This is a genomic window from Aequorivita sp. CRS11 (assembly GCF_059693805.1).
The window spans coordinates 173,014-288,356 of sequence record NZ_JCATIG010000003.1; the positions used below are offsets into that span (position 1 = coordinate 173,014).

The 115,343-nt window shown below is 39.1% G+C and carries 107 protein-coding genes, 2 tRNA genes and 3 pseudogenes (2 of these 112 only partly in view); 64 read left to right on the plus strand and 48 right to left on the minus strand.

Annotation, left to right across the window (positions count from 1 at the left end; translation table 11 throughout):
* Positions 1-108 carry the 5' portion of a deoxyguanosinetriphosphate triphosphohydrolase gene (locus AC58DT_RS06735; protein ID WP_497216455.1) on the minus strand. 1,221 nt of this gene lie to the left of the window's left edge, so 108 of the gene's 1,329 nt are visible here — the first part of the coding sequence; the start codon lies at positions 106-108; the stop codon falls past the left edge of the window.
* A 186-nt stretch (positions 109-294) separates the two neighbouring features.
* Here AC58DT_RS06735 and AC58DT_RS06740 point away from each other — a divergent pair, with 186 nt between their 5' ends.
* Together AC58DT_RS06740 and AC58DT_RS06745 are read left to right on the plus strand one after the other, a co-directional pair.
* Positions 295-1,542, plus strand: coding sequence for a beta-helix domain-containing protein (locus tag AC58DT_RS06740; RefSeq protein WP_497216116.1), 1,248 nt, complete (start codon positions 295-297; stop codon positions 1,540-1,542).
* Positions 1,543-1,634: 92 nt separating this feature from the next.
* Complete coding sequence (locus AC58DT_RS06745) at positions 1,635-4,466, plus strand: TonB-dependent receptor (protein ID WP_497216117.1); 2,832 nt, start codon at positions 1,635-1,637, stop codon at positions 4,464-4,466.
* A 72-nt stretch (positions 4,467-4,538) separates the two neighbouring features.
* Here the strand turns inward: AC58DT_RS06745 and AC58DT_RS06750 are convergent, their stop codons facing one another.
* Positions 4,539-4,898: a toxin-antitoxin system YwqK family antitoxin gene (locus AC58DT_RS06750; protein WP_497216118.1), complete on the minus strand. Its 360-nt coding sequence runs from the start codon at positions 4,896-4,898 to the stop codon at positions 4,539-4,541.
* 399 nt (positions 4,899-5,297) lie between these two features.
* Between AC58DT_RS06750 and AC58DT_RS06755 the strand changes: the two genes are divergently transcribed.
* The 3 genes from AC58DT_RS06755 (at position 5,298) to AC58DT_RS06765 (ending at position 9,790) form a co-directional block, all read left to right on the plus strand.
* A complete protein-coding gene (locus AC58DT_RS06755) occupies positions 5,298-6,500 on the plus strand; it encodes a porin (RefSeq protein WP_497216119.1) in 1,203 nt (400 codons plus the stop codon).
* Positions 6,501-6,578: 78 nt separating this feature from the next.
* The gene (locus AC58DT_RS06760; protein WP_497216120.1) at positions 6,579-8,822 is read left to right on the plus strand and encodes an inorganic phosphate transporter; all 2,244 of its coding nucleotides are present in this window, start codon (positions 6,579-6,581) and stop codon (positions 8,820-8,822) included.
* Between the two features lie 194 nt (positions 8,823-9,016).
* Positions 9,017-9,790, plus strand: a complete 774-nt coding sequence (locus AC58DT_RS06765) for a hypothetical protein (protein WP_497216121.1) — start codon at positions 9,017-9,019, stop codon at positions 9,788-9,790.
* Positions 9,791-9,869: 79 nt separating this feature from the next.
* On the opposite strand, the gene AC58DT_RS06770 is transcribed toward AC58DT_RS06765, so the two are convergent.
* The 9 genes from AC58DT_RS06770 to AC58DT_RS06810 all read right to left on the minus strand — a co-directional run bounded on the left by AC58DT_RS06770 (position 9,870) and on the right by AC58DT_RS06810 (position 20,412).
* The gene (locus tag AC58DT_RS06770) at positions 9,870-12,284 is read right to left on the minus strand and encodes a ribonucleoside-diphosphate reductase subunit alpha (RefSeq protein ID WP_497216122.1); all 2,415 of its coding nucleotides are present in this window, start codon (positions 12,282-12,284) and stop codon (positions 9,870-9,872) included.
* Between the two features lie 117 nt (positions 12,285-12,401).
* Entirely contained in the window at positions 12,402-13,379 is a 978-nt protein-coding gene (locus tag AC58DT_RS06775) for a ribonucleotide-diphosphate reductase subunit beta (RefSeq protein WP_497216123.1), read from the minus strand.
* Positions 13,380-13,769: 390 nt separating this feature from the next.
* Entirely contained in the window at positions 13,770-15,041 is a 1,272-nt protein-coding gene (gene serS, locus AC58DT_RS06780; RefSeq protein WP_497216124.1) for a serine--tRNA ligase, read from the minus strand.
* A 405-nt stretch (positions 15,042-15,446) separates the two neighbouring features.
* Positions 15,447-15,686, minus strand: coding sequence for a hypothetical protein (locus tag AC58DT_RS06785; RefSeq protein WP_062620038.1), 240 nt, complete (start codon positions 15,684-15,686; stop codon positions 15,447-15,449).
* Between the two features lie 30 nt (positions 15,687-15,716).
* Complete coding sequence (locus AC58DT_RS06790; protein ID WP_497216125.1) at positions 15,717-17,060, minus strand: HTTM domain-containing protein; 1,344 nt, start codon at positions 17,058-17,060, stop codon at positions 15,717-15,719.
* Positions 17,053-17,985, minus strand: a complete 933-nt coding sequence (locus AC58DT_RS06795) for a bifunctional riboflavin kinase/FAD synthetase (protein WP_497216126.1) — start codon at positions 17,983-17,985, stop codon at positions 17,053-17,055. The genes AC58DT_RS06790 and AC58DT_RS06795 overlap by 8 nt, the downstream gene beginning before the upstream one ends.
* A gap of 2 nt (positions 17,986-17,987) precedes the next feature.
* Entirely contained in the window at positions 17,988-18,623 is a 636-nt protein-coding gene (pth, locus tag AC58DT_RS06800; RefSeq protein ID WP_497216127.1) for an aminoacyl-tRNA hydrolase, read from the minus strand.
* An 81-nt stretch (positions 18,624-18,704) separates the two neighbouring features.
* Complete coding sequence (locus tag AC58DT_RS06805; protein ID WP_045078882.1) at positions 18,705-19,352, minus strand: 50S ribosomal protein L25/general stress protein Ctc; 648 nt, start codon at positions 19,350-19,352, stop codon at positions 18,705-18,707.
* A gap of 121 nt (positions 19,353-19,473) precedes the next feature.
* Entirely contained in the window at positions 19,474-20,412 is a 939-nt protein-coding gene (locus AC58DT_RS06810; RefSeq protein WP_497216128.1) for a ribose-phosphate pyrophosphokinase, read from the minus strand.
* A 123-nt stretch (positions 20,413-20,535) separates the two neighbouring features.
* Here AC58DT_RS06810 and AC58DT_RS06815 point away from each other — a divergent pair.
* Positions 20,536-20,617, plus strand: a tRNA-Leu gene (locus AC58DT_RS06815).
* A gap of 32 nt (positions 20,618-20,649) precedes the next feature.
* Here AC58DT_RS06815 and AC58DT_RS06820 read toward each other — a convergent pair.
* Positions 20,650-21,357: a T9SS type A sorting domain-containing protein gene (locus AC58DT_RS06820; protein ID WP_497216129.1), complete on the minus strand. Its 708-nt coding sequence runs from the start codon at positions 21,355-21,357 to the stop codon at positions 20,650-20,652.
* Positions 21,358-21,446: 89 nt separating this feature from the next.
* On the opposite strand from AC58DT_RS06820, the gene AC58DT_RS06825 reads away from it, so the two are divergent.
* From AC58DT_RS06825 to AC58DT_RS06835, 3 genes are all read left to right on the plus strand, one after another.
* A complete protein-coding gene (locus AC58DT_RS06825) occupies positions 21,447-22,025 on the plus strand; it encodes a HupE/UreJ family protein (RefSeq protein ID WP_497216130.1) in 579 nt (192 codons plus the stop codon).
* Between the two features lie 154 nt (positions 22,026-22,179).
* Complete coding sequence (locus AC58DT_RS06830; protein WP_497216131.1) at positions 22,180-22,614, plus strand: deoxycytidylate deaminase; 435 nt, start codon at positions 22,180-22,182, stop codon at positions 22,612-22,614.
* A complete protein-coding gene (locus tag AC58DT_RS06835) occupies positions 22,611-24,215 on the plus strand; it encodes a S41 family peptidase (protein WP_497216132.1) in 1,605 nt (534 codons plus the stop codon). The genes AC58DT_RS06830 and AC58DT_RS06835 overlap by 4 nt, the downstream gene beginning before the upstream one ends.
* Before the next feature lie 4 nt (positions 24,216-24,219).
* Here the strand turns inward: AC58DT_RS06835 and AC58DT_RS06840 are convergent, their stop codons facing one another.
* Together AC58DT_RS06840 and AC58DT_RS06845 are read right to left on the minus strand one after the other, a co-directional pair.
* A complete protein-coding gene (locus tag AC58DT_RS06840; RefSeq protein WP_497216133.1) occupies positions 24,220-24,417 on the minus strand; it encodes a hypothetical protein in 198 nt (65 codons plus the stop codon).
* Between the two features lie 6 nt (positions 24,418-24,423).
* A complete protein-coding gene (locus AC58DT_RS06845) occupies positions 24,424-25,005 on the minus strand; it encodes a MarC family protein (RefSeq protein WP_497216134.1) in 582 nt (193 codons plus the stop codon).
* Between the two features lie 119 nt (positions 25,006-25,124).
* On the opposite strand from AC58DT_RS06845, the gene AC58DT_RS06850 reads away from it, so the two are divergent.
* The 14 genes from AC58DT_RS06850 to AC58DT_RS06915 all read left to right on the plus strand — a co-directional run bounded on the left by AC58DT_RS06850 (position 25,125) and on the right by AC58DT_RS06915 (position 39,675).
* Positions 25,125-25,688: a DUF3109 family protein gene (locus AC58DT_RS06850; protein WP_497216135.1), complete on the plus strand. Its 564-nt coding sequence runs from the start codon at positions 25,125-25,127 to the stop codon at positions 25,686-25,688.
* 103 nt (positions 25,689-25,791) lie between these two features.
* Positions 25,792-26,394, plus strand: coding sequence for a hypothetical protein (locus tag AC58DT_RS06855; RefSeq protein WP_497216136.1), 603 nt, complete (start codon positions 25,792-25,794; stop codon positions 26,392-26,394).
* A gap of 210 nt (positions 26,395-26,604) precedes the next feature.
* A complete protein-coding gene (locus tag AC58DT_RS06860) occupies positions 26,605-28,335 on the plus strand; it encodes a T9SS type A sorting domain-containing protein (protein ID WP_497216137.1) in 1,731 nt (576 codons plus the stop codon).
* An 86-nt stretch (positions 28,336-28,421) separates the two neighbouring features.
* The gene (locus tag AC58DT_RS06865) at positions 28,422-30,284 is read left to right on the plus strand and encodes a tetratricopeptide repeat protein (RefSeq protein ID WP_497216138.1); all 1,863 of its coding nucleotides are present in this window, start codon (positions 28,422-28,424) and stop codon (positions 30,282-30,284) included.
* Between the two features lie 95 nt (positions 30,285-30,379).
* Positions 30,380-30,688 carry a DUF4286 family protein gene (locus AC58DT_RS06870; protein ID WP_497216139.1) on the plus strand — a complete coding sequence of 103 codons (309 nt, stop codon included), beginning with the start codon at positions 30,380-30,382 and terminating at the stop codon, positions 30,686-30,688.
* A complete protein-coding gene (rsmA, locus tag AC58DT_RS06875; protein WP_497216140.1) occupies positions 30,688-31,479 on the plus strand; it encodes a 16S rRNA (adenine(1518)-N(6)/adenine(1519)-N(6))-dimethyltransferase RsmA in 792 nt (263 codons plus the stop codon). Before AC58DT_RS06870 ends, rsmA begins: the two co-directional genes overlap by 1 nt.
* The gene (gene mgtE / locus AC58DT_RS06880) at positions 31,460-32,812 is read left to right on the plus strand and encodes a magnesium transporter (RefSeq protein WP_497216141.1); all 1,353 of its coding nucleotides are present in this window, start codon (positions 31,460-31,462) and stop codon (positions 32,810-32,812) included. Before rsmA ends, mgtE begins: the two co-directional genes overlap by 20 nt.
* Complete coding sequence (locus tag AC58DT_RS06885) at positions 32,809-33,204, plus strand: acyl-CoA thioesterase (protein WP_497216142.1); 396 nt, start codon at positions 32,809-32,811, stop codon at positions 33,202-33,204. Before mgtE ends, AC58DT_RS06885 begins: the two co-directional genes overlap by 4 nt.
* 68 nt (positions 33,205-33,272) lie before the next feature.
* Positions 33,273-34,727 carry an oligosaccharide flippase family protein gene (locus AC58DT_RS06890; protein WP_497216143.1) on the plus strand — a complete coding sequence of 485 codons (1,455 nt, stop codon included), beginning with the start codon at positions 33,273-33,275 and terminating at the stop codon, positions 34,725-34,727.
* Positions 34,728-34,732: 5 nt separating this feature from the next.
* The gene (gene dut, locus AC58DT_RS06895; protein WP_497216144.1) at positions 34,733-35,167 is read left to right on the plus strand and encodes a dUTP diphosphatase; all 435 of its coding nucleotides are present in this window, start codon (positions 34,733-34,735) and stop codon (positions 35,165-35,167) included.
* Between the two features lie 24 nt (positions 35,168-35,191).
* The gene (locus AC58DT_RS06900; RefSeq protein ID WP_497216145.1) at positions 35,192-36,208 is read left to right on the plus strand and encodes a sugar phosphate nucleotidyltransferase; all 1,017 of its coding nucleotides are present in this window, start codon (positions 35,192-35,194) and stop codon (positions 36,206-36,208) included.
* Between the two features lie 29 nt (positions 36,209-36,237).
* A complete protein-coding gene (locus tag AC58DT_RS06905; RefSeq protein ID WP_497216146.1) occupies positions 36,238-37,614 on the plus strand; it encodes a tetratricopeptide repeat protein in 1,377 nt (458 codons plus the stop codon).
* 6 nt (positions 37,615-37,620) lie between these two features.
* The gene (lolB1, locus tag AC58DT_RS06910) at positions 37,621-38,385 is read left to right on the plus strand and encodes a lipoprotein insertase outer membrane protein LolB1 (protein ID WP_497216147.1); all 765 of its coding nucleotides are present in this window, start codon (positions 37,621-37,623) and stop codon (positions 38,383-38,385) included.
* Complete coding sequence (locus AC58DT_RS06915) at positions 38,386-39,675, plus strand: murein hydrolase activator EnvC family protein (RefSeq protein ID WP_497216148.1); 1,290 nt, start codon at positions 38,386-38,388, stop codon at positions 39,673-39,675.
* A gap of 50 nt (positions 39,676-39,725) precedes the next feature.
* Here AC58DT_RS06915 and AC58DT_RS06920 read toward each other — a convergent pair whose 3' ends face one another.
* From AC58DT_RS06920 to AC58DT_RS06930, 3 genes are all read right to left on the minus strand, one after another.
* Positions 39,726-42,449, minus strand: coding sequence for a S8 family serine peptidase (locus AC58DT_RS06920; protein ID WP_497216149.1), 2,724 nt, complete (start codon positions 42,447-42,449; stop codon positions 39,726-39,728).
* A gap of 195 nt (positions 42,450-42,644) precedes the next feature.
* Positions 42,645-43,154 (minus strand): acyl-CoA thioesterase, encoded by a 510-nt coding sequence (locus AC58DT_RS06925; RefSeq protein ID WP_062620091.1) that lies wholly within the window; start codon positions 43,152-43,154, stop codon positions 42,645-42,647.
* Positions 43,155-43,240: 86 nt separating this feature from the next.
* Positions 43,241-44,179 (minus strand): HU domain-containing protein, encoded by a 939-nt coding sequence (locus AC58DT_RS06930; protein WP_497216150.1) that lies wholly within the window; start codon positions 44,177-44,179, stop codon positions 43,241-43,243.
* A 110-nt stretch (positions 44,180-44,289) separates the two neighbouring features.
* On the opposite strand from AC58DT_RS06930, the gene dprA reads away from it, so the two are divergent.
* Positions 44,290-45,393, plus strand: coding sequence for a DNA-processing protein DprA (gene dprA / locus AC58DT_RS06935; RefSeq protein ID WP_497216151.1), 1,104 nt, complete (start codon positions 44,290-44,292; stop codon positions 45,391-45,393).
* Here the strand turns inward: dprA and trpS are convergent.
* A complete protein-coding gene (trpS, locus tag AC58DT_RS06940) occupies positions 45,390-46,358 on the minus strand; it encodes a tryptophan--tRNA ligase (protein ID WP_497216152.1) in 969 nt (322 codons plus the stop codon). The two genes, dprA and trpS, sit on opposite strands and share 4 nt — an antisense overlap.
* A gap of 74 nt (positions 46,359-46,432) precedes the next feature.
* Between trpS and AC58DT_RS06945 the strand changes: the two genes are divergently transcribed.
* Positions 46,433-47,173, plus strand: coding sequence for a lysophospholipid acyltransferase family protein (locus tag AC58DT_RS06945; protein WP_062620095.1), 741 nt, complete (start codon positions 46,433-46,435; stop codon positions 47,171-47,173).
* Positions 47,174-47,267: 94 nt separating this feature from the next.
* Here AC58DT_RS06945 and AC58DT_RS06950 read toward each other — a convergent pair whose 3' ends face one another.
* The 6 genes from AC58DT_RS06950 to AC58DT_RS06975 all read right to left on the minus strand — a co-directional run bounded on the left by AC58DT_RS06950 (position 47,268) and on the right by AC58DT_RS06975 (position 53,814).
* Complete coding sequence (locus tag AC58DT_RS06950) at positions 47,268-48,797, minus strand: outer membrane beta-barrel protein (protein WP_497216153.1); 1,530 nt, start codon at positions 48,795-48,797, stop codon at positions 47,268-47,270.
* An 86-nt stretch (positions 48,798-48,883) separates the two neighbouring features.
* Positions 48,884-49,423 (minus strand): RNA polymerase sigma factor, encoded by a 540-nt coding sequence (locus tag AC58DT_RS06955; protein WP_497216154.1) that lies wholly within the window; start codon positions 49,421-49,423, stop codon positions 48,884-48,886.
* A gap of 128 nt (positions 49,424-49,551) precedes the next feature.
* Complete coding sequence (gene recA / locus AC58DT_RS06960; RefSeq protein ID WP_497216155.1) at positions 49,552-50,559, minus strand: recombinase RecA; 1,008 nt, start codon at positions 50,557-50,559, stop codon at positions 49,552-49,554.
* Positions 50,560-51,015: 456 nt separating this feature from the next.
* Positions 51,016-51,750 (minus strand): hypothetical protein, encoded by a 735-nt coding sequence (locus tag AC58DT_RS06965; protein ID WP_497216156.1) that lies wholly within the window; start codon positions 51,748-51,750, stop codon positions 51,016-51,018.
* An 88-nt stretch (positions 51,751-51,838) separates the two neighbouring features.
* A complete protein-coding gene (locus tag AC58DT_RS06970) occupies positions 51,839-52,828 on the minus strand; it encodes a T9SS type A sorting domain-containing protein (protein WP_497216157.1) in 990 nt (329 codons plus the stop codon).
* Positions 52,825-53,814 (minus strand): T9SS type A sorting domain-containing protein, encoded by a 990-nt coding sequence (locus AC58DT_RS06975; protein WP_497216158.1) that lies wholly within the window; start codon positions 53,812-53,814, stop codon positions 52,825-52,827. Before AC58DT_RS06975 ends, AC58DT_RS06970 begins: the two co-directional genes overlap by 4 nt.
* A gap of 304 nt (positions 53,815-54,118) precedes the next feature.
* Between AC58DT_RS06975 and trhO the strand changes: the two genes are divergently transcribed.
* From trhO to AC58DT_RS07005, 6 genes are all read left to right on the plus strand, one after another.
* Positions 54,119-55,150 (plus strand): oxygen-dependent tRNA uridine(34) hydroxylase TrhO, encoded by a 1,032-nt coding sequence (gene trhO / locus AC58DT_RS06980; RefSeq protein ID WP_497216159.1) that lies wholly within the window; start codon positions 54,119-54,121, stop codon positions 55,148-55,150.
* 221 nt (positions 55,151-55,371) lie between these two features.
* The gene (locus AC58DT_RS06985; RefSeq protein ID WP_497216160.1) at positions 55,372-56,637 is read left to right on the plus strand and encodes a PSP1 domain-containing protein; all 1,266 of its coding nucleotides are present in this window, start codon (positions 55,372-55,374) and stop codon (positions 56,635-56,637) included.
* Complete coding sequence (locus AC58DT_RS06990) at positions 56,630-57,112, plus strand: gliding motility lipoprotein GldH (protein WP_497216161.1); 483 nt, start codon at positions 56,630-56,632, stop codon at positions 57,110-57,112. Before AC58DT_RS06985 ends, AC58DT_RS06990 begins: the two co-directional genes overlap by 8 nt.
* 10 nt (positions 57,113-57,122) lie before the next feature.
* Positions 57,123-59,438 carry a penicillin-binding protein 1A gene (locus tag AC58DT_RS06995; protein WP_497216456.1) on the plus strand — a complete coding sequence of 772 codons (2,316 nt, stop codon included), beginning with the start codon at positions 57,123-57,125 and terminating at the stop codon, positions 59,436-59,438.
* Between the two features lie 96 nt (positions 59,439-59,534).
* A complete protein-coding gene (locus tag AC58DT_RS07000) occupies positions 59,535-60,236 on the plus strand; it encodes a CoA transferase subunit A (protein WP_497216162.1) in 702 nt (233 codons plus the stop codon).
* Positions 60,236-60,892, plus strand: a complete 657-nt coding sequence (locus AC58DT_RS07005) for a CoA transferase subunit B (protein ID WP_497216163.1) — start codon at positions 60,236-60,238, stop codon at positions 60,890-60,892. Before AC58DT_RS07000 ends, AC58DT_RS07005 begins: the two co-directional genes overlap by 1 nt.
* Positions 60,893-61,269: 377 nt before the next feature.
* Here AC58DT_RS07005 and AC58DT_RS07010 read toward each other — a convergent pair whose 3' ends face one another.
* Positions 61,270-62,958, minus strand: coding sequence for an ABC transporter ATP-binding protein (locus tag AC58DT_RS07010; protein WP_497216164.1), 1,689 nt, complete (start codon positions 62,956-62,958; stop codon positions 61,270-61,272).
* A gap of 143 nt (positions 62,959-63,101) precedes the next feature.
* Here AC58DT_RS07010 and AC58DT_RS07015 point away from each other — a divergent pair, with 143 nt between their 5' ends.
* Complete coding sequence (locus tag AC58DT_RS07015) at positions 63,102-66,146, plus strand: M4 family metallopeptidase (protein ID WP_497216165.1); 3,045 nt, start codon at positions 63,102-63,104, stop codon at positions 66,144-66,146.
* A gap of 72 nt (positions 66,147-66,218) precedes the next feature.
* Here the strand turns inward: AC58DT_RS07015 and AC58DT_RS07020 are convergent, their stop codons facing one another.
* The 8 genes from AC58DT_RS07020 to hemB form a co-directional block, all read right to left on the minus strand.
* On the minus strand, positions 66,219-66,632 hold the full coding sequence (locus AC58DT_RS07020; RefSeq protein WP_497216166.1) for a hypothetical protein: 414 nt from the start codon (positions 66,630-66,632) through the stop codon (positions 66,219-66,221).
* 85 nt (positions 66,633-66,717) lie between these two features.
* Positions 66,718-67,431 carry a 3'-5' exonuclease gene (locus tag AC58DT_RS07025; protein ID WP_497216167.1) on the minus strand — a complete coding sequence of 238 codons (714 nt, stop codon included), beginning with the start codon at positions 67,429-67,431 and terminating at the stop codon, positions 66,718-66,720.
* Between the two features lie 45 nt (positions 67,432-67,476).
* Complete coding sequence (locus AC58DT_RS07030) at positions 67,477-68,625, minus strand: serine hydrolase domain-containing protein (RefSeq protein WP_497216168.1); 1,149 nt, start codon at positions 68,623-68,625, stop codon at positions 67,477-67,479.
* Complete coding sequence (locus AC58DT_RS07035) at positions 68,626-69,123, minus strand: methylated-DNA--[protein]-cysteine S-methyltransferase (protein WP_497216169.1); 498 nt, start codon at positions 69,121-69,123, stop codon at positions 68,626-68,628. It lies immediately after the preceding gene.
* Complete coding sequence (locus tag AC58DT_RS07040; RefSeq protein WP_497216170.1) at positions 69,104-70,216, minus strand: CNNM domain-containing protein; 1,113 nt, start codon at positions 70,214-70,216, stop codon at positions 69,104-69,106. The genes AC58DT_RS07035 and AC58DT_RS07040 overlap by 20 nt, the downstream gene beginning before the upstream one ends.
* A gap of 116 nt (positions 70,217-70,332) precedes the next feature.
* Entirely contained in the window at positions 70,333-70,803 is a 471-nt protein-coding gene (locus AC58DT_RS07045; RefSeq protein WP_497216171.1) for a hypothetical protein, read from the minus strand.
* A gap of 83 nt (positions 70,804-70,886) precedes the next feature.
* Positions 70,887-71,213: a hypothetical protein gene (locus AC58DT_RS07050; RefSeq protein WP_497216172.1), complete on the minus strand. Its 327-nt coding sequence runs from the start codon at positions 71,211-71,213 to the stop codon at positions 70,887-70,889.
* 75 nt (positions 71,214-71,288) lie between these two features.
* The gene (hemB, locus tag AC58DT_RS07055) at positions 71,289-72,278 is read right to left on the minus strand and encodes a porphobilinogen synthase (RefSeq protein WP_497216173.1); all 990 of its coding nucleotides are present in this window, start codon (positions 72,276-72,278) and stop codon (positions 71,289-71,291) included.
* Between the two features lie 177 nt (positions 72,279-72,455).
* Between hemB and AC58DT_RS07060 the strand changes: the two genes are divergently transcribed.
* Entirely contained in the window at positions 72,456-75,107 is a 2,652-nt protein-coding gene (locus AC58DT_RS07060; protein ID WP_497216174.1) for a DEAD/DEAH box helicase family protein, read from the plus strand.
* A gap of 4 nt (positions 75,108-75,111) precedes the next feature.
* Here the strand turns inward: AC58DT_RS07060 and AC58DT_RS07065 are convergent, their stop codons facing one another.
* The 8 genes from AC58DT_RS07065 to hemA all read right to left on the minus strand — a co-directional run bounded on the left by AC58DT_RS07065 (position 75,112) and on the right by hemA (position 81,610).
* Positions 75,112-75,444 carry a ribonuclease E inhibitor RraB gene (locus tag AC58DT_RS07065; protein WP_062620131.1) on the minus strand — a complete coding sequence of 111 codons (333 nt, stop codon included), beginning with the start codon at positions 75,442-75,444 and terminating at the stop codon, positions 75,112-75,114.
* Between the two features lie 24 nt (positions 75,445-75,468).
* Entirely contained in the window at positions 75,469-76,371 is a 903-nt protein-coding gene (gene hemF / locus AC58DT_RS07070) for an oxygen-dependent coproporphyrinogen oxidase (RefSeq protein ID WP_497216457.1), read from the minus strand.
* A 17-nt stretch (positions 76,372-76,388) separates the two neighbouring features.
* Positions 76,389-77,126 carry an EI24 domain-containing protein gene (locus tag AC58DT_RS07075; RefSeq protein WP_497216175.1) on the minus strand — a complete coding sequence of 246 codons (738 nt, stop codon included), beginning with the start codon at positions 77,124-77,126 and terminating at the stop codon, positions 76,389-76,391.
* Positions 77,127-77,155: 29 nt separating this feature from the next.
* The gene (locus AC58DT_RS07080) at positions 77,156-77,638 is read right to left on the minus strand and encodes a DUF6973 domain-containing protein (RefSeq protein ID WP_497216176.1); all 483 of its coding nucleotides are present in this window, start codon (positions 77,636-77,638) and stop codon (positions 77,156-77,158) included.
* Positions 77,639-78,667 carry a uroporphyrinogen decarboxylase gene (gene hemE / locus AC58DT_RS07085; protein ID WP_497216177.1) on the minus strand — a complete coding sequence of 343 codons (1,029 nt, stop codon included), beginning with the start codon at positions 78,665-78,667 and terminating at the stop codon, positions 77,639-77,641. It abuts the gene before it with no gap.
* Positions 78,668-78,736: 69 nt separating this feature from the next.
* Positions 78,737-79,384: a uroporphyrinogen-III synthase gene (locus tag AC58DT_RS07090; RefSeq protein WP_497216178.1), complete on the minus strand. Its 648-nt coding sequence runs from the start codon at positions 79,382-79,384 to the stop codon at positions 78,737-78,739.
* Positions 79,385-79,403: 19 nt separating this feature from the next.
* Positions 79,404-80,348 carry a hydroxymethylbilane synthase gene (gene hemC / locus AC58DT_RS07095; RefSeq protein ID WP_497216179.1) on the minus strand — a complete coding sequence of 315 codons (945 nt, stop codon included), beginning with the start codon at positions 80,346-80,348 and terminating at the stop codon, positions 79,404-79,406.
* Between the two features lie 2 nt (positions 80,349-80,350).
* Positions 80,351-81,610, minus strand: coding sequence for a glutamyl-tRNA reductase (gene hemA, locus AC58DT_RS07100; protein ID WP_497216458.1), 1,260 nt, complete (start codon positions 81,608-81,610; stop codon positions 80,351-80,353).
* A 181-nt stretch (positions 81,611-81,791) separates the two neighbouring features.
* Between hemA and AC58DT_RS07105 the strand changes: the two genes are divergently transcribed.
* From AC58DT_RS07105 to AC58DT_RS07150, 10 genes are all read left to right on the plus strand, one after another.
* Positions 81,792-82,682, plus strand: a complete 891-nt coding sequence (locus AC58DT_RS07105; protein ID WP_497216180.1) for an AraC family transcriptional regulator — start codon at positions 81,792-81,794, stop codon at positions 82,680-82,682.
* 93 nt (positions 82,683-82,775) lie between these two features.
* Positions 82,776-83,813 carry a ferrochelatase gene (hemH, locus tag AC58DT_RS07110; protein WP_497216181.1) on the plus strand — a complete coding sequence of 346 codons (1,038 nt, stop codon included), beginning with the start codon at positions 82,776-82,778 and terminating at the stop codon, positions 83,811-83,813.
* Entirely contained in the window at positions 83,813-85,156 is a 1,344-nt protein-coding gene (locus AC58DT_RS07115; RefSeq protein ID WP_497216182.1) for an MATE family efflux transporter, read from the plus strand. Before hemH ends, AC58DT_RS07115 begins: the two co-directional genes overlap by 1 nt.
* Before the next feature lie 43 nt (positions 85,157-85,199).
* The gene (gene hemJ / locus AC58DT_RS07120; protein WP_497216183.1) at positions 85,200-85,739 is read left to right on the plus strand and encodes a protoporphyrinogen oxidase HemJ; all 540 of its coding nucleotides are present in this window, start codon (positions 85,200-85,202) and stop codon (positions 85,737-85,739) included.
* Between the two features lie 123 nt (positions 85,740-85,862).
* Positions 85,863-87,320, plus strand: coding sequence for a sensor histidine kinase (locus AC58DT_RS07125; RefSeq protein WP_497216184.1), 1,458 nt, complete (start codon positions 85,863-85,865; stop codon positions 87,318-87,320).
* A gap of 44 nt (positions 87,321-87,364) precedes the next feature.
* Positions 87,365-88,147: an enoyl-CoA hydratase/isomerase family protein gene (locus AC58DT_RS07130; RefSeq protein ID WP_497216185.1), complete on the plus strand. Its 783-nt coding sequence runs from the start codon at positions 87,365-87,367 to the stop codon at positions 88,145-88,147.
* A 16-nt stretch (positions 88,148-88,163) separates the two neighbouring features.
* Complete coding sequence (locus AC58DT_RS07135; RefSeq protein WP_497216186.1) at positions 88,164-89,987, plus strand: Xaa-Pro dipeptidyl-peptidase; 1,824 nt, start codon at positions 88,164-88,166, stop codon at positions 89,985-89,987.
* Between the two features lie 228 nt (positions 89,988-90,215).
* A complete protein-coding gene (locus tag AC58DT_RS07140; RefSeq protein ID WP_497216187.1) occupies positions 90,216-90,698 on the plus strand; it encodes an Hsp20/alpha crystallin family protein in 483 nt (160 codons plus the stop codon).
* Between the two features lie 133 nt (positions 90,699-90,831).
* Positions 90,832-91,065, plus strand: coding sequence for a hypothetical protein (locus AC58DT_RS07145; protein WP_062620676.1), 234 nt, complete (start codon positions 90,832-90,834; stop codon positions 91,063-91,065).
* 87 nt (positions 91,066-91,152) lie between these two features.
* Positions 91,153-92,223, plus strand: coding sequence for a PA0069 family radical SAM protein (locus tag AC58DT_RS07150; protein WP_497216188.1), 1,071 nt, complete (start codon positions 91,153-91,155; stop codon positions 92,221-92,223).
* Positions 92,224-92,227: 4 nt separating this feature from the next.
* On the opposite strand, the gene AC58DT_RS07155 is transcribed toward AC58DT_RS07150, so the two are convergent.
* The 4 genes from AC58DT_RS07155 to AC58DT_RS07170 form a co-directional block, all read right to left on the minus strand.
* Positions 92,228-92,890, minus strand: a complete 663-nt coding sequence (locus AC58DT_RS07155; RefSeq protein WP_497216189.1) for an HD domain-containing protein — start codon at positions 92,888-92,890, stop codon at positions 92,228-92,230.
* A complete protein-coding gene (locus AC58DT_RS07160) occupies positions 92,890-93,630 on the minus strand; it encodes a lysophospholipid acyltransferase family protein (protein ID WP_497216190.1) in 741 nt (246 codons plus the stop codon). The genes AC58DT_RS07155 and AC58DT_RS07160 overlap by 1 nt, the downstream gene beginning before the upstream one ends.
* 82 nt (positions 93,631-93,712) lie before the next feature.
* Complete coding sequence (locus tag AC58DT_RS07165; protein ID WP_497216191.1) at positions 93,713-93,949, minus strand: hypothetical protein; 237 nt, start codon at positions 93,947-93,949, stop codon at positions 93,713-93,715.
* 15 nt (positions 93,950-93,964) lie between these two features.
* Positions 93,965-94,375 (minus strand): BrxA/BrxB family bacilliredoxin, encoded by a 411-nt coding sequence (locus AC58DT_RS07170; RefSeq protein WP_497216192.1) that lies wholly within the window; start codon positions 94,373-94,375, stop codon positions 93,965-93,967.
* Positions 94,376-94,599: 224 nt separating this feature from the next.
* Here AC58DT_RS07170 and AC58DT_RS07175 point away from each other — a divergent pair, with 224 nt between their 5' ends.
* The 8 genes from AC58DT_RS07175 (at position 94,600) to AC58DT_RS07210 (ending at position 101,232) form a co-directional block, all read left to right on the plus strand.
* Complete coding sequence (locus AC58DT_RS07175) at positions 94,600-95,331, plus strand: TerB family tellurite resistance protein (protein ID WP_497216193.1); 732 nt, start codon at positions 94,600-94,602, stop codon at positions 95,329-95,331.
* Between the two features lie 142 nt (positions 95,332-95,473).
* On the plus strand, positions 95,474-96,130 hold the full coding sequence (locus tag AC58DT_RS07180; protein WP_497216459.1) for a metal-dependent transcriptional regulator: 657 nt from the start codon (positions 95,474-95,476) through the stop codon (positions 96,128-96,130).
* A 46-nt stretch (positions 96,131-96,176) separates the two neighbouring features.
* Positions 96,177-97,082, plus strand: coding sequence for a metal ABC transporter solute-binding protein, Zn/Mn family (locus tag AC58DT_RS07185; RefSeq protein ID WP_497216194.1), 906 nt, complete (start codon positions 96,177-96,179; stop codon positions 97,080-97,082).
* 16 nt (positions 97,083-97,098) lie between these two features.
* Positions 97,099-97,839, plus strand: a complete 741-nt coding sequence (locus tag AC58DT_RS07190) for a metal ABC transporter ATP-binding protein (RefSeq protein WP_497216195.1) — start codon at positions 97,099-97,101, stop codon at positions 97,837-97,839.
* Between the two features lie 71 nt (positions 97,840-97,910).
* The gene (locus AC58DT_RS07195; RefSeq protein ID WP_497216196.1) at positions 97,911-98,279 is read left to right on the plus strand and encodes a four helix bundle protein; all 369 of its coding nucleotides are present in this window, start codon (positions 97,911-97,913) and stop codon (positions 98,277-98,279) included.
* A 161-nt stretch (positions 98,280-98,440) separates the two neighbouring features.
* On the plus strand, positions 98,441-99,559 hold the full coding sequence (locus AC58DT_RS07200) for a metal ABC transporter permease (RefSeq protein ID WP_497216197.1): 1,119 nt from the start codon (positions 98,441-98,443) through the stop codon (positions 99,557-99,559).
* A complete protein-coding gene (locus AC58DT_RS07205) occupies positions 99,552-100,712 on the plus strand; it encodes a metal ABC transporter permease (RefSeq protein WP_497216198.1) in 1,161 nt (386 codons plus the stop codon). The genes AC58DT_RS07200 and AC58DT_RS07205 overlap by 8 nt, the downstream gene beginning before the upstream one ends.
* 103 nt (positions 100,713-100,815) lie before the next feature.
* Complete coding sequence (locus AC58DT_RS07210; protein ID WP_497216199.1) at positions 100,816-101,232, plus strand: hypothetical protein; 417 nt, start codon at positions 100,816-100,818, stop codon at positions 101,230-101,232.
* 401 nt (positions 101,233-101,633) lie between these two features.
* Here AC58DT_RS07210 and feoB read toward each other — a convergent pair whose 3' ends face one another.
* From feoB to AC58DT_RS07225, 3 genes are all read right to left on the minus strand, one after another.
* Entirely contained in the window at positions 101,634-103,733 is a 2,100-nt protein-coding gene (gene feoB, locus AC58DT_RS07215) for a ferrous iron transport protein B (RefSeq protein ID WP_497216200.1), read from the minus strand.
* Positions 103,734-103,739: 6 nt separating this feature from the next.
* Complete coding sequence (locus AC58DT_RS07220) at positions 103,740-103,967, minus strand: FeoA family protein (RefSeq protein ID WP_062620684.1); 228 nt, start codon at positions 103,965-103,967, stop codon at positions 103,740-103,742.
* 109 nt (positions 103,968-104,076) lie between these two features.
* Complete coding sequence (locus AC58DT_RS07225; RefSeq protein ID WP_497216201.1) at positions 104,077-104,742, minus strand: SCO family protein; 666 nt, start codon at positions 104,740-104,742, stop codon at positions 104,077-104,079.
* A 126-nt stretch (positions 104,743-104,868) separates the two neighbouring features.
* On the opposite strand from AC58DT_RS07225, the gene AC58DT_RS07230 reads away from it, so the two are divergent.
* The 13 genes and pseudogenes from AC58DT_RS07230 to AC58DT_RS07290 all read left to right on the plus strand — a co-directional run.
* A complete protein-coding gene (locus tag AC58DT_RS07230) occupies positions 104,869-106,806 on the plus strand; it encodes a M1 family aminopeptidase (RefSeq protein ID WP_497216202.1) in 1,938 nt (645 codons plus the stop codon).
* Positions 106,807-107,013: 207 nt separating this feature from the next.
* The gene (rseP, locus tag AC58DT_RS07235; protein WP_497216203.1) at positions 107,014-108,339 is read left to right on the plus strand and encodes an RIP metalloprotease RseP; all 1,326 of its coding nucleotides are present in this window, start codon (positions 107,014-107,016) and stop codon (positions 108,337-108,339) included.
* 254 nt (positions 108,340-108,593) lie between these two features.
* On the plus strand, positions 108,594-109,181 hold the full coding sequence (locus tag AC58DT_RS07240; protein ID WP_497216204.1) for an RNA polymerase sigma factor: 588 nt from the start codon (positions 108,594-108,596) through the stop codon (positions 109,179-109,181).
* The gene (locus AC58DT_RS07245) at positions 109,168-109,902 is read left to right on the plus strand and encodes a tetratricopeptide repeat protein (RefSeq protein ID WP_497216205.1); all 735 of its coding nucleotides are present in this window, start codon (positions 109,168-109,170) and stop codon (positions 109,900-109,902) included. Before AC58DT_RS07240 ends, AC58DT_RS07245 begins: the two co-directional genes overlap by 14 nt.
* Positions 109,903-110,016: 114 nt before the next feature.
* Positions 110,017-110,090 (plus strand) — tRNA-Asn (locus tag AC58DT_RS07250).
* Positions 110,091-110,194: 104 nt separating this feature from the next.
* On the plus strand, positions 110,195-111,079 hold the full coding sequence (locus AC58DT_RS07255; RefSeq protein ID WP_497216206.1) for a hypothetical protein: 885 nt from the start codon (positions 110,195-110,197) through the stop codon (positions 111,077-111,079).
* A gap of 128 nt (positions 111,080-111,207) precedes the next feature.
* Positions 111,208-111,531, plus strand: coding sequence for a helix-turn-helix transcriptional regulator (locus AC58DT_RS07260; RefSeq protein WP_497216207.1), 324 nt, complete (start codon positions 111,208-111,210; stop codon positions 111,529-111,531).
* Positions 111,525-112,415 carry a hypothetical protein gene (locus AC58DT_RS07265; protein ID WP_497216208.1) on the plus strand — a complete coding sequence of 297 codons (891 nt, stop codon included), beginning with the start codon at positions 111,525-111,527 and terminating at the stop codon, positions 112,413-112,415. Before AC58DT_RS07260 ends, AC58DT_RS07265 begins: the two co-directional genes overlap by 7 nt.
* Positions 112,416-112,478: 63 nt before the next feature.
* A pseudogene (locus AC58DT_RS07270) lies at positions 112,479-112,739 on the plus strand (Arm DNA-binding domain-containing protein); the annotation flags it as partial.
* Between the two features lie 63 nt (positions 112,740-112,802).
* A pseudogene (locus AC58DT_RS07275) lies at positions 112,803-113,069 on the plus strand (phage integrase SAM-like domain-containing protein); the annotation flags it as partial.
* 81 nt (positions 113,070-113,150) lie between these two features.
* Positions 113,151-113,723: pseudogene (locus AC58DT_RS07280) on the plus strand (site-specific integrase); the annotation flags it as partial.
* A gap of 320 nt (positions 113,724-114,043) precedes the next feature.
* Entirely contained in the window at positions 114,044-114,907 is an 864-nt protein-coding gene (locus AC58DT_RS07285; protein WP_497216209.1) for an AAA family ATPase, read from the plus strand.
* Positions 114,908-114,965: 58 nt separating this feature from the next.
* A protein-coding gene (locus tag AC58DT_RS07290; protein ID WP_497216210.1) for a DUF3871 family protein crosses the window boundary here: on the plus strand, positions 114,966-115,343 show its 5' end (the start). 558 nt of this gene lie beyond the right edge of the window; only the first 378 of its 936 coding nucleotides appear in the window; its start codon is at positions 114,966-114,968; its stop codon lies beyond the right edge, outside the window.

Here is a 115,343-nt window from a genome sequence, read left to right on the forward strand (position 1 = left end):
GCGGTCGTAATCTACTTCAAAGCCCAAGCGGGTTTCGTTTTCTTCTATTCGTAATCTTTTGCTTTTATCGCCTTGCTTCCGTAGCGAAAGCAACTGTTCCCATTGCATCATAGTTTGTGAAAATTTTGAGGCAAGATACTATTTTTCAGATGCCAAATCAATCATTTTTTTTGTGTGCCTTAACCTTAAGCTAACTCTAATTTGACCAATTGGTAATCGCCAATTAACACAAACCTTACATAAGGGAACCATCTTTGCCCCAAGAAATTAATCTATAAAATTAAGATGAAACTAATGAAAAAATTCTTTTTACCTCTAATAGCGATTTTTGCTCTTGTGCTTAGCGTTAGCTGCAGCAGTAATGACGACGGACCAATTATTGATCCAGACCCAGATCCCGTAAACAATAAACTATCTGGTCAAATCACATCAGACATGACATTAACCAATGATGTTATTTGGGAACTTGACGGCCGTGTAACAGTTACCTCCGGTGCTACCTTAACCATTAATGAAGGAACAATAATAAAAGCTTATGCGGGTCAAGAAGCGAGTGCTGCTGTACTTATTGTTGCCAGAGGCGCTAAAATTGAAGCCAATGGAACAGCTGATAAGCCAATTATTTTTACTTCAATTGCAGATAATATAGCGTTGGGACAGAAATCTGGCACTAATCTTACCGAAAATGACAGAGGCCTTTGGGGCGGTGTTATAATATTAGGTAAGGCAAAAGCCTCTTTGTCTGGTGATGCCCTTGAAAACCAAATTGAAGGTATTCCAGCCAGTGACACCAATGGTCTTTATGGAGGATCTGATAATGCAGATGATTCAGGTACTATGAATTATGTTTCCATTCGCCACGGAGGCACTTCTATTGGTGATGGTAATGAAATTAACGGTCTTACACTTGGAGCCGTGGGAACAGGAACTTCTATTTCAAACATTGAAGTTGTAGCAAATGTGGATGATGGCATCGAGTGGTTCGGAGGATCAGTAAATGTTTCAAACGCAATAGTTTGGGCCTGCGGTGATGATGCCCTTGATATAGACGAGGCTTATTCCGGTACAATTTCAAATTCTGTTGCAATCTTAGGGAATGTTTCAGACCACGCTTTGGAAATTGACGGCCCAGCAGGATCGTTGGAAGGAAGATTCACATTGGACGGTATCACGTTAATCGGAAATACTACTACAGAAAATGGCGAATATGCAGATTTGCGCGACAGAGCAATGGGCACCCTAAAAAACATTTATGCAGTAGGTTTTAAAGCAGATTCTGATGTAGAGTTAGACAACAATGCAGTGGCACAGAACTTTCTTGATGGAAAGTTGTCATTTTCAAATTGGACTGTGAGCTTACCTAATGGAGTTACTGAAGCTAAAAATATATTTGCCGAAAAAACTGGCGAAGGTGAAAGTCAGATAATACTTAACCCAACATTTACTGAAAGAGCTGCTTCTTGGGCAACAGCTGGAAACTCCGGTGGGGCTAATCTTTCAAGCTTCTCTTGGACTTACGCAAAATCTAAAGGAGCCTTGTAAAAATTTGAATTCTCATTTAACTTGTTTTAAATCAATTAGCAATTTGCTCGTCTTTCTAAAAGAAGACGGGCAAATTTTATAAATATATTTTTATGCAAAATATTTTCCCATTGCTTATTGCAATGTTTTTATTTCAGATTTCCTTTTCACAAACAGGTGTTGTTACGGGGGTTATAAATGATGGTGAATATAATGACGTGCTTTCTTTTGCAAACGTTATTGTGAAGGGTTCACAAACGGGAACAACCTCTGATTTTGATGGCAAGTACAATCTAAAGTTAGATGCTGGAACTTACACACTTGTTTTTTCGTTCGTTGGATATCAAACTAAGGAAATTACGGAAGTGAAAATAACTTCAGGCCAAACTACAACAGTTGATGTTACGCTTAATGCTTCTGCTGGACAACTGGATGAAGTGGTTGTTACCACCACTGCCCGTAAAAATACGGAAGCATCTGTTTTAAGCATCCAGAAAAACTCGGTTACCCTAATGGATGGTTTGTCTTTGGAATCCATTAAAAAAACTGGTGCAAGCGATGTGGCTTCAGCAGTTCAAAACGTGCCGGGCGTTTCGGTACAAGGAGGAAAATACGTGTATGTTAGGGGCTTAGGAGACCGATACACTAAATCCATACTAAATGGCATGGAAGTGCCCGGTCTGGATCCAGATAGAAATACACTGCAACTGGATATTTTTCCTTCACAAATTCTAGAAAATGTATTGATTACCAAATCTGCAACTGCAGACCAGCCAGCCGACTTTACCGGCGGTGTAATAAACATTGTAACCAAGGACATTCCTAGCAGAGCTGAATATAGTATTTCTCTTGGATTGGGCTACAACGCTGATTTTCATTTTAAAAACAACTACTTAACAGGCGATAAAAGCGGTACAGACTTTTTAGGTTTTGATGACGGGCTAAGGGACAATCCTATTCCCCAATCACAACAAGTGCCTTTACCGCAACAAGATGGAGAGCTTGTTCGAGATTTAACCCAACGCTTTAACCCGCAAATGGCAGCAGAGCGAGAACAAAATTTTATGAACTATAACTTTGCTATAACAGCGGGAGATCAATTTGATGTAGGCGAAAATAAATTAGGGTATTTGGCATCAGTGTCATATCGAAATGAAACAAAATACTATGATGAATACATCAATGGCCAGCTATTCAGAAAAGACGAATCAGACAGATCTAATTTTGAACTTTTAGCAGACCGCACACAAACTGGTGAGTTAGGAAACAATACAGTTTTAATTAGCGCCCTTGGTGGGTTAACATTTAAAACCGAAAAATCAAAATATCAATTTAATGTACTTCACATCCAAAATGGAGAATCTGAAGCTGGCATTTTTAGGCTGGACAATTTTATAGTTAGCAGCAATACGATTAAAAAAGACAACCTAACCTACGTTCAGAGATCCATTACAAATGGACTATTAAAAGGCACACATACCCTTGGCAGTAATAATGACTGGAATTTGGAATGGAACCTATCGCCCTCCCTTGCCAAGGTGGACGATAAAGATTTTCGCACAACTCCATTTAGAGTATCAATAAATCCCAATACGGGCGAGGAAGTATTTACAATTGAGCCAAGTGAATCTGGCGATGCCTCCAGATTTTTTAGATCACTTGAAGAGGTAAATCTTGCCGGAAAAATTGGCCTTGAAAAGGATCACAATCTTTTTGGCTTTGAAGCAAAAGCTAAAATTGGCGGTGCCTTTACCCAAAAAGAAAGAGACTTTGAAGTAATAAAATACTCTTTGCCTTTGCTTAATTTTTCGTCGGCAACATTTGGAGGTGATCCAAACCAACTATTAATCCCAGAAAATATTTATGACCCAAATACAAATAGCGGAACCTATGTGCGCCAAGACTCCAACGATTCAGATTCTTACAATTCAAAAATTCAAATCGCAGCAGGGTATATAGCTGAAGAATTTAAGGTAACAAATTGGATGAATGCAGCTTTAGGGGTGCGGTTTGAAAAATTCGACTTGATTTACACAGGTGAAAGACAGGACGGAACCAGACTGGAAGATGCCAAAATTTTAGAAAAATCAGACTTTTTCCCATCGGCAAATCTAATTTTTGATTTGAATGAAGATGAAAACAAAAAAATACGTACTTCCTATTCAAGAACTACGGCAAGACCTTCATTTAAAGAAGCCTCACTCGCCGAAATTTTTGACCCAATAAGCAGCACCACATTTATTGGCAATATAAACCTTCAGCCTACTTATGTAAATAATTTTGACATCAGATACGAACAATATGGAGAAGCAGGAGATTTCTTCGCAATAAGCGGATTCTATAAATCTTTTACTGATCCTATTGAGCTTTCATTTATCAGAAGGGCGTATGGACAATACACGCCACTAAACTTAGGAGACGCAAAAGTTTTTGGGGGTGAGCTAGAAATAAGAAAAAATCTCGGGTTTATAAGCGGTTTACAGAATATAGATTTCAATTTAAATTTCTCACTTATAGAATCGCAACAGCAGTACAGTGAAGACGAAAGGGAAGGAAGGCTAGATAATTTACGTACCGGTGAAATACTTGACGACAATAGACAATTGCAAGGCCAAAGCCCTTATTTAATAAATCTTGGCTTCAATTATAAAGATCCGGAAACTGGACTCCAAGGTGGCCTTTTCTACAATACTCAGGGAAAAACACTTCAAATTGTAGGTGCAGGAGATGTGGCAGATGTATATACAATGCCCTTTCACAATGTGAAACTGAACATTTCAAAAAGCTTTGGATCAAACAGAAATTCAACAATATCCTTAAAGTTTGACAACTTATTAAATGACGATATTGAAAGCGTTTATCAATCGTTTGGAGCAGAGGATCAACTATTTTCCAAATGGAGTCCGGGACAAGAAATTAGTTTGGGCTACTCACTCAAATTCTAAAATGTATTACGTGAAAAATAAAAAACCCTAGCATTTGAGCTAGGGTTTTTTTATGTAAAATAGAATTAGAGTTTAATTAGAAACAATTTGAATATCGTCAGATTTCCAAGTTACAACCTTGGCAATACGGGCATCCGCATAAGAAACTTCTTTTATGTCTTCATTTGTAAAGAAATACCACGTGCCCACTTTTTCACCATTATTATATTGCGCAATGGCAGTTTTATTACCGTTAAAGTCATAGCTCACCCATTCTCCAGTTAGCTTATTGTCTGCAGTATAGTAGCCAGTTTGTGCAACCGTTCCATTATCGTGATATATTGTTGCCTTAATCATATCGCCATCCAAATAATACGTGTTTTTATTAGCATTTTGTGCAAATGCCATTGAAACTGTTAATACGATTGCAAAAAGGGTGATTAAATTTTTCATTTTTCAAAGTTTTAAATTTTCAGAATAATCAAATTTACAAAATTAACGCTTACGAAACCATTTGGTAACGTTAACTTAACATTAAACCTTTAACCTGTTTATTTTCAATGTTTTAAAAAGCCTAGTTTTTTTGAATCAATATCTTAATGATTTGGTAAAGCTATCTTCACACTAAGTTATGATCGATAGATTTTCTTTGTAATTGCCTATTATATTGGGCAATTTTTGAAATCGTTTAGTTTTTGTCGACTAGATTTTCAAATGGGGCTGTTCGTTGAGGACGGCCCTTTTTTTATTAAATTTATAGGAGCCAAGGAAACGTAGCTTAACAATATGGAAACATACCATTAGTTAAAAATTTAGTCCTTTGCAGCGACAAAAACTATAATCGATTTTAAAATGTACCTAAAGAATATTTTCTTTATTGGTTTTCTATTTTTGTGTGTTTCCGCGGTCCATTCACAAATAAGTGTTCCAAAATTTGGTGACGGTATGCTTAACATTGTGGGCAAAGACAGTACGTGGAGCGTCCGATTTGCGCCACGAATGCAAGTACGGGCCAATTCTTCCTGGGATTACGATGGCGATAAATTTGGAAAACCGGAACAAAGCTTTATTATCCGTCGCGCCCGTTTAAAATTTGACGGATTTGCCTATTCCCCGAAACTGCGCTATAAAATTGAACTAGGTCTTTCAAATTTTGATGTGGCAGGAGCTTCAGAATTCACTGGCAATGCCCCTCGAATTATTTATGATGCAGTAATAATGTGGGGGTTCTACAAAAATCTGGAGCTATGGGCAGGACAGGCAAAACTTCCCGGAAACAGGGAACGTGTAATATCTTCCGGTAATCTTCAGCTTATAGACCGTTCCAGACTTAACAGGTTATTCAATATTGACAGGGACCTTGGAGTACAATTGCGCCATAGTTTTAAGGCTTCTGAAAATTTCCTAATTCGCGAAATGTTTGCCGTTTCACAGGGAGAAGGTAGAAATATTACAACCGGAAATATTGGAGGGTTTCAATATACAACCCGCGTAGAATTATTGCCTTTTGGCGAGTTCACCAAAAAAGGAGATTATATTGGCGGCGACATCTATCGCGAAAAAACGCCAAAACTTGCCATTGGCGCCACCTATGATTTCAACAATAATGCCGTAAAAACCCGAAGCAATCAAGGCAGCTATATGCGCAATGATATCGGTTTTTACGAAACCAATATAAGTACCATTTTTGTGGATGCTATGTTTAAATATAATGGGTTTTCACTAATGGGAGAATATAGTTATCGCGATGCTGAAAACCCACTAGTAACCAATATTGATGGTTCTATTACAGAGCAGGAGGTTTATACGGGGCAAGGGCTCAATTTTCAAGGAGGCTATGTCTTTAAAAACAATTGGGAAGTTGCCGGTCGCATTACCACCATTATGCCAGATAATACATTTTCTTCCAACGAAACCGAGAACCAATATACCTTGGGAGCCTCAAAATATATTGTTGGGCACAAATTAAAAGTTCAAACAGATTTATCATATTCAACCATTGCAGGTGAAAGCAGCTCTTTGGAATACAGGCTGGGTTTTGACCTTCATTTTTAAGAAAAATACAGATAACAATTTGGTAACAATCAATCCTATTTTATATGGGAAATTTGCACCAACTTAATTAAAACTAGAATGGATAATATTTATTTATTAATGATTGTTGCACTTGCCGCGCTTGCAATTGCAGATCTAGTGGTTGGCGTTAGTAATGATGCCGTAAACTTCTTAAACTCGGCCATTGGCTCTAAAGCACTTTCCTTTAGGACTATTTTAATAATAGCCAGTTTAGGTATTTTCATTGGTGCCGTTTTCTCCAGTGGAATGATGGAAGTGGCGCGAAAGGGCATCTTTGTCCCCGGAGAATTTTACTTCGACGAAATAATGATTATTTTCATGGCGGTAATGATTACCGATATCTTGCTGCTGGATTTTTTTAATACTATAGGTTTACCAACATCTACCACGGTTTCCATTGTTTTTGAACTTTTGGGCGCTGCCGTTATTATGGCGCTGATAAAAATTGGCCATAACGATGCAGAGACCATTTCAGCAATTACAAAATACATCAATACCGAAAAAGCGGTAGAAATTATAACAGGAATTCTGCTTTCGGTTGTGATTGCTTTTACCGTGGGGGCAGTAGTTCAATACCTGTCGAGGCTGGTATTTACCTTCCACGTTGAGCGAAAAATGAAATATTTCGGAGCTATTTTTGGAGGTTTGGCTCTTACCTGTATAAGCTATTTCATACTTGTTAAAGGTTTAAAGGGAACTCCTTTCTATGGCGATTTTAAAGATATTGTTGAAAGTGATACTTGGATGCTTATCGGCGGAAGCTTCATTTTTTGGACTGTGTTCTCGCAACTTTTTATGATGATTTTTAAAAAGAATATTTTAATCATCGTAATAGCAGTAGGTACATTCAGTCTTGCGTTGGCATTTGCAGGAAACGATTTGGTAAACTTTATTGGGGTTCCAATGGCGGCATACCATAGTTATATTGACTGGTCAACTTCTGGTGTCGCGGCCTCAGAGTATAATATGCACAGCCTTGCTGAAAAAGTTCCCGCAGAGCCTATGCTGCTCTTCATTGCTGGTGGTGTAATGGTTCTTACATTGTGGTTTTCCAAAAAGGCACGAACGGTTTCTGATACCGAAATTGACCTTGCACGCCAAGGCGAGGGCCATGAAAAATTTAGCCCAAACATGCTTTCAAGGTTTTTGGTAAAGTCCAGCACCCAGATTGCAACCTATTTTGAATATATCATTCCGCAATCGCTTCAGCAGAAAATAGATAAACGTTTTGAAAAACCGATAGTGAACCTACCCAAACACAAAACCTACGAGCTTCCAGCTTTTGATATGATCCGTGCCTCCATAAACCTTATGGTTGCCGGAATTCTGATTGCTACGGCAACTTCTATGAAACTACCACTTTCCACCACCTATGTAACCTTTATGGTAGCCATGGGTACATCACTTGCTGATAGAGCTTGGGGTCGCGAAAGTGCCGTTTACCGCGTTGCAGGGGTAATGAACGTAATAGGTGGTTGGTTCTTTACTGCATTTGTGGCATTTGCAGCAGCAGGTACGCTTGCCTATCTAATATTTATAGGTCGTGGCGCAATGATAGCCGTGTTGTTATTATTGGCTATTCTTTTATTAGTGCGAAATTATCTTTCTCACAAAAATAAAGTGAAACTGAAATTGGACAAGAGCGGCTTGAAGAAAACCGAGAGCAAAACCGTTCAGGGGATTATCCAAGAAAGTGCTGAAAACATTAGCAATGTAGTTTCACGTTCAAATAAAATTTATACCGATATGCTTCGTGGCCTTGCAAAACAGGACACCAAAAAACTGAAGAAGAGCAAAAAAGGTGTAAATAAACTTAATGACGAAGTTGAAGAACTGCGAGACAATATTTTCTACTTCATTAAGAATCTGGATGAAACCAGTGTGCGCGGAAGTAACTTCTACATTGTAATCCTTGGTTATTTGACCGACGTGGTGCAGTCTTTGGAATTTATTTCAAAGGCGAGCTACAAGCACGTGAACAACAATCACAAAGCGCTTCGCTTTAACCAAATAAAGGATCTTCAGGAAATAGACAATCATTTGGAAGAGCTTTTAAATGAAATTGAAGACATCTTCCACAAAAAGGAATTCCAGCGCATCGGGAATGTACTTGAGAAAAAAGACGAAATCTTCGCAAGCCTTTCAAACAAAATTGAAAAGCAGATAGCGCGTACCCGTACCGAAGAATCAAGCCCTAAAAACACCACTTTGTATTTCAGCCTATTGCTTGAAACCAAAGATCTGGTAACGGCCTTGATGAACTTGATGGAGGAATATTACACAAGCTATCGCAAAGCGTAATAAATTTCATCCCATATTTTAGAAAAGGAGTCCAAATCGGGCTCCTTTTTCTTTAGAAGATGCACAAACACTTTTAATCTTCATAGGGCATCTGCCGTATTTTGATGCCTTACGGACCAATTTTACACCAAAAAAATTTTCCGTTTAAAATTATTGTTGGAATATTGTTTCAGCAACCAATAAATCTCAACATTATGAAACTAAAATTTTTATCAATCGTACTATTAATGGCCTGTAGTTTTGTCTTTGCGCAAGACAAGGTTAAATATACCGACGAGGAAAAGGATATGTTAAAAACCTATTATTTTAATGAAGGTTTTGACCAACCGGCCACAAAAAAAGTATCAACCGTTATCATGAAAGATGGTACCGAACATAACGGGTACTGTAAGGGCGTGGTTACAAAGAAAGGGCAGATTGCCCAAATTGTTTTTAAAGACAGTATTACCGACAAAAAAGAAACCTATGATGCATCACAGATTGCAGAAGCCTATCTTTATGCCAGCGGTTGGGAGAAATTCGGAAAGGTATCACAAAAGTTCAGCAATTTCGGGATGGGCAGAAGAAACAGCGTAAATAAACTGACCAGCAATGACCAGATTTATTTTGTAAACCAAAAGGTTTCCCTAAAAAACAAAAAGGACGAGAAAGAATTTTTGATGCAACTGATAAATCCGGAATTCAGCCAGATAATTTCGGTTTACCACGATCCTTTTGCCAAAGAATCAAAAGGTTTTAAAATGGGCCCAGGCCCTACCATTGGTGGCGGTGTTGTAAAGTCATATTACGTTCAAAAAGGCGATAAAGTATTTTGGCTGCCCAAAAGTGATTTTGAGGAAAATTATGACTTCCTCTTTGGAGACAATGCAGCCTTTATGGAAAAATATCCTTACAAATCAATCAATTGGGATTGGTTGAGCGCGCTTGTTTTGGAATATACCAGAATGTCCATGCCCGCAGAGGAATAATAAGCATCGCAAAAAATAAATAAAAAAGCCCTTGTTCAATTGAGCAAGGGCTTTTTTATTTATAAAGTTATTCCAAAATTTACGATCCGCACATCAAGCAATCATCATCCGGAGCGTTTTTGGATTGTGCCAGCATTTCGCGCAATTCCTGCGGTGTCATTGGCTTTGTTGATACATCTTCTACTACATTTGCCTCAACTTCAGCACCAACGGTTTCTTTTTTCTCTTCCTTTTTAAGTGTGAATTTAATGGCATCCACGGCACTTTTGGTCCGTAAGTAATACATTCCCGTTTTCAAGCCGCTTTTCCATGCATAAAAATGCATCGAGGTTAGTTTTGCCATATTTGCATTTTCCATAAAAAGATTTAAAGACTGGCTTTGATCAATAAAATATCCACGGTGGCGGCTCATATCAATAATATCTTTCATAGAAAGTTCCCACACGGTTTTATAAAGTTCTTTCAGTTCCTGCGGAATTATTTCCACATCTTGGATTGAACCGTTGGCGCGCATGATTTCCTCTTTCAAATCCTCGTTCCAAAGCCCAAGTTCCACCAAATCTTCCAAAAGGTGTTGGTTCACAACAATGAATTCCCCTGAAAGCACACGTCGTGTATAAATATTTGAAGTATAGGGCTCAAAAGCTTCGTTGTTCCCAAGAATCTGCGATGTGGAGGCGGTTGGCATAGGCGCAACCAATAGAGAGTTTCGAACACCGTGCTTTTTTACATCCTTTCTCAATTTGTCCCAATCCCAACGGCCGCTTAACTCTTCGTCCTTTATTCCCCATAAATTATGCTGAAATAATCCTTCGGAAATAGGTGAGCCTTTATAACTTTCGTACGGTCCATCTGCCTTCGCTTCTTCCATAGAAGCTGTAACGGCCGCAAAATAGAGTGTTTCAAAAATTTCTTGATTCAATTTTTTGGCCTCATCACTGGTAAAGGGCAAACGAAGCATGATAAAAGCATCTGCCAAACCTTGAATTCCCAACCCAACCGGACGGTGGCGGAAATTTGAGTTTTGCGCCTCAATCACCGGATAGTAATTTCTGTCGATTACACGGTTCAGATTTTTGGTAACGCGATTTGTTACTTTAAAAAGTTCTTTGTGGTCAAATTCACCGCCTTTCACGAACATTGGCAAAGCGATGGAAGCCAAATTACAAACCGCAACTTCATCTGCAGAAGTGTATTCCATAATCTCCGTACACAAGTTTGATGATTTTATGGTCCCCAAATTCTTTTGATTGCTTTTTCGGTTCGCCGCATCTTTGTAAAGCATATAAGGCGTTCCGGTCTCAATCTGCGATTCAAGAATTTTCTCCCAAAGTTCACGTGCTTTTACGGTTTTTCTACCTTTTCCTTCTGCTTCATATTTATGGTAAAGCGCTTCAAATTCTTCGCTGTGGCATTCAAAAAGTCCTGGGCATTCGTTCGGGCACATAAGCGTCCATTCAGCGTCGTCCTGCACCCGTTGCATAAACAAATCTGGAATCCACATGGCGTAAAAAAGGTCTCGAGCCCGCATTTCTTCTTTTCCGTGGTTCTTTTTCAAATCTAAAAAGTCGAAAATATCAGCGTGCCATGGTTCCACATAAATTGCAAAACTTCCCTTTCGCTTACCGCCACCTTGGTCAACGTAACGTGCGGTATCGTTAAAAACGCGAAGCATCGGCACAATTCCGTTTGAAGTTCCGTTGGTGCCACCAATATAAGATCCCGTTGCACGAACGTTGTGGATTGAAAGACCAATTCCACCGGCAGATTGTGAGATTTTTGCGGTCTGCTTCAACGTATCGTAAATTCCATCGATGCTGTCGTCCTTCATTGCAAGCAAAAAGCAGGAAGACATTTGCGGTTTTGGTGTTCCACTGTTGAAAAGCGTTGGGGTTGCGTGGGTGAAATATTTCTTCGACATCAACTCGTAGGTCTCCTTCACTGCTGCCAAATCGTTCATATGAATTCCTACGGAAACTCGCATCAACATATGCTGCGGACGTTCTGCAATCTTTCCGTTCAGTTTCAGCAAATAGGAGCGTTCCAAAGTTTTAAAACCGAAATAATCGTACCCAAAATCACGGTTGTAAATTATTGTTGAATCTAATTCCTCGGCGTTGTTTTTTATCACCTCAAAAACCTCATCACTCAGCAAAGGCGCTTTTTTTCCGGTACGCGGATTTACATATTCGTAAAGATCCGTCATCACTTCCGAAAATGATTTTTTGGTATTTTTATGTAGATTGGAAACAGAGATTCGAGCCGCCAAACGTGCGTAATCCGGATGCGAAGTGGTCATTGTTGCGGCAATTTCCGCAGCCAAATTATCCAGCTCGCTGGTTGTTACACCGTCGTAAAGCCCTTCAATTACACGCATTGCTACTTTTACAGGATCTACCAATTCGTTTAAACCGTAGCACAGTTTGCGCACGCGAGCCGTAATTTTATCAAACATTATGGGCTCTTTCCGGCCGTCTCTTTTTACTACATTCATAATTCTTTTATTTAAGTGGTTAGTAATGGTAGCTGAAAATCCTATTATGCAATGAAAATTGCACACATTCAACTTTTACATTTTGAAATAATATATTTGTGGGAAAGCTATTGCTTTCTAAAAATCCGCGTCGAAACTGATTTTGTTTGATTCCTTGTCTTTGTTGGTAACCCCAGCTTTTTGGTATTCGCCTACGCGTTTTTCGAAGAAATTGGTTTTCCCTTGAAGCGAAATCATATCCATAAAATCAAATGGGTTCGTAACGTTGTATTCCTTTTCGCATTCCAATTCCACCAAAAGCCTGTCGGTTACAAATTCAAGGTATTGCGTCATCAATTTTGAATTCATCCCAATCAAACTTGCAGGTAGCGATTCTGTAATAAATTCGCGCTCAATGTTTAAAGCGTCAACAATTATCTCGCGGATGCGCTCTTTAGAAACTTTGTTCACCAAGTGGTGGTTGTGAAGATGAACGGCAAAGTCGCAGTGAACGCCTTCGTCGCGCGAAATCAATTCGTTTGAAAAGGTAAGCCCTGGCATCAAGCCGCGCTTTTTCAACCAAAAAATAGAGCAGAAAGCTCCTGAAAAGAAAATACCCTCAACTGCTGCAAATGCAATTAAACGCTCCGCGAACGAATCACTTTCAATCCATTTTAATGCCCAATCGGCTTTCTTTTTAATCGCCGGAAAAGTTTCAATGGCGTTGAAAAGTTGGTCTTTTTCCTTTTCATCCTTTACGTACGTATCGATCAAAAGAGAATAGGTTTCACTGTGAATGTTCTCCATCATTATCTGGAAACCATAGAAAAATTTGGCTTCACTGTATTGTACTTCGTTTACGAAATTTTCGGCAAGGTTTTCATTCACAATTCCATCGGAAGCTGCAAAAAATGCCAAAATGTGTTTTATAAAATAACGCTCGTCGTCATTCAATTTTGAATTCCAATCGGTAAGGTCTTGGTGCAAATCAATTTCCTCGGCTGTCCAAAAACTGGCTTCGCTTTTTTTATACCAATCCCAAATGTCGTGGTGTTGGATCGGGAATATTACGAATCTGTTTTTATTTTCCTGTAAAATTGGTTCAATTGCACTCATATGTCCTTTGTTTTTAGATTAAAATTTGTCGTTACTCGGGACTAACAAATATGAAGAAATTAAAAGGTTATTTCAGGTGAATTGTTTTGTCTTTTTTAACAAAGTTTTCAACATAAAAAATAAAAAGTTTACAAAAAAAATTAAATCCCTTTTTATAACATTCTATTAATAAGACTATTATATATTTTTTAATGGGCTTGACGAATAGAAAAGTTTACAAAAAATGAAAACAATAACTCCATTTTTTTTGAAAATACTGAAAGCACCAAAAGACTACGTTTATGAGGAAAATGGAGCAACAAATACACAAATATTGTAAAAATCCAAATAGAGATAGTTCGCGACTGCGCTCTACCATTCATTAAATTCGTTCATTCTTTGCGGAAAGAATTATTTAATAAAATCAAACCCGCAATACGGCACCAAAACCTCCGGGATTTTTATTCCATCCTCGGTTTGATAGTTTTCAAGAATGCCCGCCAGAACGCGCGGCAATGCCAGAGCGCTTCCGTTTAAGGTGTGCGCAAGTTTGTTTTTACCGTCTTTGTCTTTAAAGCGAAGTTTTAACCTATTGGCTTGAAAGGTTTCAAAATTTGAAACTGAGGAAATTTCCAGCCAACGGTCCTGCGCGGTTGAAAATACTTCAAAATCATACGTCAATGCTGAAGTAAAGCCCAAATCGCCGCCGCAAAGGCGAAGAATTCGGTATGGCAATTTCAATTCGCGAAGAATATTTTTTACGTGCTCTACCATTCCGTCCAAAGCTTGGTAGGAATTATCAGGATGCTCGATGCGGACGATTTCCACCTTATCAAATTGGTGCAAACGGTTCAACCCTCGAACATGCGCGCCGTAGCTTCCTGCCTCGCGACGGAAACAGGGAGTATAGCCTGTGCAGGTAATTGGCAATTCGGAATGGTTCAGCAAATCGCCACGGAACATATTTGTTACGGGAACCTCAGCGGTAGGGATTAAATAAAGATCGTCAATGCCCACGTGGTACATCTGCCCTTCCTTGTCAGGAAGTTGGCCCGTGCCATAGCCCGAAGCTTCGTTCACCAAATGCGGCACTTGATATTCGGTATAACCGGCTTTTGTATTTTTATCCAAAAAGTAGGCAATCAACGCCCGTTGCAGACGCGCCCCCTTCCCTTTGTAAACAGGAAAACCTGCGCCCGTAATTTTTACGCCGAGCTCAAAATCAATCAAATCATATTTTTTTGCAAGCTCCCAATGCGGCATTGCGCCATCAACAAGTTTTGGAATTTCGCCTTCTTTGAAAACTTCTTCGTTGTCGTTTTCATCGGTTCCGGCAGGCACCAAATCATTCGGAATGTTTGGAAGCGTATAAAGCAATTGCTGCAATTTTTCGGCAGCGGCAAGCATTTGCTCGTTCAGTTGTTTTGAGGACTCCTTCAGTTCAACAGTTTTCTCTTTTAGTTCATTTGCTTTTTGGACTTCGCCACTTTGAAAAAGTTTCCCGATTTCCTTTGAATAGGAATTGCTCTGTGCCAAAACCTCATCCAGCTGCGCTTGCGAAGAGCGGCGTTCTTCATCCACATTTAAAACTTCCTCCAAAACGGAAGCAGCATCTATGCCGCGTTTGGCCAGTGCTTTTATGTACTTTTCTTTGTTTTCGCGGATGTCGGTTACTTGTAGCATGTTCTGATTTTTGAAGCCGCTAAGTTACAACAGACCCCAAAGGTTTTCAAACACTTTGGGGTCTTATTTTATGATTAAAATCTATTCCCTTAAAAGTTTTTTTAAGGTTTTGGGATTCATTCTATTATTGAAAAAGGTAATGATGTAAATTTTTTTGGGCAGAAATGTCTTCGCGATAATAAAACGAAACATTTTTATGCACGACTTTATGCACGACAGCTTTTCGGATACTTAGTTTTTCATTTACTACAGGACACGTTATTTGTTGAGTTGCAATTTTCTGCAGCAGACTTTGGGTCAAATCCCTGAATTTTCTCATTTCTTTTTTCGTCCACCGAAATTGAAGATTTTCAAAAATTTCTTTATACGTAATAAGCGCAAGTTTTGACCAAACTATTTCCATTTTTACAGGCCATACTTTTCATTAATCTCAAGAATTACTTCTTCATTTGTAAAAACATTTCCTTCCTTAATATCTTTTAATCCAGCCTCAACAAAAAGCTTTTCGGTTTCAGAAATATCATAATTCCAGTCAGTATCTTTAGAAAATGATTCCTTGAAATTCTTCAATTTCTCAATAACTTCTTCACTATTTTGTTGGATTAACCATTCAACCAACTTGTATTTTTCCAATTGAATATCCATGATTCCTTTTTTATTTAAAGATAATGAAATTTAGTTTGAGTTTGGTTTTGGCTTTTCATTATAATCCTCTGGCGAGGGCAAAATCCATTCACTATGCTTAAAGGGATGCCAAGGCTCGGCGGCCAAATCTACGGTTGGATCGGTAAAAGGGTGATATTTACCGTGATTTACGCGAACGGAAGCTTCCATATACACAGCCACATCACGCCCTTTTTTAGCTTCCACTGCTTTTATTTTTTGGGCAAGTTGCCACATAACATCTGGCTTTGTAGCGACGGAGCCTTGTTGCTTGGGACCCAAAAGGTCACTATAATTGTACCGCTTCTTTTCACCGTCAGGCTTGTTTTTTACCCACACCGTAAGACTTCCGCTTTTGGAACGGAGCATCATTCGCCAGCTAAGCCTGTGGCCTTCTTCGGTCCAAAGCACATCGTCCTTAAAGAACCAATGCCGCAGCGGCAAACCTATTTGAAAGGCAAAATAAATCCCAAAAACCGCAAGCAACAGGTTTTTATATTTCGGCACGATTACCGCATTGCCCGTATATAATTTTTTCTTCGGAAGAAACCGTTTTTGGAGTATTCCCGGAGAAAAGAAAAAAAGCGCAAAAGCAATGGACATATAAGGAAAGATGCCTATTTGAAATACAATTGAGTTGAAGAGATGAAAAAACACAGAAATTACAAATCCCAATAATCGTGTGCGTTTCCAAAGCATCAATGGCACGATTAGCAAGTCAAAAAAGATGCCTGTATAGGCAATGGCCCAATGCACCCAGTTTTGCTGTAAAAAATCGCCAATAAGCCAGTAATGTTTTTTACCCTCCATCAGCAATGCTGGCATGGAGGCATCTAGCCAATTGGGGTATAATTTTGCAACTGAAGCGTAGGTATAAACAATCCATACCTGCAAAATCAAAATCAACAGCACCCAACGCGGCATGGAAGGTGATTTAATTTCAGGATTTAGCCTTGCGTCCACTGAAAACCATCGGTTGGCGGGAAGAAAGGCCATAATCCAGCACAGCAGCATCATTAGGTAATAATGGTTATTGTAGCTGCTTTTCTGCATTAAATATACGCACGTCCACATTAGCGCATAGGCTATCATGCTGAACCTATACTTAAAACCAAGCATCACAAAAATCCCGAAAATACCCATTATCACGAAGTAATAGTACATTCCGGGCCCTTGTAGATTTTGCAAAAAATCGAAGCCGATAAAGTTGAAAGTGTATGGTGGCTCAACCAATGTTCGTCTCAGCCAACCAGTAGCTATTGCACCAAAAGCCTCGATGGTTATCAAAAGACCAAAAACGGCCCTAAAAAGGACCAAACCAATATTGTCAATTTGTTTGAAAAGAAATTTATTCACGGTCTTTTAAAAATTGCTTTGCGAAGGTTTCGTCCTTTTCAATTTCCCGCTTTAGAATTTCCATCGAATCAAACGTTTCCTCGTTGCGAATGTATTTTAAAAACGCAATGGTTATTTCCTTTCCGTAAAGGTCTTTGTTGAAATTGAGAAAATGTGTTTCGATTGTTTTTTCGGTTCCGCCAACGGTGGGGTTGGTACCGATACTGGTGATTCCGAAGATTTTTTCGCCTTCAATTGTGGACTGCACAATATAAACGCCGTTTTTGGGAACGAGTTTGTATTTTTCCTTCAATTTCAGATTTGCAGTGGGGTAATTTATAGTTCGGCCAATGGCTTTTCCTTTAACCACTTCGCCCGAAATCATAAAGTTATACCCCAAATAATTGTTGGCCGTTTCAATATCGCCTTCGTTCAAGGCTTTTCGGATTTTTGTGGAACTTACTGCAACATCGTCAATTTCCTTTGCTGAAATTTCCTCTACTTCAAAATTATAGGTTTTTCCAAATTCCTTTAAATCCTCGATATCGGCATTGCGGTTTCTTCCGAAGCGGTGGTCGTAACCGATGATGATTTTTTTCGCCTTTAAACTATTTACCAAAATATCACGCACGTATTCCAAAGCGGTCAATCGTGAAAAAGCGTGGGTAAACGGATGGATAACCAAATGGTCCAGCCCTGTGTTTTCAAGCAATTCGGTGCGTTCGTCAATAGTATTTATAAGTTTGATGTCCACATTTTGCTGAAGCACCATCCGCGGGTGCGGGAAAAAAGTAAGCACCACGGAATCCAGATTTTCCTTTTTTGCGGTTTCTACCAAACGCTTCAAAATGGCTTTGTGGCCAATATGCACGCCGTCAAAAGTGCCGATTGTGACCACACTTTGGCGGGAATTTTTATATGCGGAAGCTGATGGATATTTCTTCAAAATTATTTGCCGTTATATGTGTTCATCGTAATATTCATTCCCGCGAGGGCAAAGGATTCAATAATTTTACAGCTTAACTCCAGCCGCTCGGGCAGTTGTTTCTCCTCTTCGGCTTCCCATTCGCCCAAAACGTAATCTACCTGTCTCCCTTTTGAGAAAGCATCGCTTATCCCGAAACGGAAACGGTTGTAATTGGTGGTGTGCAGCGTATTCTGAATATCCTTCAACCCGTTGTGTCCGCCGTCGCTGCCTTTGGTTTTTATGCGAATGGCTCCAAAGGCCAAATTTAAATCGTCCGTAATCACCAGCGTATTTTCCAAAGGGATTTTTTCTTTTTCAAGCCAGTAATTTACGGCCTTTCCGCTTAAATTCATATACGTGCTCGGCTTCAGAAATATGAGCGTTCTTCCTTTTACTTTATGCGAAGTAACGTCGCCCAATTTTGCCGTTTCCCACATAAGTGAATTTTTTTCGGCATAAAAATCGACCACTTTAAAACCGATGTTGTGGCGGGTGTTTGCGTATTTTGGACCAATATTGCCAAGGCCCACAATAAGGAATTTCTTCATTGGATCTGTTTCTTCTGAAATAGTATCGACAGTTTTTGTCGAAAAAAGATTTTTGAAAAATGAAAACATACTGCTGTCAATCTTCGGTAAAAATAAAAAAAGCACCCCGAATTAACGAGATGCTTTTGGGTAATCTTCTTAAAAAGAAATTTATTCCTTTACTGCAGCAACATCATCGGTTTCTGTAGCTGGAACTTCCTCTCCTTCTGCACCTTCAGCAGTTTCATCTTCTTCTTCAACTTCGTCCACAATAGCAGTACGTGAAGTTCTAACCTGGCAGATAACGGTGTTATCTGGGTGCATGATTTTGTAATTGTCAGTTTTAAGTGACTTTGTGTACATTTTGTTACCAATACGCATTTCGGTAATGTCTGCCTCAATAAAATCCGGTAGATTTTCTGGCAAAGCCTTCACACGAAGCTTACGGTTAACAATACGTAAAACCCCACCGTTACGAACACCGCGGGAGTTACCAACGGTACGTACAGGAATTTCCATAGTTACTTCCTTATCATCAAAAATCTGGTAAAAATCGATGTGAAGAATACGGTCCGTCACTGGGTGAAATTGTATATCCTGAAGGATGGCGTTAATTTTTGTGCCTCCTAGGTTGATTACAACCGTGTGTACGTCTGGAGTGTAAACCAAGTCTTTAAATGCAATTTCTTCTGCTGAAAAGCTAATTGGCTCATCCCCTCCGTAAACTACGCAAGGAACCATTCCAGCATTACGTAGGGCTTTCGTTGCCTTTTTGCCCACGCTTTCTCTTTGTGATCCTTTAATTGTAATAGATTTCATTTTGTTTGAATTGTTTATTTATTAAAAAACTCCCTAAAAAGCTGTTTTTTAGGGAGTGCAAAGATAAATTTTATTTTGGATTATCGGTTTAGGAAATTTGATTTTTTCCGTGTGAAGAAATTTACATTAAAAACTTGCCGCTTATAGACTTGTTGGCATTGACGCTCAGCATAACATCTGCAAATAATTTGGCACAGCTGATTACTCTAATTTTATCGCTTGGTTTTGTTGGTATAGAATCCGAAACAATAAGCTCCAACAATTGCGATTTTTCAATCCGTTCATAAGCATTTCCTGATAGAAGCGGATGGGTACAAACCGCACGAACACTAAGCGCACCGCGCTCCATCATCAAATCGGCAGCAGTAGTAAGGGTTCCGGCGGTATCAACCATATCATCAACCAAAACAACATTTTTGCCTTTTACATCGCCAATAAGTTCCATGTGCGAAATAACGTTCGCTTTCTCCCGCTGCTTGTAGCAAATAACTACGTCGCTTTCCAGAAATTTTGAATACGCATATGCCCGTTTTGAACCGCCCATATCTGGGGAAGCGATAGTAAGATTGTCTAATTTCAAACTTCTTAAATAGGGAAGAAATATAGTTGAGGCAAAAAGGTGATCAACTGGCTTTTCGAAAAATCCTTGAATTTGATCTGCGTGGAGATCCATTGTAATTATACGCGTCGCCCCCGCAGTTTCCAGCATTTTGGCGACCAGTTTTGCGGCAATAGGAACACGCGGCTTATCTTTTCGATCTTGACGCGCCCAACCGAAATATGGCAAAACGGCAGTAATGTGACGGGCGGAAGCTCTTTTTGCGGCATCAATCATCAACAAAAGCTCCATTAAATGGTCGCTGTTTGGAAAGGTGGAGCCAATCAAAAAAACGCGGCTACCGCGAACAGACTCTTCAAAAGAAGGTTGAAATTCGCCATCGCTATAATGCGCAGTAATAACTTTTCCCAACGGAATACCGAAGGCTTCTGCAATATCTTGCGCGAGCACCTCACTTTGTTTGCAGGCAAAAATCTTTGGTTCTGGGATGGCAGTTGACATAACTTTTGGTTTTGGTTTATTGAGGCTGTAAAGGTAAAAATTAATAGTTAGCGATTTTTAAAAAAATAGCTGGATAAAATTTTAAGTAAATTATAAATAATTGTTTATTTTTGCCTCCCGTTTGCTCGAGTGGCGGAATTGGTAGACGCGCTGGATTCAAAATCCAGTTCTTTCGGGAGTGTGGGTTCGATTCCCACCTCGAGTACAAATAAAAACCTCAACAGAAATGTTGGGGTTTTATTTTTTTATGAATTTTTCCACACTTTTACCTTCTGAAGTGGTTATTTCGAGAAAGTACATCCCCTTAGCCAAGACGGCTATATTGATACTTTCATTTGCTGGCACAATTTCCATAATTCTTTTCCCCGATACTGAATAAACTATTGTTTTTATAATTTTGGCATCTTCGGATTTTATAAACAGTTGATCGGAAGCTGGGTTTGGGTAGAGCTTGAATTTTTCGGAATTATTGTCTTTAATGGATAGTGGCTCTCCAGCAATGAAATCCAGCCAATATCCTAACTGACCCTGCCCAAAATACAAATGTTGGAGATTGTCTGAAGAAGAAATTTCTATACCATAGAAATGTGCTTGATTCAGCGAAAAGTATTCAAAATAATACAATTCAAAATCATCGTGAAATTCTGTTTCACAGTCTTCCGTAGTATCAGAATAATTATACGGTCTCAATTTATCTAATATTTCATCGTATAGAAAATTCCCTGAAAAGGAATTGCAGGCTCCAAAACCCTCAAAAGATAAATCTTCAAAAATAGTTAATGTAGGGTGTATTGGAGGGTCAATATCTTCAATGTAAAGTGGGCCTCCAAAATCAAATTCCATTTTGTAAAGATTCCATGTTTTAAAAAGTTCGGGGTCTGGATTTTGCGCAAACGATTGAAGCACTGCAAAAATTGTTAAAAATATAAGCGTGACTTTCTTCATAATTGAAATATTTAGAAATTTAATTAAATATATGAAATCTTCCCCACAATCACTATATTTGGGCAAACCCTGAAAACCCAATATCCCCAATGTCTGATTTCTGGTTGTATTTTAACCTTGGCCTCCACCACGTATTGGATTGGAAAGCTTACGATCACGTTCTCTTTTTAATTGTGCTCTGTGCAGCCTATACTTTTTCCTCCTGGAAAAGGTTATTGCTTTTGGTGACTATGTTCACCATTGGCCACACAATTTCATTGCTGTTGGCAAGCTATAATGTGGTAACTGTTTCAGGAAAGCTTATTGAATTTTTAATTCCAGTCACAATTTTGGTTACGGCGCTTTTTAATCTTTTCACTGCCGGGAAAGAAAAGAAAGTGGAGAAAATGGGCATTTTCTATATCGTTACAATTTTCTTCGGGTTGATCCACGGGCTTGGTTTTGCCTCTTTTTTCACCGCATTGGACAGCGGAAGCGGCATTTTGCCATTACTGGAATTTGCCCTCGGTATTGAAACCGCGCAAATTATTGTTGTAATCATTATTTTAATCATCGCATTTATCTTCCAAACCATCTTCCGCTTCAATAAACGCGATTGGGTTTTGGTGGTGTCTTCTTTGGTTATAGGAATGATTATCCCAATGCTAATCGACAATTGGATTTTCTAAAATTTTATTAGAAACAATAAAGAGTAATTTTTTAGAAAAAATCTCTAATAAACTTTTCAGCGCATATCTTCATTAACTCATTTGGCAATAACTTAACAACATTTTATTTGGCAGTGGTGTAACTTCCAAGTAATTTCGTTGTCTATTTAAGAGTATGAAAGACAGCAAACAACGCAAATACGATATTGCGTATCTACGGATGGCCCAAGAGTGGAGCAAACTTTCTTATTGCAAACGAAGACAGGTTGGCGCGCTTATTGTTAAAGATAAAATGATAATCAGTGATGGTTATAACGGCACACCCACAGGTTTTGAAAATATTTGCGAAGACGAGGAAGGTTATACCAAATGGTATGTGCTTCACGCAGAAGCAAACGCAATCTTAAAAGTAGCTTCAAGTACCCAAGCCTGCCAGGGAGCAACGCTTTACATAACAATGTCGCCCTGCAAGGAGTGCAGTAAATTAATACACCAAGCTGGTATAAAAAGAATGGTTTATTTAAACGAATATAAAGACAACTCTGGCATCGCCTTTCTTGAAAAAGCCGGAGTAAGCATACAACATCTTGCAGATTTGGATTTAGAATGATGGGAAATCAAAAAAAATACTTGCCTTTGTTGATTGGACTGGCGCTGGCCGCAGGTGTTTTTATTGGGTCAAAACTCAATTTTAACGACGACACAGAAAAAATCTTTGCCACAAGTTCAAAAAAAGACAAACTCAATAGGCTCATAGATTATATAGATTACGAATATGTAGATAAAGTAAACACAGACAGTATTGTGGACGTTACCGTAAACGGAATTCTTGAAAACCTCGACCCACATTCGGTGTATATTCCCAAAAGCGAGTACCAGCACAATGCCGATGATATGCGCGGAGCTTTTACAGGTATTGGGGTTAGTTTTTACATCTATAAAGATACCATAGCCGTAATCCGTTCCATTGAAGGCGGCCCAGCAGAAAAGGCCGGCATTAAGGGAGGCGATAGAATTCTATATGCCGACGGCAAAAAACTTTTTGGTGAATTGGTAAATCGCGATAGCATCTCCAATTATCTAAAAGGCGAAATAAACAGCAAAGTGGCTTTGGATGTTTATCGACCCAGCGAGAAGAAAGTTTTAGAACTAAAGGTGCGAAGAAAGCAAGTGCCACTAGTAAGTGTGGATGCTTCGTATAAATTGGACGATGATTTGGGCTACATAAAAATCAACCGTTTTTCCGAAACAACTTTTAAGGAATTTGAAACTGCGCTGGATAAACTTAAAGACCAAGGCATCAAAAAATTGGTTTTGGATCTCCGCAACAATCCCGGTGGTTATATTTCAACTGCAGAGCGTGTGGTAGATGAATTTTTGGGTGATGACAAATTAATCCTCATCACAAAAAATAAAAGTGGCGATATTAATAAAACCTATGCAACCCGCCGTGGTGATTTTGAACACGGAAAACTTTACGTTTTAATCAATGAAAATTCGGCCTCGGCCAGTGAAATTGTAGCCGGCGCATTACAGGATAACGACAAAGGAACAATTATTGGCCGCCGCTCTTTCGGAAAAGGATTAGTACAGCGCGAAATGTCCCTCGGCGATGGAAGCGCGGTGCGATTAACAATTGCACGCTACTACACACCTACCGGGCGCTCTATCCAGCGTCCTTATGGTAATGGTAACGACACCTATTATAGCGATTACGAAAAACGTTACCGAAATGGTGAACTAATACACGCTGATAGCATAAAAGTGGCCGATTCCTTAAAACACAAAACCCCGAAAGGGAAAGTGGTTTATGGCGGTGGCGGGATTATACCTGATGTTTTTGTTCCGAAAGACACAAGCGTTGAAAATGAAACCCTTCAATATGTTTCCAGAAGTGGCTTTATGAGTTATTTCATTTTTGAATACCTCGAAAAAAACCGAGCTATTTTTAAAGGCAGGAAATTTGAAGATTTCAGAAAATCCTTTATCGTTGACGAAAAGCTTTCAAAAGAATTTATTGAGTACGCAAAGTTCAACGAAGCACAGATAGATCTTTCAAATTACACCGAAGATTTGAAGAGAACACTGAAGGCAAACATTGCCCAGCAGCTTTTTGGTCCAAATGAGTATGAAATTATTCTTAACGAAAATGACCCAATGCTCCTAAAAGTTTTGGAATTGGAGACCAACAACCATTTGGAAAAAAATTAACGAACTACTTTTTAGCCCGGGCAGCGATAATTTTGGACACAAGCAAAATACCCAGTAATAAAATTGCGCAAAGACCTGCCAAAATACTAATTGTTGCCACGGCACTGTCGCCTTCAAATAAATTACTGAAATCTAATTTAGTTGCATTAAAAATTACCAGTCCTGCGGCTAAGGCTATCAAAATGTAAATAAGTATTTTCATTATAAATTAATTAAACAATTCTTGAATATTTGATGTAAAAAGTTTCACTGCAATCGCCAGCAAAATTACACCAAATATTTTTTGGATTACCGCAATTCCGTTCTTTCCAAGAAAACGTTGTAACCTGCCTGATGTTTTAAGAACTACAAAAATGATTACAATATTCACCAATATTGCAACAATAATATTTTGAATGGCATATTCCGCGCGCAACGAAAGCAACGTGGTCAAACTTCCTGGCCCTGCCAATAGCGGGAAGGCCAAAGGAAATATAGAAGCCAAATCTGGACTGGTATCGCCTTCCTTAAAAAGTGTGACGCCCAGAATCATTTCTAAGGCAATAAAGAAAAGTATAAGCGCGCCCGCTACCGCAAATTCATTCACGTTAACGCCAATCAATTTTAAAATGCTTTCTCCTAAAAAAAGAAAAACAATCATCACTATCGCGGCAATTACAGAAGCTTTGCCCGAGTTAATATGACCTGCCTTTTCGCGCAGCCCAATTATAATAGGAATATTCCCTATTATATCTATAACTGCAAAGAGAACCATAGTGGCCGTAACTATTTCCTTAAAATTTAAAACCATCACCTTTTTTTTTGAGGGCGCAAAATTAGACAATTAAAATGGATGCCCTAACTTTATCTATCGTTAATAAAAGTATAATTTCCACTACGTAAAATAAGTAAAGAAACTATATTTGCCGCATGTTTCAACTGGGAAAAACAATCGTTTCTGAAGACATTATCGAAAAAGATTTTGTCTGCAACCTCAATGCTTGCAAGGGAGCGTGTTGTATTGAAGGCGAAGCGGGTGCTCCTGTCACTGAAGAAGAAGTCGCAATTCTTCAGGAAATATACCCCAAAGTGAAACCTTTCCTTCGACCAGAAGGGATTGCCGCCATTGAACAACAAGGCACACACATCAAAACAGAACTTGACGAATTGGAAACCCCATTGGTAGACGGAAAGGAATGTGCCTACGTTACTTTTACTGACAGAGGTATAGCCAGTTGCGGTATTGAAGACGCTTTTAATGCGGGAACGATTGATTTCAGAAAACCGATTTCCTGTCACCTCTACCCAGTCCGTGTTCAGGATTACAGTGAATTTGCCGCTATAAATTATCACCGCTGGCCCATTTGCGATGATGCTTGTTCCTTAGGCAAGGAACTCAAAGTACCGGTTTATAAGTTTGTGAAAACGGCCCTTATCCGAAAGTTTGGCGAAAATTGGTACGCAGAGCTTGAAAAAGTGGCTTCAGAAATGTAGTCCTTAAAACATCTTCTTCTTTTTAATCGCTGCTTATTTTACTGATATTGATTATATTAGTGCTATAATTCAACAAATTATTCACTAACTAAAATTTTCAATTATGAAAAAGTATGTACTGGCCTTATTTGTTTTTTCGGTTTTGATAAGCTGTAAGGATAATCCCGTGAGCAAAAAAATTAAGGAAACCAAGGATGCTGTTTCCAATTCTACCAATGCAGTTCAGGAAATGACCAATATGCAGGAAGACATAAAAGACCTTCAAGAAACTACGCCATTAACAAATGAAGAATTAAAATCTTGGCTTCCGGAAAAAGTAGAAGGCATGAACCGTATAAGCTACAAGGCAGGTCAAGCAGGAATGATGAACATTTCATCTATTGAAGCCACCTATGCCAATGAAGACAAATCGAAAAAATTTTCCATAAGTATTATAGATGGCGCTGGCCAAGTAGGGGCAGCAGCAACAATGGGTATTCGGATGGTAATGTCGCAAGATTTTGAAGAAGAAGACGAAAACGGCTCTCGAAGAACTGTTACCAAAAATGGCAAAAAAGCCATTGAGGAATATCGAACTGGCAACAATAAAAGTAAGATCCAACTCATGGAAGGCAACCGCTTCTATCTGGAAGCAAACGGAACCAATATGGATTTGGACGAAACTTGGGACGCTATTGAAGATCTAGACATTGAGAAATTGGGATAAAAAGCCCTATTTTTAATAGAAATAAAGCCGAAAACCCAGTAGTTTTCGGCTTTTTTCATGAATGTTACATCTGTTATAGGGTTTGGTACAATAATTATAAGCCGTGCTGAAACATTACCATAGATTTGCCCTAAGTTTTTAAATCACTCATTAGTAAACTCCTCGATTATAAAGTGAAATAAACAAGTATTAATTAAAAAACACGTAATCATGAAAAATGTAATTACTTTTTTAATGTGCTCACTTTGTATAATCACAGGGATAGCACAGTCAGACTTTAACGGGAATAGTATAATCATTCCTGAAAGAACCTCGGAACTTGAAGCTTTGTACGAGCAAGCTAAAGTTCTTGAACAAAATGGAACGGCTGCAGAAATAAATGCCAACCGTATTGCAATTAAAAATGCTTGGCAGGAAATTGACCCAAATGTAGCGGCACTCTACAAGCCGATAGTAACCAACAGATTGCCCGAAACAGTAGAAAATCTTCCCTACAATGGCATTTCCTACCCTACACAATTATTAGAAAGAGATGGGCTGCCAGAAATTCCAGAAGATTGGGGCGCAGACCACTTTTTACGGGATGATTTTATTGATGGTGTAGATATGGACGTTACTGGAGGCGGTGACATCTATATTGGCGCATACGAAAATCTTATCGACTTTGGCGGAACATTTGACTCAATATATATTTATCGTTCAACAAATTACGGCCAAACCTTTGATGAATGGAAAAAAGTAGGCGTAACAGCCGCAATGCGAAAAATGCAGATTATCAGCATGGATGGTACTGGCGATGAGTATTTGTTGGCCTATTTAGTTACTGATTCCGAAAATTTCCAAGTGTGGCGTTGGAATATGGCAACTGGTGCTTTTGATGCCCAGGTAATTGCCAGCGACGTGACCGATTTTGGTGTAGATCGCAATTTTCCGGGAAACACCAATGCCCAAAGAGTTTTTGCAACTTATGAAAAAACCACCAGCTGTACTGAAGTATTTTCTGCAAGAAGTACTGCTGGAAGTTATGGTTTTGATTGGGTGGACGAAATATCTGTCGGACTTTGCGGCCAACAAGTAGAATTCACTTATGGATTAAACGGTGGCTGTTACACTACCTTCACAGGAGCGTCTTCAGGAAATTTATATGCGGCAGCAAATTCAAACTACAATGATCCCGCATCGTGGGACGCAAATGAAACTCTTGCAACTGGAGCTTCAACAGAAAGTTTGAACCCAACAATAAGAGCAGCAAGAAAAGATTTTGCTTCAGATGAAGTATTAGTAATCACCTCCTCGCGTGCCGCAGGAAGTTCAGATTCATACACAGGCCAAGCATATCGTCGCGAAAATGGCGCTGCCTACGCACCCATAAACTATATAGGTGCGGGAAGTGACGCAAACATTGCACATATAGATACGTGGATGAGCAAAGTAGGTACAGAAACCATTGAAACTGCATATGTACGCGATGATATTGATGATTCTGAAGATGATTTAAATCGATCTTTCCAATACGACGGCACTGGTTTTGGTCCATTTGAAGGAGTGGGCGACAGTGGATTGAATGTTTTTGATGGCTTTGCCTCTGTTATTGCCGAAACAAACGACCAACTACCCTGTATGGCTTTTGCCGGAACAAGCGGGGGAGGTTCTTACGGTTACGGGCTTTATTATGACGCAAAGTCTGATCTTTCAGTAGGTGAAAACAGTTTTGAAGATTTCAAATTTTATCCAAATCCTACAAAAGAGATTCTGAACTTTTCATCCAAAAATGTAATTGAACACCTCTCAATTTATTCCATACTCGGTCAAAAAGTATTGGAAGATTCCCCTAATCAAAATGACGCAACACTAAACGTTGCATCACTTAGACCAGGAGTTTATGTATTGAAATTAGCCATAAATGGCCAATCGGCCACATACAAATTCATTAAACAATAAGAGGAGATTGTTTAATGTTGAAAAGAGGGGACTGGCTTAATCGCGGTCCCTTTTTTCATTTAAAAATGCTACATTAAAAAAGTATCGTGCATTGCGGTTACAGCGCTATTTTTGATAAATCTACTTTGAACCTTACGGCTATCGGGTCATTTGTTTATATTTACGGCATGCGTAAAATTCTTTTTATACTATTCCTTTTTGCTGTCGCGGCAAGCCATGCGCAGAGCGATGCTTTGGCAAAAAATTATTTTGAACAAGGGCAGTTTGAAAAATCCTTACGCATCTATGAAAAATTGAACAAAGAAAGCCCCTATCGCCTCGATTATTTTATGGGAATGGTGCAAAGCAACCAGCAACTTGAAAACTTCATCGAAGCTGAGCGCCTCATAAAAGAAAAATTGGACAACGGCAGAAATTTTCCTCAGCTATATATAGAATTAGGATATAACTATTCACTTCAAAACCAGCCCGAGCTTGCATCTTTAAACTATAACAAAGCTATTGAGGCAATTGAGGCAAACCCTAATTTTTCCTATAACATAGGCAGTACTTTTGAGAAATATAGTCTTTTGGAAGAAGCCGTTACCGCATATGAAAAAGCCATGTCGCTCAGCGATAAATTGGATTTCAACATGCAACTCGCACAGATTTATGGTGAACAGGGAAAGTTGGAAAAAATGTTTGACAGTTATCTAGGGCTAGTTGAAAAGAACAACGCCTTCAAAGGAGCCGCACAGCGTTATTTTAGCCTTTACACAACTGAAGATCCAAATAACGAAGCCAATTTGCTTCTCAAAAAAACATTACTTCAACGTTCTCAGCAAAACCCCGATATTCTTTATAATGAATTGCTTAGTTGGTTGTTTATTCAACAAAAAGAATACAAAAAAGCATTTATACAAGAAAAAGCTATTTATAGACGTATAGGCGAAGACCTTGGCGGAATAACGGAACTTGCCTACATTGCTATAGCAGATGAGGATTATGAAGTGGGAAGGGAAATAGTAAATTACATAATCGATAATTCCTTCACACCACAAAACAAACTTCAGGGCAATCAAATTTTGATGAAGATGGAAGTGAAGACCGCCACTACCAAACAATATGCTGAAGTTGAAAAAAAGTTTGAAAGCCTTTTGGATGAATTTGGACAAAATCGAGACACCTATTTGCTGCAAATAGACTACAATCACTTTTTGGCTTTTCAAAACAATAAAAAAGAAACCGCCATAGCAAACCTGAAGAATCTGGCAAAACAGAACTTAACTGCGTATCAGGAAGCGCGGGTAAAAATGGAGCTGGCAGATATTTTGGTTTTTGATGAAAAATTCAATGAAGCCCTAATCTATTATTCCCAAATCCAGAAAAAAGTACAGAGCGATGTTTTGGCACAGGAAGCCCGTTATAAAGTGGCGCGTACCAGTTATTTTAAGGGCGATTTTGAATGGGCACAAGTGCAACTTGACGTGCTTAAAAAATCTACTTCACAACTGATGGCGAATGATGCCATGCAGCTCAGTTTGCTTATTAGTGATAATTCCTTGGAAGATTCCACCCAAACAGCTCTAAAAAAATATGCACGAGCAGATCTATTGGCTTTTCAGGATAAAAACACCGAAGCTGTTGATCTTTTGGAAGATATTTTAACAAACCACAAAGGCGAAAAAATAGAGGACGAAGCTTTATTGAAGCAAGGAGAAATTTATGAAAAAATAGGTGATTATAATAAAGCTGAAACCAACTATTTGAAAATTATAGAGTTTTACAATGAAGATATTTTGGCCGATGATGCCCGTTACCGCCTCGCAAAAATTTACGAAGAAAAGCTAGACCAGCCCGATAAAGCAAAAGCACAATACGAAGCGATTATTTTCAACTTTGCGGACAGTATTTATTTTGTGGATTCGCGTAAAAAGTACCGTGCTTTGCGCGGGGATGCTATTAATTAAGCACCAAAATAAAAATTTCAAATTCCAAAGGCATTCTAAAAACATACTGGTCGTCAAATTGAAATTTGGCCCTTGAATTTTGAAAATTTAAGAAAATGTACATATACAACGTAACCATAAATATTGAAGAAACCATTCACGAGCGTTGGCTTGATTGGATGAAAACAGAACACATTCCCGCCATGCTAGCCACCGGAAAATTTAGTAAAGCACTTATGACGCGTGTTGTGGTTGAAGAGGAAATGGGCGGTATCACCTATTCCGTTCAATACACTACCGACAGCCAAGAAACCCTAAAAAAATATTACGCTGAAAACGCTGCAGAACTTCGTGCACAAAGCAAACCTTTTGAAGGGAAGTTTGTAGCCTTCCGCACCGAACTAGAAATTATTAGCGAACACTAATGGGAAAAGAAGTACGGGCCAAAAAACACTTAGGCCAGCATTTTCTGAAAGATGAAAACATTGCCGAAAAAATTGGCGATACATTGACGCTCGAGGGCTATGAAAATGTTTTGGAAATAGGTCCCGGAATGGGCGTGCTTACTAAGTATTTAATTCAAAAAAATGTGGAAGTAATCGCGATGGATCTCGATACGGAGTCCATTGCATATTTGGAAGAAAATTACCCAAACAAAAACCTTAAAATCATTGAAGCAGATTTTTTGAAGTACGATGTTTCACAGCTTTTCGGAGACGAGCAATTCGCTATAACCGGAAATTTTCCATATAATATATCTACCCAGATCGTTTTTAAAATGCTGGAGTGGAAAGAACAAATTCCAGAGTTTACCGGTATGTTCCAAAAGGAAGTTGCACAGCGCATCTGCGAAAAAGAAGGCAGCAAAGCCTACGGTATCCTTTCGGTTTTGGCACAAGCCTTTTATGATGCGGAGTATCTGTTTACCGTGCCGCCATCGGTTTTTAATCCGCCTCCAAAAGTGGATAGTGGCGTGCTTCGGCTTCGCAGAAAAGAAAACTGCACGCTTCCCTGTGATGAAAAAATGCTTTATAAGGTTGTAAAGACTGCTTTTCAGCAGCGAAGAAAAACACTTCGCAACAGTTTAAAATCCTTCAATCTTTCCGATAAAATAAAAGAAGATGCTATCTTTGGCCAACGCCCGGAACAGCTTTCTGTTTCGCAATTTATAGCCCTTACCCAAAAACTGGAAAACGATGCAATTTCAACTGACTGATGAATTTATCGAGCAGATTGAACAGCTTATCGCCACAAACGATGGCGATGCGCTGAAAGAGCTGTTGCATGATTTTCACTTTGCTGATGTTGCGGAACTCCTTCATGAGCTTGACACTGATGACGCTACCTATCTTATAAAACTTTTAGATAGCGAAGTGACCAGTGAGGCCCTGATGGAACTCGACGATGATTTCCGGGAGCGAATTTTGGACAATCTTTCCCCTTCTGAAATTGCCGATGAGCTTGACGAAATGGACACCGATGATGCTGCAGATATTATTGCAGAACTCGATGACCATGTTCAAAAACAGGTAATTGGCCACATAGAAGATGAAGACCACGCCGCAGATATTGTTGATCTTTTACGCTATGACGAAGACACTGCCGGTGGTTTGATGGCGAAAGAGCTCGTGCGTGTAAAAGAAACCTGGACCGTAGCAGGTTGTGTACGGGAGATGCGCCGACAGGCAGAAAACGTGACCCGCGTACACTCTATTTATGTTACTGATAAGCACGGAAAACTCAAGGGAAGACTTTCATTGAAAGATTTGCTTACAGCACCTGGAAAGGCTCACATTAGCGATGTTTATATTCCGAAAGTGGATTATGTAAACGTACACACCGAAGCAGAAGATGTAGCCCGGATTATGCAGAAATACGATTTGGAAGCCATCCCGGTTGTTGATGAGGAAGGAATTTTGGTAGGAAGAATTACCATTGACGATATTGTAGATTTCATAAAAGAAGAAGCCGAAAAAGACTACCAAATGGCAGCGGGTATTAGCCAAGACGTAGAGGCCGATGATGGAATAATAAAACAAACCCGTGCGCGCTTGCCGTGGCTTTTAATTGGTATGCTCGGCGGGCTTGGTGCTGCCAGCATCATTGCAAGTTTTCAAACTATATTAGAAAGCTATCCCAAGTTGCTCATTTTCGTGCCACTAATCCAGGCAACTGCTGGTAACGTGGGCGTACAGTCCAGCGCCATCGTTGTACAGGGTTTGGCGAATGATACGCTTAAAGGAAATATTATTTCGCGACTGCTCCGCGAATCTGGATTGGCACTCGTTAACGGTCTTGCCATTGCCTTGGTAGTTTTGGTGATCAGCCACTTTCTATTTTTCACTACGTACCTAGAATCCATAAGCATTGGCATTGCACTAATTTCCGTTATTCTTTTGGCAGCCTTGATTGGAACCTTTATTCCAATTATTTTGGACCGAAGGGGAATAGACCCCGCAGTTGCTACGGGCCCGTTCATCACCACCAGCAATGATGTTTTCGGAATTCTAACCTATTTTCTTATAGCTAAACTAATCCTTGGATTTTGAAACCTGAAATTTTTAAAAATCGGTTCATTGTTCCTGCTTCGGCCAACGATGGGTTAAACCACGTAAATAACGTAACCTATCTGCAGTGGTGCCTCGATGCTGCGGAAGCACATTGGATTTCAAAAACTTCGGAAGCACAGCGGGAAAAGAATGTTTGGGTAGTTCTGAACCATTTTATTTCCTATAAAAATCCTTCATTTTTGGGCGAAGAGCTTGAAACGCAAACTTGGATTGACAATTATGACGGTGTAAAAAGTGAGCGCCATTATAAAATAATTCGCCCAACTGATGGAAAAATCATTGTTGAGGCCAAAACCCTTTGGTGTTTTTTGGACGGGACAACCTTTAAGCCTTTAAAAATTCCAAAGGAAATAGGCGATCTTTTCCAATAATATCCATTGCATTAAATACTCCAATCCCCGATATTTTCAATACTTTTGCGCTATAAAACCGCATCGCATTGAGCGTTTTCAAAAAACTTTTTAAACAGACTTTTATCTACGGTTTGGCCACCGTGCTACCCCGTGTATTAGCGGTTATTCTGGTGCCGCTTTATGTAAAAGTATTGTTGCCCGAGGAATACGGAATCTTTTCCACAGTAATGGCTTTCCTTATTTTGGGGAATGTTTTATTGAGTTACGGAATGGAAACTGCTTTTTTCAGATTTGTAACAAAAGATGCTTCGCAACAAAAAATTGTACAATCCACAACGCTAACCTCACTTACGGTTTCCACATTATTTTTTTTAGGAATTACCTTGCTTTTCAGAAACTACATCGCAGAGGTTTCAGAGTTTAAACCCGAATACGTAACCTACGGCTTATTGATTCTTGCTTTGGATGCCTTGGTGGTTTTACCCTTTGTTTGGTTTCGGGCCAATGAAAAACCAATGAAATATGCAGTAATCAAAATCTTCAATGTTGTTATAAATCTCGCTTTCAACATATCTTTTTTACTGATACTTCCAAAAGTTGCAGAAAGCAGTAGTTATTGGAATTCCCTTTGGTTTCCCGAAAACAAGGTGGCTTATGTTTTTATTGCAAACTTAATTGCCAGCGCAGTAACGCTTTTAGTTTTGCTGCCGCTTTATATGAAAATAGGTTTCGGTTTCAGCAAAACCATTTGGAAACAGATGATGAAATACGCCCTTCCAGTGCTAGTGGCCGGGATTGCATTCAGCATCAACGAAGCCTTTGACAGGATTCTTCTGAAATATCTTTTGCCCGAAAATATAGCTGAAGTTCAAGTGGGTCTTTATTCTGCGTGCTACAAATTGGGGATGTTTATGACGCTTTTCGTAATGGCCTTCCGTTTGGGCATCGAACCTTTTTTCTTCAACCATTCCGGCCACGAAAACGCAAAAAATACGTATGCTACCATTACCAAATATTTTACGCTTTTGGGATGTTTGATTCTTTTGGTAGTAGTAGTGTATATAGACATTTTTAAAAGAATTTTAATCCCAAACAGTCAATATTGGGAAGCTTTAAAAATTGTCCCGCTTATACTTTTGGCGAATCTTTTTTTGGGAATTTACCACAACCTTTCCGTATGGTACAAAGTAACCGATCGCACAAAATTTGGCGCATATATTTCGGTTTTTGCAGCCATAGTTACGCTCGTGCTGAACTATGTTTTGATACCGATTATAGGTTATATGGGGTCAGCAATAGCAACACTTTCAGCCTATGGCAGTATGATGGTGCTTTCGTATCTTTACGGCCGTAAGTATTATGATGTTCCTTACCAAGTGAAAAAGATATGCGGTTATTTACTGTTGGCCATTGGTTTTTCGGCAATTTCCTTTTATGTTTTCAACGGAAATATTTGGCTGGGAACTGCGTTGTTAATAGTGTTTGCAGCAATTATGTTCTATTCTGAAAAGAAGGAATTTTTAAAAATAATTCGAAAATAACTTCAATGAAAATTAAAATAATAAACAAATCCAATCACCCATTACCATCCTACGAAACAATCGCTTCCGCTGGAATGGATTTACGCGCCTGCGTTGACGGGCCTTCAACCTTAAAACCTTTGCAGCGAGCCATCGTAAAAACTGGTCTTTTTATTGAATTGCCAATAGGTTACGAAGCACAAGTTCGTCCCCGTAGCGGTTTGGCAGCTAAAAAAGGAGTCACAGTTTTAAATTCACCTGGAACCATAGATGCCGATTATCGCGGTGAAATTGGGGTGATTTTGGTGAATCTTTCCAACGAAGATTTCACTATTGAACACGGCGAACGTATTGCCCAATTGGTAATAGCAAAACACGAACGCGCCGTTTGGGAAGAAGTTGAAGAACTTGGGGAAACTTCTCGCGGAGCGGGAGGTTTTGGAAGTACTGGAGTAAAGTAATAAATCGAATTCAATCAAGTTTAAATGAAAATAATAGTCCCAATGGCAGGCCGCGGAAGCCGTCTTCGCCCACATACACTCACTGTCCCGAAGCCTTTAATTCCCGTTGCAGGAAAACCCATCGTGCACCGTTTGGTGGAAGATATTGCTGGTGTTCTTAACGAAAAAATTGATGAAATCGCTTTCATTCTCGGCGATCCTGCTTTTTTTGGAGACGATGTGGTTGAAAGTTTAAAAGCGCTTGCAACAAGTTTAGGTGCAAAACCAACCATTTATCGCCAACTTGATCCAAAAGGTACTGGCCACGCCATTATGTGTGCCAAGGATTCGCTTTCCGGACCAGCTGTTATTGCTTATGCAGACACTTTGATTCGTGCAGATTTTGATTTGGACAAAGAAGCGGACGCCGTAATCTGGACCAAAAAAGTTGCAAATCCCGAAGCCTATGGGGTTGTAAATCTCAACGATAAAAACGAAATAATCGAATTGGTTGAAAAACCAAAAGAATATGTGAGCGACCAAGCCGTTATAGGTATCTATTATTTTAAGGATGTTTCGCAATTAAAAAATGAGTTGCAATACGTTTTGGACAACAATATAATCAACGGTGGTGAATACCAAATTAACGACGGAATTAAAAGGATGATGGCCGCTGGAAAAATTTTCAAAACCGGAACGGTTGATGAGTGGATGGACTGCGGAAACAAAGAGGTTACCGTGGAAACCAATCAAAAAATGTTGGGTTTTCTTTCTAAAGCGAATTACCCTTTGATTTCTGAAAATATTAGCAATGAAAATTCAAAAATTATTGAACCTTGCTTTATCGGTAAAAATGTAATTTTAAAAAACAGTACTATTGGCCCCTACGCTTCTATTGGCGCAGGCACGGTAATTGAAGATAGCACAATTAAAAATAGTATCATTCAAACCAATTCAAAAATAAAAAACGCGAATTTGGACAACGCAATGATTGGCAATCATGCTACTTTTGATGGCAAGTTCACCAATGTGAGCATTGGCGATTATTCTGAATTAAAATAAAATTCCTGCGAAGGCAGGAATCTCATAAGTTGAAACAAAATTTTTTACACATACTCTTAATTTTCTTCGGAATTCTTCTTCCGAAGCAACTCTGCGCCCAAGAAATAAAAAATGATTCAATCGATACGCAGTCTGACAATTTAGGAAATGTTACCGATGCCTTTCAGGAAAACTTTTTTGAGGCTCTCAAACAAAAAGGTATTGAGAATTATGAGCTTGCGCTGACAGCATTAAACAAAGCCGAAAAAGCAGCAAAAAGTGAGGAAAACAAGGCCGTGGTCTATTTTGAAATGGGTAAAAACCATACCTATTTAAAGCAATATGCAGAAGCCGAAGAAAACTTCAACAAAGTATTGAAAAGCCAAGGAGACCGTTTGGATGTTTTGGAACAGTTTTATGAACTCTATTATCAGCAAAGAGAGTATAAAAAATCAATTCCGTTGGTTCAAAAATTAATTCCTTTTGATGAAGATTATAAAGAAGATCTGGCCAACCTATATATACTCACCAAGCAATATGATAAAGCCTTGGAGCAATTGGATGAACTCGATCAGGTTTGGGGCGAAAGCGACATACGTAACGCCTTGAGAGCCCAAATTTACAGGGCGACAGGAAACACTGAGGGAGCCATTGAAAATTTGGAACAAAAAATTGACAACAATCCAAAAAACGAAAAGGAATATTTAAACTTAATTTTTCTTTACAGCGAACAGGGCAATAAGGAAAAAGCATTTGAGGCAGCAAAAACTCTTTTAAAAAATAACCCAAAATCCGAGTTGGTACATTTGGCACTTTACAAATTTTACTTAAACGAAGGAAATGCCACGGAGGCTATAAAATCAATGAAAATCGTTTTTAATTCGGAAGAAGTTGACAAAGAAACACAATACAAAGTGTTGGGTGATTTTATTCAGTTTGTTAATGAAAACCCCGAATACGAAACTGAATTGGGTGAAATAGTGAATCAATTTTCAATTGAAAATGGCCGTGTTTACGAAAAACTCGGTGATTATTACGCAGCAAAAAACAGAAAGGAAGATGCGCTCAATGCCTATGAAAAAGGAATAGTCCAAGACCCAGACAATTATAATCTTTTGAAGAATACACTTTTGTTCCAAATAGATTTCAAAAAATATGAGGCCGCTGCAAAATTGAGCTCCGAAGGTCTTGAAATCTTTCCCGCACAGCCACTTTTATATTTATTGAACGGTGTGGCAAATAACGGGCTTCAAAAAAGTGAGGCTGCAATTGAAAGTCTTGAAATTGGTTTGGATTTTATATTGGAAGATCCAAAAATGGAACGCGATTTTTACGAACAATTAAGCTTAGCGCACCGAACCAAAGGCGATGCCCAAAAAGCCAAAATGTATGCTGACAAAGCCACCGCAATCATATTACCAAATTAAACAGCTATGAATCTGAAATCCTTTTATATTTTGCTGCTATTGGTACTTGCATCCTGTGGTGGCACCAAGAAAATAACAACAATCGAAGATGCTTCCGCTAAGGAAGTTATTTCTGCCCATAAAGCAATCGCGCCAGATTTTAAAACCTTGGCAGGCCGTGTGCAGTTGGTTTATGAAACCGATGAAAAACTACAGAGCATTACTGTGAGCCTTCGGATGGAAAAAGATAAAAACATTTGGATAAAAGCTTCGGTTTTGGGTATTACTATCGCAAAGGTCCTGATAACACCTACAAGCGTGAGTTACTATGAAACTGTTGGCAACACCTATTTTGAAGGTGATTTTGCATTGTTGGGTGAATGGATTGGTACCCCAATCAATTTTCAGCAAGCCCAGAATATGCTTTTGGGCCAATCTATTTTCACATTGAATCCTTCGGAATATAAAGCAGAAGTTTTTCAGAATAAATTCAAAATTCAGCCTAAGCAACAACCCCAAAATTTTATACATTCGTTGTTTTTAAATCCAGAAAATTTCAAAATTGCCTTGGAATCCCTATCGCAACCAAATGCTGACAGGTTATTGAGCATTCGTTACGGTGAGTATCAAGAAATTGACGGTCAATATTTTCCAACAACAATTTTAATAGACACGTCTGAAAAGGGTTCAAAAACGAAAATAGAAATGAATTTCAAAAAAATAGATTTGAATGCAGACGTGAGTTTTCCGTTTGAAATTCCACAAGGCTACGAAGAAATCCAACTTAACTAAATGAAGCACTTTCGCACATATCTTTTTTTATTGATCTCTTTAACGACGGTTTCTGTATCGGCCCAAATTGATAAACAAAAGGAGCTAGAGGAAAAACGGCAGGCTATTCTAGAGGAAATAAAACAAATAAACTCGCTTCTTTTCAAAACCAAAAAGGAGGAAAAGTCAGTGCTTTCGCAAGTTGAAGACCTCAACCAGCGCATTGCGGCCAGCGAAAACCTTATTCGTGTAACCAACCAGCAAGCAAACTTACTTACCCGAAACATCAATGACAATATTGAAAAGATAGGCACACTGCGCGAAGAGCTTAAGGTTATGAAGGCAGATTATGCTGAAATGGTCAGAAAATCATACAAAAGTAAAAACCAGCAGAGCAGGATTATGTTTTTATTGTCTTCGCAAAATTTTCTGCAAGCCTACAAACGCGTTCAATATATGAAGCAGTATGCAAAGTTCAGAAAAAAACAGGGAGAGAGCATTAAAGCAAAAACCGAAGAACTTCAAAAACTAAATGCAGATTTGATTGAGCAGAAAAAGACCAAACAAAAATTGATTGCAGAAAACGAAGTGGCGAAATCACAATTAACAGAAGAGCGCAAAAACCAACAAGCATTGGTTGCAACTTTAAAAAAGGACGAAAGTAAGTTTGCATCACAAATAAGAACCAAACAGAAGCAGGCAGACGAGATAGACCGCCAGATTGATGCGCTTATAAAAGCCGCAATAGAAGAGGCAAATAGAATAGCCAGAGAAAAAGCTCTTGCCGAAGAAAAAGCTAAAGGGAATACAACTACATCTACCTCAACTAAAAACGTTATAACCAAACCGGCAAAAACAGAGGAGTTTGCTCTAACTGCAGAAGAGAAAACCCTTGCCGCAAGCTTTACCAACAACAAAGGAAAACTTCCGTGGCCAGTTGAGAAAGGTATGGTTGTAAAGAGTTTTGGGACACATCAACACCCGCAGTTTCCGAACGTTACTACCAACAGCAGCGGTGTAGAGATAGCTACTGCAGATAATGAGCAGGTGCGCTCCATTTTTGAAGGTCAGGTTATGGCTATTCAAATAATAAAAGGTGCCAACAAAGTAGTTTTTATTCAGCACGGTGATTATATTTCGGTGTATAGTAACCTTGCTACTGTTTCAGTGAAAAAAGGTGATAAGGTTTCTACCAAACAGGCTATAGGTACGGTTGCCAAAAGTCCTACTGAAGGAAGAACGGTGCTGAAATTCTATATTTATCAAAACAAAACAAAAATAAATCCTGCAGATTGGATTTATAGGATGTAAAAAAAAGGGAGCCAAACAGCTCCCTTTTTTAAAATCAATTTTTCCTAAGATTATTGAACAACCAGTTTTTTTGTTGTTGTACTTTCCCCAGCCTTAATTGTTATAAAATAGATTCCTGAGCTGTAGTTAGAAACATTCAAGCTAGTACTTGATGCATTATCTACATTAGTTTTACTTTCCAAAACTTGACCTAGGCTATTTACAATTGTTACATCAAAAGTGCTGAACGTTTTATCTGAAATACTAATGAATACTTCGCTTGTTGCCGGGTTAGGATAGAGAGCAACAGCATTTTCTATACTATTTTCAGAAACACCTAATTGGCAATCCAAAATTCCTCCCGCATAAAATTTAGCACGGGTTCTTTCACCTTCCCATCCTTCAGAATCATTTTTGGCACTTATAGCATACCACATTTCATCATCTGGGTTGGTAATAGGTATGGTAATGGAGTTTGTATTTGTAGTAGCAACTACTTCCATATACTTTTCCCCCAACAGATAAAAATCATATGATTCCGCACCATCAACAGCTAACCATTCAAAAGTTGCAGACTCTGGACAAACCTCTACAATATTGTAACTATTTGTAGCTCTGGCTATGTGGAATGTCTCGTCACTAACATCTTGAAAAGCACCACTCGTAACTCTAATTAGTGCGTTTCCGGTTATTTCGTTCGCAGTAGTCCAATTGTAGAAATGAGTATCATTTGGCACTGTTGCTATATTGGTCCAGCTGCTACCATTATCGATAGAATATTCCAATACAAAATCTTCAGTAGTATTAACTTCGTCCCAATGGATTGTTTCAGCAACAAAAGGTTGAAAATGTTCGCCTCCATTAGGATATGTCATCACAACATTTTCTGAAATCAGTTCATAAACAACAAAATATTCTTGAGGACCAAAAGGCACGTTAAAACCTGTAATATCAATATCATAATTACCTGCGGCAGGCGCATTGATTAAAACTTGCTCTACATTGTTTAAATGGTCAGGACCAGTTGTTGCAGGATTATCCAATGTTACTGGGTTTGGAGTTGGGTCGAGTATCCAAGGCTCCAAAACATTACTGGAAGGATCTGTTACCAATAAATCCAAATCATTAACCAATGCTGGATCAGCTCCAGGTGATGCGGCGGGATCGCTCCAATAAACCATAAAGCGTACCTGGGTGGTACCAGCTGGCACGTTAATAGTATGGTTATTTGTATTTCCCTGGCTAACCTGATCAGAAAGGTAACGCCCGTCCTCAATCAACTTTACAGCTTGCAAGGCATTTACAATTCCCCAACCAAATTTATAATCTGGTCCAATATTTCCCGCTTCGTTAGCCGTATTAAGCAAAGTTGCCTTTATTAAGGCTGAAGGTGGAAAATCGCCACCATTTATGTTTCCGTAGGCTTGATAAAGTTGTGCAGAAATACCCGCAATACCAGGTGCAGCACCAGAAGTACCTCCAAATGTTTGGTACGTATTATTTTCGTTTGTGGAGATTTGGTTTTGGCCGTTGGCTGCAATATCTGGTTTAATTCTTCCATCATGTGCTGGACCACGGCTACTAGAATTTACTAATGAGCCATCATAAAATACATTTGCAGTTGCTATTACATTCTTGCCTTGCTTATGGCCACCGGTAATATTTCCCCACTGATTACCAGCTCCATATCCGCAATTATTATTGTTTGAATTTCCTGCGGAAAAAACATGTAATAATGTTGGAATATCAAGTGTTTGTTGATCTACCGTCTCTGTTATACTGGTATATCCCGCATTACAGCCGTTACTATATGATGAATTTGTGATTTGAACACTTCCATCGTTGATCAAAGTTAACGTAGGAGTATCCAAAAAGTCACTTACATAATTTACTACATAAACATCGGTCCCGGCTGCCATACCGCGATATTGTGGCACCAAGTTACCGGCTCCTGCCATAATTCCACCCACGCCATCACCATGTGATTGATTTGAAACAGCTGTAAGGTTTGTCAATCTTCCTTGGAAATCTATATGTGGGCCCACACGTCCATCATCGCGCACCATTACTCCAATACCTTCTCCGGTGTAATTTCTTCCTGCTCCTGTTTGTGTATCCAAATTATTTGCTCTGTGAAGACTTCTTCCCTTTGTATCATCCTTTACGGCTGGAGCAACCACAAGATCAACCCACTTAACAAAAGATAAATTTGAAATTGTCTCCAAACAATTATTTGGAATCGACAAATCTAGGGTTTGGTATTCTTTATGATCTTCCTTAACTATTATCTGTTGTTGTGCTAATTGATTGATTACATAGTTATTGCTCACGTTTTTATGATATTGAAGAGTTACCAAAATATTATCACCATCCATAGCCCAATGCTCATAAGGTGGATTTTTTAATTGATAAGAAAGTTTAGCCTTTCCATCAACAGGAACAATTGTACGCACCCCATTAGCTCTTAAAAATGAAATTGACGTATTTTCAGGAAAATAAAAAAGATAAGTTTTGTGCGGAATATACTCCAAAAGCTCCAAATTGTTTTGTTTGAACATATCTTGAACGTTCTGCGTTGGCGTTTCATAAAATTGAACCCAGCCCACATAACCGTTGTTCAGTCTTGCAGATTCTGGCATTTGGCTCCATTGAAAGCTCGTAATGTTTTCGGGCATTACAATGGTTTCACCCTGAAACTTGATGTCAGTTGAATTTTGGCCAAAGGACATCGAAAACACAAAAGTCAACGCCAAAAAACAGATACTTTGAAAAGAAAAAATTGTAGTTTTTTTCATAATTGCTATGGATTTGATAATAGATTTAAAAAAATCCCTTTATGAAATTTAACAGAAAATTTCACGAAAGGATTCCAAATATATTTAATACCAGCATTAAAGCAATCATGATTTTGGGAAAATATTTCATTTTAACATAAAACCACCCCCCCAGAAGGCTAACGGAATCAATAGTTTATGAAAATAGTATGCAGGTTATTGAAATAAAGCCTTTAGCTCTGTAGCATCTTTGGGTTTCATTTTTCCAGCAAGTACAAGGCTCAATTGTTTACGACGAAGGGCCGCTTCAAAACGTTTTTTCTCCAGTTCGGTCTCTGGAACAATTTCGGGAACACGCACGGGATTGCCCATTTCATCCACAGCCACAAATGTATATATTGCTTCGTTTGAAAGGCTTCTTTCCCCGCTCTCACGGTCTTCAATAAAAACATCCATATAAACCTCCATGGAACTACTAAAGGCCCTGGAAACTTTTGCTTCCACTGTTACAACGCTCCCCAAAGGTATCATTTTGTTGAACGCTACATGGTTTACTGAGGCTGTAACTACAATTCTACGGCTATGGCGACGAGCAGCTATACTGGCTGCACGGTCCATTCTTGCCAATAGTTCGCCTCCAAACATATTTCCTATTGGATTGGTTTCGCTGGGCAAAACCATATCTGTATAAACAGTCAAAGATTGTTGCGGAGTTTTAGATTGCATCTGTGAAAATTTTTGCAAAGATACCTAAGTTCGGAATATAGAGAAGTGAAAAATGAAGAAACAAAAAACAGGACGATAAAGAGATTTTACTGAATTTCCTGAATCAAAAGCCAAGCATCGGCATTTTCAGATCTCTGAATTTCATAGAGTTTTCGCTGTGCTTCCAACCTGTCATCAAAACTAGCATAGAGAACTTGATGCAGCCCATAGCGGTTAACCTCCATTTTTAAAGGAGAATAGCCTTTTTCACGCAGTTGTGAGACTTTCTTTTCAGCATTTGCTTCCATGCGGTAGGCACCGGCAACAATATGGTACAATCCCGTATGTTTTGGAACTTGCAGACTAACCACCGGCAGGGGATTTTCAATTACAAAAGTAGCTTCCTGTATTTGGTTTTCAACAAGACTATTGGCCTTTTCCCTTTCAGCATAGTTGAATTTTTGAACCTGACTTTCATAAAGCTTTAAACTTCCGAAACCTATGGCCGACAAAGCTATAACCGCAATAGCAGCATATTTAAGGTAGGGTTTAGCCTCCCTTCTTTCAGGCGTAAAATGTATTGGTGCTTTCTCTTCTATAGCTTCAACAGTTTCCCTGTAAACCTCGCGGCTTATTTTTTGCGAAACAAAAGAAGATAGACCAAAAGCCGAAGTACTGAAATTCTGTTGCTGTAACGGTTCAAACTGAAGTGATTTTTCTTCGTTCAACGAAAACTCTCCTATATTTTTGAAAGAAATGGTTTTTCCCTCCGAAAGTTCTCTTGAGATTTGAGCCGTGAAATTTCTTATTTGCTGCAACGCCGTTTCATAACTGCATTTTTCTGCCGAAGCCACATAGTTTGCAAACAAACCATCATTGGCCTGCAATTGTTTGTTAAACGAAACAATTTTAGAAGGCGGATGAAATGTATTTGAAGCATCATCGATATGGGCAGATTTATAGCGCGTCAAAAACGCTCCAAACCCAGGAATAATAACACATTCGTAACGGTAAAGCAGATCAGATATGTAGGCTATAAGTTGCATAATAACAAAATTAGGCTTTTTTGAAGGCAATCCAATTTTTGTTTTGGTAATTTATTAACAACTTAAAAATTTTGTATTTTTAAAATCTCCCCCGATTTAATTTTTAAACTATGCTTTCGAAAGACGAATTACGCTATACGCTTGCTCTGCAGCGAATTCCAAATCTGGGTGATATTTCAGCAAAAAAATTATTGCGCAAAATGAGTTCTGCGGAAGCAGTTTTCAAAGAGAAAAAAAGCAATCTCGCCAAGATTGACGGCATTGGCCTCCTACGCTTAAAAGATATTAATTTGGGAAAACAGCTTGAAGAGGCCGATGCGGAATTAAATTTTATTGAAGAAAACAACATTGAGTACAGCTACTTTAAAGACAAAACCTACCCCGAAAAATTAAAACACTGTTTAGACGGACCCATACTTTTCTTTCACCGTGGAAATATAGATTTGGTGGGAAAGAAAATAATTAGCATAGTCGGTACGCGGAAAATCACCAGTTACGGCAATGCGTTTTGTGAAAGTTTGATAGAGGAAATTGCTCCACTTAATCCCGTAATTGTTTCAGGTTTAGCCTATGGGGTTGACATTTGCGCACACAAAGCCGCTATCGATAATAACCTTCAGAATATTGCATGTTTAGCTCACGGACTCAATCAAATATATCCCAAAAGCCACAAAAAATATATTCAAAAAATTGAGGAAAACGGAGGTTTTATTACAGAGTTTTGGAGCAGCGATGTTTTTGATAGAAATAATTTCCTAAAAAGAAACCGAATAATAGCTGGTCTTTCTGAAGCGACAATTGTAATAGAATCTGCCGAAAAAGGGGGGAGTTTGGTAACGGCAGATATTGCAAATTCATACAATCGTGAAGTGTTTGCAGTTCCCGGAAGAGCCACAGATAGCCAAAGTCGGGGTTGCAATAATTTGATAAAGCAGCAAAAAGCCCAATTGCTTACCAGCGCCGCAGATATAATATATATGCTTGGTTGGGAATTGGAAAAAACCCAAAAACCCAAACAGACCCAACTATTTGTAGAATTGGACGAAGATGAAAAAGCAGTATTTCGCTTTCTAAAGGAAAAAGAAAAAGAACTTTTGGATATAATAGCACTGGAGTGTAATATTCCCGCCTATAAAGCCGCAAGTGTTTTAATGAATATGGAAATTAAGGGAGTGGTCCGTCCGTTGCCGGGAAAATTATTTCAATTGGTTTAATATCCCACCTTCTCTCGAACTCTTTTTAAAACCCCATCCGCTACTTTTCTTGCTTTTTCGGCACCCGAGCTCAGAGCTGCATCTATTTCAGGTAGATTTTCCATAAAATAGTGGTAGCGAGTGCGCTCTTTAGAAAATTTTCCAGTTATCAATTCAAACAAGGCTTGTTTTGCGTGGCCGTAGCCGTAATTTCCTGCTTCGTAGTTTTTTCGCATTTGCACAACCTCTTCTTTAGTGCCAAGAATTTTATACAGTGCAAAAACGTTACAAGTATCAGGATTTTTCGGCGCTTCCATCGGCGTACTGTCGGTTTCAATACCCATTATCTGCTTCCGAAGTTTTTTATCATCCAAAAATATGTTGATATAATTTCCTTTGGATTTGCTCATCTTAGTACCATCCGTGCCGGGAATATACATTGTTTCTTCCTGAACCTTGCCAACGGGCATCACAAAAGTTTCACCCATCTGCGCATGAAAACGTGACGCTACATCGCGCGTTATTTCAATATGTTGCATTTGGTCCTTTCCCACGGGAACAATTTCGGCATCGTATAAAAGGATGTCTGCAGCCATAAGCATGGGGTAGGTAAAAAGCCCTGCATTTACATCTTCCAAACGGTCTGCCTTATCTTTAAAGGAATGTGCCAACGTCAATCTTTGGAACGGAAAAAAGCAACTCAAATACCACGAAAGCTCAGTAGTTTGTGGCACATCGCTCTGCCGATAAAACACCACCCTTTCAATATCCAACCCAAAAGCTAACCAAGTTGCGGCAACACTATATGTATTTGTGCGAAGTGTATCAGCATTTTTTATTTGCGTTAATGAGTGCATATCTGCAATAAAAAGGAAAGAATCGTTCTTGGGGTCATTTGCCATTTCGATGGCTGGAACGATTGCGCCTAAAAGATTTCCGAGATGAGGAGTGCCTGTGCTTTGTATTCCTGTAAGTATTCTTGACATGGTTTAAAAAAATTTCAGCAAAGGTACTTTTTTTGATTTATTCGCATCGTTCAAATTATTACTTTTGAACCTCCATGAAGCTAATTCAACAAATTTTTTCAGCATTTTACCGTATCTGGTTTTATTTGATAGTCGCCTTGGCCACTATCCTGCTCTTTCCGTTCTTGGTAATAAGCATTCTGAAAAATTCCTGGTATCCTTTTTTCTTCAAGGTTGCCCGAGCTTGGTCTGCTATTATTATTTATGGAATTGGCTGTTACACTATAATAAAACGTGAAGTGGAATATGAAAGAGGAAAGAGCTATATGTTTGTGGCCAACCACACTTCGATGACCGATATTATGTTGATGTTCTATGCCACAAAAAATCCTTTCGTTTTTGTGGGCAAAAAGGAATTGGCGAAGATTCCACTGTTCGGATACATTTATAAGCGCACCTGCATTTTGGTGGATCGCGGAAACACGAAAAGCCGTGTGGAAGCTTTCCGAAGAGCAGAAATACGTTTGAACGAGGGTTTAAGTGTCTGTATTTTCCCCGAAGGCGGGGTGCCGGAGGATCTTTCATTATTACTGGATGAATTTAAGGATGGCGCCTTCAGGCTTGCTATTGAGCACAAAATACCGCTTGCACCAATGACCTTTCACGACAATAAAAAACGCTTTCCGTATTCGTTTTTTAAAGGTGGGCCGGGCAGGATGCGCGTAAAAGTGCACAAAATAATTCCTACTGCAACATTGACCTTAGAAAACAGAAAAGAATTGAAAAGCAAGACACGGCAAGTAATTTTAAGTGAATTACTTAAACCAACGGTGTAAAATTTAGCAATAAAAAAACCGTCCTATGGCGCAGAACGGTTTTCTCTCAATCATTTGTTTGAAGTATATCAAACACATTCAACTAAAAACTAACCTAAAACTTGAAACTCAATCCACTGTAAATACCCAAATAATAGGGTTTAAAGTTTACAGAAGAATCGGTATAAGGGTTGAGCTGGTATTTAAACATGGGCTCAATATTAAACGTAAATTTTTTGGACAATTTATAGTCCAGACCCAGCCCGACGTTAGTTGAAAAACTTACAGAGGAGAGATTATTGGCTTCTCCCAACACACTATTGAAATTATCAGCCTTTACTGAAATTTCGTTATTTCCTAAAAACAAAGTGCTTAAACCACCTATTACATTTACGCCAAACCTATTGTCGATAACTGAATATTTAAGTTCTACAGGCACTTCGTAATAATTTATATTTTGTATCAATCGAGCATCTCCCTGCGTAGACTTGGGAGTAATATCTCCAAAACCGTTTGAGGGTCCATTATTTGCCAAGGCTCCTTTATCAAAGGCTGTCACAACAATTTCCCGCCCTCCGTAATCAACGGAACGTAATGCAACGGCCACTGGACCGGTACCTACTTCAATACCAGTAGTGCTATAACTTAAATCTACATTATTAACCCCAGTACGTACACTCAACCTCTTACTTAGGGCATAACTTACCTGCACGCCATAACTCATGTTTACATCGCCCTCCTGTGGATTGTCCGCAAAGGAAGGATCAATGGAAGAACCGTTACCCAAGCTGCTATAATATACGGGAGCAACATTTGGAGCTACGTTCCAGCGGTGTTCTGGTTTTTCTTTCTTTTTCTTTTGGGAAACTATTTCTTCATCTTTCTCTGCAATAGCGTCAAAGATTGATTTTTTGTTTTTGGACTCTTCTGTTATTTCTTTCTCGGTTTTCACCAAGTTTTTTTCTGAAGTTAGCTTATCTGGACTTTCATTAAGAACGACAGCTTCTTTTTTGGCATCGAAAATTTTGTCTTTATTAATAAGTTTTTCTTCTTTATCGTTTTTGCCAATATCAGTCTTTTCAGAATTGTTTTTTGAAGAAACTATTCCTTCGTTCAGAGCATTTTTAGAAGGATCCCTCCCAATTAAATTGTTCTTTTGATTTTCTGTTGCCTTTGAAGCTTCTTTTTCAGAATTATTGGAAGCTATAGAAGAATTTTTGAAGAACTTATTTGAAGATTTTTCTTCACTTTTACTTTTGACTGAATCACTCTCGGAAAGACTTTCATCTCCTGCAGCATCATTTTGAAGCGTTTTGTCTTCAGAAGCTACCTGAGTTGCATTTGCATCATTTTCTATTTCAGAAGAGTTCTGCTGTAATTCCTTTTCGGTTTTAATCACGTTTTCATCAGTAATCGAAGGAATTTCTGCATCTGTGGAATTATAAAGAGAATCTCCCACGGTCAACAAAAGGGCAAGCAACGCAGCAACACCGCTAAGTTTTATCCACAGGGGTATAACTTTTCGTTCTTTTTTATCCTTTTTAAGCTCGGCCTGGATATTTTCCCAAACGCGCGGCGAAGGAGTGGCCTCAAAATCTTTGAAGCCTTCGTTAAAAATGTTGTCTATGTTTTTCTTTTCTTTCATTCTCACCCTTTTAAAAGGGAAATTTTTCAAAAACCCCTACCCAAACGCAGGGGCTTATTTAATCTAAACAATTCAAAATAATGCTTTTAAGTGTTATCGTTTTTAGCATTATACTCTTCAATTTTATTTTTTAAGATCATTCTGGCGCGTGCTAGGTTTGATTTAGACGTTCCATCGCTGATTCCTAACATTTCTGCAATTTCTTTGTGCTGATAGCCGTCCATTACATACATACTGAACACCAATCGGTATCTATCGGGAAGCTCCTGCACAATTTTCAGCAAAAAATCCAACGGAATATCCTCGCTTTCAATTTCTACCTCAGCTTCGTCTTCAATCTGTCCTTCATCAACAATTTCAAAGGTGCGTTGTTTACGGTATTTTTGAAGTACTGTGTTTACGGTTACCCGTTTCATCCAGCCTTCAAAAGAACCCTTGCCATTATACTGCCCTACTTTCTTAAAAATAGTAATAAAAGCATCCTGCAAATTATCTTCTGCCTCGGTATAATTAGGCGAATACCGAAGACAAATGGCGAAAAGGATTCTGTTGTACTGTTTGTACAATTCGCCCTGCGCCGTGGCATTTTGCTTTTTGCATAATTCTATGAGCTCGTCTAACGTCAAATGCGGTACCGTGAGTTATTGTTCCGTTGTAAATACCTCTTATTTCAGAGGGCAACCGTAATAATCAAGGCTCCTACATTTTGTAGATACCACATTATCAAAAGGGTTGCGTAGGTAACATAAAAATTTTATTGGTTTATCGCGGCAATGGCATCTTTGATTTTCTTTTCTAGCTCGTCCATTAATTCTGGATTGTCCAGCAGTAAGTTTTTAACCGCGTCGCGACCTTGTCCCAATTTGGTATCGTCATAACTGAACCAAGAGCCTGCTTTTTTGATAATTTCGAAATCTACGCCGAGGTCGATAATTTCGCCAACCTTTGAAATTCCTTCACCGTACATGATGTCGAATTCTGCTTGTTTGAAGGGAGGCGCCACTTTGTTTTTAACCACTTTTACGCGGGTCTTGTTACCGGTGGCGTTGCTTTCGGTATCTTTAATCTGTGTGGAACGACGTATGTCTAAACGCACGGAAGCGTAAAATTTTAAAGCGTTACCACCTGTTGTAGTTTCTGGGTTTCCGAACATTACCCCTATCTTTTCCCGCAACTGGTTGATGAAGATTACCGTACATTTTGTTTTGCTGATGGAACCGGTAAGTTTTCTTAAAGCTTGGCTCATCAAACGTGCATGAAGGCCCATTTTGCTGTCACCCATTTCGCCTTCTATTTCGCTTTTCGGCGTTAAGGCGGCTACGGAGTCAATAACCACTATGTCTATGGCGCCGCTTCTTATTAGATTGTCTGCAATTTCCAAAGCTTGTTCGCCATTATCGGGTTGTGAGATGATAAGGTTTTCAATGTCTACCCCTAGTTTTTCAGCATAGATTCTGTCAAAAGCGTGCTCTGCATCAATGAAGGCTGCAATGCCGCCTTTTTTTTGGGCTTCTGCCATTGCGTGGAGGGTTAATGTGGTTTTACCGGAAGATTCTGGGCCGTAAATTTCAATGACCCTGCCTCGTGGGTAACCGCCTACGCCCAGGGCAACATCGAGACCCAAGGAACCGGTTGGGATTACGTCTACATCTTCTACGGCGTTATCGCCCATTTTCATTACGGTGCCCTTGCCGTAGGTTTTGTCTAGTTTATCGAGAGTAAGCTTTAGTGCTTTTAGTTTTGCGTCTTTTTCGGTGCTCATTTTCAGTATGTTTTATGATGGATTTTTTAATTAGCTAAGATACTATTTCTTTGTGCTTGGGGCAAAAGTAAAATCTAGGGAGAAACGATTTTTGTTAACAAAAAAGAATCAACACCGCTTATTACGACAAGCGCAGCAAAGTTTGCTGAAAGAACCAAGACTTTCTTGAGAGCGGAAGGTACTATTATGAAAGCGGATGGAATATTTGTTAAAGCCAACGCGAGAATTGTTAAAGCCAATGTGAGAAGTGTTAAAGCGGAGGCTAAAATATATAAGGCGGTCGCAAGATTTGTTAATGCGCCCGCCATTATATAAAAAGCGGAGGGCAGATTTGTTAAAGCGGAAGCAAAATGTATAAAAGTTGCAACGAGAATATAAAAAGTTGATGCGCTATTTATGAAAATCCTGCTTTCTGTTTAGACTGTAAACCCTATTATTAACTGAATGGGCGGAGGTTCAATCTTTATACTTTTTAAACTTGATGCCCTTTATTTGATTGTACTCTGCGCTGGAGGCTCCGAAAAGGGACTTGACGTATTTTTTTACATCGAGGGCGGTGTCTACCAGACCTGTGTTTTCTTGATAGAGAATTCTGTTTCTTTCCTGACGGGCGTTGCTCACTGCGGTGTCTGCGCTTGCCTCTTGGTTGTTTTTATTGCTTAAATCTTGGGCGCGGGCCTGAAGGGATGTTATTTGCAGTTCGGTTTCGTTTGGGGCGTAGCTTGGTTCTGAGGCCAAAACGGAGATGAGACCTTCAAAATGCTGGATGAGCTGGTCATAGGACTGCTGGCTGGCGCTGATTCTTCGGGGAGCTGGTTGGTTGGGGTCTAGGGGTTCTTCTTCTTTTTTTGGGGCACGCTGGCCTTGGATCTTGCGGTTGTAGCCTTTTGCATCGTCTATTTTTTCTTGGGATGCGTCTGTGGCTTCGAGGGCGTTGACAAGGCGTGTGCTTAATGGCGGGAGTTGTGCGAAAGCTGCTGCCCTACTGTTTACGGCGTCGTCATGTGCGGTTTTAAGGTTGATTACGTTTTGCAGGCTGGCGCTGGCCGTGGCGTGCAAGGCGGTGAGCTGTTCTGCGGTTAGACTTGTTTTTGAAGGATTGTAGGTGGGGCCATAGCCTTCTACAAAGGCGATAAGGTCTTGGAAGTTCGCTACATTTTTAGCGTGGCCTACTTCTGAATTTGATGCCATGTTTTTAGTATTTAGATGTTAGTATTGAGTATTGAGTATGTGAATTTGTGAGTATGTGAGTTTGTGAATGCGTGAATGCGTGAATGGGTTATTGTTTTATGAACTTTTTGATTGTTGTGTTGCTGTTTTTATCTTCAATGTTTAGAAAGTAGATGCCGCTTGTTAAGCTTGAAACATCTATGGAGGTTTGATTTGTTAATGCTATATTTTGGTTGCTTAAAAGTTTGCCCTCTATGTTGAAGATTTTGATTTTTAGGTTTCCTGTGGTATTCTGTGCAGTAATAAAGAGTTCGTTTTTAGCGGGGTTTGGGTGGATGGAAAAAATAGAAGCGTTATTTTCATTCAATCCCGCAGTACAATCCTCTGAATATATGGCCATAACGTTCCATTCTGAATAGGGAAATTGATTGTTCTGGGCCGCAACCACATCATCTACCATAAAACATGGGTAGGGTTCACAATCAAACCCACCATCCAAAGTGCATTCTACAAATACATCTGTAAGAATGTTATTGCTACCCGAACGTAAATCAACTATTCTTAAATATTCCAAGTTTATCAATTGAAGTTTAATCAAATCGCTATGTATACTCAAGTCTAAAAACTCTATTAAATGATTACCTGCGGGAGAAGGCTCTCCAAGAATCAGTTCCAAAAGATTTGGGTTGTTTGTTAGATCTAATTGAGTAAGCAATGAATAACTACTGCGTAGCGACTGCAAGTTTATATTATTGGAAACATCGATATCTACTAGATTAAAGCTAGTGTTAAAAATCAACTCTTTAAGGTTTACATTATTTGTTAAGGATAATGAGGTCATCATATTAAATGAAACATTTAAATTTTCCAAGGCTGCAAAGTCTTCAAGACCTGTTAAATCCTGAATACCTTTGTTTTCAACATTAAGTGATATTACAGTTTCAATATCACTTGTAAGAACCTGTCCGTTTACAATGCCATCACTGTCGATACCAAGGTCAATAAGGGCTTGTTCAAAGTTTGGATCTGGGATGTTCGTTACTTGTGCAAAAGAGGTAGTGCTAAGGCCCAGTATGAGTATGGTTATAAAGGTTTTCACTGCTTTATGAATTTTTTGATTGTTGTATTGCCGTTTTCATCTTCTATGTTTAGAAAGTAGATGCCGCTTAGGAGTTGGGAAACATCTATTGCCTTTTGGTCTTGAAGCGTTATGCTTTGTGCGCTTAACAGTTTGCCTTCTATGTTGAAGATTTTGATTTTTAGATTTTCTGTGGTGTTTTGGGCAGTAATAAAGAGTTCGCTTTTGGCGGGGTTGGGGTGGATGGAATATGTGGCAGCTTTATTATCATTTAGCCCTGCAGTACAATCCTCTGAGTATGTGACCATAACATTCCATTCTGAATAGGGAAATTGGTTGTTTTGTGCGGCTTCTAGGTCATCCACCATAAAACACGGATAAGGCTCACAATCAAACCCCCCATCAACAGTACATTCCACAAAAACATCGGTAAGGATTGTATTATTGCCTGAACGCAAATCAGCAGTGTGTAAAAACTCTAAATTTATCAATTGAAGCTTCTGGAGCATATTGTTTTGAGTCAAATCCAAATATTCTATACCATGATTTGCACTAGGTGAAGGATCCCCAAGCACAAGTTCCAAAAGATTTGTGTTATGTGTTAAATCTAATTCTGAGAGAAAGGAATAACTACTGCGCAGAAGTTCCAAATTCACATTATTGGATACATCAATTTCCGTAAGCCATAAGCTATGGTCAAAAATAAGCTCCTTTAAAGCTAAATTTTGCGAAAAAGTTAAAGACTGTACTTGGTTGGAAGACACATCCAAAATTTCCAGCGCAGCAAATCCTTCAATACCAGTAAGGTCTTGGATTCCCTTATTGTTAATATTAAGACTGGTTACAGTTTCAATATCACTTGTAAGCACCTGTCCGTTTACGATGCCATCGCTGTCGATATCAAGGTCAATAAGGGCTTGTTCAAAGTTTGGATCTGGAATTTGGGTTATTTGTGCAAAAGCGTTTGTGCTAAGGGCCAGGATGAATATGGTTATAAAGGTTTTCATTGCTTTAAGAAAATTCAATGACTGTACGTGAAGCCTTGTGGCGTGTGGGCGTGTGGGCGTGTGTATTCATAAGTTAGCCGTTTAAAGTTAGTTGAATTCTTAAAGTTATCCTAAACCTTTTAAATACCAAACAGGTTTTTTCCTGTTTTTTTTAGGGGGATTTCCCCCTTTTTGCCAGAGGCTTTTCCTACAATTCTTTAAAGAATTTAGCTATTAAAAAGATTTTAATCTCCCCTATTTCCTTAAAACCTGTATTTTTGCACCATTATAAAAATCAATTCTTTTCACCTAAAAAAAGTATAGCATGCAACTGTACAACAAATTAAGTGCAAAAGAAAGGGAAGCATTATTGGAACAGGCCGGCGAGGAACGGCTTACCCTTTCTTTTTATCAGTACGCCAAGATTGGCAATCCACATCTTTTCCGTAACCATCTTTTTGTAACCTGGTATGAGCAGGATGTTTTGGGCCGAATTTATGTGGCCCATGAAGGCATTAATGCGCAGCTCTCGGTACCGGCGAAACGTTTTAAGGAATTTAAGGAGTTTCTTGACGGTATTTATTTTCTGAAAGACGTACGTTTGAACATTGCCATTGAGCAGGATTTGAAATCATTCCTAAAGCTGAAAGTAAAAGTGCGCGATAAGATTGTTGCCGATGGCTTGAATGACGAAACCTTCGACGTTACCAATAAGGGAATCCACGTGGATGCGCAAAAATTCAACGAACTTATTGAAGATCCCGATGTGGTTTTGGTAGATATGCGCAACCATTACGAAAGTGAAATAGGCCATTTTAAAAATGCTGTAACTCCTGATGTGGACACGTTTCGGGATTCGCTGGACATTATAGAAGCAGATTTAAAAGACCATAAAGAAGACAAGAAGCTGGTTATGTACTGCACCGGCGGCATACGTTGTGAAAAGGCCAGCGCATACTATAAGCACAAGGGTTTTAAAAATGTGTTTCAGCTTGAGGGCGGTATTATTGAATATGCCAGACAGGTTGATAATTTAGGTTTGGAAAATAAATTCATCGGAAAAAATTTCGTTTTTGACCATCGCCGTGGCGAGCGCATTACTGACGATGTAATTTCAAACTGCCACCAATGCGGCGAACCTTGCGATACCCACACAAACTGTGCAAACGAAGCTTGCCATTTGCTGTTTATACAATGTGAGAAATGTGCCGTGGCAATGGAAAACTGTTGTTCCGAAGAATGTATCGAGATAATCCACTTGCCCTACGAAGAGCAGAAACGCCTGCGCCAGGGCATCCCGAACAGTAATAAGATTTTTAAAAAAGGGCGTTCTGAGAAGTTGAAGTTTAAAAAATAGTCCTCCCCCCGCCCCTCCAAAGGAGGGGAGAAACAGGGTTATTATTCCATCCCCTTTGGAGAGGGTTAGGGTGGGGACTTTTGGCAGGATTGGGTTAGGGGCTTCAAAAATCTAAAATCGTCAATCCTAAATCGAAAATATTATTGGTATCTTTACTGATTAAATTGTTTGTTTAATTTTCGTCCCTCTTCATTTGGAAAAGGGCTTTATATATAAAAAATATGGGCTGTACCAGCTGTGCCACTGGCGCCAACGGACAGCCAAAGGGATGCAAGAACAATGGTACTTGCGGAACCGATGGCTGCAACAAATTAACGGTGTTTGACTGGCTTTCAAATATGCAACTTCCTGCCAATATGGAACCCTTTAATGCGGTGGAAGTGCGCTTTAAAAACGGAAGAAAAGAATTTTTCCAAAATCCAGAAAATCTTACTTTAAGCATTGGCGATACGGTTGCTACGGAAGCCTCGCCGGGCCACGATATTGGGATGGTTACCTTAACTGGGGAGCTGGTTCGGGTACAAATGAAGAAGAAAAAAATTCCATTAAAGATTGAGGCACTCCCGAAAGTTTACCGAAAAGCTTCACAAAAAGATATAGACATCTGGCAAGGGGTTCGTGACAAAGAAGCAGATGTACAAAAACGTTCGCGTGAAATTGCCATCCGCCACGGGCTGCAAATGAAAATTAGCGATGTTGAATTTCAGGGTGATGCCTCAAAAGTAATTTTTTATTACACCGCTGAAGAACGGGTTGATTTTCGCGAATTAATCAAGGAATTTGCACGTACATTCAACACCCGAATTGAAATGAAACAAGTTGGTTTCAGGCAGGAAGCCGCACGTTTGGGGGGCATAGGCAGTTGTGGGCGCGAGCTTTGTTGCTCTACTTGGTTGACGGATTTCCGGTCGGTGAATACTTCCGCGGCGCGCTATCAACAACTTTCTTTGAATCCACAAAAACTTGCCGGGCAATGCGGAAAGTTGAAATGCTGCTTGAATTATGAACTGGATACCTATTTGGAAGCGCTGGAGTCTTTCCCCAATACCGAAACCAAACTACAAACCGAAAAAGGCACTGCCATCTGCCAAAAGATAGATATTTTCAAAGGGCTGCTTTGGTATGCCTATGAAAAAGAATTTGCAAATTGGCACGAACTTACCGTAGAAAAAGCGAATGAAATAATAGAACTGAACAAAAAAGGCAAGAAACCTATGGCGCTGGAGGAATTTATTATAGAAGCTCCAAAAGTAGAAAAGGAACCGTTTAGCAATGTGGTGGGCCAAGATAGCCTAACACGTTTTGACCAACCAAAGCAAAAAAATAAAAAACGCAGAAATAAAAGCAGAAACAAAAAGCGTGGAAAAGCGGAAACATCTGTAGCGGGAAACAGTCCGAAAGACAACCAACGCAAAAAATCTGGCAGTAAGCCCAGAAATAAATCAGGAAACCAAAACAGAAACAGAAAGCCTTCTAAAAATGAATAAGCTATTGGCACTTTTTTTGACTACTGTTTTGCTCGTTTCTTGTGAGTCGGGCACTGTTTTCAGTGAAATTCAAGCCATGGACGGGCATTGGGGCTCAGAAGAAGTTGTTGAATTTAAAATTCCGCAACTGGATTCACTTAAAAAGTATAATCTCTTTTTAAATATCAGAAATACAAACGATTATAAATACAATAATTTATTTTTGATAGTGAATATGAATTTTCCAAATGGTAAAACCGTTGCCGATACGCTGGAATACCGAATGGCCAATCCTGATGGTTCCTGGATGGGCCAAGGCATTGGGGCTGTAAAGGAAAACAAACTTTGGTATAAAGAGAATGTTCAGTTTTTTGAAGAAGGTGCCTATACCGTACACATAGCCCAAGCAATGCGCAATAATGGCGAGGTGGAAGGCGTTACAAAACTCGAAGGCATTACAGATGTTGGCATCAGTATTGAAGAAGCCTCCAAATAGTGAAATAAATATGGCAACGAAAAAAAAGACATCCCCGAAAAAGAAAAACCAATCTGATGTAAGCCATCACATCAGAACATTTTGGAAGCTTTTTGCAGGCTTCATTTTATTGATTATCCTATTCTTTCTATTAGCGTCCTGGGGCGTATTTGGAAGTCTTCCCGATGAAACCAGCCTTGAAAACCCTGAAAAGAATCTCGCTACTGAGATTATTTCTTCCGATGGAAAAACTATTGGTAAGTTCTACAAAGAAAACAGAACACCCGTTCCATTTGACACCCTACCCGACCATTTGGTAAATGCTTTGATAGCCACCGAAGATGTGCGCTTTTATGACCACTCAGGTATTGACGGAAGAGGAACCATCCGCGCTGTTGCGTTTTTGGGCAGCCGTGGGGGCGCAAGTACCATAAGCCAACAGTTGGCAAAATTATTCTTTACGGACCAGAGGGCATCAAATAAATTAGAGAGGGTTATTCAAAAAGTGAAAGAATGGATTATTGCCACCCGTTTGGAAAGACGTTACACAAAAGAGGAAATAATCACGATGTATTTCAACGAGTATGACTTTTTAAATCAAGCTGTAGGGATCGAGAGCGCCGCAAACATATATTTTGACAAGCCACCATCGCAATTGACAACTGCTGAAGCCGCCATGCTGGTAGGGATGTTCAAAAATTCTTCGCTATTTAATCCCAACCGGAGACCGGAATTGGTTTTGGAAAGGAGAAATGTGGTCTTGGCCCAAATGGAAAAATATGATTTTATTTCAGAAAAAGTAATGGATTCGCTTCAAGCCTTACCCTTGAATTTAAAATTCACCCCGCAAGGTCATGATGAAGGTAGCGCAACATATTTCCGTGAATATGCCCGCCATTTTATGGAAGATTGGATTAAGGAACACCCCAAGCCCGATGGCAGCAAATACAATATTTACCAAGATGGTTTAAAAGTGTATGTAACCATAGATAGTAAAATGCAGGAATATGCTGAAGATGCTGTTAAAAAGCATATAGCACATCTGCAAGAAGCCTTTGATGAGCAGAACAAAAACAACAAAACAGCCCCATTCCGTGATATTACGGAGAAAGAGACGGAAGGGATATTGAACTCTGCAATGCGCAAAAGCGACCGTTGGCGAGAAATGACAAAACAGGGAAAAAGCGAGGAAGAAATCATTAGTAGCTTTAAAAAGAAAGTACCTATGCGTATTTTTTCATGGAAAGGTGAGATTGATACAGTAATGACCCCTATGGATTCCATCCGTTACCACAAATCTTTTTTACAGGCAGCAATGATGTCAATGACTCCCCAAACCGGGGAAGTGAAAGCGTGGGTAGGCGGTATAGATTACAAGCGCTTTAAATATGATATGGTAAAGAAAGGAAGGCGTCAAATTGGCTCTACCTTTAAACCGTTTGTATATGCTACCGCCATAGACCAAATGCATATGTCTCCCTGTGATACTTTACCAAATACTATGTATACCATTCCTGCTGGTAAGCACAATTTAATAAAGCCTTGGGCCCCAAAAAATGCTGGTGGCGGTTATGGTGGTATGGTAACTTTAAAGTATGCGTTGGCAAATTCAATAAATACCATTACCGCTCGATTAATTGATCGTGTAGGCCCAGAACCAGTTATAGACTTGGTTGCAAAAATGGGAGTGGACACCGAAAATATGCCCACAGTGCCTTCCATAGCGTTGGGAACACCTGATGTTTCTGTTTATGAAATGGTTGGGGCGTATAGCACTTTCGCAAATGAAGGGGTTTACGTAGAACCTATTTTAATTCAGCGAATAGAAGATAAGAATGGCACCGTTCTTTATCAAAACGTGCCTAAAACAAAAGACGTTATCAGCAATGAAACTGCTTATGTAACCGTAAGCTTGATGGAAGGGGTAACACAATCTGGTTCGGGAGCCAGATTGAGAGGTACTTGGGCCACAGGCTCACCAATTTATAAAAAAGCGGTTACAGGATATCCATACGATTTCAAAAACCCTATTGCCGGTAAAACCGGAACTACCCAGAACAACAGTGATGGCTGGTTTATGGGCATGGTTCCAAACTTGGTTACTGGCGTTTGGGTGGGAGGCGATGATCGCGCCACCCACTTTGGGTCAACTGCCTACGGACAGGGTGCTACAATGGCGTTGCCCATTTGGGCTATGTATATGAAGAGTTGTTATGCCGATGAAGATCTTGACGTTTCCACTGGAAATTTTAAACGTCCGGCAAATCTTTCCATTGAAACAGATTGTTCCAAATGGCGCCAGGGAAATCCAGATGTAGAGGAAATTCCGGATGAATTCGATTTTTAAAATACTTCTTAGACCAAAAACAAACCTCACAAGTTTTCAAAGCCTGTGAGGTTTTTTTATAGTCTGAATTTTCGTAATTTTCAGAAAATTTAAAAAATGATAAAAAAGACAGTTGCAAACGTCCGCGAAGCCTGTGAAGGCATTGAAGACGGAATGACTTTTATGCTCGGCGGTTTTGGGCTGTGCGGTATTCCCGAAAATATTATTTCAGAATTGGTAAGGCGAAATGTTCAGAACGTAACCTGTATTTCAAACAACGCAGGGGTAGATGATTTTGGGCTCGGCCTGCTACTGAAAAAGCATCAAATAAAGAAAATGATTTCTTCATATGTAGGGGAAAATGCAGAGTTTGAACGCCAAATGCTTAGTGGTGAAATGGAAGTGGAACTCATTCCACAAGGAACCTTGGCACAACGCTGTGAAGCCGCCCGAAGTGGCATTCCTGCCTTTTTCACACCCGCAGGTTATGGAACGGAGGTAGCCGAAGGAAAGGAAACCCGTGAATTCCATGGAAAAATGCACGTAATGGAAAAAGCCTTTGAGGCAGATTTTTCTTTTGTGAAAGCCTGGAAAGGTGATGAAGCAGGAAACCTTATCTTTAAAGGAACCGCGAGAAACTTTAACCCAGCTATGTGTGGCGCCGGAAAAATTACCGTAGCCGAAGTGGAGGAATTAGTTCCCGCTGGGGAATTGGACCCAAACCAAATACATATCCCAGGAATATTTATACAACGCATATTCCAAGGAGAGAAGTACGAAAAGAGAATTGAGCAATTAACAGTTAGAAAAAGAAACTAATGGCCTTAACTAAAGAACAAATAGCACAGCGCATTGCAAAAGAAGTGAAGGATGGTTATTACGTAAATTTAGGAATCGGTATCCCAACATTAGTTGCCAATTTTGTACGTGACGATATAAGTGTGGAATTCCAAAGTGAAAACGGTATTCTCGGCATGGGGCCTTTTCCCTTTGAAGGGGAAGAAGACCCAGATTTAATAAATGCGGGAAAGCAAACCATTACAGCATTGCCCGGCGCATCGTTTTTTGATTCGGCTATGAGTTTTGGGATGATTCGCGGCCAACACGTAGATTTAACGATATTAGGAGCCATGGAGGTTTCACAAAATGGTGACATTGCGAACTGGAAAATACCAGGGAAGATGGTTAAAGGAATGGGCGGGGCTATGGACCTCGTAGCATCTGCTGAAAATATTATCGTGGCGATGATGCACACCAACCGTGAAGGAGAATCAAAATTATTAAAAGAGTGCAGTTTGCCGCTAACCGGTGTAAACTGTGTAAAAAAAATAGTTACAAATCTTGCTGTACTTGAAATCAAGGATGGAAAATTTCATTTACTTGAACGCGCTCCAGGGGTTTCAGTTGAAGAAATTCAAAAAGCTACAGAAGGTGATTTGATAGTTAATGGAGAAATTAATGAGATGAAATTTTAATATTGCTCCACTTTTACAATTCAAGAACCATGCGCTAGCATGGTTTTTTTATGTTAAAAAAGGGAATAAAAATGCTTAAATGTTAAAATTTAGTGTATTTCATCGAATTTATATGCTTTTTATCGCTTTATTAGAAAAATGTTTTCATCTTAGCAGACCCAAATCTTACCAACTTAACCTCATATGGAAAAAGTAATTAGATCATTTAAAAGCACAAAAGAATTGGTACTAAATGTGCTTTTCATTTTTAAGAAAGTGTTTTTATTGGTCTAAACTTTTTTTATGGTTGTTTTACGCCCCAAATCTGTCATTACACACAGATAAATTATTAAACCCGTTCTTCGTGAGGTTAGAACGGGTTTTTTAATTTTATATTTTTAAATTCCCTTGGGAATCGCTTCAATTAGTTTTTTTGAATAGTCTGTTTGGGGGTTTTCATAAATTTCATCGGCATCGCCCAACTCCTCAATTTTCCCCTTGTTCATTACCAAAAGTTGGTCCGACATATATTTTACCACTGCCAAATCATGCGATATAAATATATAGGTGAAACCAAAATCATTTTTTAGTTCGTTAAGCAAGTTCAAAACCTGCGCCTGCACCGAAATATCAAGAGCCGAAACGGATTCATCACAAATTACCAGCTTAGGCTCTACAACTATTGTTCGTGCAATACCAACCCGCTGGCGTTGCCCGCCCGAAAGTTCGTGTGGATAACGGTAAAAATAGCTTTCATCAAGTCCTACTCTTTCCAGTAGTGACAACACGCTTTCTTTTCTTTCTTTAGCCGATTTACCCAAACCGTGCACTTCCATCGGCTCCATCAGCGCCTGGCCTATCATTAAACGCGGGTTCAGCGATGAATAGGGGTCCTGAAAAATAATCTGTATTTCCTTCCGAAGATTTCTGATTTCACCTTTTGAAAGCCTTGTAAGTTCCTTCCCCCTATATTTTATGCTTCCTGAAGTTGCTTTTTCAAGTTGAAGAATGGTTCTTCCCAAAGTAGATTTTCCACAGCCTGATTCGCCCACAAGACCTAGAGTTTCACCTTCAAAAACAGTGAAGCTAATATCGTCTACAGCTTTTACAACTTCTGCTTTTGAAAACATTCCCACATTGCTGAAATAATATTTTTCCAAATTGACAATCTCCAGGATTGGTTTTTTTGTATAAATGTGTTTGTGCCTTTTAGCCCGTTCCACTGGTTTTACTTCTCTGGGCTTAAAACTCTTATCGGCTATTGATGCAATGGTGGGTAATTTTGCTAAACGTACGTTCAGCGACGGCCTAGACGCCAAGAGAGCTTTGGTATATGCTGCCTTTGGGTTTTTAAATATCTCTTCAGTTGTTGCATTTTCAATAATATCGCCTTTATACATTACTACAACCCTATCGGCAATCTCAGAAACCAAGCTTAAATCGTGCGAGATAAAGAGCATTGCCATTTTTGTTTCCTGCTGAATAGACTTCAGAAGAGAAAGGATTTCCTTTTGTACGGTTACGTCGAGGGCCGTTGTGGGCTCGTCGGCAATAAGGAGTTTAGGCTTACAGGCAATGGCCATGGCAATCATAACCCGCTGCATCTGCCCGCCGCTTATCTGGTGCGGATAACTATTGTAAATCTCTGCTGGGCGTGGCAATTTCACTTTTTCGAACAATGAAATGGTTTCCTTTTTTGCCTCTGAAACATTCATCTTTAAATGAAGCCGTAGAATTTCGGCAACCTGAAAACCACATTTCAATGAGGGATTTAAGGCGCTCATGGGCTCCTGAAAAATCATTGCTATATCCTTTCCTCTTATATTTCGGAATTCTGTTTCGGTGATTTGTAGTAGTTCTTTTTCTTCAAAAATGACGTTTCCCGAAAGATTTGCTAGCTTTTTGGGCAACAAACCCATGATGGAAAGTGAAGTGACCGATTTACCGGAACCAGATTCGCCTACTATGCCCACTATTTCATTTTCGAAAACATCAAAAGAAATATTGTGCAAAACCTCAACAAGCTTTTTCTTATTTCCAAAGGAAACTGTAAGTGCATTGACTGATAACAATGGTGTTCTATTCATAATTTCAAAGATAGGATAAAAGGGAGTATTAAAATTTTAACTACAGTTCATCGAATAAAATTTCATTTTATCTAAAATTATCGTTCATTTAAGAGTTGTTTAACAACACAACAAACCTATTTATTCACTAAATCTTATTTATTATGAAAAAAATTAACAAGTTCGTTTTTCTATTCACCCTTTTAATTTTTGCTTTTACCGCAGTGGTTTCTGCCCAAAACAAAAAAGATGAAAAGAGAAGCGTAAAAGAACCACCAAGTCTAGTAGTTTTTGATGCATCACAATCGTATTCGCTTCAAAACTCCACTCAAATTTTCAAGGACGTTTTAAACCCATCTTCACAAACTTCATTTACTACGCTAAAACAAGAACAAGACCCGTTAGGATTTATACACCAAAAAATGCAACAGTATTTTAACGGTGTAAAAGTGGAATTTGCAACCGTAACATTGAGTAGTAAAAATGGCATGGTACAGACATTGAATTCATTTTATTCCCCCATTGCAGATGATTTTAGTGTTACGCCTTCAATATCTGGCCCGCAAGCTTTGAACAGTGCTATGGCGCACGTGGGCGCTACAAAATATATGTGGCAAAATGCTTCGGAAGCAGCTTTGGCGGACTACCATAAACCTACTGGCGAATTGGTAATTTTTCCAGCAATGAAAAACATAACCGAAACAAACCGACTTGCCTATAAGTTTGATATTTACGCAACGGCACCGCTTTACAGAGCCGATGTATATATTGATGCGAAAACGGGACAATTCATTTTTGAAAACAAGCGCATTCACCATGCCAATGTGCCCGCGACGGGAACCAGCCTTTATAACGGCACGGTGTCCTTTACGGCCGATAATGCCTCTGGCCCATACCGTTTGCGCCAAACAGCTGACGGTAACGGAATTCAGACCTTTGACATGAATAACGGCACCAACTATAACAATGCGGTGGATGTTACAAGCAGTTCAACTAGCTTTACTTCCAATCCTACAGGTGTTCAAGCGCACTTTGGCGCGGAACGTACCCACAAATACTTCAGCCAAAAACACGGAAGAAATTCCTATAACAATGCAGGAGCCATTATAAAATCATACGTTAGTTATTCCTCAAATTATGTGAACGCATTTTGGGACGGTAGCCGTATGACATACGGCGACGGTGATGGCGTAAACTATGGCCCATTGGTATCCTTGGATATTTGTGGCCACGAGATTGCTCACGGTGTTACCGAATATTCTGCAAATCTTGTTTATAGCTACCAATCGGGAGCTTTGAATGAATCTTTTTCAGACATTTTCGGTGAATCCATTGAAAAGTTTGCCTCTGGCACAAACGACTGGCTTATGGGTGATGACATTGGTGCTGGCGGAAGCGGTGGTGCGCTTCGCTCCATGAGCAACCCGAATGCCTATGGCGATCCAGACACTTATTTGGGAACCAATTGGTATTCCGGCTCAGGCGATAACGGTGGTGTACACATTAACTCTGGCGTGCAAAACTTCTGGTTTTATATTTTAACCGTAGGTAAAAGTGGCACTAACGATTTAGGCAACAGCTATAACGTTACCGGAATTGGGATGGACAAAGCAGCTGCTATTGCTTACAGAAACCTAACTGTTTACTTAAACTCAAACTCACAGTACAGCGATGCCAGAAATGGCGCTATTCAAGCCGCAAGAGATCTTTACGGCGCAGATAGCCCAGAGGAAATTGCAACCACAAACGCTTGGTATGCTGTAGGTGTTGGCGCTCCATACGGTGGTGGTGGCGGAAGCAGCTATTGTGCTTCACAGGGTAACAATGTAAATGATGAATACATAAGCCGCGTACAGTTAAATACCATCAACAATGCCTCGGGCGCACAACTTTATTCAGACTTTACAAGTATTTCAACTACTTTAAATGAAGGTGCGACTTATACCATTACCGTAACTCCTACATGGACTGGAACTATCTACAATGAAGGCTATGCTGTGTGGATTGACTATAATGGTGATGAAGACTTTGGAGATGCAGGTGAATTGGTTTGGTCCAAAGCTGCTTCAACTAACACTCCAAACAGTGGAACGTTCACGGTTCCATCAGGGACTGTTGGAGGAGAAACAAGAATGAGGGTTTCTATGAAATACAACGGAATTCCAACATCCTGTGAAACTTTCAGTTATGGGGAGGTTGAAGACTATACAATCAACTTGGGTGCAGGAGCGCCAGATACTCAGGCTCCAACCGCCCCATCAAGTTTGGCAGCTTCAAACGTAACCCAAACTACGCTTAGCCTTTCATGGAATGCTTCCACAGATAATGTGGGCGTTACCGGTTATGATGTTTTCCAAGGCAGTACAAACTTAGGAAGCGTTACAGGCACTTCAGCAAATATTACAGGGCTTTCACCTGCTACCGCTTATTCTTTTAAAGTTCGCGCACACGATGCGGCCGGTAACAATTCGGGCTTCAGTAACACTGTAAATGTTACTACGCTTTCAAATACAGTTACGTATTGTACTTCACAAGGAAATAATACAAATGATGAATACATAGATAGAGTCCAACTTAGAAGCATCAACAATCTTTCTGGTAACAATGGTGGGTATGCAGATTTCACAAGTATTTCTACTTCATTAACCAAAGGAAGCAGCAATACCATCACCATTACACCACGATGGACGGGTACTGTATATCGTGAAGCATACCGCGTATGGATTGACTATAACCAGGACGGCGATTTCAATGATTCTGGTGAACAAGTATATTCACGTTCGCGCACAACCGCATCATCTGTTTCTGGAAGTTTTACTGTTCCTACATCTGCACTTTCCGGGGCAACAAGAATGCGTGTTTCTATGAAATACAATGCAAACCCAACCTCTTGCGAAACATTTACCTATGGAGAAGTGGAGGATTATACGGTAATAATCAGTAATTCCGTTAACCAAGGTATAACTGGAGATACAGGTTTCAACAATTCAGAAATGTCTATCTATCCAAACCCTGCAAAACATACGTTAAATATTTCGTTAGTTGAAGCAACTGGAAAGGATTATGTAATCTATAATGTGATTGGACAAGTTGTTGGTAAAGGTTCATTTACCGAAAACTTGGATGTTTCATCATTGCAAAGCGGTGTCTATATGCTTGAAATAAATACTGATAGCAACAAACTAATGAAGCGTTTTATAAAAGAATAGTTAGTTAATATTGATAATTAAGGCGGCCCGTTTCATTGCTGAAACGGGCCGCTTTTTTTAAGTATAGGTTTTTTAAAGTGGATCCCCCACTTTTATATCACATCTATGGCCTGGCTGCCCGTGGGGCGGGTTTACACCTTTGCCAGAAATAGATGCCGGCACGGCATTCGCTTTATTGGTCGTGGGGGTGGCATTGGTACTTCCCGAACCTCCGTTCAAAGGCGCACCCACTGGAATGGCACAATCATGCCCTGGCTGTCCGTGGGGCGGATTCACGGCACCTCCGTTATTGCTAGAATTAGTTGTGGTGGTAGAAGTAGGCGCAACATTCTGTAAAGCCTGTTTCTTTTGTTCAAGGGTTGCCTCTTGGGTTGTGGCTGGCGCCTTCTCTTCTATCTTCTTCTCATCCTTACAAGATATAAAAAGAGGAAGCGCAGCTAACATAGGTATCAAAAACGATTTTGGGATAAATTTTGAAATTGTCATAAAAAATATATTTGAATGTGGCTGGTAAAGCTACTAAAATTTATAATGAAATCCTTAAATAAGTATTACTGCCAGAATTAACGCATTATACAGAAAGAATTTCACTTTCATCCAGAATACCTTCATTGCGAAGTCTAAGGAAAATCTGTGCTACCGTAACAGCATCTTTTTCGCAATAAGTAATTATTCGGTCAATATCTTTTTCTTCATAATAAACACTGCGAACCTGGCTGCCGTCAATATCATCTTTTGGCGACGGAATGCCCAAAACGTGCGCCATCAATTTAAGGGAAGTAAAGGTTTTATAATCGCCGAATTTCCAAAGCTCCAGCGTATCCAAATGCGGAACTTCCCAAGGTTTTTTTCCGAAGAGATCTAATTTGAAAGGAATATCGATACCATTTATAATCATCCGTCTGGCAATGAAGGGAAAGTCAAATTCCTTCCCATTATGCGCGCAAAGTAAATGGTGGGGTTTGTTGAAATGTGTTTCCAAAAGACTTTTGAAATCATTTAAAATTTTCACTTCATCACCGTGAAAACTGGTAACGCGAAAATTGCGAACGTCGCCCTTTAGCACAAAATAGCCTACAGAAATACAGACAATTTTCCCGAATTCTGCCCAAATGCCGGCGCGTTCGTAAAAGTCTTCCGCAGAAATTTCATCCTTGCGTTGGTATTGGCTTTTCAGTTCCCAAAGCGTTTTGGAAGTATCGTCCAATTCATCAAAATTTTCATGCTGCGGAACGGTTTCAATATCAAGAAACAGAATATGTTCCAAGTGTATACGCTTAATCATAATTTGAAAATTGCAATCGGGGAGAAGTTTAAAGCTACGAAAAAATTATTGATTTTGAGTAAGCATTTTGTATACCTCATCAACATACACATAAAAATCTAAACTAAAAGGCATCCCTGTTTTACCACCACGTTGATGGCCCAACCGAACAATAATCAAATCGTCCTCTGGAACCACAATAACATACTGTCCCAAAATACCACGAATCACAAAAATTTTCTTTCCCTTAAAATCACTCAGCCAAAACCCATAACCGTATTCTGGACTTTCCGCAAAGCGTGGCGTTATGCTTTTCACCACAAATGTAGAATCTAGCAGTTGCTTTCCGTTCCATTTTCCGTAATCTTTATACAGTTTCCCGAAACGTGCAAAGTCCCGCGCATTGCTTCCCAAGCAACAATACGCCTTGACCAATCTGCTTTCATCATCATCAATTTGCCAAATTGCTGGTTGCTCAAAACCCATGGGTTGCCAAAAACTTTCATATAAATAATCTGCCAACTGTTTCTGCGTAGCCTTTTGAATTACCATTGCCAAGAGCTGGGTATTTCCGCTTAAATATTTAAAACGAACGCCAGGTTTTTCAACTACTTCCAATTTCAGGATAGTTTCCGCCAAATCATCATCATAATAGACCCGCGCCGTCATCCCAAACGGATTGGAATAGGATTCGTCCCAATCCAAACCTGAGGCCATTGAGGAAAGATCGCCAACCGTCATTCCACTCTCGGCATATTGCGGATAAAAATCACCAACTGGCTGGTCCAAACTTTCTATAAACCCATCGTCAATTGCTTTCCCCAACAAAGCCGAAGTAATGCTTTTCGCCATGGAAAAAGAGTTTGTTTGCGAATTTTTCCCAAAACCATCAAAATACTTTTCATACCAAATACTATCATTTTTTATTACTAAAAAGGCAACGGTGCCGAGTGTATCGTTTGTTTCGGCAAGTGCTTCCGTTGCCTCAACAGTATTGTAGTCTTTATGGATTGGCCAAGGTTGCGGGTTGGTACTTGCGGGAATTTTTTCGTTTTCAAAAAACTTAAAATCGTCAATATAGGCTGTGGTGTGTCCGTGAAGATAAACTACCCAAACTCCCTTTAAAATATAGCCATAGCCTGAAATGTAAAGCCCCAATACTGCAACAATTAGCAGAATTAACAGCCACTTTACAAATTTTAGAAATGGTTTCATTTAAAAAAGGGATTGTTGCGGTGAAGGGTTTTCGTGTTCCAGCAACCATTTCTTTCTGTGCAATCCGCAGGCATAACCCGTAAGCGAACCATCACTACCAATAACACGGTGACAGGGAATTACTATGGAAATAGGGTTCTTCCCATTTGCAGAAGCCGCTGCACGAATCACTTTTGGGTCGCCCAACGTATTGGCCATCTGTTGATAGGTTGCGGTTTTGCCGTATGGAATATTTGAAAGTTTATTCCAAACCCTTTTTTGGAATTCGGTTCCTTCGGGTGAAAGTTGTATATCGAAAGTTTTTCTGGAACCATTAAAGTATTCCTTGAATTGTTTCTTCACACGCTGAATTTCCTCACTTCCCAAACCATTGGCTACGGGAAGCGTTATTTCATCCTCAGGAAAAATAGCCGAAACCAATTCAAACTTTTCATTAAAGGAAAGCATTAATATCCCTATGGGAGTGTCAACATAATCATCATAGCTCCTGTTCATCATCGCCCCGTTCTAGTTCTATATCTCTGTTAATCTCAATTCCCATACGCTTAGCGCGGCGCTCCCAGTTTTTTCGTGCCTGTAGCTGCATATCTTCTATGTTGTCGCTCTCGTCCATAATCTCAAGTCCAAGCAGCGTTTCAATAATATCTTCCATTGTTACCACCCCTATGGTATTTCCAAAATCATCCACTACAGATGCAATATGTACCCGTTGTTTTATAAATGTTTCGAAAAGTTCTGGGATGGGTTTTTCTGAAGCAACCACAAAAATTTCCCGCTTTAAGTCGCTCAACAATTTATCGCCACGGTCTTCCACAATTTCTTCCAGCACATCGTCCCGAAGCACAAAACCTGTAATATTATGTGTTTTGTTTTTATACACCGGTATCCTCGAAAACCGAAGGCTTTTATGGTTTTGGTGAAATTCATCCAAACTCTTCGTCTCATCTTCTAATGTAACAACCGTAAAGGGCGTCATTACATCTTTGGCGTGTACGCTTTTAAAAACAAGTAAATTCTTTATTACCGTTGTTTCGCTTTCCTCAAAAACGCCTTCCTCTTCAGCGGCATCGGTTATGGCCATGAATTCCTCACGGCTCATGGTACTTACGTGGGCAGATTTGCCAACCATACGAGTAATGAGCATTAGCAACCACAGGATTCCAGTGTATTTCAACGGAATGATAATGAGGTTTAGAAAGGTTGCCGTGAAAGAGCCCAGTTTTTTCCAATAAGTAGCACCAATGGTTTTCGGGATAATTTCAGAAACCACCAAAATCAACATTGTCATAATTGCGGAAACAATTCCCACTAAATTCACTCCCCAAACTTCTACCTTATAGGGTAGTTTTTCTGCTTGAACCCCCACGAGGATTGCACCAACAGTGTGTGCAATAGTATTGAGGGTTAAGATTGCAATTAGCGGTTTGTCAATGTCTTTTTTATAATTGGTAAGGGTTGTGGCATAGCTTTTTCCCTCTTTGGTCTTCATCCTCAGATATGTGGGTGTAAAGCTGAGCAGCGCGGCTTCCAATATAGAGCATAAAAAAGAAAAGAAAATGGAAAGCACTGCATAAACAATCAGTAAGGTCATAGTTGGTTTTCGAAATTTTCATCTAAAATAAAGATTTAAAAACAGATTTTAGGTAAGGCTTTGTTAATTGCATTAAAAAAACCGCCACAAAGGACGGTTTTCTTAAAAAACTAAAATTACGAAGCCCTCAGTAAGGGTTTCAATGTCCCTTCCCAGCGCTTGGCATCCTGTAGGCATGCAAACGGATCTTTGGTGTACCCTTCGTCATCGTTTTCCATATAAAAAGGTATTTCCAACCTGCCTGACTTTTCAACTAGTTCCAGCCCAACCCAATCAAGGGTTTTGTCTGTCTGCTTAATGCTCTTGGCACGGCATTCCCGCACCTCGGTTATATCTACAATCTTAAAGTCACCGCTAGGATTGGTTTTAGAAGAGTAAACAAGTTTTTTTGAAGTTTCGTCAACAGCAATAACGCAATTGCCTATTACCTCTATGTTCTTTATCTGTATGCCCTTGGTCTGCGACAGTTGCGATACAGTTTTCTTTGCCTTTTTGTCCTTGCCGGTGGTGTTCAAGATTAAATAACCCACGGGCACAAATATCAATAACAGTATAATTACCCCTACTAGGGTTGTGTTAAATTCCATGATGAAAAATTTTTAAGATGAATAAATTTGAATAAAAAAATGCTTGGAAACCAATCCAAACAAACCGAAGCAATCTCAAATAATCACCAAAAAAAATGGAAGGGAAACAAATGGCGGAAGATAAGCTCCCGTTTGTCCTTTAAGAAGTAAGAAGAATTAACTGAAGAAGAGGCGCGTAAATAAGAAAAATCTCTGCCAGAATTAAACAGTCCATAAAAGTCAAGACCTGAATATTCATTCTGAGAAACTATTTGCGAAACTTCCCCAACAGAAATTTCATTAAAAACTAATGGTTTTTGATTATCATTCTGGAACTCAGAAATAACAGCAGTCCTGTTTTTATCTGCAATCGCTTCACTTGCAAAAGCTACATTACCGAACACCAACACAAGGGCAATCGATAAAAACAATCTACTTATATATTTTCCACAAAGTTTCACGCAGCAAATGTATGCGAAAATTGAATTCGGAAAGATAAAATTTTGCTAATTAATAAGCTTTACGACATCTTTAGCAAAATAGCTAGCAATCATAGAAGCCCCGGCTCTTTTTATGGCCGTAACCTGCTCCATCATTACTGCATCGTGGTTCAACCAGCCCTTTTCGGCCGCGGCTTTCAACATGGCATATTCACCGCTAACTTGATAAACCGCAACAGGAACATTTACGGTATCCTTTATATCACGTACAATATCCAAATAGCAAAGTCCGGGTTTTATCATTACAATATCTGCGCCTTCGTCAATATCCATTAAGGTTTCGCGGATGGCCTCCTCGCGGTTGCCGTAGTCCATTTGGTAGGTTTTTTTATCTTTTGGAATATCCTCTACATCAACAGGCGCAGAATCCAACGCGTCCCGGAACGGACCGTAAAATGCCGAAGCATATTTGGCGCTGTAGGCCATAATCGCGGTATCGCAGAAACCTTCGTCCTCTAAAAGGGTTCTGATTTCAAAAATGCGTCCGTCCATCATATCGCTGGGCGCAACCACATCCGCACCCGCAATGGCGTGGCTTAGGGACATTTCAGCCAAGACCGCATTGGTATCGTCGTTCAAAACTTTTCCTTCGGAAATAATTCCGTCGTGCCCATATACTGAAAACGGATCCAAGGCCACATCGGTCATCACAATCATTTCGGGAACTGCATCCTTCACCGTTTTTATGGCGCGTTGCATCAATCCATCAGCATTTAAGGCTTCCTTTCCGCTATTGTCCTTCAGTTTATCATCAACTTTCACAAAAAGCAAAACCGACTTCAAACCGAGTTTCCAAAGTTCTTTTACTTCTTTTTGAAGATTATCCAAACTCAATCTGTAATAGTTAGGCATAGAAGCAATTTCTTCTTTTACACCTTTTCCTTCCACCACAAAAAGCGGCACGATAAAATCATTGGGGCTTATAATAGTTTCACGGACCAGGCTTCGCATACTTTCGTTGGTTCGCAATCTTCGGTTTCTTCTTAGTGGGTACATAGCTATTAAGATTTTAGACTTGAGATTTTAGATTTTAGATTTTTTGATAAATCTGAAACCCTATATTCAATAATCAATTCAGTAATATTATTAAACCAATAACAGGATTTTCACCTCGTTGAAATACCTTATTTTTGGCGTTGCAAATTTACTATTATAATCTGAGCCTTCCATAAATTGAACCTGCTATCCTCACTTCTTTTTAAATTTAATTGGCGCAGCTACCAAGCGCGGTTTTTGGAGGATTTTCAAGTTTATTTAGAGGATAATCATCTTCACGTCGTGGCTCCGCCGGGTTCGGGCAAAACGGTTCTGGGGTTGGAAATGATGCGGAGAATCAATAAAAAAACGCTGGTTCTATCGCCTACCCTAACCATCCGAAACCAATGGAACGAGCGTATGTTGGAGTGTTTTGTGAAACATGAAAATTCAATTTCGGTTTCCTTCAACATTAAAAATCCGGAAACGATTACTTTTTCAACCTATCAATCCCTGCATTCTTTTTTTAAAAATGAATTGGAAAATTCCGAAGAAAAACTACTCCATTTTTTTGAAAATGCTGGAATTGAAAACATTATTTTGGACGAAGCCCATCACTTAAAAAACGAATGGTGGAAGCCGCTTTTCAGCTTAAAACAATTGCCCAAACACACATTAGTTTCGCTTACCGCAACGCCTCCCTACGATAGTGAACCAAGTGAAATAGCCAAGTATTTTGAACTTTGCGGCCCGATTGATATGGAAATCGGCCTGCCAGAACTCGTAAAGGAAGGCAATCTCTGTCCGCATCAGGATTACATTTATTTTTCCAAACCCGAACAGGAACAGATTCGCTACATCATAAAATATCGCGAGCAATTGATTCAGTTTGTTTCAGATTTAAAAGCGAATGAACATTTCCAGAATTTTATACTGAAACATCCTTTTTTTGCGAATACGGAAACGAATTTGGAAGCTATTTACGAGCATCCAGATTTCTATTCGGCGATACTTATTTATTTGAATTCAATTGCTTTTAAAATTCCTCATGAAAAGATTGAATTGTTGGGCGTAAAACCTAAAAATGTGAGTTTTCCCTCGTTTAATTACGAATGGGTGGAAGCGCTATTGCAGCCCCTTTTGGTTGACGAAAGGAAAAATCATCTTGAAAACGAAGCAATATTAAATTCAATTGAAAAAGAGCTTCGAAAAATTGGGGCTTTTGATAAAAAACGCGTCAATCTTGTAGGCGAAAACAACCTATACCGTTCGCTTTCGCAGAGTCCATCTAAGCTTAAAAGCATTGTGGAAATTACCAAAATTGAAGCTGAAAGTCTCGGTAGCTCATTGCGGATGGTTATTCTTTCAGATTACATTCGAAAGGAATTTCTCGATTTTAAATACGGCGATTCCCTTTCGGAAATAAATAAGTTGGGTGTGGTTCCTATATTTCAACATCTTCGGAATGCGATAAAAAGGGATGAATCTTTAAAACTTCAGAAAGATAAATTAGCTGTTTTAACGGGTTCTTTGATTTTAATCCACAATTCGCTGGTGGACGAATTGACTGCCAAAATTTCTGCGGAAGCTTTTACGCAATCCATTCTTTGGGATACGGAATACATAGTCATAAACCCAACCGTGAGCGGCAAAAAGGAAATGGTAAGCGCCATGACCCAGCTTTTTGAGGAAGGGTTTATTGAAGTGCTTATTGGCACCAAATCGCTTTTGGGCGAAGGTTGGGATGCGCCGGCAATCAACACTTTGGTCCTTGCCTCGTTTGTTGGTTCATTTGTTACTTCCAACCAAATGCGGGGGCGGGCCATTCGTGTAAACCAGTTGCAGCCCGGGAAAGTTGCAAATATTTGGCATATTGCCTGTGTGGACCCTACAAATGAATCGGGAGGAGCAGACATAGAAACCTTAAGCCGCAGATTTGATGCCTTCTGCGGCGTTTCGCTACAAGGAAAAACCTTCATAGAAAACGGAATAGATCGATTGGGAATAGCGAACGGATTTTCTGAAATAGCGGCTTTAAATGAAAAAATGGAGTCACTTTCCCAAAACCGAAAAAACGTAAAACAGCGCTGGGAAACAGCTTTGAAAGAAGGAAATGTTTTAATTCGCGAGCTAAAAGTGAATTTTGATGAAAAATCAACTTCGGAAAAATCGAAAAAATTGTATTATCACGATTTGGTGAAATATGCTTTCGTGGAACTTTCCGCTTTGGTGTTAATTACATTGCCCGAACTTTTTATAAACAATCTTCCGAATCTTCTTTCCAAAGGAATTCTTTACTTTTTTTACGCAGTTTTTGGCGGACTCGCAATCTTATTTCTTCCTAAAACCATAAAAGCTTTGAAATTATATATTCAATTCGGACGAAGGGACAAACAGCTTTTTAAATTTGCCGAGGCGCTAAAAGCAGCGATGGTTAAAAAAGAATTAATTAAAACTTCAGCACCCAAACTTAAAGTTGTCATTGAAGAATTTGACCAAGGGGCTATTTCCTGTTATTTACAGGGTGCAACGGTTAAGGAAAGTCTTCTCTTTATAAATTATTTGGAGGAAATAATCGCGCCGGTTGAAAATCCGCGTTATATTATTACCCAAGCCGGATGGTTTCGGAAACTGTTAAAAATTTCAGATTATTACAATGTGCCGAAAATATTTGCTGAACGGAAAAGTGACGCGGAGCTGTTTTTTAAGCATTGGAAAAAATTCAATGGCAAGGCTATCCTCACTTTCACCCGAAATCCCGAAGGAAGAAAATTATTGTTGAAAGCGCGTTTTCATTATTACCAAAACACAAACAATGTGGGTTCTAAAAAGGCTTTGATTTGGAAATGATTGCTTAATCCATTTCGATGGGCGTTTCCCATCCATCATATATACCGTTATACTTTTTTGCAATTTCAAAAAATTCCATAGTGTCAAAATCAATAAAACTTTTGTTTACACTTTCAACCCTATAGATAATTAGTAAAAGCTTATCATAATTCTTTCTTTTTCGAAGGTGTTTAACCGAAGTTTGAAATCCAATATCCCAAGCATAGCTTTCAAAAAGCTTCAAATCCTTTCTTTTTTCAAAATAAAACCAATGGGTGACAGGGCGTTTCTCTTGCCCATCATCTCCAAAAGCATGGAGTATTTCGAAAATTCTTTTATTTGCCTTTTTTCGTGACATTAAATTGTTAGAATTAACTCCAATTCAAACCCAATCTTTCGGCTTTCTTAAAACTTCAACAAGCTTTTCTTCCTCGCTTCCTGTCTCGGGATGAAAATCATAGCGCCACTGCACATGCGGCGGCAAACTCATCAAAATGCTTTCAATTCGGCCATTTGTTTTTAGGCCGAAAAGCGTGCCTTTATCGTGAACTAAATTAAACTCAACATAACGGCCACGGCGTATTTCCTGCCAAGTTCTGTTTTCTTCGGAATAGGGAAGGTTTTTTCTTTTTTCAACAATGGGAAGATAACATTCCAAGAAACTGTTGCCAACTTCGGTTACGAAATTGTACCAATCCTGCATTTTCATCGTGTCCGTTTCTTTTAAATAATCAAAGAAAAGACCACCAATTCCTCTCGCTTCTTCGCGATGCGCGTTCCAAAAATACTCGTCGCAGCGCTTTTTATAAGTTTCATAAAAATCCGGATTATGCCTATCGCAAGCGGTTTTGCAGACATGGTGAAAATGTGTTGCATCTTCCTCAAATAAATAATAAGGTGTTAAATCTTGCCCGCCGCCAAACCAACTATCTACAATATTTCCTTCAGCATCATACATTTCAAAATAGCGCCAATTGGCGTGAACGGTGGGCACCATCGGGTTTTTTGGGTGAAGTACCAAACTCAGTCCACAAGCGAAAAAATCTGCATCTTTTACTCCAAAATACTGCTGCATGCTTTCGGGTAATTTCCCGTGAACTTCACTGATGTTTACGCCTCCTTTTTCAAAAACGGCTCCATTTTCAATCACTCTGGTTTGTCCGCCACCGCCTTCTTTCCGGGTCCATTTGTCTTCTTTGAATTTTGCCAATCCGTCAATTTCTTCCAAAGCAGAAGTGATTTCGTTTTGCAAATTCTTTATGTATTTTACGAATTTTTCTTTCATCATATCTTTTTCTGAAGTTATTTCGTGTTTTCCAACACCTTTAAGGTCTCCGTACTCGCCGCAGTCACCGAAAGGGGCAAAACCAAAATAATCCCAATCACCGGAATCAAAAGCATTCCCATAAAAACGATACCGTTGCCAATTGCCAAACCCTTGTTTCTACTTACAAATTGGATGCTTTCCGAATATTTATAATGTCGTTCCAGCGTGTAATCCATGTTCCCGAAACCTGCGTAATAGCTTTGCACCAAAAACAAAAGTACCGAAGAAATTATTCCTAAAACAGGTATAAAACCTATCAAGATTATGGGGATTGTGAGCAAAAGTTCCATCATTAAATTCCGGACGTTTATTCGAACCCCCCGCCAAAGTTGCTCAGCGTTTGACGTATTTCTGTGCGAATGGTTTTCTCCAAAAAGATGTTTTTCAATCTTTTCCGAAACGGGACTCATAAATGGCGCGCTCAGTGCCATAACTATATGACGAAAAAGAATTAAACCTAAAGCAATGATTGTTAATGCTCCAATAAAATCACTTATGGTTCTGAAAGTTTGTGCGCCCCATTCCCAAAACCAGATTTTTGAAATAAAGGCTCCCATATTATCGCTCAGCCCCCAAGCGGAAAAGCCAATTAAAACAGCGGTTAAAAAACTAATTGCCATAGGCACGCCAAAGTACTTCCAAAGCCCAAGTTGCCCAATAAGCTTGAAAGTTCCCGCGTATGCTTTTATGCCTTTTAGGATGTTTTTAATCATTTGGTTTGGTGTCGTGTCGCACGGAAAAGTTAATCTATATAAACTAATGTCTTTTCTAAATTTTCAACTTCTTCAATAGTTGAAATCTTTACCGCTTCCGAAGCTTTTTGTTTTAAAAACGAAACGATTTCCGCTACATTTTTATCTTTTACTTCTTCAAAATAAAGAATTCCAACGTGGTTATTATGCAAATCCATTGCGTGTTCCAAAGCTTCGTTGGGCGAAAAATCCTCGTGCCAATCGGTAAATTTCTTTGCCCAAGTTTTTGCCTTTTGTTCGTTGTTTTGCCATTTTAAACACTTTTTGATAATCAAGATTACCCAAAGCGCATGCCGAAAGGCATTTGCCGGATTTCCTAAGTGATGCTTGCTTCCGTACTGCTCATACGCAATGTCCATACAGCGTTTTGTGGCAAAAATAGTTGGAAGTGCGTATTGCGGATTTTTTAAAAACATCCAAAACAACCCAAAAAGTTGCTTTAAATCTAACTTTTTAAAAATCTGCCACAACATCTATTCCTGCTTATATTCCTTCACCGCTTCAATGAAAGCGCCTGCGTTTTCCAAAGGAATATTTGGCAGAATTCCATGACCTAAATTCACGATGTAACGGTCTTTTCCAAATTCATCGATCATTTGTTTCACCATTTTTTTAATTTCTGATGGCGGACTGAAAAGACGAGTTGGGTCAAAATTTCCTTGTAATGTAATGTTTCCGCCCGTCAAATAACGCGCATTTTTGGGCGAACACGTCCAATCTACACCCAATGCGGAAGCGCCACTTTTTGCCATGGTATCTAAAGCAAACCAACAGCCTTTTCCAAAGGCAATAACTGGAGTTTCATTTTTTAAAGCATCAATTATCTGTTGCATGTACTGCCAACTGAATTCCTGATAATCGGTTGGTGATAGCATACCGCCCCAGCTGTCAAAAACCTGTACCGCGTTTACCCCGGCTTTTACTTTTTCTTTTAAATATAAGATCGTTGTATCTGTTATTTTCTGAAGTAATTCATGTGCTAAAACTGGTTGTGTAAAGCAAAATTCCTTCGCTTTATCAAAGTTTTTACTGCCTTGGCCTTGCACGCAATAACAAAGAATGGTCCACGGACTACCCGCAAAACCAATCAACGGAATGTCGTCGTTCAATTTTTCCTTCGTCATCTTTATGGCTTCCATTACATAGCTGAGGGTTTCGTTGATGTCCGGCACAATCACGCGTTCCAAATCCTTTTTTGAGCGGATTGGATCCGGCAACCATGGGCCAACACTAGGTTTCATCTCCACGTGAATGTTCATTGCCTGCGGAATTACCAAAATATCACTAAACAAAATGGCAGCATCCATTCCGTATCTGCGGATGGGTTGCACGGTGATTTCACTAGCAAGTTCCGGGGTTTGGCAACGGGTAAAGAAGTCGTATTTCGCTTTTATTTCCTGAAATTCGGGCAAGTATCTTCCGGCTTGGCGCATCATCCAAACAGGCGGTCTTTCTACAGTTTCGCCACGAAGGGCTTTTAAGAATAAATCGTTTTTAATCATAACTTTATTTTTGTCTCCTCAAGCGCAGTCGAGAAGTATAAGGAGTTCTCGACTGCGCTCGAACGGACATTACGTTTTTAATAATTTCACCGCTTTTGCAATTACGCTTTCTACGGTAGTGGCGTTAGCAATTACGACGTTTTCAGTATATTTTTTTGCTTCGGTAGCAGTTGTTGTACCTATGCAAATTGCTTTTGAATTATTCATTTTATTTTCTGAAACAAAACTTCGCACCCCACTTGGACTGAAAAAAAGAACAGCGTCGAACTGTCTTTCAAACTTCTTCGGATTTAAAGTGGTTTTATAAACCTCAATTTCCTCAAAGATAATATCGTTTTCTATTAGTTTGGAGGGAATTTCATCACTTCTAATATTTCCACAGAAAAATTGAAAGGAATCATTTTTGTAGTTTTTTGCCAAATAATCGCCTAATTCTGAAGCATATTCGGCCATCTTTATCACATTTTGGCCATTTTCTTCCAACAGTGATTTAGTCTTTTCACCAACGCAAAAACAACTCCTATCTCCTAACCCATAACTCATAACTGCCTTTACAGCATTTTGGCTTGTGAAAATAGCATTGTCAATATTTTCAGAAACTTCAAAAGGGACGAATTCAATTTTTATGGCGTTATATTCCACCAAGGAAACTCCAGCGTTTATCAGCAACTCTCTTTGAGAAGGACTCAATTTTTTAGTTGAGAGAACGCTTTTCATTTAATAGGGGTTAGGGAATTTACTTGTTGATCTGCTTTTTAATCTGCGCCATCAATTCTTTTCCGCCATTTTTCAGGATTTGCAAAGCACATTCTTTTCCAAAATGTAGATAATCAGTTTTGGAAACAGTTTTTTCAATCTCCAATTTCTCTTTCCCATCCAAGGAAAACAGACAGCCTTTAAACAGAACCTCTTCACCAAATATTTCTGCAAAAGCACCAATTGGCGCAGTACAGCCACCCTCAAGTGTTCTTAAAAATTCGCGCTCAATGTGTGTGCAAATTTCCGCTGCAGAATTGTTTAATTTTGAAGTGGCCTCTATGCAAAATTCATCATTTTCCAAAGCCACAACAACCATAGCGCCCTGTGCCGGCGCAGGAAGCATCCAACCTAAAGCCTCCCCAACCCCTCCAAAAGAGGGGCTTTTTATATTGGCTTCGCTCATATATCCCAATCTTTCTAATCCGGCTTTTGCGAAAATAGCGCCATCCCAATCATTTTCTTTCAGCTTTTGAAGTCGGGTATTGACATTTCCACGCAAATCAACAACCTTATGGTTTGGGTAACGATGAAGCCATTGTGCCTGCCGGCGAAGGCTTCCCGTTGCAATTGTGCAAGGTTGTTCAAAATCTACATTCGTTGTAGTAACAATAATATCGTCTGAGGAAGCACGTTCCAAAACAGCGGTCTGCACGATGCCATTGGGCAATTGCGTGGGCACGTCCTTCATACTGTGTACGGCAATATCCACCGTGCCCTTTATCATTGCGACGTCCAGCGTTTTGGTAAAAATGCCGGTAATGCCCATTTCGTAAAGGGGCTTGTCCAGCACCAAGTCGCCTTCAGACTTTACGGGAACCAACTGGGTGGTATAGCCCAAAGCCTCAAGTTTGGATTTTACAGTGTTGGCTTGCCAAAGTGCAAGTTCACTGTCGCGGGTGCCAATGCGGATTGTTTTTTTCAAGATTAGGCAGTTTCAAGTTGGAAAACCCTTCTTATGAGTTCTATACTTTCGGCGGAGCCTTCCTCGCCTTTAAGGTGGTTGGCGAAATGTGTAGTTATTTTTTGGATAAGTCGGTCGCTGATTATTTGGGCCTGCTCTTCATTGAAACCGTCAATCTTTTTGCGCTGATAATCTATTTCACCAGCCTTAATTTCGGCAAGTTTCCCTTTCAATGCTTTAATTGTAGGAGCAAACCGTCTGTTGTCTGCCCATTGGTTGAATTCCTTTTCAATTTCAGCAATAATCTTTTTTGCCAGAGGAAGCTGAGCCGCACGCTGTTCCAAGGTATTATCCGTTACGGCAGAAAGATGATCCATATGTACCAAGGTTACCAATTCATTCTCCAAAACATCATCGGAAACATTTTTTGGAATGGAAAGATCCAAAATTAATAGAGGTCTTTTCAAATACAAAAGTTCCTTTGAAATGGTGGGCTGCTGTGCGCCCGTAGCTACAATAAGTACATCAGCCTGGGCTATTTCACTTTGGATGTCGGCATAGTCCTTCACGATCATATTGAACTTTCCAGCCACCTTTTCAGCCTTTTCCTTCGTGCGGTTAATAAGGGTAATATGGTCGTTCTTGGTATGCTTTATTAAGTTCTCACAGGTATTTCTGCCAATTTTTCCAGTTCCAAAAAGCAAAATATTCTTTTCAGAAATATAGGGCACGTGCGCCATAATATATTGCACTGCCGCAAAACTTACAGAGGTTGCACCGGAAGAAATGCCAGTTTCATTCTTGATACGCTTGCTGGCCTGAATAACAGCATTTGCAAGACGCTCCATAAACGGGTTCATAAGGTCATGCTTTTTTGCTTCGCGAAACGCATTGCGCAACTGACTAATGATTTCAAAATCACCAAGAATCTGACTGTCAAGACCTGTCCCCACTGTAAAGAGGTGTGAAACCGCATCGTGGTTTTTATAAATATAGGCAACCTTTTCAAATTCCTCAACAGTACCATTGGTATGCTCGCATAACAATTTTATAAGTTGATATGGATGCTGGGCAAACCCGTAAAGTTCGGTACGGTTGCAGGTAGAAATAACCGCAAGGGATGGAATACGGTCGGCCTTGGCCTGAAGCATTATCTTTTCTTTTGCCGTATCACTAATACTAAAGTGGCCACGAATCTCGGCATCTGCTTTTTTGTAGTTGAGGCCGATGGCGTAAAAATTGCCTTCGAGCGACTCCCCGGAATATGTCTTTAAGTTTTCCATATAAAACAGGAGCAAATGTAAACGCATTGTTTTTAAAAAAATAACGCCAGCGGTATCTTTTATGTCGATGGGTGTTAAAAATGGCCTAAATATGACATTTGTCATATTTTTACCCCTAAATTAGCGGTGTCCCACCAAATTTAATACTATTTAATTTAGAACTATTCTAAATAGAAACTATATGGAACTCCAAAAAAATGTCGCTCAAAGTTTTTACGAAGAAACAACCATTTCCCCAGGTTTTTTTATATTGAAATTCAACAACGAAACCGATGAAAACCAAACCTTTAAGCGGGAGGTAAGTTCCACATTTATACAGTTTCACTTTTGTATAAAAGGAGCTGCCGCCTTTCTTTTTAATGAGGGAAACTACACCCTGCCCATAAAGGAGGAAAACTCTTTACTGCTTTACAATCCACAACGCGATTTGCCCATACACTTGGTACTTGAAAAGCATTCATGGGTGCTTTCGGTATTGCTTCCCATCAATAAATTTCACAGTCTTTTTTCTACGGAAGCCAATTACATCACTTTTCTGAGTGAGGAAAACAAAGACCGAAAGTATTACAAAGACGGCCACATTTCACCATCAATGGCAGTAGTGCTGAACCAATTGATGAACTACAACCTCCATCCCACCATAAAACCCTTATATTTTAAGGCCAAGGCCTATGAACTGCTCAGCCTATACTTCAACCGTCCCGCCGATGCCGATGTAGAGCAATGCCCATTTTTGGCAGATGAAGACAATGTTTCCAAAATAAAAAAAGCCAAGCAGATTATGGTCGCCCGAATGGCCGAACCCCCAACCCTTCAACAATTGGCAGACGAGATAAACCTACCTATAAACCGACTGAAAGAAGGCTTCAAGCAAGTCTATGGCGACTCAGTTTTCAGCTTTCTGTTTGATTATAAAATGGAAGTTGCCCGGCAACTTCTGGCTACGGGTTCGCACAATGTAAATGAAGTAGGCCTAAAGGTAGGCTACAGCACCTCCAGTCATTTTATCGCAGCCTTTAAAAAGAAGTTTGGCACTACGCCAAAGAAGTTTTTGATGGGGTTGAATGTATAAGTATTTATAATAGTTTCATTGTTTTTAAATAACATCATTTTTGAGCATTACCTTTTAAAACCCTAATTTTGCTATCCTAAAAATTTCCATTAAATGAAAGGAGTCCTCCTCGTAAATCTCGGTTCGCCAGACAGCACCAATCCAAAAGACGTTAAAAAATACCTCGATGAATTTTTGATGGATCCACGGGTTATTGACGTGCCGTTTTGGCTGCGTTCCTTTATAGTTAGGGGAATTATATTGAACACCCGCCCAAAAAAATCTGCCGAGGCCTATCAAAAAATCTGGTGGGATGAGGGTTCACCTTTAATCGTAATTTCTGAAAGACTTCAGAAAAAAATTCAGCAGAAAACCACTGTACCCGTTGCCTTGGCAATGCGCTACGGAAGTATGACATTGAAAAAAGGTTTACAGGAATTGGTAGATCAAGGCGTTGATGAAATTTTGACTATTCCACTTTATCCGCAGTTTGCCATGGCAACTACTGAAACTATTGATGTAAAGGTTGAAGAGCTGAAAAAGGAATTCTTTCCGCAACTTCAAATTACTTCCCTTCCCGCATTTTACAGCAAGCCGGAATATATAGAAGTGCTTTCAAAAAGTATTGCTGAAAAACTCGAAGGCTTAGATTATGAGCACCTCTTGTTCAGCTATCACGGCGTTCCGGAAAGGCACATTTACAAGCGCGACATCACAAAAAGCCATTGCAAAATAGATGGAAGTTGTTGTGTAACGCCTTCTCCCGCACACGAATTTTGCTATCGTCACCAATGTTTAAAAACTACCGAATTAGTTGCAAAAAAGTTGAATTTACAAGCTGGAACTTATTCCAGTTCCTTTCAATCCCGGTTGGGTTTTGATCCTTGGTTGAAACCGCCAACGGATAGAACCATAGAGCGTATGGGGCTTAATGGCGTGAAAAAAATGGCAATTGTAACCCCAGCATTCGTAAGTGATTGTCTTGAAACTTTGGAAGAAATAGCCATGGAAGGCCAAGAAATTTTCCACGAAGCTGGTGGAAAGGAATTTACAGTAATTCCCTGCTTGAACGATCGTGACGATTGGGCCGAAGTATTGACAGGCTGGATTGATACTTGGCGCATTGTAGATGTAAAAACTGCAATAGCCTAATGAAACTTAACCAAAGTGCCGCCCTCGGCACCGAGTCCATAGGAAGTCTGTTAATAAAACAGGCCGTACCCGCATCCATTGGTATTTTAGTAATGTCATTGAACATTCTGGTGGACACCATTTTTGTGGGCAACTGGATTGGCTCCATTGCCATTGCGGCCATTAACGTTGTACTCCCCGTTTCCTTTTTTATCGCAGCCTTAGGAATGGCCATTGGAATTGGCGGTTCTTCCATTATTTCGCGGGCTTTGGGCGCAGGTAATAAGGCGCGGGCACTAAAAACTTTTGGCAATCAAATTACCCTAACATTATTGCTTACCACAGCAATGGTTGTCTTTGGATTGATATTCATTAATGAGCTTATCCCCGCTTTCGGAGGCAAGGGCGACATCTTTGAACCTGCAAAAATCTATTACCGCATCGTTCTTTACGGCGTGCCACTCTTGGCGCTGTGTATGATGGGCAACAACGTAATCCGCGCCGAGGGCAAGCCCAAGTTCGCAATGATTGCAATGATTATCCCTTCCGTTGGAAATCTCCTTTTAGACTATATCCTCATCAATCTTTTGGATTTGGGTATGGAAGGGGCAGCCTGGGCTACCACGGTTTCTTATGGCCTATGCTTTCTGTATGTCCTGTGGTTTTTCCTAAGCAACAAATCGGAGCTAAAAATAAATTGGTCACACTTTGGGCTTAACAGTTCCATTATTAAAGAAATGTCTGCCCTCGGTTTTGTAACCTTGGCACGACAGGCCGTGGTAAGCATTACCTATCTTTTAATGAACAACATTCTCTTTAATTTAGGGGGTGAAGCCTCCGTAGCGGCATATGGAATTATTGGCAGGATGCTAATGTTTGCACTCTTTCCGGTTTTGGGCGTTACACAAGGATTTCTTCCAATTGCGGGTTATAACTATGGCGCACATAAATTTGCACGTGTTCGTGAAAGTATCAACAAGGCAATTCTATATGCTGGCGGTTTGGGCTTATTCATTTTTGCATTGATTATGCTTTTTCCCGAGGCTATCGTTTCTGTATTTACAACAGATACCGATATCCTTTCCGAAACGCCCCACTATATGCGATGGGTATTTGCCGCCACACCCATTATTGCAATCCAATTGATAGGCTCTGCCTATTTTCAAGCCATCGGTAAAGCCGTTCCTGCATTATTGCTCACCTTGACGCGACAGGGATTTTTCTTTATTCCGCTGATTTTTATACTGCCGCATTACTTTGGCGAACTGGGCGTATGGATTTCCTTTCCAGCAGCTGATGTACTTTCAACCATTGTAACTGGGTATTTTTTGAATCGGGAAATACGAAAAACGCTTACAGAATAAATTTTAAAACCATAATTTTAGAAAAGTTTTTTAGAAAAATTTGATGGAACAATATTATCCGTACATAAAATCCCTTCACCTAATATTTATAATCACTTGGTTTGCGGGGCTTTTTTACATTGTTAGGCTCTTTGTATATCAAATCGAAGCTTCAAAAAAACCTTCACCTGAAAAGGAAATCCTGGGCAAGCAGTTAAAAATTATGGCCTCGCGCCTGTGGAACATCATTACTTGGCCCAGTATGATATTGGCTGTTTTCTTTGGAATCTGGTTGCTGTTAATGCGTACCTTTTTCTTGGCAGACGCCTGGATGCAAGTGAAACTAGCATTTGTAATACTCTTGCTTATTTATCACTTTAAATGTCACAAGATTTATAAACAGCTGCAAAAAGGGGTGGTAAAGCATTCGTCTAATTTTATGCGCCTTTTTAACGAAGTGCCCACTATTATACTGTTTGCTGTAGTTTTTTTAGTTATTCTGAAAAGCGCCGTCAACTGGATTTATGGTACTGTAGGCATCCTCGTCTTTGCAATTTTATTGATGATGGGCTACAAAATCTATAAAAGAATTCGAGAAAAATAATTGTGCTTTTTGGAGTTTGGTATTTATTTTTTGGTGCTTTATTTGGTATTTGGAATTTCCAAGTTTGTAATTTTCCGTTTACGGTGTAATTATTGCTATCTTTCATTTTTCAAATTAAAGTGAATGTATTTTTACAAAAAATCGCTTCGCACCCGCATCTTCCTTTCAATGTTCCTTTTGGTTTTGGGAGCTTCGGTACTTATCGCCATCGTTACGGTTTTTCAGTATAAGGAAGAAGCGCAGGATTACCACCGCGACCGCTTATTGCGAAAGGAAGCCGCCATTCGCGAAAACATCAACTACATTTTAAAAACCACGACCTACCCTGTTGAAACGGCTCAAATTCCGCTGATATTTAAGGATAAAATCTATGAAATTAAAGACATCCACAGTCTTGAAATTTTTCTGTACGACTTGGAAGGCAATCTTTTAAAATCTTCAAAACCCTCTTTTTTTAAAGATACCGTTTCCCCAAAAATGCCAGAATATGCTCTGGAAATGCTTCAAAATTCGCCCACCAAAAGTTATATAAAGGAATTTGAGGAAGGAGGGCAAAAGTACCAATCATCATACACCTACATTACCGATAGTTATTTTAAACCCTTGGCAATTCTCAATCTGCCGTACATTGAAGACGACGGTTTTATTACCAAAGAGCTCACAGAATACCTCTACCGTTTGGGAATCGCTTACTTTTTTATGTTGGGAGCGGCTATTGCCATTTCTTATTTTCTTTCAAAATACATTACGCGTTCCCTAAAAGAAATAAGTGAAAAACTTTCCGAAACGCGCTTTGATACCCGAAACAAAAAAATTCATATTAACGACACGCCCCAAGAGATTTCCCTGCTTATAAACTCGTACAACGGAATGATCGACGAACTGGAAAACAGTGCCGCGCAACTCGCCGCCAGTGAACGGGAAACCGCTTGGCGCGAAATGGCAAAGCAAGTAGCACACGAGATTAAAAATCCGCTTACGCCAATGAGACTTACCGTACAAAGTTTTCAACGTAAATTTGATTGCAACGACCCCGAGATTGATAAAAAAATGGCGGAATATACAAACACACTACTTCAGCAAATTGACACCTTGAACTCAATTTCCTCGGCGTTTTCAACCTACGCAAAAATGCCCGCACAGCAGGATGAAACCCTAAATGTTGTAAAAATAAGCAAACTGGCGTTGGATATTTTTAATGAGGATTATATCTATTTCTTTTCGGAAGAAGAGGAGGTACGGGCACGTTTTGACAGAACCCAACTTATACGCGTGGTTACCAATTTGGTGAAAAACAGTATTCAGTCCATAGCACAGAAAAACCCTGCCGAGCCGCGGATTGATGTGCTGGTACAGCTTGAAAATACTTTTGTGAATATACTGGTTTCCGACAATGGAATAGGTGTTCCCGAAGAAAATAGAAACATAATTTTTGAACCCCAGTTCACCACTAAAACCAGCGGCATGGGCCTTGGGCTGGGTATGGTAAAAAATATTGTGGAAACCTATGGCGGTACCATCACACTATATTCTTCTGAAGAAAAAACCACTTTTAAAGTTTCGTTTCCCGCAATGCTTTAAGGTTTTTAGTAGCTTTGTATTTCGCGTAAAAATTTAAAAATCCTATGAAATTTCAAAACATACTTTCCGAAACCGAAAACGGCATCACAACCATTACCATCAACCGTCCTTCAAAACTGAACGCGCTGAATCGCGAAACAATCCAAGAGCTGCACGATGCTTTGGAAGAAGCTGAAGATTCAGCCAAAACAAGAGTGATCATCATTACCGGTAGTGGCGAAAAAGCTTTTGTTGCTGGCGCAGATATTAGTGAATTTGCAGATTTTTCTGTTGAAGAAGGTGGAAAATTGGCAGCAAAAGGGCAGGAACTCCTGTTTGATTTTGTAGCAAATTATTCAAAACCCGTAATTGCTGCCGTAAACGGGTTTGCCCTTGGCGGCGGACTTGAACTGGCAATGGCGGCACATTTCCGCATTGCTTCCGACAACGCAAAAATGGGACTTCCCGAAGTTTCACTGGGCGTAATACCCGGTTATGGCGGCACACAACGTTTACCCCAACTTGTTGGTAAAGGTCGCGCCATGGAGATGATTATGACCGCCGGAATGATTGATGCCAACCAAGCGCTTCAATACGGTCTTGTAAACCACGTAACTACTCTTGAGGAATTGATTGAATTCACCAACAAAATTGCAGGAAAAATTATGAAGAATTCTTCCGTTGCTATTGCATCCGCAATTCGGGCAATCAATGCAAACTTTGAAGATGGTGAAAACGGATTTGAGGTGGAAATAGAGGAATTTGGAAACTGTTTCGGCACCGAAGATTTTAAGGAAGGCACCCAAGCGTTTCTTCAGAAAAGAAAGGCTGAGTTTCCAGGGAAATAACTAATCCAATAATAGCATGAAAAAATATATTCTTTTAAGCTTCGCTATAATTTGCACATTTACAGTTATAGCCCAAGAAAAAGCCGAACCGTGGTTTAAGGACGGCGAGGCCCAAATTGTGCCCGCTTTTGAAAATCAACAAGATTGGATACGAACAGATTTATGGGTTGAAACTACATTTGACACCGATGGCGATGGCAGGCCAGACCGCATGCACGTTGACGTTACAAGACCCAAACAAACAGAAGATGGTTTAAAACTTCCTGTAATTTATGAATCAAGCCCTTATTTTGCAGGCGTTGCACCAAATGTGGAAGGCGCTTTTTATGATGTCCATCACGAATTGGGTGCGGTGGGGAAAGACATTGTGCATCCTTCGGTAACGAGAACAGGAAAACGCCCTATTATTTCGAATTCACAGATTAAAACCTGGGTTCCACGTGGATATATTGTAGTTCACTCTTCTTCGCCGGGAACAGGGCTTTCACAAGGCTCCCCGACCGTTGGCGGTGACAATGAATCGTTGGCTCCAAAAGCAGTTATCGATTGGTTGAACGGCCGCGCGAAAGGATATACAACTCCCGACGGGACTGAAGAGGTAAAAGCATATTGGACCACCGGAAAAGTTGGGATGACGGGAACTTCGTATAACGGCACAATTCCGCTTGCTGCCGCAACTACTGGCGTTGAAGGTTTAGAAGCTATCATTCCCATTGCGCCAAACACTTCGTATTATCACTATTACAGAAGCAATGGTTTGGTACGCTCCCCTGGTGGGTATTTAGGAGAAGATGTTGACGTACTTTACGATTTCATCCACAGTGGCGACGAATCAAAAAGGGCACATAACAATAAAGTGTATCGCGATACCGAAATTAAAAATGGCATAGACAGAAAAACGGGTGATTACAATGAGTTTTGGGCTGGGCGTGATTATTTAAACGATATGAAACCAATGAAAGCCGCGCTGTTTATGGCGCACGGTTTTAATGATTGGAATGTAATGCCGGAGCACAGTTATAGAATTTATAAGGCTGCAGAAGAAATGGGGCTTCCAGTAAAAATCTATTATCATCAATACGGTCACGGGGGGCCGCCGCCACTTTCCATGATGAATAAATGGTTTACGAAATATCTCTTCGGAATTGAAAATGATATTGAAAAAGGCCCAAAAGCTTGGATTGTTAGGGAAAATGATAAAAGCGATAATCCTACACCATACCCAAACTACCCAAATCCAGATGCGGAATTAGTTAAACTTTATCCCATTTCCACCTCACCAAATGATGGAATTTTGTCGCTCGAAAAAAAGAGTACTGTGCAATTACATGCTATGTTGAGAGATGACTATAATTTTTCTGGTGATTCACTTGCACAACTTTCAGGTTCCATTCATAGATTAATATTCACAACTCCTATTTTAAAGGAAGATTTACATCTTTCGGGACTTTCTAAACTGAACATTAAATTAGCAAGTAGCAAACCCGCTGCAAATCTTTCCGTATGGATGGTTTCCTTGCCTTGGAATACAGACAAGAATGCAAAAATAACCGACAATATTATTACAAGAGGTTGGGCAGATCCGCAGAATTATAAATCCATTACTGAAAGTGAGCCGTTGGAGCCTGGAAAGTTTTATGAAATGTCCTTCGATTTAATTCCGGATGATCAAGTAATTCCAGCAGGGCAGCAGATTGGTTTGATGATTTTTTCGAGTGATAACCAATTCACCCTTTTGCCAGAACCGGGGACTATTTTGACCGTTGATTTGGACAAAACTACACTTGAAATTCCAGTTGTTGGTGGGAAGAATGTACTCATTAAAGCAATGTCCAATTAATTATTGTCCTCCTAATTCAAAAAAGCTTTAATCAATACATATAATTTCTGAAAAAAAGTCATTTTTCAATGTCAAAATGGCGGTGAAATTTTATTGCAAAAACCGTTTAAAGCATTCTTTTTGTTAAAAATTTTTAAACTTTTTTCGGCGAAAATTAGCAGAGCGATTTTGGCATTTCTTTTGTTCAATTTCAAATAAATTAATTGTTTAACTTAAATCTTAATTATTATGAACACTTTAGTAAATGTTCCTAAAAATGGAGGTTTGACACGAACAAATACTGACCGTTCTTCAACCCTCCCCACTTTGTCCTCTTGGATTGAAGACATTTTTAACAGGGATTTACCTTCCGTATTTTCTCAGAATTTCAATACCGGAATGAGCCTTCCAAAAGTAAACATTAAAGAAACCGCAGATGCTTATTTTGTGGAAATGGCTGTCCCTGGACTTAAAAAATCAGATTTCCAGATAGATTTGGACAATCAAATACTTTCCATCGCTACCGAAGTGGAAGAAGAAAACGAAACAAAAGAGCAAAACTACACCCGTAGGGAATTTGGTTATTCTTCCTTCAAACGAAGCTTCACCCTTCCCGAAACGGTTGATGATGGAAAGATTAAAGCAAATTACAATGAGGGTATTTTAAGTATCCATCTTCCAAAGAAAGAAGAGGCAAAACAAAAACCCCCAAGAAATATTAAAATTTCCTAAACTTTATTTCTTGGCTAAACATCTTAGGGCTCATTTGGAGCCCTTTTCTTTCCAACATAGCAAGCTAGTAATATTTTAAAATAGAATTAGCTAATATCATTTTTTTGATGTGGTACCATTAATAATGAAGATTATGATAACTAGAAAATTTAAGCCCGGAGATTGGGTAAAAATTAAAGGAAAAAACGATTCGCCTAAAATGGAAATACTGAAATATATTTCAAAAGAAGACCCCATTACTGGAATAACTAATAATGACAGTGTTGTAGAATGTGTCTATTATAAAAGTGGCGAACGCTTTACGCGTTCCATCCACCAAAACCGACTTTTAAAACTGCGTGAAACAGGAGGGATTTATAAAGCATAAATTAAATTAATGGATTTATTCCAATAGAAAAAGGATTTATTCCAAATAATAAGTAACTTTGAAGAAACCTATCTTCAAAGTTTTTTTATGTCCGCTGATTTTTTAAAAGGCCGTGGTGCCCAGAAAAATATACATAACCGATTCTTCGAAAACAGCCACGAAGTATTGGATGAATATCTTAATTTCTGTGAAGCGGAAGGCGAAGAAGCCGATAACAACAAAACAAACTATATTGAGGTTTTTCCCAAGTCTTTTGTAAACAAAGTTGACAGCCCCGATGTGGGGATGGGGTTTTCGGCAAACCCATATCAGGGCTGTGAGCACGGTTGTGTGTATTGCTATGCACGGAACAGCCACGAATATTGGGGTTATGGAGCCGGTCTCGATTTTGAGCGGAACATTCTTTTTAAGAAAAATGCGCCACAACTTTTAGAGGAAAAAATAACTTCGAAGAATTGGCAGGGAAATACTGTCGTTTTTTCGGGAAATACGGATTGTTATCAACCGCTGGAACGCAAACTTGAAATAACCCGAAAATGTTTGGAAATAATGCTGAAATGGAAACACCCAACGGGCATTATTACCAAAAATTCTCTCATTCTCCGCGATTTGGATATTTTAAAAGAGATGGCAAAATTGAATATAATTTCAGCAAACATTTCAATCACTTCCCTTTCTGAAGAAACCCGCAGATTGCTGGAACCGCGAACGGCGAGCATCAAACAACGACTGAAAACCGTGGAAACACTTTCGGAAAATGGCATTCCCGTTCGGGTCATGATGGCACCGATTATTCCTTCACTTAACAGTCACGAAATACTTCCTTTGGTAAAAAAAGTGGCAGAACTTGGCGCAATAGATGTTGGTTATACTATTGTGAGATTGAACGGCCAAATTGCTGAAATCTTTAATGATTGGGCCCACAAAACCATCCCCGATAAAGCAGAACGAATCTTAAACCAAATAGCAGAATGCCACGGCGGAAACCTCAACGACAGCAATTGGGGAAGGCGAATGAAGGGTGAGGGAACCATCAGCGAACAAGTGAAAGACACGATGGCAATTGCAAAAAAGAAGTATTTAAAAGACCGAAAAATTGAACCGCTTGATGCTTCGCATTTTTTACAACTTAAAAACCCGCAGATGAAGTTGTTTTAAAGTTTTATTTCTTTCCTTCCCACTCAGCATAAAACTGTTTCAGAAAAGTTTCCATAAAAGCATGTCTTTCTTCTGCAATTTTTCGACCGGTTTCGGTATTCATCCGGTTTTTTAAAAGAAGGAGTTTTTCATAAAAATGATTGATTGTGGGCGCATCGGAAGCTTTGTATTCCGAAGGCGTCATATGCAAATTGGGTTTAATTTCGGGGTCGTAAAGCTTTCTGTTTTTAAAACCCCCATAATTAAAAGTACGTGCAATTCCTATTGCTCCCAACGCATCGAGCCTATCGGCATCCTGCACAACTTCCAATTCCTTTGAATGAAATTTTTGTGTTTGATTTCCACCTTTATAAGAAACATTTTCAATGATTTTTATAACGTGTGCGATTATTTCTTCGGAAATATTCTGGGTTTTTAGAAATTGACGGGCCTTTTTTGGTCCAATGGTTTCATCGTCATTGTGGAATTTGGAATCGGCTATATCGTGCAGCAATGCGCCGAGCGAAACGATGGTTCTGTCAACTTTTTCACTTTCGGAAATGAGTAAAGCGTTTTTATAAACCCGTTCAATATGGAACCAATCGTGGCCACCTTCGACGTTTTGCAATTCGTTTTTAACAAATGCAATTGTGTTCTTAATAATTTCTTCCGAAGAAAATGAAGCCATTATTTATGGATTTTTGAAGTGATGATTTCTTCCACTTTGTCAATCAGTGTTTCCACTTCATAATCGGCAATTTTTATTGCGGGATGCGCGGTCATTTCCAAACGGACGCCCATTTGCATCGGGAACATCCCCCAGCGTTGTAACTTCCAGGAATTATTGAAGGTAACGGGAATAACATAACCATCGGGCACTTTTTTTAAAAGCGTTTGCAATCCGGTTCTTCGAAAAGGCTTGGGCACACCTGTTTTGCTGCGCGTTCCCTCGGGGAAAATAACGCCGCTTCGCTTAAATTTCTGAAGGTATTTTGAAAACTTCACCATTTCAACAATAGCTTGCCTCGGGTTTTTTCTGTCGATCAAAATAGAGCCGCCGTGCCTCAAATTATATGAAACGGAAGGAATTCCCTTCCCTAATTCCACTTTAGAAATAAACTTGGGATGGTATTTCCGCAAATACCAAGTAATAGGGGAAATATCCCACATACTTTGGTGGTTTGAGACAATGATTATTGGGACATTATTCGGGATGCTGGTGTTAATATCTATATGGAAGGTAGTACCCAGCACATTTAAACAGCGAAGCAGCGTCCAGTTTAAATAGTCAACACTTTTTTTATGTGCTGTGTACCCAAACCAGTTAAAGCAAATCCATTGTATGGGATGGAAAATAACGATTGTAATACCAAAAAGCAGGTAAAACAATACCGTAAAGGGATAACTTATTATTTTAGAGAATGCCATCATTTCCATTCAAAAGTAAGAAAACCGCCCTTAAAAAGACGGTTTTTCGTGTTCGACTATTTCTGTTTTCAAAATCGAAAAATTAATTTTTCGATTTCAACTTAGATTTCGATTTGTTCTTCAACGTATTTCGGTCTATGTAAATATAATTGTAAACACACAGTCCGATAATTAAGAACCAAAACGCCCGATAAAGCCAATCATTTATTTCCTTTCCAAATAAATGGGAAACCTTAGGGTCTTCATAAATGTTAAAGGCAAGTGCGCCAAAAGCGAGTATGCCAACAACTATGGTCAAGGGTTTGTTGAGCTGTATCAAAATCTTTTTGGCTACTTAGCAATATTCGTTATATGCACCTTTTAGGTTTTCGGCAATCATTTGTGCAGGGCGGCCTTCAATATGGTGCCGCTCGAGCATATGAACCAATTCACCATTTTTGAACAAGGCCATGGAAGGCGAGCTTGGCGGAAATGGAACCATATTGGCCCTGGCGGCATCCACGGCTTCGCGATCAACGCCCGCAAAAACAGTTACCAAATTATCGGGCTTTTTTGAATTGTTTAAAGACATTGCGGCACCGGGACGCGCATTGGCAGCAGCACAACCACAAACGGAGTTTACAACTACCAAAGTGGTTCCTTCTTTTTTCAAAGCCTCTTCAACGTCATTTGCTGTATGTAGCTCAGAAAAACCTACTTTCGTCAGGTCTTCGCGCATGGGTTTTACTAGTTCGGGTGGATACATAATGTTTTGAATTTTATTGTATTAAATTAAGATTGCAAAGATACGAAATTTGAAAACGAAAAATTTTCAAATAAATCCCAAATTAAAAGCTCCAAATTCCAAATAAAACTTAAAAAGAAAACACTATTATCAATTAATCAATTTGTTTTTGGAATTTGGGATTTGAAATTTGGAATTTTAAATAGTTACCTTTGTCGGCTTATAAAAAGAAAAATTACAATTTCATGCTTCGTTGGTTATTGGCCGTTCTAGGTTATTTTGTGTATCGATTTCCGGGTGCTATCGTTGGGTTTATTTTGGGAAGCTTATTGGATAATCTGAGCGTAAAGGGAGGAAGATTCCAAACTTCCTTTGGCACATCGCCACAACAAGTTACACCAGCAGATTTTGAATTGAACCTGCTTTCATTGGCCTCATTGGTGATAAAAGCAGATGGAAATGTGAGCCAAACAGAACTTGATTATGTTCGTCAATATTTTGTACAAGCTTATGGGCGGGAGCGCGCAAATGCTACCTTTAAAGTTTTTAACGAAGTAATAAAAAACCGTGAAATTTCGGCCCAAAACATTTGTTCGCTTTTGCGTCAAAGAACACGTTATGAAAGCCGATTGCAAATTCTACATTTTTTGTTCAGTATTGCAAATGCCGATGGCAGTGTTTCAACTGCTGAAGTAAATGAGATCAATAGAATTGCAGGGTTTTTGGGAATTTATGGTCGCGATTTTGAAAGTATCAAAGCGATGTTTTTCAAAAATCCAGACAGTGCCTACAAAATTTTGGAAATTGAAAGAACCGCCACTAATGCCGAAATTAAAACGGCTTACCGCACTATGGTAAAAAAATACCATCCTGATAAACTTCAACATATGGATGAAGCCTACCAAAAAGGAGCCCAGGAAAAATTCACAAAGGTTCAGGAGGCATATGAGCAGCTTCAGAAGGAACGCGGATTTTAATTACTTTCCAAAACTAATATTCAGCTAATTATTTTTGAAAATAGCATTAAAGTTCAAGAGTAATTTTCATTTTATGCGTTATTTTAGCCTTGGCTAAAAATAAAATATAGGTTAATTGAAAAATGTTTTTACTTTTGTACATATGTTTACATTAGCCGAAGAAAATTATATGAAAGCCATATTTCACTTAGAGCATGAAAGCGCAGGTGAAGTAAGTACTAATGCTATTGCTGAAAGTATGGCCACCAAGCCCTCTTCTGTAACGGATATGATTCAAAAATTGGCAGAGAAAAAGCTGGTAGTTTATAAACGCTATAAAGGAGCGAAATTAACCGAAAAAGGCAAAAAGATAGCTGCCAACGTTATTAGAAAGCATCGGCTCTGGGAAGTTTTTTTGGTAGAAAAATTAAACTTTCATTGGGACGAGGTTCACGAAATTGCGGAGCAGCTCGAACACATTCAATCGGAAGAATTAATTACCCGCCTCGATAAATTTTTGGGCAGTCCAGATTTTGACCCCCACGGCGACCCCATTCCCGACAAACACGGCGTTTTAAAACGAACAGAGAAAAAACTGCTTTCAGAAATTGAGAAAAATCAAAAGGGCGTTTGCGTAGGCGTGAGAGAAAGCAGCGCAGACTTTCTACAATATTTGGATAAGAAAAAAATCAGCATAGGCACTAAAATTACGGTGCTTGGCAAGGAATTTTTTGATGGCTCTATGATAATCCAAGTAGGTAACCAACAGTTTTTTATTTCGCATAAAATTGCTGAAAATCTGTATGTTCAAACACTTTAACAGGTTTTACAGTTACAATGCTCTTTCAAATTAATAGGAATTGAAAATGAAAAAATTAATAATCCTTATCGTATTAACGTTTGCTTTCAGCTGTAAAAATGCGCCAGAAGACAACGAAAAACTAAAGGTTGTTACCACAACAACCATGCTTACCGATTTGGTTTCTGAAATTGGTGGTGACCATATTTCACTGCAAGGACTTATGGGCGCCGGTGTAGATCCGCATCTTTACAAGGCCAGTGAAGGCGATATTTCGAAACTTTATAAGGCCGATATCATTTTTTACAGCGGCCTTCATTTGGAAGGAAAACTTGTGGATATTTTTGAAAAAATGGAGGGCAAAAAAAACACTGTCTCCTTGGGAGACAGATTGCCAAAGAATGAATTGATACCTTCGGAATATTTCGCTTCAAATTATGATCCGCATGTATGGTTCAATATTCAGTTTTTTAAGCAATTTGCGCAACTTGTAACTGATGAGCTTTCAACAGCAGATCCTGAAAACGCAGAAAGCTATTCTGAAAACAATAAAAAATATCAGGAAAAACTGGATGCGCTGGAAAGTGAAATTAAAGCGACCATTGCAACCTTGCCAGAGGAAAAGCGCATTTTGGTTACCGCCCACGACGCCTTTAATTATTTCGGAAAGGCCTATGGGTTCAATGTTGTTGGATTGCAGGGAATTTCCACCGCAACCGAAGCGGGTGTAAAAGACGTTCAAAATCTTTCAGAATTTATAATTCAGAATAGTATTAAAGCCATATTCGTAGAAAGTTCGGTGCCAAGACGCACTATTGAGGCGCTGCAACAAGCGGTGCTTTCAAAAAACCACAATGTTGAAATTGGCGGTTCCCTTTACAGCGATGCGCTTGGTAGCACCGGAACGGAAGAAGGCACCTATATCGGGATGTTCAAATACAACGTAAATACTATTGTAAACGCCCTTAAATAAAAACAAATTTTAAAGAATGCATGATCAAAAACTGGCAGTACAGATAGATGATCTTACCGTAGCCTATAATTACAAACCGGTGCTATGGGATATTGACCTGTCTGTGCCCGAAGGGGTTTTAATGGCAATCGTTGGTCCAAACGGGGCGGGAAAATCTACATTGATAAAAACAATTTTGGGCATTATAAAACCCATTGCCGGAACAGTTTCCATTTATGGGAAACCCTATTCAAAACAACGGAAATTGGTAGCCTATGTTCCCCAAAAAGGAAGCGTGGACTGGGATTTTCCCACTACCGCACTTGATGTAGTGATGATGGGTACTTATGGAAGTTTAGGTTGGATAAAACGACCCGGGCAGAAGGAGAAAAAGATTGCCTTGGAATCCATGGAAAAAGTGGGGATGCTCACCTATAAAAACAGACAAATAAGCCAATTGAGCGGCGGACAGCAACAACGGGTATTTTTGGCCCGAGCTTTGGCACAGGACGCAGCTATCTATTTTATGGACGAACCCTTTCAGGGGGTTGATGCAACAACCGAAATTGCCATCATCAATATTTTAAAGGAATTACGAAAAGCAGGTAAAACGGTAGTTGTGGTCCATCACGACTTACAAACCGTCCCAGAATACTTTGATTGGGTAACCTTTTTAAATGTGAAAAAAATAGCCACTGGTCCCGTAAAGGAGATTTTTAATGATGATAACCTTACCAAGACGTATGGGATTAACTATAAAGTGGCGGTTAATAAATAGTCTTTAGACGGTAGTCGATAGACGGTAGAGGGTGGACGGTAGAATTTAATGATTTGTAAAAAGATACAGTTATGGAAAATCCTAAATTTAAATTTGAAGAATTGACGGTTTATCAAAAATCACTGGATTTTGTGGATGATGTATATTCAATTACGAAAAAATTTCCGAAAGATGAATTGTATGGATTAACATCACAATACAAAAGAGCATCGGTTTCCATTTCATTAAATATAGCTGAAGGAGCTGGTGATACCGATACGCAGTTCAACAGATATTTACAAATGGCTTGGGATTCATCAAAAGAATGCGTTGTGTGCTCTACCATTGCTAAACGGCAAGGTTTTATTTCGGAAGATGATGATAAGGCCGCAAGAATAAAACTATCAGAATTAGCGAAAATGACGATTTCACTCCAAAAGTATCTTAAAAAAAGTAAATAGAGGGTAAACGGTAGACGGTAGACTATTGAAAAATTCGAAATAATAAAAAATCTCACTTAAAAAGTACGAAATAACAAACCCAAGACCAAACCCACTACCGACTACTGTCTAAAGACTACCGACTAACTAAAGACTACCGACTAAAAAAACTGTCCACTAAAATGCAAGAATATTTCAACTTACTCTGGACCGATTACACCCTGCGCACCATAACGCTGGGCACGGCAGTGCTTGGGGCAATTTGTGGTATGCTGGGAAGTTTTGCAGTACTTCGGAAACAAAGTTTATTGGGCGATGCCATTTCACACGCAGCCCTTCCGGGCATTGCATTGGCGTTTTTAATTACAGGCGCTAAAGATTCAGGAATTTTATTGCTGGGTGCTTTGGTTAGTGGGTTAATTGGAACATTTTGGATTAGGGGAATTACTTCAAAAACACATCTTAAAAGCGATACCGCACTGGGCTTAATTCTTTCCATATTTTTCGGTTTCGGGATGTTGTTGCTTACATTCATTCAAAAACAACCCAATGCCAACCAGGCTGGATTGGATAAATATCTTTTTGGCCAAGCCGCGACCCTTGTGGAGAGTGATGTGCGATTGATGATTATCGTGACTGGAATTTCACTTTTTGTAATGCTCCTTTTTTGGAAGGAATTCAAAATACTTCTATTTGATGCAGATTACACCAAAACTCTTGGTTTCAACACCAAATTTATTGATGTACTGATAACCTTTTTAATTGTACTCGCTATTGTTTTAGGACTTCAAACCGTGGGAGTTGTGTTAATGAGCGCCATACTATTAGCACCTGCGGCGGCAGCTCGGCAGTGGACCAACAATCTGGGAACTATGGTTTTGTTTTCGGCTTTAATAGGAGCTTTTTCAGGAGTATTTGGAACTGCAATAAGCGCCAGTCAAAACAACCTTTCTACCGGGCCGGTAATTGTTTTGGTTGCTGGAGTATTTGTGCTGTTTTCCTTTATATTTTCCCACAAGAGAGGACTTCTGTTCCGTGAGATCCGTTTTCGTAAAAATCGTACAAATTTAAAGCTTATGAAAACCCTGCAGTTTATGTACGGCATTGCTCAAGAACACGAAAATATTTCGCATCCGCACGCTATTCGTATTCTGAACAATTTTCAAGGTTTTACAAAAGGTTCGCTTAAAAAGTTAGAGAATGAGGGCTGGATTGTCATAGAAGGGCATCAATGGGCAATGACCCCAAAAGGCTACAAACAGGCAAAGGAAATGTACAATCAAAAACCAATGAATGAGTAATCCGCAGATAGAAATACAGCTAATTGCAGCCATTGTGGCCATGGCCTGCGCCATTCCGGGTGTGTTTTTGGTACTTCGGAAAATGGCTTTAATAAGCGATGCTATAAGCCATTCTATACTTCCGGGCATTGTAATTGGTTTTTTTATAACACAAGATTTAAATTCCCCTTTACTTATTCTTTTGGCCGCATTAACAGGTGTTATCACCGTTGTCATGGTAGAGTTTATCCAAAAAACCGGATTGGTTAAAGAAGATACTGCCATCGGTCTTGTTTTTCCTGTTTTGTTTAGTATTGGCGTTATACTTATTGCAAAAAACGCAAACGATGTACATCTTGACGTAGATGCTGTATTGTTAGGTGAACTGGCCTTTGCACCTTTTGACAGAATGATGGTGGGAGGTGCGGATTGGGGCCCAAAATCTCTTTGGGTAATGGGAAGCATTTTATTTATTACGGTAAGCCTTTTAATATTGTTTTTTAAAGAATTAAAAGTAACCACTTTTGATGCCGGACTTTCTTCGGTATTAGGTATTTCCCCTGTGGTTATGCATTATGGGCTGATGTCGGTTTCTTCTGTGACCGTTGTGGGCGCCTTTGATGCGGTTGGAGCAATTCTAGTAGTGGCTCTAATGATAGCACCCGCAGCCACGGCCTATTTGCTTACCGAAGACTTGAAAAAAATGATCGGGCTTTCAGTACTATTCGGTGTCTTTTCAGCAATTGCAGGCTATTGGGTTGCCAATTTTCTCGACGCCTCCATTTCTGGGTCTATAGCTACAACTTTAGGAGTAATCTTTCTGATTGTATATTTATTCGCTCCTAAAAAAGGGCTTATTTCAGTTTTGTATCGGCAGAAACAGCAACGCATTGAGGTTTCACTCATAACATTTTTGTTGCACTTAAACCGCCACGAAGAAGAAAGTGAAAGACATATCAATCACCTTCAAGAGCATATTAATTGGCAGGCTGTTCGTGCTAGAACCGTATTGGATTTAGCAGAAAAAAATAATCTCGTGGAAATAAAGAACGACGTGGTTTCCCTTACTGAAAAAGGATTGGCTTTCACCGAAAAATCGTTGGAATACATTATTAGCAACAAAGATGAAAAGATAGAGCCTATGAAAGAAGATTTCTTCCTTTTCCGGGGATAATATATACCGAAATTCGGGCAATGCAGAGATCCTTGATTTTTAACAACTGGTTTTTTGGCACTATTTTTTAATGTATCTTTAAAATTGATAAATCATATAAATAATGAAAAACTCACTTTTAGCAATCATCATGCTTTTTTCAACTTTTGCTTTTGGCCAAGAAGACTCCGCGGAAACCCCTAAAATAGCCGTAAAAGTTCCCAAAGGGGAAACCATAATTTTAAAAGGCATTTCCATTAAATTTATGGAGGTGGTGGAAGATTCCCGTTGTCCCGAAGGTTTGGACTGTATCTGGGCCGGACGAGCAATTGTTAAGGCAAAAGTTACCACAAATGGAAAATCTGAGGAAAAGCTGTTAACTTTTGGAGAAGTAAGACCTGGGGAGGAAAAAAATACAAACCTCTATAGTTCCGCAACATTCGCTATTAATGGATTGTCCTTAAAACCATACCCCACTACTGAAAGCGTAGGTAATATAAATAACTACGTTTTATTGGTTTGCGAAGAGAAGAATAAGTAATTAATGACAGCCGCAATCTTTTTTGCCACATTTGGTTTTACCGCCATCAAGCGTGCCACTTGAGTTTTGACGCGATTCAAAAATTGGGTTCCAAACAAACTTTTTAAGCAAAAAGCCTGCTGCAATGGAAAACGTTATTAATACCAATATTGTTTGCATAGTGCAAAGATAGTTTAAAGAATTTCAAGCCACAACTATGGCTATCTAGAAAGAGCACTGTACCAAACTATGCCTTCGAAGTTAACGAAAACTGCATTTGCCACAGTCAGAATGATCTCCTGGTTTATTCTTTTTTTTTGCGGTTTCAAATGGACTCCAGACAAAGCGAGTTATAAGAGAGCACACTGCTACTATAAAGGCTACCAAGACAAGTAAAGTTTGCATAACAAAAGAATTTTATTCTATTTCAAAAATTGATAGGCTGCCAATGCTACAACATAGGCAATGGCGCTCATAACGAACAACTGCCACATAGGCCATTTCCAACTGTTGGTTTCTTTTTTTACAATTGCCAAGGTACTCATACATTGCATTGCAAAAGCATAGAACAGCAGTAACGAAACTCCACTTGCAAAATTGAAGAGTGGACCGCCCAAAACTGGATTTATTTCCGCAGCCATTCTATTTTTAATTGTCTCCTCTTCCTCACTTCCTACGCTGTAAATGGTTGCAAGGGTACCCACAAAAACTTCCCGTGCGGCAAAAGAACTTACAATGGCAATTCCAATTTTCCAATCGTACCCTAATGGCCTAACGGCAGGTTCAATAGCGTGACCTATTCTTCCTATATAGGAATGTTCCAGTTTATAGGAATCTATATGCATATCTATTTCTTCCTGAGAAAGATTTTGCGAAGCATATTCATTTGTAATAATTTCTTCAGCATTGTTAAAATTTCCCGGGCCATAAGACGCCATTACCCATAGAATTATCGAAATAGCAAGAATTATTTTTCCTGCTCCAAAAACAAAAGCTTTGGTTTTTTCAACTACGGTTATAATTACGTTTTTAGGCAAGGGCAGCTTATAATTAGGCATTTCAACCACAAAAAAACTTTTGCTGCGTATTTTTAAAATTTTGTCGAGCAAATAGGCTGAAAATATAGCGGCACCAAACCCCAAAATATACATAAACATTAGGGTAAGCCCTTGCAGGCTGAAAATTCCCAAAACTCGGGTGTCGGGAATTACCAAAGCAATTATTATTAAATAAACAGGCAACCGAGCTGAACAGGTTGTGAAAGGTGTAACCAAAATGGTTATCAATCGTTCCTTCCAATTTTCAATATTACGGGTAGCCATAATTGCTGGAATAGCGCAGGCAGTTCCCGCAACAAGCGGCACCACACTTTTTCCGCTGAGCCCAAAACGGCGCATGACGCGATCCATTAAAAAGACCACACGGCTCATATAGCCTGTTTCTTCCAAAATTGAAATAAAGAGAAAAAGAAACGCAATCTGCGGAATAAAAATAACGATTCCGCCAAGTCCCGGAATAATTCCTTCAGCTATCAAATTTGTAAAATCCCCTGCCGGTAATGTGTTTTTGGTCCATTCGCTTAAAGATGCAAAGGTGCTGTCTATAAAATCCATGGGGTAAGAACTCCAATCAAAAATAGCTTGAAAAATAAGGAGTAGAATTCCGAAGAAAATAACATATCCCCAAACCTTGTGGGTCAAGATACGATCCAACCGGCTTCTTAAATCCTTTGCGTTTGCAGTGTCTATATGAAGGGTCTGCTTTAAGGTCTCATTTATAAACTGATACCGCGCCACCGTTTCCTTTTGTTGAAGTCTTTTCAGATTGCTCACAGATTCGGTTTGAAAGGAAGCTACCCCCTTTAATTCATTTCGGTCCAATTTTCCAAAATTGACGTCTTGGGTTATTACCAACCATAATTTATAAAGATCTTGGTTGGGAAATGCTTTTCGCAAACGGTCAAAATATTCGGGAGAAATGCTGGAAGCGTTCAAGCAGGGTTTTGTGGAAAGCTGGTTGTAGTTTTCTATCAATTCCTTTAAATAATCAAAGCCAAGATTTTTGCGTGAGCTGATAAGTGCAATTTTGGTTTGCAACTTTTCTTCAAGCAAGGGTATATCTAATGTTATGGCTTTCCGCTTCATACGGTCAGACATATTTATGGCAAGAATGGCAGGGATGCCCAAATCTTTTATTTGTGTGAAAAGTAGTAGATTTCTCTTAAGGTTTTCTACGTCGGCAACTACTACTGCAACATCGGGAAAGTCTTTATCGTTTTTGTTTAGCAGCAGTTCTATTACCACATTTTCGTCCAGTGATGAAGCGTTAAGGCTATAGGTTCCCGGTAAATCGAGAATGTGGACTTTACAGGCTCGGCCAAATTTGCAGGTACCCTGTTTTTTTTCAACAGTAATTCCGGGATAGTTCCCCACTTTTTGGTTCAGTCCAGTGAGCCGATTGAACACAGAGGTTTTTCCAGTATTTGGGTTTCCAATAAGTGCAACGTTTATGTGCTTTGCCATTATTATTTATATCAATTCAATTTCAATCTTGCTGGCCGTTTCCTTTCGAATGGCTAGATGGCTTCCGTTGATGTTCAAATATAGCGGATCATTGAAAGGAGCCATTTGTACCAAAGAGACCTCATTACCGGGTAGACAGCCCATCTCCAATAGCTTTAAGGGAACAACATCTATTGAAAATTCCTTGATAATGCCGCGTTGCCCTTTTTTAAGTGAAGCAATAGTAATGACCATCTTTTTATTTAGATTGATTTTAAACAAGGCAAAAGTAAAGGAAAAAAAGGACGTGGGAAAAGACCTTTTGAGATTTTTTAGGCACTGCCGTTTTTCAACCTGCAAGAAATTAATCTTCCTGTTTCAAAATTTGGATATCTGCCAATAATTTTTCAATGGCCTCGGGATCTGTACCGTCGTAAAAACCACGGATTCGCTTCTTTTTGTCCACAAGTATAAAATTTTCGGTATGTACCAGATCGTTTTCGGAATAGGGAACATCCTTTGCCGCGAGATACGATTTTCTTGCGAGATCGTAGATTTCCTTTTTATCGCCAGTTACTAAATTCCATTTGGCATCATCCACACCTTTTTCCATTGCGTATTTTTTAAGTTGTGCAACACTGTCTATCTCTGGGGTTACGGTATGTGAAAGAAGTAAGACCTCATTATCGTTTTTCAATTCTTCTTGAATTTTCACCATATGGTCTGTCATGATAGGGCAAATGGTCTGGCAAGTAGTGAAGAAAAAATCTGCCACGTAAATTTTATCGCTGTAATCTTTTTGGGTAATCATTTTGCCGTTTTGGTTTGTAAGGCTAAAATCTGCAATAGTGTGATATTTCTTCACGTATTGAAGCGTGCTGTCCACAAGTTCTGTTGAAACATCTGCCGGCTGATAGATTTTTAGCACTTCTTTCGGCTTCAATATTTGATATATTACAGAAATGATAATGATGGAAAGCACCAATAAAACAACTGCTAAGAATTTATATTTTTTGAAGAAAGTAAGCATTGCGTTAAATTTTAGACTCAATTAATAGATTTGGCTGCAAAAATAAGTTCTAAAGCTATTAAAATGAATACATTTAACATCATAAATTCTATACACAGAATCTAGATTAATCAATCTTGTTTTATTATGAAAACATTACTACTCCCCATTTTAATTTTGATTTCCTTTTTATCCTTTTCCCAGAATTTTCATTCAGATGATATCACCGAAGCTGAAGCAAAAGCTGCAACTGGTTGGTTTGGAAAACCAGTAAATATGAACACAGGGAATTATGACCTAAAATACCACAGATTGGAATTTACGGTAAATCCTTCTCAGGCATTCATTACCGGGAAGGTCACTTCGCATTTTGTGGCCAAGGAAAATATGAATACCATAACCTTTGAACTTGTTGATAACATGACGGTTTCACAAGTTACACAGGGCGGAACGCCCCTTAGTTTTACCCAAAATAATGATGATGAGGTTGTAATTACGCTTCCACAGATGCAAGCTCAGGGCGTATTGGATTCACTATCGGTAAGCTATTCCGGTAACCCCGTAAGCTCAGGTTTTGGTTCTTTTGAAACAGACACCCACAATGGTGATCCCGTGATGTGGACGCTTTCGGAGCCATTTGGAGCAAAAGCATGGTGGCCTTGCAAACAAGATTTGAACGATAAGATAGATATGATTGATGTTTATATTACCACTCCGCGTTTCAATCCTTCAAATGAAGAATATATAGCCGTCGCAAATGGGCTGGAAATAAGTCAAACAATTAATGGCAGTAACAAAACTACACATTATAGGCACCAATATCCTATTCCCGCATATTTGATTGCCATTGCAGTAACCAATTACACGGTATATTCACATACTGTTGACAATAACGGCAATCCTTTTGAAATTGTAAATTACATTTATCCCGAAGACCTTTCATACGCACAGTCACGTACACCTGTAACCGTGGATATTATGAATTTATTTGCAGATCTTTTTGAACCCTATCCTTATGCTAATGAAAAGTACGGCCACGCACAGTTTGGCTGGGGTGGCGGCATGGAGCACACAACGGTTTCGTTTATGGGCAGCCTTAGCCGTGGGTTGATTGCACACGAACTTGGTCACCAATGGTTCGGTGATAAAGTTACTTGTGGCAGTTGGCAAGATATCTGGCTGAATGAAGGTTTCGCCACATATCTTTCAGGACTCGTTATTGAAGATTTTGATGGTCCATCAGATTTTAGATCATGGAGGCAGGATAAGATAAATTCCATCACAGATTCGCCAGATGGGTCTGTGTATGTGCCAGCGCAGGATACAACTTCGGTCAATCGAATTTTCAGCAGCAGGCTTAGTTACAATAAAGGCTCCATGGTGCTGCATATGCTTCGCAAAAAACTGGGCGATGCAGTTTTCTTTCAAGGTTTGAAAGATTATTTGGCAGACCCTACTTTATCTTACGGCTACGCTAAAACTCCAGACCTCATCAGAAATATGGAAGCCGCTGCAGGAGGTGAGGATCTTTCGGAATTTTTTAACGATTGGATCTATGGCGAAGGCTATCCGCGATATACTATTAGATGGAATCAAGCTGGCGGGCAGTCGAATATAAATGTGGTGATTTCCCAGACCCAAAGCCATTCATCGGTTTCATTTTTTGAGGCGCCCGTTCCATTGCGGATAAACGGAACGCAGGGAGAAACCTTGGATATTGTGCTGGACAACACTACAAATAACCAAGCATTTCAGCCAGCAGTGGGCTTTACGGTACAAAATGTTCAGTTTGATCCCGATTATCATTTAATTTCCCGCAGCAACAATGTGGTTTTGGGAACCGAAGATTTTACACTGGATCAACAATTTATTCTTTATCCAAATCCAACTTCGGGAATAGTCAATTTGGAAAAACCAGCTTCTATAAATATTCAAAATATCAATATTTATAATACTTTGGGGCAATTGCTATATTCTGAAAAATATTCAGGAACGGTTGATATTTCGAAATTCTCAAAAGGAATTCTATTTTTTCAAATAGAAACTTCAGAAGGCACAATCAATAAAAGAATAGTAAAGGAATAAAACGTTTTTCCATACAAACGTTCTTCTAAAAAAACAATAAATAAGCGGGAACCTACCCGCTTATTTTTTTTGCAAGCTCTAAAAGGTTACTTTTGTGCGATTTTTTGCTGAACCTGACACTGGCAAGCAAAAAAAAAATTTAGGCTCGATTTTGGTAATGAGTGATTTTAAAATTGAGCTTTTTATAAAATATTTATTTAAAAAACTATGAGTCCATTTGCTGTTAAAGCTATACAACTTCTTTTAAGTTTATCATTATTGATCGTGCTGCACGAATTGGGGCACTTTATTCCCGCAAAACTATTTAAAACCCGTGTAGAGAAATTCTACCTCTTTTTTGATGTGAAGTTTTCGCTCTTCAAAAAGAAAATTGGCGAAACCGTTTACGGAATCGGCTGGTTGCCTTTGGGCGGTTACGTGAAAATCTCGGGAATGATAGATGAGAGCATGGACAAAGAGCAGATGGCGCAGCCACCACAACCGTGGGAATTCCGAAGCAAACCGGCCTGGCAACGATTGATTATCATGCTTGGGGGCGTAACGGTAAATATTATCGTGGGCTTTGTAATTTATATGGGAATACTCTACTTCTACGGAAGAGATATTACCACAAACAATGATATTCCACAGGGTTTTGCTGTTACCGAGCAATTTAAGGAATACGGCTTTCGTGACGGAGACCACATATTAAACGTAAATGGCGAACCGTTGCAGGACGTAATGGACATTAACAGATATATTTTCTTGCGCGATGTTTCAAAAGTAGAAGTAAAACACAGCGACGGTACTGTTGAAACCATTTCAGTTCCGGAGGATGCGGGAACAAAAATGTTTCAAAACGACACACACTTTCCGTTTACACCAAGGCGTTTGGCAATTTTAGATACAGTACTTGCAGACCATCCTGCCGGCAAAGCCGGTTTTCAGAAAAATGATAAAATTATTGCTGTAAATGGAACATCTGTTCAATTTTATGATGAATTCCAGAATCTTACCTTAAAAGATAGAGAAAACACTATTGTTGTATCTCGTGAGAACCAAGTGGATACCTTGCGGGTAACTCCGAACGAAAAAGGAATAATTGGTGTTAATTCATTTGGTAAGGATATTGTTCCACAAATAGGTAAGACCGAAATAAAATATACTTTTGGTGAGAGCATTGTGGGCGGCATTACTTTCGGCTACAATACGTTGAAGGATTACGTAAAACAATTCAAATACGTCTTTACTTCCAAGGGCGCCACACAAGTGGGAGGCTTTGGGGCCATCGGCAATCTGTTTCCCGATGCCTGGGACTGGCAGAGCTTTTGGGCAACTACGGCATTGATTTCCATCATTCTTGCGTTTATGAACATTTTGCCCATTCCTGCCTTGGACGGGGGTCACGTAATGTTTCTTTTATATGAAATGGTTACGGGACGTAAACCGAACGACAAATTTATGGAGTACGCCCAAATGGTTGGGTTCTTCATTCTAATAGCCTTGGTACTCTTCGCCAATGGAAATGATATTTACCGATGGTTGTTTGAATAAAACCAATTGATTATACCATTTAAAAAATACTTCGGATTTTTCTGAAGTATTTTTTTTGATTATTTTGATGACGTTTCATTCTCCTTTTCGATGTGTTTTTAGAATGGCAAAATCAATTTTTAGGCTTTTTGTACAATAATAGGGAAACGAAACTGTTCATTTAAACGAAAAAATACAGCTATTTACCTTAAGTTGCTCAAAAAACAAAAAACGATTACAGATAAATTGTATCTTTCTGTATTGTTTTATAATCCATGCAGAAGCAAAGTATCCAAAAATCAATCAATTTGCCATTTAATAGCACCGTAGTACTCATTAAACAAAATGATGCTACCACATTAAAAAATTTATATAAAACTAACTTTGCGAAAGTGAAGCGTTACGTACTAAAAAACAGCGGCGACGAGCAGCAGGCAAAAGATGTTTACCAAGAAGCGTTTATAGCTATGTGGCGAAACATTAAAAACGATAGGTTTACTGCCGAAAGCGAAAACGCCATCAACGGATATATTTTTCAGATTGCAAAATATAAATGGCTGGACCACGTACGTTCCGTAAAATATAAGAATACCACCTTTATAAATCGCGACATAGAGTATGACGAGCCCGACATTGAGATTGGCGAGGTGACAAATAAAAAAATTAAATTACTAATGGATTGCATCGACAATCTTAGCGAACGCTGCCAAACTTTGCTGAAACTCTTTTATTTTCAAAGGAAGCCATATAAAGAAATCGCACAAATACTATCGATGGATGAAGCTTCTGCGCGCAACGCAAAATACCGTTGCCAGGAGCAATTAAAAAAAATGATACAAACAATCCCCAATGGACCCAAATGATCAAATAGAAAACAACCAAGAAAATGCGGAACTTATTGATGCATATTTGTTGGGAAAATTAGATACCGATGAGCTTGCCGAGTTCGAAGAGCGAATGAATCTATTTCCGGATTTTCGCCAAATGGTGAAAGAACAAAAAGCACTAATGCAAAGTGTAGAGGAAAGCAATTTAAAAAACTCGCTTGACGATTTTCATTCAGAAATAAAAGATGAGCCTGAAAAGAAAGGGATGTCGCGCGGGTGGTTGGCACTGGCAGCTTCTTTTTTGGTTTTAATTGGTGTTAGTACCTGGGCTATTTTTAATAGTGGTAATTCACCCGAAAAAGTATTTGCGGCAAATTTTAAACCAGATCCGGGCCTTCCCACCACTATGGGCACTTCTTCAGATTACGATTTTTATTACGGAATGGTAAACTACAAGCGCAAGGAATACGACGAGGCCATAAACAGATGGGAGCACCTTTATGCTGCCAATCCTGAAAATGATACAGTAATATATTTTCTTGGAGTTGCAAATTTAGCCAATGGCAACCCCCGACAAGCCGAGAAATATTTACAGTTGGCAAAAAACAAAACCAATAGTGTTTTTTATGAAGAAGTAAGGCACTATTTGGCACTTTCCCTTTTAAAAGGAAATAAAGTAGAAGAGGCCAAGACGGTTCTTGAAAATAGTGAATCATCTTCAAATATTGTACTCCTCAAAGAAATAAACGACCTGTAATTTTTTGCTTTTCAGAAATTATTTTTGGGCAATTGGCAACAAAGTTGATAAAGTTTCATTTTTTATTTTGACGGAATTAAAAAATAGGTATATTTGCAACCGCTAAAGCAAAATTCCTCCTTAGCTCAGTTGGTTAGAGCATCTGACTGTTAATCAGAGGGTCCTTGGTTCGAGCCCAAGAGGAGGAGCTTAACAATAGCAAGCCATTCAAGAAATTGAGTGGCTTTTGTTTTTTAGGTGGGTCAAACATAGGTCAAACATTGTATCTTAGTATTTCCAATTTCTATTATAAATGACCCCTAACCCACAAGCTGAAATTCTCTCCTATTTTCAAAACTTACTTGAATCAAACAAATTGTCATTTTTTAAAAATGAGGCTATTACTAAAATTCAAGAATTATATGGAAGCCAAGTTGAATTTGTAGACCCAAAAAAGGGTATTATTAAATATGAAAAGGTTTTTTATGACCAAGCTACAGATGGACCTATTGAAGCTATTGTGACTTACAACTTTGCACAAGAATTTCCCAAAGAAGTTTTTAAGGAAGTCCAAATTGCAAAAGAGAAAATTGATGCAACAGTGTTTGATATCAATAAGGCTGGTAATAATGCACAAGAATTTTTAAATACTCAAGCAAAGCTCTTAAGGAGCTTAATAGAAAAATCTAAGGTTGTATATCCCAAGCTTAAATTTATTGAAACCAATTTACTGGAGCTACTCACCTATTTAATAGATAAGTATTCACTAAGTGAATCTTTTAAAAAGCAAGCTCAGATTAATCTTCCTAAGACATCATTTTTTAACATCAAGCCAGAAACAAGGGTGCCAATACTCAAACAGATTTATGAGGTTGCAATAGAACTCGGAATATTTGATAATGAAGAAGTAACCATAGAAACCTTTATAAATGTTTTATGTGGAGACCCTGTGAATACAACTGATTTTTTAAAATTTAGTTGTGATAATGAATTAGCTGTCCATTTTATATATTCTCTTCAACCATTATTTTTTGATTTTACAGTTTCTAAAATTGATAAGTCCCAATCCTTTTTTAATAAACAGAGAAAATTATTGAACCAGGCTGATTTAGATAATGCTCATACAAGAATCAAAAAAAAGAATTCTCCAAAAATAAAAAGATTAGACAGACACCTTTCCAAAATTTTAAAGTCCTAGATTCTTATCTAATACTTTATCTAACACTTCATCTAACACCCCTCTAACACTAATGGTTTGAGGTTTTTTTTATGCTCTAAGTTTGTCTCAATATTAATTGAATGTCCGGACATTCCTAAATCTTAAAGATGATGGAAAACATTCAAAAAATTGAATTTTCAAATGAGCAAATAGAAGCAATTAAAAAAGAGTTGGCAGAAATAGTAAAGCCATCAAAGGAATTTATGACCCTTGAAGAAATAGCAGATTACTTGAGTATATCAAAATCTGCTGTTTACAAATTAACCAGTAAAAAGGAAATCCCTTTTTATATACCTGGGGGCAAGAAAATCTACTTCAAAAAAGAAGAGGTAGATGATTGGATTGAAAGAAGCAGGGTAGCTACAGATGAGGAAACCATTCAGCAACTGGAAGGTGGGCTTTATAACTCAAAAAAGCCTGAGTTATGGTAGACTACATCAAGATATACTATCAGGACAAATCTAGGTTTGAATCCTTTGTATGCAATCCAGAAAATTTTGAAGAAGTAGATGCCATTTTAGGGCTCCACTCTGGAAGAATTAAATATCCATATTGTACTGAGTTCAGTGGTATGGAAGTCAGGGTTACCAGTAAACACGGATATGTAAGAAACTCAATCCACAAGGCTTATAATGACTATACAATTGGGGAAAACCATAACTACAATGATTTTGGTTATTCCAAAATTTGCAAGGCAATTGATTATATAAGCAGTAAGCTTGTGGATGTTGACAGAGTTAAGTTAACCCAACTGGAATTTGGGATTAATATTGAAACTCCAGTATCAGCTAGTGATATTATTAGGCAAAACGTGCTTATGCATAAGTTGAAAGGACCAAATCATAATAGGCTTTTTAATGGTATGGGAGAGCTAAAACAATTTGATTATCACAACCATTTTATTAAGATTTATGACAAGGCAAAACAGTATAGGCTAAATTACAACTTGCTGAGGTTTGAGGTAAAATTTATTAAAGCCAAGGAATTTCAAAAACTGGGAATATTTCATTTACCAGATTTAAAAAACAAACTCCTATTAAGAAAATTGTTCCTAAACCTGATGTTGAGGTTTGAAGAAATGACAATAATTGATAATTATGCTGATAGAGACATTTCCCCAGCAGATTTAAACAAATTGTGCAGATATAACAATCCGAACTATTGGGAACAAGGGATAGCACACCTAACCCCTCAAACTAAAATGAGACACAGCAGGGATTATTTGAGGTTACTACAAAAGTATGACCTATTGAAAACTAAAGTCCTTCTACAGAAACTCTTACTGAAGAAATTCATTTATCTCATCAACAACTAATTTAGAGTGATGTAATCCCTTCTTTTTATATAGGGAATATATCACTATCCAAAAAACAAAATTATGGCAAGTATAAACATCTTACTAAGGAATAAACCAAACAACAAAGGAGAATGCCCCATTGTAATGCGTATTGTAAGGGATAGGAAGTCCAAAATTATTTCATTGGGAATAGCTGCAAAGAAACAGGATTGGGACTCTAAAACAAATAAGTTTAAGAAGACACACCCCAATTGGAACCAACGCAATAGAATCCTATTGGAACTAGAGCAAAAAGCCCTTAAAATCATTGATGAATTTATCTCAGCTGAAGTAGATTTTACCCTCGAACAATTTGAAGAACAATTCAGAGGAGTAAAAAGAGGTAAAAAGACAGTGGCAGAATTTTGGGAAGAAAAGATAGCTGACTTAATCAAAATGGGCAGGACAGGGAATGCCAGGGCTTATAGGGATGCTTACACCTCATTTTTCAAATTCCATAAAAGCAAGTCATTAAAATTCAATCAACTTAATGCAGATTTGCTTTTCAAATATGAAACGTACTTAAGGGCTAAGGGCAATCAAGATGGAGGTATAGGGGTTAAGATGCGCGAAATTAGAGCATTGTTTAATGATGCTATTAAGAAAGGTGTTACCAATGAAAGATACTATCCCTTTAAGATATATAAAGTGTCTAGATTGAAGGGGAAAAATATCAAGAAAGCATTGAAAAGAGAGGAAATAAGGCTATTGGAAGAACTTGACACAAGCAACCTTCCCCATCTAATCAATTCCCACAATTATATGGTTTTTAGCTATTATACAGGAGGGATGAATTTCGTGGATATGATGAAACTGCAATGGTCCAATATCCAAGGGGAAAGAATCCTTTACAAAAGGTCCAAAACCAAAGGAAGATTTTCTATTAAGATATTACCACCAGTACAAAAAGTGTTGGATTACTATAAAGCCCAGGGAAGTTTGACAGAGTATATTTTTCCAATTTTGTTACGTAATGATTTAACCCCAATGCAGATTGAGAACAGAAAGAACAAGTGCCTAAAGAAGTTTAATGGTGATTTAAAGGATATCGCAAAATTGCAAGGGATTAAAACCAATGTAACGAGTTATACCATAAGGCACAGTTTTGCCACCAATTTGAAATATGCAGGAATATCAACAGATATTATTGGTGAAACTATGGGGCACCAAAATGTAAATGTAACAAGAGCCTATTTGAAGGAATTTGAAGATGAGGTTTTGGACAATGCTATGGAAAAACTGTTAGAGGAACCCTTGGAAACCTATTCTTATAAAATAGCAAATTAGAGCTTCCAGATACTTTCACAAAAGTTTTCCCCTCCTCTTTTACAATACACCTCCCCTTTCAAAATTCTAAATTTTAACAACGCAGGAGCTTTGGACGAGGAACTACATTGTAGTTAGGTTTATGTAGCTGAATAGATGCACAAAGCTAACTAAAAAATATGACATTTCCTAATAAATATGAGGGTTGAGAGCATTTTAAAGCTAATAGCCTTTTTGAAAAAATACATTAAAAAAAAGCATTTTACTACTTCAGTAAGATGCTTTTTCAGTTTAATCTGAAACCTATTTCAATTCAATATAAACCTTTAAAATTTTAAATTATGAACTTAAGACAATCAGAAAGAAAAAGAGCCAAAATCAAAATGGCTTTACAGGGGAGTGCTGGAGCAGGTAAAACCTATTCAGCTTTACTCCTTGCAAAAGGACTTACAAATGGAGACTTTTCAAAAGTAGCTATCATAGATAGTGAAAATGGAAGTGCAGATTTGTATGCCCATTTGGGACAGTATAATGTGCTTTCCTTAACCCCACCATTTACACCAGAAAACTATGTAAAAGCTATTGAGATATGCGAGAAAGCAGGAATGGAAGTAATAATAATTGATTCCATTTCCCAATGTTGGGATGAGCTTTTGGATTTCCATTCTAAGCTAGCTGGAAATTCATTCACGAATTGGGCTAAGGTAACCCCAAGACAAAAAACCTTTGTGGATAAAATCCTTCAAGCCAATGCTCATATAATAGCCACAATGAGAACCAAGCAGGATTATGTATTAAATCAGAAGGATGGCAAGTATATTCCTGAGAAAGTAGGATTAAAGGCTGTTCAGAGAGATGGTGTAGACTATGAGTTTACTCTAGTATTTGACATAGATGCCAAACATTTTGCTGTTTCAAGTAAGGACAGGACAAACCTATTTTCTGGAAAACCGGAATTCATTATAAGCGCAGCTACAGGAAGAAAGATTTTGGAATGGTGCAACAATGGAACTAGTCTGGAAGATGTAAGGAAGCAAATCAAAGAGTGTAAGGATATAGAGCAATTGAGGGCTTTATACCAAAGGCACTATACTATGAAGGACTTGGAGGAGGATTTCCAATTACAGAAGGAAACCATACTTTCAAAAAAACAATTGTTAAACCCTGAAAAAATATCAAGCAATGGAACAACAAATCATTCCTAAAAACCCTTTAGCTCTAGTGCCAGTTGCACCTCAACAGAGGGAAGAATATAGAAGGCAAATGCCTTCAGTACCAAAAAAGCTAAATCCCTTTATTGAGGCTAATACCAAAAGTGTAAGCCTTCCCCATTTGCAAAATGATTGTATCATTCCTGTTTTTAGCAAGGATAATGAAAGAACCATTAGCCATCAGGAATTTATAGAGGTAGCACAAAATTGTGTAGGCAAAGTGTTTTCAAATCATAACATAGATGAACCAGAGATACGCATTAGCCATCAGATTAAAGGTAGAACTCCAAGTGCCATCCATAAGTCAGTTAAAGACTTATTGGACCACGAAAAGACTATCTATTATGAAAGGATGGCTTTTATAATTCGTGTGCCTAGTATTATGGAAACTATCAATGGAAATGCTGTTGCCCTTACAATAGGTGGAGTA

What these genes read in the sequence shown, in the direction of transcription:
- AC58DT_RS06740 (WP_497216116.1), top strand. Translation starts at nt 295, where the DNA reads ATGAAAAAATTCTTTTTACCTCTAATAGCGATTTTTGCTCTTGTGCTT.
- AC58DT_RS06745 (WP_497216117.1), top strand. Translation starts at nt 1,635, where the DNA reads ATGCAAAATATTTTCCCATTGCTTATTGCAATGTTTTTATTTCAGATT.
- AC58DT_RS06750 (WP_497216118.1), bottom strand. Translation starts at nt 4,898, where the DNA reads ATGAAAAATTTAATCACCCTTTTTGCAATCGTATTAACAGTTTCAATG.
- AC58DT_RS06755 (WP_497216119.1), top strand. Translation starts at nt 5,298, where the DNA reads ATGTACCTAAAGAATATTTTCTTTATTGGTTTTCTATTTTTGTGTGTT.
- AC58DT_RS06760 (WP_497216120.1), top strand. Translation starts at nt 6,579, where the DNA reads ATGGATAATATTTATTTATTAATGATTGTTGCACTTGCCGCGCTTGCA.
- AC58DT_RS06765 (WP_497216121.1), top strand. Translation starts at nt 9,017, where the DNA reads ATGAAACTAAAATTTTTATCAATCGTACTATTAATGGCCTGTAGTTTT.
- AC58DT_RS06770 (WP_497216122.1), bottom strand. Translation starts at nt 12,284, where the DNA reads ATGAATGTAGTAAAAAGAGACGGCCGGAAAGAGCCCATAATGTTTGAT.
- AC58DT_RS06775 (WP_497216123.1), bottom strand. Translation starts at nt 13,379, where the DNA reads ATGAGTGCAATTGAACCAATTTTACAGGAAAATAAAAACAGATTCGTA.
- serS (WP_497216124.1), bottom strand. Translation starts at nt 15,041, where the DNA reads ATGCTACAAGTAACCGACATCCGCGAAAACAAAGAAAAGTACATAAAA.
- AC58DT_RS06785 (WP_062620038.1), bottom strand. Translation starts at nt 15,686, where the DNA reads ATGGATATTCAATTGGAAAAATACAAGTTGGTTGAATGGTTAATCCAA.
- pth (WP_497216127.1), bottom strand. Translation starts at nt 18,623, where the DNA reads ATGTTTTCATTTTTCAAAAATCTTTTTTCGACAAAAACTGTCGATACT.
- AC58DT_RS06805 (WP_045078882.1), bottom strand. Translation starts at nt 19,352, where the DNA reads ATGAAATCTATTACAATTAAAGGATCACAAAGAGAAAGCGTGGGCAAA.
- AC58DT_RS06810 (WP_497216128.1), bottom strand. Translation starts at nt 20,412, where the DNA reads ATGTCAACTGCCATCCCAGAACCAAAGATTTTTGCCTGCAAACAAAGT.
- AC58DT_RS06820 (WP_497216129.1), bottom strand. Translation starts at nt 21,357, where the DNA reads ATGAAGAAAGTCACGCTTATATTTTTAACAATTTTTGCAGTGCTTCAA.
- AC58DT_RS06825 (WP_497216130.1), top strand. Translation starts at nt 21,447, where the DNA reads ATGTCTGATTTCTGGTTGTATTTTAACCTTGGCCTCCACCACGTATTG.
- AC58DT_RS06830 (WP_497216131.1), top strand. Translation starts at nt 22,180, where the DNA reads ATGAAAGACAGCAAACAACGCAAATACGATATTGCGTATCTACGGATG.
- AC58DT_RS06835 (WP_497216132.1), top strand. Translation starts at nt 22,611, where the DNA reads ATGATGGGAAATCAAAAAAAATACTTGCCTTTGTTGATTGGACTGGCG.
- AC58DT_RS06840 (WP_497216133.1), bottom strand. Translation starts at nt 24,417, where the DNA reads ATGAAAATACTTATTTACATTTTGATAGCCTTAGCCGCAGGACTGGTA.
- AC58DT_RS06845 (WP_497216134.1), bottom strand. Translation starts at nt 25,005, where the DNA reads ATGGTTTTAAATTTTAAGGAAATAGTTACGGCCACTATGGTTCTCTTT.
- AC58DT_RS06850 (WP_497216135.1), top strand. Translation starts at nt 25,125, where the DNA reads ATGTTTCAACTGGGAAAAACAATCGTTTCTGAAGACATTATCGAAAAA.
- AC58DT_RS06855 (WP_497216136.1), top strand. Translation starts at nt 25,792, where the DNA reads ATGAAAAAGTATGTACTGGCCTTATTTGTTTTTTCGGTTTTGATAAGC.
- AC58DT_RS06860 (WP_497216137.1), top strand. Translation starts at nt 26,605, where the DNA reads ATGAAAAATGTAATTACTTTTTTAATGTGCTCACTTTGTATAATCACA.
- AC58DT_RS06870 (WP_497216139.1), top strand. Translation starts at nt 30,380, where the DNA reads ATGTACATATACAACGTAACCATAAATATTGAAGAAACCATTCACGAG.
- rsmA (WP_497216140.1), top strand. Translation starts at nt 30,688, where the DNA reads ATGGGAAAAGAAGTACGGGCCAAAAAACACTTAGGCCAGCATTTTCTG.
- mgtE (WP_497216141.1), top strand. Translation starts at nt 31,460, where the DNA reads ATGCAATTTCAACTGACTGATGAATTTATCGAGCAGATTGAACAGCTT.
- dut (WP_497216144.1), top strand. Translation starts at nt 34,733, where the DNA reads ATGAAAATTAAAATAATAAACAAATCCAATCACCCATTACCATCCTAC.
- AC58DT_RS06900 (WP_497216145.1), top strand. Translation starts at nt 35,192, where the DNA reads ATGAAAATAATAGTCCCAATGGCAGGCCGCGGAAGCCGTCTTCGCCCA.
- lolB1 (WP_497216147.1), top strand. Translation starts at nt 37,621, where the DNA reads ATGAATCTGAAATCCTTTTATATTTTGCTGCTATTGGTACTTGCATCC.
- AC58DT_RS06915 (WP_497216148.1), top strand. Translation starts at nt 38,386, where the DNA reads ATGAAGCACTTTCGCACATATCTTTTTTTATTGATCTCTTTAACGACG.
- AC58DT_RS06920 (WP_497216149.1), bottom strand. Translation starts at nt 42,449, where the DNA reads ATGAAAAAAACTACAATTTTTTCTTTTCAAAGTATCTGTTTTTTGGCG.
- AC58DT_RS06925 (WP_062620091.1), bottom strand. Translation starts at nt 43,154, where the DNA reads ATGCAATCTAAAACTCCGCAACAATCTTTGACTGTTTATACAGATATG.
- AC58DT_RS06930 (WP_497216150.1), bottom strand. Translation starts at nt 44,179, where the DNA reads ATGCAACTTATAGCCTACATATCTGATCTGCTTTACCGTTACGAATGT.
- dprA (WP_497216151.1), top strand. Translation starts at nt 44,290, where the DNA reads ATGCTTTCGAAAGACGAATTACGCTATACGCTTGCTCTGCAGCGAATT.
- trpS (WP_497216152.1), bottom strand. Translation starts at nt 46,358, where the DNA reads ATGTCAAGAATACTTACAGGAATACAAAGCACAGGCACTCCTCATCTC.
- AC58DT_RS06945 (WP_062620095.1), top strand. Translation starts at nt 46,433, where the DNA reads ATGAAGCTAATTCAACAAATTTTTTCAGCATTTTACCGTATCTGGTTT.
- AC58DT_RS06950 (WP_497216153.1), bottom strand. Translation starts at nt 48,797, where the DNA reads ATGAAAGAAAAGAAAAACATAGACAACATTTTTAACGAAGGCTTCAAA.
- recA (WP_497216155.1), bottom strand. Translation starts at nt 50,559, where the DNA reads ATGAGCACCGAAAAAGACGCAAAACTAAAAGCACTAAAGCTTACTCTC.
- AC58DT_RS06965 (WP_497216156.1), bottom strand. Translation starts at nt 51,750, where the DNA reads ATGGCATCAAATTCAGAAGTAGGCCACGCTAAAAATGTAGCGAACTTC.
- AC58DT_RS06975 (WP_497216158.1), bottom strand. Translation starts at nt 53,814, where the DNA reads ATGAAAACCTTTATAACCATATTCATCCTGGCCCTTAGCACAAACGCT.
- trhO (WP_497216159.1), top strand. Translation starts at nt 54,119, where the DNA reads ATGCAACTGTACAACAAATTAAGTGCAAAAGAAAGGGAAGCATTATTG.
- AC58DT_RS06985 (WP_497216160.1), top strand. Translation starts at nt 55,372, where the DNA reads ATGGGCTGTACCAGCTGTGCCACTGGCGCCAACGGACAGCCAAAGGGA.
- AC58DT_RS06990 (WP_497216161.1), top strand. Translation starts at nt 56,630, where the DNA reads ATGAATAAGCTATTGGCACTTTTTTTGACTACTGTTTTGCTCGTTTCT.
- AC58DT_RS06995 (WP_497216456.1), top strand. Translation starts at nt 57,123, where the DNA reads ATGGCAACGAAAAAAAAGACATCCCCGAAAAAGAAAAACCAATCTGAT.
- AC58DT_RS07000 (WP_497216162.1), top strand. Translation starts at nt 59,535, where the DNA reads ATGATAAAAAAGACAGTTGCAAACGTCCGCGAAGCCTGTGAAGGCATT.
- AC58DT_RS07005 (WP_497216163.1), top strand. Translation starts at nt 60,236, where the DNA reads ATGGCCTTAACTAAAGAACAAATAGCACAGCGCATTGCAAAAGAAGTG.
- AC58DT_RS07010 (WP_497216164.1), bottom strand. Translation starts at nt 62,958, where the DNA reads ATGAATAGAACACCATTGTTATCAGTCAATGCACTTACAGTTTCCTTT.
- AC58DT_RS07015 (WP_497216165.1), top strand. Translation starts at nt 63,102, where the DNA reads ATGAAAAAAATTAACAAGTTCGTTTTTCTATTCACCCTTTTAATTTTT.
- AC58DT_RS07020 (WP_497216166.1), bottom strand. Translation starts at nt 66,632, where the DNA reads ATGACAATTTCAAAATTTATCCCAAAATCGTTTTTGATACCTATGTTA.
- AC58DT_RS07025 (WP_497216167.1), bottom strand. Translation starts at nt 67,431, where the DNA reads ATGATTAAGCGTATACACTTGGAACATATTCTGTTTCTTGATATTGAA.
- AC58DT_RS07030 (WP_497216168.1), bottom strand. Translation starts at nt 68,625, where the DNA reads ATGAAACCATTTCTAAAATTTGTAAAGTGGCTGTTAATTCTGCTAATT.
- AC58DT_RS07035 (WP_497216169.1), bottom strand. Translation starts at nt 69,123, where the DNA reads ATGATGAACAGGAGCTATGATGATTATGTTGACACTCCCATAGGGATA.
- AC58DT_RS07040 (WP_497216170.1), bottom strand. Translation starts at nt 70,216, where the DNA reads ATGACCTTACTGATTGTTTATGCAGTGCTTTCCATTTTCTTTTCTTTT.
- AC58DT_RS07045 (WP_497216171.1), bottom strand. Translation starts at nt 70,803, where the DNA reads ATGGAATTTAACACAACCCTAGTAGGGGTAATTATACTGTTATTGATA.
- hemB (WP_497216173.1), bottom strand. Translation starts at nt 72,278, where the DNA reads ATGTACCCACTAAGAAGAAACCGAAGATTGCGAACCAACGAAAGTATG.
- AC58DT_RS07065 (WP_062620131.1), bottom strand. Translation starts at nt 75,444, where the DNA reads ATGTCACGAAAAAAGGCAAATAAAAGAATTTTCGAAATACTCCATGCT.
- hemF (WP_497216457.1), bottom strand. Translation starts at nt 76,371, where the DNA reads ATGAAAGAAAAATTCGTAAAATACATAAAGAATTTGCAAAACGAAATC.
- AC58DT_RS07075 (WP_497216175.1), bottom strand. Translation starts at nt 77,126, where the DNA reads ATGATTAAAAACATCCTAAAAGGCATAAAAGCATACGCGGGAACTTTC.
- AC58DT_RS07080 (WP_497216176.1), bottom strand. Translation starts at nt 77,638, where the DNA reads ATGTTGTGGCAGATTTTTAAAAAGTTAGATTTAAAGCAACTTTTTGGG.
- hemE (WP_497216177.1), bottom strand. Translation starts at nt 78,667, where the DNA reads ATGATTAAAAACGATTTATTCTTAAAAGCCCTTCGTGGCGAAACTGTA.
- AC58DT_RS07090 (WP_497216178.1), bottom strand. Translation starts at nt 79,384, where the DNA reads ATGAAAAGCGTTCTCTCAACTAAAAAATTGAGTCCTTCTCAAAGAGAG.
- hemA (WP_497216458.1), bottom strand. Translation starts at nt 81,610, where the DNA reads ATGGAAAACTTAAAGACATATTCCGGGGAGTCGCTCGAAGGCAATTTT.
- AC58DT_RS07105 (WP_497216180.1), top strand. Translation starts at nt 81,792, where the DNA reads ATGGAACTCCAAAAAAATGTCGCTCAAAGTTTTTACGAAGAAACAACC.
- hemH (WP_497216181.1), top strand. Translation starts at nt 82,776, where the DNA reads ATGAAAGGAGTCCTCCTCGTAAATCTCGGTTCGCCAGACAGCACCAAT.
- AC58DT_RS07115 (WP_497216182.1), top strand. Translation starts at nt 83,813, where the DNA reads ATGAAACTTAACCAAAGTGCCGCCCTCGGCACCGAGTCCATAGGAAGT.
- hemJ (WP_497216183.1), top strand. Translation starts at nt 85,200, where the DNA reads ATGGAACAATATTATCCGTACATAAAATCCCTTCACCTAATATTTATA.
- AC58DT_RS07125 (WP_497216184.1), top strand. Translation starts at nt 85,863, where the DNA reads ATGTATTTTTACAAAAAATCGCTTCGCACCCGCATCTTCCTTTCAATG.
- AC58DT_RS07130 (WP_497216185.1), top strand. Translation starts at nt 87,365, where the DNA reads ATGAAATTTCAAAACATACTTTCCGAAACCGAAAACGGCATCACAACC.
- AC58DT_RS07135 (WP_497216186.1), top strand. Translation starts at nt 88,164, where the DNA reads ATGAAAAAATATATTCTTTTAAGCTTCGCTATAATTTGCACATTTACA.
- AC58DT_RS07140 (WP_497216187.1), top strand. Translation starts at nt 90,216, where the DNA reads ATGAACACTTTAGTAAATGTTCCTAAAAATGGAGGTTTGACACGAACA.
- AC58DT_RS07145 (WP_062620676.1), top strand. Translation starts at nt 90,832, where the DNA reads ATGATAACTAGAAAATTTAAGCCCGGAGATTGGGTAAAAATTAAAGGA.
- AC58DT_RS07150 (WP_497216188.1), top strand. Translation starts at nt 91,153, where the DNA reads ATGTCCGCTGATTTTTTAAAAGGCCGTGGTGCCCAGAAAAATATACAT.
- AC58DT_RS07155 (WP_497216189.1), bottom strand. Translation starts at nt 92,890, where the DNA reads ATGGCTTCATTTTCTTCGGAAGAAATTATTAAGAACACAATTGCATTT.
- AC58DT_RS07160 (WP_497216190.1), bottom strand. Translation starts at nt 93,630, where the DNA reads ATGGCATTCTCTAAAATAATAAGTTATCCCTTTACGGTATTGTTTTAC.
- AC58DT_RS07170 (WP_497216192.1), bottom strand. Translation starts at nt 94,375, where the DNA reads ATGTATCCACCCGAACTAGTAAAACCCATGCGCGAAGACCTGACGAAA.
- AC58DT_RS07175 (WP_497216193.1), top strand. Translation starts at nt 94,600, where the DNA reads ATGCTTCGTTGGTTATTGGCCGTTCTAGGTTATTTTGTGTATCGATTT.
- AC58DT_RS07180 (WP_497216459.1), top strand. Translation starts at nt 95,474, where the DNA reads ATGTTTACATTAGCCGAAGAAAATTATATGAAAGCCATATTTCACTTA.
- AC58DT_RS07185 (WP_497216194.1), top strand. Translation starts at nt 96,177, where the DNA reads ATGAAAAAATTAATAATCCTTATCGTATTAACGTTTGCTTTCAGCTGT.
- AC58DT_RS07190 (WP_497216195.1), top strand. Translation starts at nt 97,099, where the DNA reads ATGCATGATCAAAAACTGGCAGTACAGATAGATGATCTTACCGTAGCC.
- AC58DT_RS07195 (WP_497216196.1), top strand. Translation starts at nt 97,911, where the DNA reads ATGGAAAATCCTAAATTTAAATTTGAAGAATTGACGGTTTATCAAAAA.
- AC58DT_RS07200 (WP_497216197.1), top strand. Translation starts at nt 98,441, where the DNA reads ATGCAAGAATATTTCAACTTACTCTGGACCGATTACACCCTGCGCACC.
- AC58DT_RS07205 (WP_497216198.1), top strand. Translation starts at nt 99,552, where the DNA reads ATGAGTAATCCGCAGATAGAAATACAGCTAATTGCAGCCATTGTGGCC.
- AC58DT_RS07210 (WP_497216199.1), top strand. Translation starts at nt 100,816, where the DNA reads ATGAAAAACTCACTTTTAGCAATCATCATGCTTTTTTCAACTTTTGCT.
- feoB (WP_497216200.1), bottom strand. Translation starts at nt 103,733, where the DNA reads ATGGCAAAGCACATAAACGTTGCACTTATTGGAAACCCAAATACTGGA.
- AC58DT_RS07220 (WP_062620684.1), bottom strand. Translation starts at nt 103,967, where the DNA reads ATGGTCATTACTATTGCTTCACTTAAAAAAGGGCAACGCGGCATTATC.
- AC58DT_RS07225 (WP_497216201.1), bottom strand. Translation starts at nt 104,742, where the DNA reads ATGCTTACTTTCTTCAAAAAATATAAATTCTTAGCAGTTGTTTTATTG.
- AC58DT_RS07230 (WP_497216202.1), top strand. Translation starts at nt 104,869, where the DNA reads ATGAAAACATTACTACTCCCCATTTTAATTTTGATTTCCTTTTTATCC.
- rseP (WP_497216203.1), top strand. Translation starts at nt 107,014, where the DNA reads ATGAGTCCATTTGCTGTTAAAGCTATACAACTTCTTTTAAGTTTATCA.
- AC58DT_RS07240 (WP_497216204.1), top strand. Translation starts at nt 108,594, where the DNA reads ATGCAGAAGCAAAGTATCCAAAAATCAATCAATTTGCCATTTAATAGC.
- AC58DT_RS07245 (WP_497216205.1), top strand. Translation starts at nt 109,168, where the DNA reads ATGGACCCAAATGATCAAATAGAAAACAACCAAGAAAATGCGGAACTT.
- AC58DT_RS07255 (WP_497216206.1), top strand. Translation starts at nt 110,195, where the DNA reads ATGACCCCTAACCCACAAGCTGAAATTCTCTCCTATTTTCAAAACTTA.
- AC58DT_RS07260 (WP_497216207.1), top strand. Translation starts at nt 111,208, where the DNA reads ATGATGGAAAACATTCAAAAAATTGAATTTTCAAATGAGCAAATAGAA.
- AC58DT_RS07265 (WP_497216208.1), top strand. Translation starts at nt 111,525, where the DNA reads ATGGTAGACTACATCAAGATATACTATCAGGACAAATCTAGGTTTGAA.
- AC58DT_RS07285 (WP_497216209.1), top strand. Translation starts at nt 114,044, where the DNA reads ATGAACTTAAGACAATCAGAAAGAAAAAGAGCCAAAATCAAAATGGCT.